Below are 115343 nucleotides of genomic sequence, written 5' to 3' on the forward strand. Positions count from 1 at the left end.
GGGCAAGGTGGCGCCGGGTTCACTCGATTTTCTGTGCCCCGGTTACATCGCAACAGGCGAAGGTGCGAACTATCCGGCGCTTGAGCATGTTGCCCGTTCCATTTCGGAAACCCGTATCGCCAAGGCTAGCCAGATACAGACATCGACCCGGGTCGGATAATCGGGTTGAAGCAATCAAGGTAAGCCGTCATTTGCGGAGGAAAATATGCAGCACATTGAAACCAGAAAACCGCAGATGCCGGAAAGCCGCGAACTGCCAAAACTCAGCCTGATCTACGAGCGTCATCCGACCTATGGGGTCGATCTGTTTATTTCGGGTAAGGAAGGCGCAAGCGATCTCGATCTTTTGCGTCGCAACGGTATTACCACCGTCGTCAATTGCGCTGTCAATCTCGACTTCAACTATGTCCGTCAGCCGCAGGTCGTGTCGGACCACGAAGGCAGCGTATATGGGCCGGGCGAAATCCGTTATTACAAGATTGGCTTAATCGATGGCGATGGCAATCCGGACACGCAGATGGTGGCGGCTCATTATATCTTCCGGGCGGCGTTGGAGCAGATACTTCCCGACAAACCCTCTTATCCTCGTCGGGAACGTGGCAGCGTGCTGGTAAACTGCCGCGGTGGCCGGTCCCGTTCTGTTGCCGTCGTTTCGCTGTTTCTGCACCTGACCCTGCCGGATGAGTTTCCGACCCTGGAAGCGGCAGTCGACCATGTCCGCGCTCGTCGCGAGTTGCCGGAAGATGAGTGGTACAAGGCACCAAAGCCGGTGTTGGCGAATGCGGCACGGCGTGCCGCCGAATGGATCAAGATGATCGACCGCTCGGCCTAGGGGTCGACATGATGCTGGGCAGACTGGATGAAATGCTGTCCGGCTAAAGCTCGTCCAGACTGTCGTTCAGTGCCTCGATGCTGCGCAGTCTGGCGCGGCCCGCGATATTTGCTTTTTCCAAGCATCTGGTGATCAGCAGATGGCAGAGAGTGAGAACCGATGTGTGGTTGAACAAGGGACCGGGCGCTAACGTCTGGCAGTGAAGATGCCAGGCTGCCGTGGTCAGCAGCGGAGCGCCTTCATCAGTGATGTAGACGAGCTTTGTCTTTGATTTTCCAATCTGTTCCAGCAGCGTGTCCATGGTTGCGACACGACGGCGAAGACCAAACAGAATGACCACGTCATCGGGGCGGAAACTGACGAGGTGCTCTCCCAAGGTTTGTCCGGGGCCCGGGATGGCGACGATGTTTTCGATCACCTGAGTCAGTTGCCATTGCATATAGGCTGCGAACGGCTGGCTGCTGCGAAAACCGATGACCCAAACCTTTCTTGCCGCCAATGTTGCCTCGGCAATGGCATCGATCTGATGATCAGTGATTGACAGGAACGTTGCCTCGATATTGACGATGCCTTGAGCCACATGCGCTTTGACCGACTGGGTGGATGATGCATCCGCTGAAGTCGTCAGAAACAGCCGTGATCCTGTCTGTTTTTCGGTGCGGGCATGGCGACGGGCTTCTTCGTAGTTATCGTACCCCAACCGTTGCACAAAACGCGAAACAGTAGCTTTCGAGACATGGGCCAAGGCCGCCAGTTCCTGTGCAGAATAGCTCGCCAATTCGCCGGGAAAATCGCAGACAAACTCACCAAGCCGGCGTTCTGCGGGGTGAAGCTCGGGAAGCGCCTGTCTTACGCGAAACAGAAACGACTTTTCTTTCGGCACACCTAACTCCACCAGATTATCTGCTGTCGCAGTTTTGACAGGCGTGGCGGTATTAGCAACCAAAATGCTTCTGGATGATGAATGTCGGTGGGAGGGCGCTCTCACGAGCATGCCTCGCGAATGTTGTCCGATCTGTCTGCCATGTGACGTAGCAACTGTTCAACCGCAGTACTGATCGGTGCAATAACTGGTATCTTGAAGCGAGGGGCAAGCCCCACAGCCGCCTGCCCCAAGGGGCCGCCGCCAATAATCACGGCCTCAGCGCCATCCAGCTCGAAAGACTGCTGCACGGTTATCGCCAGTGCGTCTTCAAGAGCGATGGCATTGGACGCCAGTTCAAGCGGGTCGTCAGGGGTCAGACGGGTGCCGGTATAGAGATGGCCAAGGCCAAGGCCGATTGCCTTGCTGGAGAAACTCGCCACGAGATCAGGTGTCACGGTGGCAATACCAAAGCGGCGTCCGCCCTTCGACGCTTCCAGCATGCCCGCTTCGCAAATGCCAACCACGGGAATATCGACCAAGGGCCGCAACTGGTCGATGCCGGGGTCACCAAAGGCACTGATAATGATGCCATCTGAGCGGGAGGCCGCTGCGAGCCCCATTTCCACCACGCCAGCGACGGATGCGGCAAGTTGCCGATCATCGATGATCATCGGCACACCACGCTCTGCGGTGACGCCATCAATCGTCACGCCAGGTGGTAACAGGCCACGGGCAATCTCCGTCATCATCGCCGTCGTGTGCTTTGATGTATTAGGGTTGATGAGGGTTATATGTGTCATGTCATTTGGGGCGTCCGGTACAGGGACGCCCACCTCCCTTGTTCATTTTTATTTTTGGAACACGATAAGGCAAACGCTAGGTGTATTGAAGGCAGGCAACCTGCCCATTCGTGTCAGTGCCAACCAGCCTCGGCACCGTCGAATGGCAGCTTTGCACCGCCTGCGAGCAGCGCGGTGCAAAGGAGCAGCCGGGTGGCATATTTGCGAGATCCGGCGGTGATCCAGGAATGGTGATCAGGCGGTCGCGGCCGTGAGCAAGCTCAACGCGTGCGCCAAGCAGCCCCTTGGTATAGGGATGTCGAGGGTTCTTGATAATGTCGCTGACCGTGCCTTCTTCAACAATGCGACCCGCATACATGACGGCGATCCGGTCTGCGACCTCTGCGGCAACGCCGATATCATGGGTTACGAAAATGACCGACAGTCCATATTCCTTTTTCAACTCGCGGATCAGCAGCAGGATCTGTATCTGCACGGTTGCATCCAGCGCGGTGGTTGGCTCATCGGCCAGAAGAACCTTCGGATTGCAGGCCAGCGCCATGGCAATCATTGATCGTTGCAACATTCCGCCCGACATTTCATGCGGATAGTTTTGCAGGCGGCGTTCAGGCGAGGGGATTTTTACCTTCTGAAACAGGGCGAGCGCACGCTCTGCGGCCTCCTTTCTGGAAACTCGCTCGTGGCGCATGATGGTTTCCTCGATCTGTCGCCCGAGAGTATAGACCGGATCCAGAGCCAGACGGGGTTCCTGAAACACCATGGAAACGACCGCGCCACGAAAATTGCCCAATTCTCGTTTTGAAAGGCCGGTGATGTCACGGCCGCCGACGACCATAGAGCCGTCCATTGTTGTGCCTTTGGGATGTAGCCGCAAAAGCGAGCGCATCGTTACGCTTTTGCCAGAGCCGGATTCGCCGAGCAGTGCGACGACTTCGCCGGATTGCACCGAAAGACTGACGCCGCTCACCGCTTTTACCGGACGGCGACCGCGATTGAACGTCACCGAGAGATTGCTGATATCGATCATCGGACTAATCATCTCATGCCTCCATCATGGCGTGGGCCTTGCTGTGTCCCGATCCCGAAAGGGACATGAGACAGGCGGCCTGTTGCTGCGCAGATACATTTGCAAGCGGCGGAACGGATATGCTGCAGATCTCTTCAGCGAGGGAGCAGCGGGTATGAAAACGACAACCTGACGGTGGGTCGATCGGGTTTGGCGGATCACCCGCCAGTGGTGTCTCCATTGTTCGTTCTGCGGGATCCATCTTGGGCATGGATGCCAGAAGGGCGGCAGAATAAGGGTGTCTGGTATGGTCGAAAATCGCGTCGCGGCTGCCGATTTCTGCAACCTTACCCAGATACATGACCATGACCCTGTCGCACATGAAGCGTACGACGTTCAGGTCGTGCGAGATGAACAGGTAGGTCAGGCCGAAATCACGTTTCAGATCGAGCAGAAGATTGAGGACCTGCGCTTCGACTGATTTATCCAGCGCGGACACGGCTTCATCGAGAATGACCAGACGCGGTTCCAGAGCCAGGGCGCGGGCAATGTTGACGCGCTGGCGCTGACCGCCTGACAATTCATGCGGATACCGTCCTGCAAAACGGCTGGGCTCAAGTCCGACGCGATGTAGCAGGTCATGAGCCCGCGCCAGGGCCTTGTTGATCGGTACACCGTGAACCTGTGGACCGAAGGCGATGGATTCTTCCATGGTGAGGCGCGGATTTAGTGACGCGTAACTGTCCTGAAACACCATCTGGACCTGACGGCGATAGTCCGTCAGCGGCAGGGTGCCACCAACCGTTTCACCGTCAAACAGCAATTCGCCTTGGTCGGGTTTGATCAACTGCATCAACAACCGTGCCGTCGTGGATTTGCCGCACCCGCTTTCGCCCACCACGCCAAGGGTTTCGCCCTTGAGAATGTCGAAATCGACACCATCAACGGCGCGCACGACCTTTTTCGGTTGAAACAGCCCGGATGATTTGACCGGAAAGTGCTTCAATAACCGACGTGCCGAAATCAGAGGCTGCGCCGGTCCGCCGCGATCACGCGGATCTTCCTTATCATTTGTAAGGTCCATCATGACTTCACATCCATGGCTGAGCGCAGCCCGTCAGAGAAAAGATTAAAGCTGATCGATGTGATGAAAATCATCACTCCCGGCAGCGCTGCGACCAGTGGATTGACGTAGATCGCAGTGCGCAATGTATTGAGCATCAGTCCCCATTCGGCATCCGGTGGGCGGGCACCGAGACCGAGGAATGAAAGGCCGGATGCGAGGATCATGGATACCGAAATCAGGCTGGTGGCAAAAACGAAGATCGGGCCGAGGACATTGCCCAGAATATGCACGCTGATGATAGTCGGAGCACGTGCACCGGACGCGCGGGCTGCATCGACATAATCCAGCCCTCTGACCTGTGTTGTCACACTTTCTGCGATACGAGCGATCTGGGGTATAAACACAACGGTCAGCGAGACCATGGCATTGGCAAGGCCGGACCCGAGGGCACCCGACAGTGCAACAGCCAGCAGCACTGAAGGAAAGGCATAAAAGACGTCAACGGTGCGCATGATCAGCGTGTTGGTGAGACCGCCAGCATAACCGGCGATGATGCCGATTGTCGAACCGATGACAAAGGCGATCGGAACCGGGACAACGCCCATGATCAGCGATAGTCGTGTGCCGTAGATCAACCGAGAGAGCATGTCGCGGCCCAGCTCATCGGTGCCCAGCCAATGGCCGGGTGTTCCGATTGGCCGCAGCCGACGAATGACATTGGCTTTGGTCGGGTCGTGAGGTGCCAGATAGGGTGCAAAAAGGGCGATAGCAACGAGCAGCACGATGATAGAAAGTGCTATCAATGCCACCGGATCACGACAGATGCGTTGGACGACGCCATGCCAGAAACCGGGAGAGCGGGTGATGCTCGGAGCATCGGTAACGGGATCTGCGGTAATGACTGCCATGCCTCAGCTCCTTTGAATGCGCGGATCGATGGCGCTTTGCAACACATCGACGATCAGATTGACGAAGACGAAGAAGATCGCGAGCACGAGGATCGTGCCCTGCAGCACCGGCAAGTCGCGAGTAAAAATGGCACCATTCAGCAGAAAACCTGTGCCGGGGTAGGAGAACACGGTTTCGATAATGATCGAGCCACCGAGCAGATAACCAAGTTGTAGGCCCATGACAGAAATAGCTGTTGGCGCGACGTTGCGCACCACGTGCCGCAGAACCTGCCTGGTCATCAACCCCTTGGCGACTAGAGCTTGCGTGAAATCCTGCGCCAGAATATCGGCAACCAGTGAGCGGATCGTCCGAGCGATAATGCCCATCGGTATCACCGACATGGTGACGGCTGGCAGGATCAGGTAGCGGATGTAATCCCAGCCAATGGTGCGACCGTCCGAACCACCGGGTCCGCCGCCCATGGCGGGAAGCCAGCCGAGCGTGACCGAGAAGATGATGACCAGCACCATGCCCAGCCAGTAATGCGGGATGCTGACGCCGAGCATGGAAATGGCCGAAGCGATACGGTCAATCCATGTGCCGCGAAACACACCTGCCATAAAACCAAGAGCGGTTCCCAGTGTGAAGCCGATGAGCGTTGCAGCCACAGCTAGAATGATGGAGTTAATCGAGGCTGAGACGATTTCGCCGAGGACCGGACGACCGGTGGCAATCGACATGCCAAGATCACCCTGCAGGGCGCGCCACATCCACATCAGATATTGTATGGGTAGAGGCTGGTCGAGGCCATAGAAGCTACGCATCTGTGCCTGGAGCTCAGCCGAGGCATCGGAAGGCAGTACGGCGGCGAGCGGATCGCCCGGGGCGATGTGGATCAGCAGGAAGCATACGACACTGACGCCTATGGCGACCGGTATGACATGCAGAAGTCGTTTCAAACCATACGCCAGCATTGGTCCTCGCTTGGAAATGGGTTGGATCGGGCAGCTGGGATATGCCGGGTATCCGGCATATCCTTTTCATTGCGATGGATCAGGGTTCGATGGTGATTTGCGAAAAATCCTGGAACCAGTTCTGTGCCTGCACGAAGCCTTTGACCTTTGCGGACATGGCGCGTGTGTTGACGTCATGGGTGACCATCAGGAACAGGGCATCGTTGACGTATTTTTCGTGAACCTGCTGCAGGACCTTGTCCTGTTCTGCCGGGTCAAATGCATTGCGGACCTTATCGAACAAGGCATCCATTTCCGGATCACAATAGAAACCCCAGTTGGTGCCAGCTGGCGGTGCGAGATTGCACTGTGACTGACGGATCATCGCGCTGAACGGATCCTGGATGAAGTAACTGTAGTTGACCGCGGTGCCGCCCTTCGAGCTGGCATCCTTTGCCCCTGCACGCCAGATGTTGATGACGGTGTTCCAGTCTGCCACTTCGAACTCGACGTCGATGCCGATTTCAGCCAGCGTCTGTTGGATATATTCATTCATCGCCAGTGGCAGCATCTGGCCGGAACCGGACGAGGAAATGATAACCTTGGTCTTCAAGCGTTTGTCCGGGCCGTAACCGGCTTCTTCCATCAGCTTGGTGGCGGCCTCGACATTATATTCGAGTTTGAAATCTGGCTTGCCAAACCACTGATGACCCGGAGGCAGATATCCCTGGGCTGGCACTGAAAAACCACCCAGTAACTCGTTCAGGCCGTCGCGATCAACGGCGAGGTTTGCGGCCTTGCGAACCCGGATGTCGTTCCACGGTGAACCTTCGATACGCGAAAGGTGCCAGGTCCAGTTATGCGGATAGGCATTCGTGACGATGTTGAAACCGGTATCCTTGACCGACTGGGCCGAATCCGGTGCCGGAGCCTCGATCCAGTCCACTTCACCAGAGCGAAGGGCTGCGATGCGGGTGTTGGCTTCTGGCAACGGGATCAGGACGAGTTTATCGAGCTTCGGAATGCGGTTTTTGTCCCAATATTCGGTGTTTGGCGTCAGCTCCGCCCGCTCACGTGGCGTAAAGCCATTTTCAAGTTTCCATGGGCCGGTGCCGGACGGTTTTTGCGCTACCGCCTCCCAGCTCTTGCCCTGGGCTTCCCAGTTGGCAGGAGACGACAGCAGGATCCAGCTCAACTGATAAGGCAGGGTTGCATCAGGGGTCTTGGTGGTTATCTCGACGGTAGTCGCGTCGACGGCCCGGTAGCTTGCAACTGCGGGAATACGTGATTTTCCTTGCGCGGATTGACGTTGGTCGAACTGCGGCGCGTCGGTCTTCAGCAATTTGTCGAGGTTCCAGACGACAGCCTCGGCATCAAACGTGCTGCCATCGTGGAATTTGACGTTTTCACGCAGCTTGAATGTCCATTTGGAGTTGTCAGCCGGATCAACATTCCAGGACAGTGCGAGGCCGGGGGTGAGGACCGATGGTTTGTCGGCGCTCGACAGATCCCATTCAACAAGCGAGTCATAAACGGTGTAACCCATGAAACGCTGACCTTCGCCGCCCTGATCGGTTTGACCTGTGGTCAGTGGAATGTCCGAGGCGGTCATGCCAATACGCAAAGTGCCAGCGGCCAGCGAAATACCTGCATTTGTAGTGATCAGGGCCAAAGCAGTGGCGCCGACCAGCATGGAGTTTTTCAATCCGCGCAGAATGGATGGTTTGGTCTGTATCTGCCTCGCAATTTGCATCATGCTGTTTCCCTCTTGTTGTTTATGCTGAACCTCTGTCCAGTCGTTTTGTGAGAAGCAGTTTTCATGCCAGTTTATGTGAAAATAGAGTTTCATTTTGTTTTACAATTGTTTGGGTTGCAATTGGAAAGAGTTGTGGCAATCTGACGCCGCTTATTGTTTGCTTAAAACTCGTGCTGCTTCTAATGAAGATGCACAATTGTGCGCCGCGGAGATGAACCATGGATACGAAACGATATCACTCACAGTTTGGCGGCTTGCCGGGCCAGACAGAACTTCTGTCGAGCAAGGCTGTTTTTACGACCGCCTATGCCGTTATTCCGCGTAGTGTGCTCACTGACATTGTCACCAGCGTTCTGCCGCACTGGAAAGCGACGCGCGCCTGGATCCTTTCCAGACCACTGACCGGTTTCTCTGAAACCTTTTCGCAATATGTGATGGAAGTACAGCCGGGTGGCGGTAGCGACCGTCCGGAGCCGGACAAACGTGCACAGGCGGCAATCTTTGTCGTCGAGGGTGGCATGGTCATCGAGTACGATGGCAGTGAACATACGCTGCGAAGCGGTTCCTTTGCCTATATCCCTGCTGGTTCATCGTGGAAATTGCACAATCCCGGCACCGAGGCTGTGAAGTTTCACTGGGTTCGCAAGGTCTTCCAGGAGGTTGAAGGACTGGAACTTCCGCCAGCGATTTTCGCGCATGAAGATGAGCGCTCGCTCTCGGCCATGCCCGGAACGGATGGCCGCTGGGCGACAACCCGTTTCATCGATCCCGATGATGTGCGTTACGACATGCATCTCAACATCGTGACCTTTGAGCCAGGCGCGACCATTCCATTCATGGAAACCCATGTCATGGAACACGGCCTTTATGTGCTTGAAGGCAAGGCCGTTTACCGGCTCAATCAGGATTGGGTCGAGGTCGAAGCCGGCGACTTCATGTGGCTGCGCTCTTTCTGCCCGCAAGCGTGTTATGCCGGTGGACCGGGCCGCTTCCGGTACCTGCTCTACAAGGATGTGAACCGCCACACCTCGCTCTGGTAGTCTAAGCAAGCGGGATAATTATCCCTAAGAAACGCGTGTTGCATCAAGCCAGATTTGTTTTGGAGCAGCACGCGTTTTTGTTTTTGTGCAAGGATTGTATGTGCTGGAGCGATTTATCAGCCCGTTACAGAGGAAATTTCATGAACCTTTGCGAAGGGGAGTTTCTCGGTCGCGATGTCGCATAAATGCCTGTGGTGGGTCAGGTAGATGACCTGTCCGACCTCAGCCATCCGCCCGAACAGCCGGAATACTTCTTCTGAGCGGGGTTCGTCGAAGGTCTCCATAATGTCGTCAGCGATAAACGGCACGGACGGGCGAGCCATGGCGAATTCTTCATATCCGGCCAGGCGCAGTGCCAGATACAGTTGAAATTGCGTTCCCTTGGACATTTCAACGGCAACCTTGGAGCCGCCGTTTCGCGGCAGGCCGATCAGGACTTCCTTGTCTTTGTCTGGTCGCGTTGCAAGGCCGTTATATTCTCCGCGGGTGATAAGGCGAAACGCCTCTGATGCCCGGTTCATCATCGCGCTTCGATGTTTGTCGCGATAGGCACGAATGCCATGTTCAGCGATCAGATTGCCGCTGCGCAGCCGCAGATAACGCAGCGCAAGATCTTCGACCTCCAACAGCAATGTGCGGCGCTGGGCTTCAAGACGTGCGACGGCATCATCGCCACCAATCGCCGACAGGCGCTCGGCCGCACGTGCCTTGTTGGCAAACAGGGTCTTTGAGCGTTCATCGAGAGCGTCAAGGCGTGCCACAAGTTCGGCTTGCTCGCGCTGTAATTCGCTCAAATCGACATCGGATGCACTGTCCATGGCAATATCCAGCGACGGCATCTGCATCTCGCTGAAAATCTGCTGTTCCAGCTTGTGCTGCTGGGCCACTAACTTGTCTCTGTTGCCAGACTGGTCCAATGCCTGCCGCACCTCTGCCAGTGTCTCGACACCAAAAAACTCGGTCATCTGGGTTTTATGTGCGGCGTGAAGTGCGATCTCGCTGTCCAGGTTCTCACGCTCAAGCGCCAGACCAGCAAGGGACTGATCCCGTTCCTGCCGTTTTGTGGCGACGTGTCTGGCTTCGTCAAGACGCTTGATCAAGGTTCTGGCTGCGGTGAGAGGATCGGTGTCGTCACATGTGTCGCCGAGAACCTCATATATTTGCGCGACAGTGTCGACGAAGGATTTCTGGTTGTTTTCCATCGATGTGATGCGGTGGTGCAGGTCGGCCTGTTCACGCAAGGCTTCGGGCAGGGCAACGACAACGTCGAGAAGTTCTCTGACCGCGCCAATGCTGTGTTGCCTGTCTGCAAACCACGTGGTCATCAGTGCATTTGACCAGCCGCGTTGCCACTCCTCAGAAGCTTTCGCGGCTCCATCACGTGTTGTCTTGCGCTGAGAAACAGCCGTTTCCAGTTCCGCAATGCGTTTGTCGGCGTCCACTCGTTTGGCTTGCAATGCCGTGTGGTCAGAGAGCAGGTTCTCCGCAGCCTGTGTCATGGCGGTGAGATCAAGTGCGTCCATCTCAACGCCACTGGCACTTAAGGCCTTCGCAAGGCCATCCTGTTCTGTTGCAAGTGCTGTTCTTGCCTGTTCGACGCTGTGTAAGGTCTGGCGTAAATCGTCCCAGGCGGCCAATCCGGCGGCGTGGCCTTCTGCCCATTGGCTTGTTTTCGCCAGCCAACTGGCAAGGGAGGCGTCTGTTGGGAGCTCGATTTCAGAAGGTGTCTCCGACTGGATTTCGTGGCGCAGCGTCGCAAGTTCGCCATTCGTTTCTTCAAGCAATTGACGCTGTCGCTCATTATTGGCCGTGGTTACAGCGAGTGCTGCCGTCAGGGACCGCAGTTCTTCCAACTCCTTGGCTCTGTCGAGACGGGCGGTGACAACCTCGTCGGTTTTTCGCATCTGTTTTTCAAAACGCGCGGCGGTTTCCCGATCAAGTGCGGCGAGGTGCTGCTTCCAGATTTCATCCCGTTCGGTAAGGGTGAGCTTAGTCTGCTCATCATCCAGAATGCTGGCTGATGCGCGCAAGGCTGCAATCCTCGCGGTTTCCTCGTCCTGGCGGGTCGTAAGCTCTCTTTGCCGTTCGATGATCTGGGCGCGACGTTGCTCGATCGCGGAAAGCCGTAATTTCCATGTTTCACGGCGATCAGCTGACGGTAAGGATATGCGTCTGAGGGCGTCTCCATCACCCGACCATGGGAAAAGTCTGGCGACGGCATCGTCGAAAGCCTGACGTTTGGTGGTCAGACTGCGTTCCGCAAGACGCAATTCTGCGGATAGATTACCGTTTCGCACTCGGTTCAGCGTCGATTGAAGCTGTGCCAATCTGCTGGCGTTGAGCGCAACGTCGGCTACATCCAGAATTTTACGGGTGCGTTGCTCGTTCTCCAGTGCTTGTTGTGCCGCGACGTGTTCTTTTTCAGCGGCAAGCAGAGCAACATCAATGCCTGATTTTTCGCTGATCAGATCGCGTAGCATTCCTATCGTAGCCGCCTGTATCAGCAGTGCATTAGGGTCCTTAACGTCGGTATGCCCCAAGGATGCCAGGATCATGTCGAGCTTGCGGGTTGCCTGCGACAATGCCTCTTTTCTTTTCGGCAAATCCTCCTCTGCCGTGGCATAACGTGCTGCAGCATCGGCCAGTTGATCGATCCGCTCGGCAGTGGCCAGTAGATGCTCATCGGTAACCAGTTGGGCCAGTTCGCCGCGAAGTGTTTGTTCGCGTTGGTCAAGGCCGGTCAACCGCGTCTGAAAGCGCGCCTCTTCGACAACAAGATTGGGGAGTGCCGTTGCCCATTCGTCTGGTGGCCTTGGCAAATCATCATACTGCGAAAGCTGGTCTTTGCCGCGGTTGTATTCACCAACAAGCGGATGGGTGCGCAGAACGCGCGCAATCTCATCCTGCCGTGTTTTTGCGGCACTAATCTCCTTCATCACGGCGTCATAGGCCGCCTCGGCCTGTTCCAGTTCTGCCGTCAGAGCTCGATAAGCAGAAGCCTGCGTATCGATTTCATCGCGCTGCGATTTAAGGTCTGCGATTTGTCGCTTGAGGCTGGCAATTTTTGTCGAGCTTGCGCGCTTGCGGAAAATACCATCGGCTTCACTGGTGGCCGCTTCGAGAATGGAACTGACGCCTGCCAGGCCAGCACTGGCCGAAAACAGCAATTCGCCCAAGTCGCCCTTGCTTTCCAGAATGGCGTTGCCGCCATCTTCCAGCGTCTGGTCGTCGAGCGAAAACATCATGCGATAAGCATCACGGCTCAGACCGGCAAGCGGAACACTGAGCGCGCCCTCATTGAGCGGTTGGCCCTGTTCGTTCAACAGTGAGTTGTTGCGCTGCTTGATACGTTTGAATTCATGGGCCTGACCATCGAATTCGAGGCAGGCACCAATCTCCATCGCCTTGCCCTGATGCAGGAAACCGTATCGCGTGCGTTCTTCGATGCCGAACAGCAGATCGAGATAGGCATTCAGCGAGGTCGATTTTCCTGCCTCGTTGAGGCCGTAGATAATGTGCAGGTCCGGCGTGCCGGCTTTGTGCTCGCCAAAGTCGATCGAATAATCGGTAAATTTGCCATAACGGGTGAGATCGAGCCTGCGCAGACGCATCAGTTGATCTCCGACGCTTCCGGTTTTAACCGGGCGAGGATGTCATCACTGCCTTCCGCGAGAAGCTGGTCAACCAAGGCTTCAAATGCCACTTCATTATCGCCACTGAAGGCTCGTGCCTCCGGTGGCAGATCATCGCGCAATTCCTTGACCAAATCCCTTACTGCTTCACGAATGCCATGTTGTTTGATGATGTCGTTACGCATCAACTCGCCAAGCTCGAGTACCGGATCGGCGGCCGTATCTCCACTCGTGACACTTGTTGGGGCTATCGTCGCCACTTCGATCTTTTCAATCCAGGTCCGTCCGAGGCTTTCGGCACGTTGTTCGGTTTCTGCCAGTAACAGGTCTCGATCACGACGCAGCTGAAAGGACAGTGGTGTTGCCCCTGTCAGTCGCAGGCGTCCAACCAGATGCGTCGAGTTTGCTTGATCCCGGGCGTTGCCCATGGCCGCCTCAATCAGATCTGCGGTTTCACGCCAGGTTTCGGCTGAAGACAGGTCCACCGGGATGCGTTCAAACTGTGCGATGCTGGTTGCGCGCTCTTCGATGGTAAGGCTGCGATCATCGTTGACTGTCACCAGGGTGACGGTCTTTTCGCCGTTTTCATTGATGTCGCGGCCCTGCGGCATGCCCGGCATGATGACGGTGCGCTCACCCTTATGCTGTGTGCGGGCATGGACGTGTCCAAGAGCCCAATAGTCGAAATTCCAGTCGTGCAGGTCAGATACCTTGCATGGCGCGTAAAGATCATGACCGGGCGCTCCGGCCAAACTTGTATGCATGATGCCGATATTCACCGCGTCCGGTGTGGGGCGATGATATTTTTCGAGAAGGCTTTCCGGCGCATGCGGTTTGGCAAAGCTCAGGCCATGAATGGCGAGCGTGAGGTCCCCATGGGCAAAATCAATGGTCTGAGGCCGTCCGCCAAATACGGTGACGGAAGGTGGCATGATCAATTCCTGGGTGATGCGGGACAGGGCATCATGATTGCCACGGATGACAAAGGTGGCGATGCCTGCCTCATGCAGCCGACGCATCTGGCTTGCCAGAAAGCGCGCAGTTTTCATCGAGGTCTGGTCACCGTCATAGAGATCACCGGCAATAACCAGCGCGTTGACCTGCTCATCGATACACAGATCGACGATGGCTGCAAAAGCTTGCCGTGTGGCGTCACCAATCAGCTCGGCAAGATCGCTGTTTCGCAATGCCAGAGAGCGGAGTGGAGAATCGAGATGAAGGTCGGCGGTATGAATGAACCTGAACGGCATGCGACATTTTTCGAGGAATTCACCGGCAAAGTAAAGTGACGAATGTCGTCAGTGGTCGCGCAACAACAAGATAACTGTTGGTCCTATCTGCGGCCATAAAAATTCCGGCCGTGCGGACACGGCCGGATTGGTGGGCATGGATAGTTGGTAGAAAGACCTACGCTGCGCCCCGGTACTGTATCGGGGAAACATTATGCGTTTGGGTCAGCCGGAACTGGCCAAGGCGGTTGGAGAGGGCAGAGACCTCCGTTACCAACGTATGGGAGGCGGCGTTGGATTCCTCAACCATTGCAGCGTTCTGCTGGGTGGCCTGATCCATCTGGTTCACCGCAGCGTTGATCTCCTGCAGACCGGTTGATTGTTCGCGCGCGGATTGCACAATCGCCAGGACATTCTGGTTGATCTGCTGCACCTCCGCGACAATCGCCTGCAGCGCTGTGCCGGTCTGTCCAACCAATGAGACACCACGTTTTACATGATCACCAGATGAGGAAATCAGGCTCTTGATTTCCTTTGCTGCCTGCGCCGAGCGTTGGGCAAGTTCACGAACTTCCTGCGCGACCACCGCAAAACCCTTGCCGGCCTCACCGGCACGGGCGGCCTCAACGCCGGCATTGAGGGCGAGTAGGTTAGTCTGGAAGGCAATTTCATCAATGACGCTGATGATGTTGGAGATGGATTGCGAGGAGTTTTCGATCTCACTCATTGCATTGACGGCTTCGCGCATCACATCGCCGGATTTCTCAGCACCAAGCCGCGTGCGTGTGACGAGATTGCCGGCTTCTTCAGCACGGGCGGTCGAATCTCTCACCGATGTTGTGATCTGCTCCAATGCTGCAGCTGTCTGTTCGACCGATGCCGCCTGCTGTTCGGTGCGGCGGGCAAGATTGTCCGCGGCGTTGCGAATTTCTTCCGAGCCGGATTGGATTGTTGAGGCGTTGTCGCGGAACGACAACATTGCCGCCTGCAATTTCTCCACGGAATGGTTGAAGTTGCCGCGAATTCCGTCGAGCGCCTGACAGAAGGATTCGTCAAGGCGCACGGTCATGTCACCTTCGGACAGCCGCTCCAGTCCACCAGCCAGTCGGGTTACAGCAAACCGGACTTCTTCTTCCTGCACGGAATTGATCCGCTCACGTTCAAGACGCTCCGCCTCTTGCGCTGCGCGTCCTGCCTCGGCCTCGGCTTCGAGTTCCACACGGCGGCGGTTGTTCTGAAGCAAGATTTCAAGAGAACGTGACAGGTCACCAATCTCGTCATGTTTTTCACGGTCACGAAGATCGACATTCAGATTGCCGCTGGCAATTTCGTTGGTTTCACCGATCACATTGGCAATGCGGCCAATGAAGCGACGGGCAATCAGCCAACCGGAAAGACCAAGCAGCGCAATCGCCCCGGCGGTAATGAAAGCTGCACTCCACATTATGCTATAGAGACCGGCAAAGACCGTGTCTTTCGGGATAAAGGCAATCGCATACCAATTCATCTCGGGTGTGAGTTGGACCGGAGCGGCAATCGAGAAATAGGTGGTGCCATCCGGCGCCGTCATCTCCTCTTCGGTGCCGGAATTGGCGATGATCTTGGCCCAACCTGCAACAGCATCGCCTGCGTTGGATATGGATTTTCCGACCAGTGCCTTGTCCGGATGGCTGATAATATTGCCCTTGGCAGTTACCAGCGCCAGAAAACCGGTGTCCATCGGATGGATTTTTGAAATCGTCTCGTTGGCGGCGGCAAGCGAGATGTCGATGCCTGCAACGCCAACAGATTTGCCATTTTCAATAATCGGCATGGCAACGGATGTGATGAGCACGGTCTTGCCATCAACCGGGTATTCATAGGGTTCAATGACAACCGTTTTCTGGCTGTCGCGGGCCAGAAGGTAATAGTCGCCAGCGCCAGGTACGGTGTAATCCACAAGTGGATCGTGTGCGATCTTGTCGCCGCTACGCGACATGTAAGGAACGTAACGTCCTGTCGCATCATGGCCCGTCTGCCCGGTGTTATCGGCGTCATGGCCGTCGAAAGCGTTCGGCTCCCAAGCTGTCCATGTGGCCAGAAGGGCGGGGTTGTCGCGAAGGGTTGCGGTTAGCATGGCATCAGCCGCTGTACGATCGGCCTTTTGCGCCGTTTGCATCGCTGTCAGGCTGGAGCGAATGCCGCTCGCCACCTGGACGGCGTTGCTCATATCCTTGGCGATCCCGGCGGCACCCGATTCCGTGATCTGTTTCATGCGAGTGATGCTCGCTTCCCGCATGTCGCTGTAGGTGATCGAGAATAGAATTCCAGCCGCAGCCGCTGTTGTCAGCACCCCAGCTGCTGCAACAGAGAAAATATTGCGACTTGTAGCAGATCTGAAAATCATGACGCTCCCCCATATGAAGTCACGGAATACTCCTCCTCGAAGTTGCCGTGACTTGGAGCGGACAACCCTCGGTACCGGTAATCGGTGAGGATCGCTCCAAATGTATGTATATTATATATCTGTTATTAATAATGCGTTGTTTGCCATCGCCTGAAAGACGGTGCGAAATAAGGCCTTTCACGACTTTAGGCCCGGGCAAGCGGTGGTGGTTTTGCCTCATCCTATTGCGAATACGATAAGACAGTCGCCTGCCGTGCACTTAGTGGGACAGGGTGGTCAAGTGGTGTGAATTTTATGATTGTATTATTGTCATTTTGTGATATTACCCATTTTAAGGATTAGGTAACGCAAAAGGGGAGGTTTGCATGCCGGCACTGGAGGGATTGCGTGCTGTTGTCACCGGAGGCGCGAACGGTATCGGTCTTGCTATCGCAGTTGGTCTTGCAAAAGCTGGGGCCACCGTTGGCGTCCTCGATCATGATGCAGGACGTTTGGACGTTGTGATCTCCGAAAATGCGGATGTTGATCTTGTCGCTCTGGCCTGCGATGTCAGCGACCGTCAGGCCGTTCATAAGGCGATTAATACATTTGCCGCAGATGGCGGTCTCGACATTCTCGTCAACAATGCCGTTGTTTTCCATTATTCGCCACTGGCAGAATTTCCCGAACATGAAGTGCACCGGATGCTGGATGTTGGCATCAAGGGTTTTCTCTGGGCAACGCAGGCGGCGACGCCGTTCATTGAGAAGAGCGCAAACGGCAGCATCATCAATCTCTCATCCATTGCTGTTTCGATGGCTGTTGGCCGCACCTCGGTTTACACGACAATCAAGGGCGCAATCGATGCTTTCACGCGCCAACAGGCTGCCGAACTGGGCGCCAAGGGTGTGCGGGTGAATGCTGTTGCGCCCGGCTCGGTGCGCACGCCCGGAGCCAGCGCAGTCATTACGGATGCTGGCTGGGCGCAACGGGAGGCGAAGTCGCTGCTCGGCCGTTTGCCTGAGGCGGAAGATGTTGCCAATGCCGTGGTGTTTCTGGCCTCGGATGATGCGCGCTGCATTACCGGCGTATCTCTGAAAATCGACTGTGGAATGTCAATCGCGGGCGCTTGAAGCGCGGCCGCGACGGGTTTGCCAATTTGCATGAATGGAGGCGGGCTGTCCCTTTCTGGGCGCCCGAACCCTTGCTCATGCCTGCCTTCAGGCGGGCTGACCAAGGGCCAAAAGGGAGAGAGTTCAATGAGAAGCAATGCGCTATTGCGCGAACTTGTCGCTCAGGCAAAACCTGAAGGCGGCTTCCCGGACGAGGTCCGGGCAAAGGCAGCCACCTGCCTTGCCGACTTCATCTCCTGCGCAATCGAGGCTGCCGATCTACCGTGGAGCAGGCAGGCACTGGCTGTCGCGGTTGGCGGCAATGGCCCGTGCGCCGTGATTGGTGAGGCGGCGACTGTTGGTGCATTGGATGCAGCCTTCGCCAATGGCGTTCGTGGCCACGGCCTGGTGCGCGAAGACATGCATGCCGGCAGTATCAGCCACATGGGTGTCGTGGTCTGGCCTGTTGTTCTGGCGCTCGTTGCCGAAAACCCTGACCTTGTCGCAGATCCACTGGAAGCAGCTATTGCGGGTTATGAAATCGGCGGTCGGGTCGGGCGGGCGCTGATAACGCCAGATATGGCGCGGCGTTTTCGTCCCACGGGCCTGATAGGCCCACTTTCAGGCGCACTGGCTGGCGCAATATTGCTTGGTCTCGATCAGGACAAGACAGTCAACGCGCTGGCGCTTGCTGCAAATGCCTTTGGTGGTCTCAACGAATGGCCGCATAGCGGCGCTGACGACATGTATTTTCACCCCGGTTTTGCGGCCCGCAATGCACTGAGTGCTGTGAAACTTGCCGCACTCGGTGCCAAAGGGTCAGACAGCGCGCTTGATGGTGTTGCCGGCCTGTTTCCCGCATTTGGCATTCCGCTGCCGACTGAGCGTATCTCGCTTTATCCAAATGGCACGTTTGAAATCATGGCGGTTTTCAACAAGGAAGTGCCTGCCTGCAATTTTGCACAGTCACCTTGTCAGGTGGCTTTGGCAGCCATCAACCGGGTGGGAGATGGCGATAGCGTCGAGAAGATCCACCTGTCGACCTACAACGCCGCGCTGAATTATCCGGGCTGCAATTATCGCGGTCCATTTGAGACGCCGTTGCAGGCAAAGATGAGTATTTTCTTTGGCATGGCCGCGACGATTGCCCGTGGCGAGATTGCTGAGGCCAATTATGCGCTGCTCAATGATGCAGCGATCACAGACCTGATCGACCGCACGACCATCACGGTTTCCGATTGGCTGGATGGAGCCTTTCCGGCCCGTCAGGGCGCGGAACTCCGGTTAGAGACGAAGCGGGGTGAGGTGATCGTTGAACTCCTTGATGATGTGCGTTCAGCGTCGCCAGAACTGGTTCGCAAGAGATTGGCCGATGCCGCGGCAACTCGCCTGGGCAAACAACAAGCGCAGCAAATCGAACTTGCCATTGAAAACCTGACGAAGAGCGGGGCCAGCGCACGCGCTGTAGCGGCGCTGGAACAATTATGCCGAACTGGAGGAGGAGAAAGAGCCGTATGAGCGACTTTCAGATATTGATTGAGAGCATCTTGCAGCTCCTGATTACAGGTGTGCTGGTTGGTGCGCTTTACGGGATGATGTGCGTGGGTCTGGCTATGATCTTCGGCATCATGCGCGTGATTAACTTCGCCCAAGGCGATTTCATGATGCTCGGCATGTACGCGACTTATTTCGCGTTCGGCGCTTTTGGCATTCAGGCCTTTTTCGGTGCTGAACTTGGCGCCTATGTTGCCGTCATGGCAGCAGCGCCTGCGATGTTCCTGTTCGGCTGGATCATCCACCGTTTGATGATCCGTCGGGTGACGGGAACACGGACTGTGGGCATGGAGGCCGACGGCCACTACGCACAGCTCATCCTGACGCTTGGTATTGCCCTTATCCTGCAGAATGGCGCGATGATCCTGTTTGGTGCCGATCTGGTATCGATCCGCACACCGCTGTCGAGTGACGCATGGGCACTTGAACCGTTTGGTGAAAGCATGCCGATCCTGCTGTTCTTCAACAAGTCGCGTGTGCTGACGGCGCTGTTTTCGGCCGTCGCCATCATCGGCCTGTGGCTGCTGATACAACGCACCTTCCTTGGCAAGTCACTACGTGCTGCGGCCGACAATGCTGAAGCTGCGACCTATATGGGCATCAATGTCGACAAGTCGCACCGTGTGGCCTTCGCCATTGGTACTGCGGTTACGGCGATGGCCGGCGGTCTGCTTGCCACCAACTATCCGTTCAGCCCGTTCGTCGGTCTCGAATACGTCATCATCATGTATGCGGGTGTTGTTCTCGGCGACATCGGCAGCGTCATCGGTGCCTTCTGGGGCGGCATGCTGATTGGTCTCATCCAGCAGTTCTCGACACTCGTCCTGCCCACCCAGTTGCAGAATGCGACAATCTTCGTGTGCTTCCTGCTGGTTGTCATGCTGCGACCCCAAGGCCTGTTCGGCCGCAACGTGGAGAGAACCTGATGAATATGTCTGTTCTCAAATCTATCAGGGTCTTCTTCGCGTTAGCGCTTGGCTACATGGTGCTTGCGATCTTTGTGACCAATTCCTACTACCAACTCATTTTGACGCTGGTACTGATCTGGGCCATTTTTGGCCTGAGCTGGAACATCTTCAGCGGTTATACCGGGCTTGTGTCCTTCGGCCATGCCAGCTTTTTCGGCATAGGCGCCTTTGCCACCGTGCTTGCACAAATCTACTGGGGTCTGTCGCCCTGGCTGATGTTCTTTGTGTCGGGTCTGATCGGCGCGGTTGCCGGTGTTCTGATTGGTTTTCCAACCTTCAAGCTGCGCGGCCACTACTTCGCGCTCAGTATGCTCGCCTATCCGCTGGCACTGATGTACGTCTTCCAATGGCTTGGTTTTCCTGAAGTCAGCATTCCACGTGTCCACGACAATCCTGCCGCTTACATGCAGTTCACGGATGGTCGGGTCTACACGCTGATTGCCATGGTCTTCCTCTGCGCCGTTGTCGTGCTGTCGCGCGCAATCGAAGCCTCTCGTTTCGGCATGGCGCTTATCGCCATCAAGCAGAACGAGGCAGCTGCCGAGGCTGCCGGTATTGATACCCTGCGATGGAAACTCAAAGCTATCGCGCTGAGCGGTGCCATTGCCGCGATGGCCGGGTCGCTCTATGCCGTCGTCATTCTCGTCATTACACCGCAGTCGGTGTTTGGCATGCTGGTCTCTGCGCAGGCGCTGACTGTGACGATGTTCGGTGGTGCGGGTACCTTGTGGGGGCCGATTATCGGTGCGTCCTTCCTGATCCCGATTGCCGAAATCCTGCACGCGGAACTCGGCAACTTCCTGCCCGGTATTCAGGGCGTGGTTTACGGTGTTGCCATCGTGGTTCTGATCACCGCTGCACCGGAGGGCATGTTCTGGAAAATTCGTGACCGTTTGCGTAGCCGCAAGGAAGAAACGTCACCTGTGATCGCCGATCAGCCGGTGGCTGCCAATGTCACACCGCTTCCGGCCCGGGAAACCCGAGCACTCAACCCCGAAATCGTCCTCGACGTGCGCAATATGTCGAAGAACTTCGGTGGTCTGAAAGCCGTGCAGAATGTCAGCTTCCAGGTCAATAAGGGCATGATCCTCGGCATTATCGGCCCGAACGGTGCTGGCAAGACCACGCTGTTCAATCTGCTCAACGGCTTTCAGCTGCCGAGCGAGGGTGAGGTTATGGTTGATGGCGTCAATATGGCGCGTCGTAAACCGCATGAACTGTGTCAGGCCGGTGTCGGCCGCACGTTCCAGATCATGCGTCCGTTCACCCGCATGAGTGTTCGCGACAACGTGAAGGTCGGCTCTTACGTCACCGCAAAAAGCGAGGAAGAGGCAGAGACCATCGCTGACGATGCACTTCGTCAGGTCGGATTGTTGCATATCGCGCACCAGCTTGCTGGGGGTCTCTCGACCAAGGACCTGCGTCTGATGGAACTTGCCCGCGCTTTGGCCGGAAAACCACACATCCTGTTGCTGGATGAGACATTGGCAGGGCTTGGCAAGGAAGAGGCGGTCGAAGTGGTTGCCGTTATCCGTCGGCTGTCAGCGTCAGGTGTCACGGTCGTGATTATCGAGCACACGATGCATGCCATGGTTCAGCTGGTTGATCGCTTCCTTGTGCTCGATCACGGGCAGGTCATTACCGAAGGACTGCCGCAGGAAGTTACCCGGGATTCACGGGTTATCGAGGCCTATCTTGGAAAGAAATGGGTGGCAAATGCTTGAGATCGAAGACATCACCGCCGGCTATTCATCATCCATCGCGGTTCTGCACGGCGTGTCACTCACGATCGGCCAGGGCCAGTTCATCTCGGTTGTCGGTCCGAATGGTGCGGGCAAGACCACGTTGTTCAAGGCAATTTCTGGGATCGTTCCATTACGCGGTGGTCGCATTCTCTGCGAGGGACAGGATATTTCCAACCTTGAGCCATCCAGTCGACCACATCTGGGCATCGCCCATGTTCCAGAGGGACGGCAGGTGTTTCCGTCGATGACGGTGCTTGAAAATCTGGAAATGGGTGCCGCGACCGAAAAGGGCCGCCGCGAATGGAAAGAAAATCTTGAGCGCATATACACCTGGTTTCCGGTGCTGAAGGAGCGTGCTGGCCAGTATGCCGGCACATTGTCGGGCGGTCAGCAGCAGATGCTGGCCATAGGTCGTGGTTTGGCATCATCTCCAAAGCTTTTGATGCTTGATGAGCCATCCATGGGACTTGCTCCATCCACCGCCGATCTTGTGTTCGACAAGATGATGGAGATCAGGCGTGACATAGGTCTTTCGATCCTGCTGGTGGAGCAGCGGGTCGCCGAGGCCCTGCAATTTGCAGATCGCGGATACGTTCTGGAAACGGGACGAATTGTGCTCGAGGGAGACGGAGAGGCGCTGAAGGCCGACGACCGCGTCCGTCAGGCATATCTTGGAATGTAACAAAGCAATAATGTGTGGAGGAGTGAACACATGAAAAGCAATGCAAAATTCTTTCTGACAGCAGCACTGGCATCAACAGTGCTGAATGCCGGTTTGGCGCAGGCCCAGACGGCAGAACCAATCCAGATTGGTTTGATCGCGCCGACATCGGGCATTTATGCCCGTCCGGGTCAGGTCATGAAAATGGGCGCCGAAATGGCAGTCGAGGACGTCAATAAAGCCGGCGGCATCGCTTGCCTGGGCGGCGCGCCTCTACAGCTTGTCACTATCGATTCAGGCGATTCCGTTGAAAAAGCCACCAACTCTGCCCAGCGCATGGTTGCGGACTTTCCGGGCCTTGTCGGAGCAACTGGCGCTTATCTGAGCTCGTTCACGCTCGCGGTCAGCGAAGTAACGGAACGTGCTAATCTGCCGCTTCTGACCTTGTCCTATTCCGACCTCATCACCAGCCGCGGTTTCAAGAACATCTTCCAGACTTCTGCGACCGCGGGTGTGCAGGCACAAATCGCATTGCCGATCATCCTTGACCTTGCCGAGCAGCAAACCGGCACGCGTCCAAAGACCGTGGCGATCATCACCGATAACACGGCTGCATCGCTTGCCTCTGTTGATCGCATGAAGAAGGGCCTTCTGAAGGATGTCGGTCTTGACCTGTCCTTCGAGCAGGTGTTCACGCCGCCGCTGGCGGACGCGACCTCGCTTGTGCAGCAAGTGCGGCAGCAAAAGCCGGATCTGCTGTTTTTCCTGCCGACGGTTATCTCAGACAGCAAGCTGATCCTTGAGAAGATGAAGGAGTTCCGGGTCAACACACCTGTGGTTTCCTTTGGTATTGCTATTGCCGAACCGGAAGTACTCAACACCATGCAGGCCGACCTGCTTGAAGGCGTGATGTCAGCGGTGGCGAACTGGGGCACCAAAGGTCAGGAAGACCTGATCAAGCGTCTGAACGAAAAGTATGGCGAGCCATGGATGACGCAGAATGCCATCTCGACCTATGGCGATATCTGGTTGTTCAAGGATGCACTGGACAAGAGCTGCAGCCGTGACCGTGCCGCTCTTGGTGAAGCGTTGAGAACGCTGAATGCCGGTCCGGCCAAATATTTCCCCGGCGGTACGCTAAGCTTTGACGACAAGGGCCATCGCGAAGGCGCCAGCCTGACGATCATCCAGTGGCAGAAGGGTATTCCGGTTACCGTTTATCCTGACGATCTGGCGCTTGCAAAGCCGATCTGGCCGAAATGATGATGCTAGCCCGGACATCGTGTCCGGGTGAGGACGTCATAACCGGGGCGGTTCAACCCGCCCCGGCTCTGGATACTGCGCCGCGCGCTGCAAGCGTAAAGAGGATGGAATGGCTGACGAGACATATGAAGTTCTTGCCGTGAAATATGCCCATAACGGGCGGCAATCTTCGCAGAATTTCATCGGCGGTGATGAACATGACCGGCCGATGCCACTCGACTATTTTGTGTGGGTGATCCGCAATGACAAGCGCACCATCATTGTCGATACCGGCTTTAATCCGGACAGCGGCAATCGCCGAGCGCGCGAACTGACCACACCCGTCAATCAGGCCCTTTCGGCCGTGGGTGTGGATTGCGCCAGCGTACAGCACGTCATCATTACCCATATGCATTACGACCATGCCGGCAACAACGACATGTTCCCCAATGCCTGCTTCCATATGCAGGAAAGCGAGATGCAATACGCGACCGGTCCCTGCATGTGTCACCACACGCTAAACCACCCATATGAGGCCGAGGATGTGACGGGCATGGTGCGCCGCGTTTACGCAGGCAAGGTCGCTTTTGCAAATGGGGACGACCAGCTTTTTCCCGGCGTTTCCGTACATCATATCGGTGGCCATTCGCGCGGCCTTCAATGCGTGCGTGTCAACACGGCGCGTGGCGCAGTCGTGCTCGCCTCTGACGCGTCCCACCACTACGCTCATATGAATTCCGGCCGGGTTTTCCCGACTTGCGACAGCGTTTCACAGACGATCGCTGGCTACGGACGGCTGATGCAGCTGGCCGGTGAGAAGCGCCTGATTGTTCCCGGGCACGATCCGGAGGTGCTCAAACGATATCCGGCTTACAGCAATCAGACCGAAGGCATGATTGCCAAACTGGATGTCGACGAATTAACAATCTGATCGATAATTTTGTATTATTGACATATTGTATTACTGCAATGTAACGTAAACTTGATTGATGATCCGGGAGGAAAATCCGATGATCCTTGAAATGCGTGTCTACTACTGCGCCCCCACCAGACTGCCAGCTCTTCTCGACCGTTTCCGTAGCCATACGCTCGGCTTCTTCGACAAATATGGCATCGAACAGGTGGGTTTCTGGACGACGCTTGTCGGCAGTGACAATCACACGCTCGGTTACATTCTCAAATGGAAAAGCATGGCCGAACGTGAAGAGCGCTGGAACGCATTCCAAGCCGACGCTGACTGGATCGCTGCGCGTGCGGAAACCGAACGCGAACGCCCGATCGTTGCACGGGTGGAAAACAGTTTCCTTGCTCCAACGGATTTTTCCGCCCTGCGTTAACGGCAGGTTTTAAAACCACTTCTGGCATTGGGCCGGAGCGCGATGAAAACAGGTGAGGTTAGACAATCAGATGGCCGGAAAAACAATAGGCTTCATTGGATTGGGAATGATGGGCGCGCCGATGTGTGCATGCCTGGTTAAGGCAGGATTTCGCATTCTGGTGGCGGACGCAGATCCGGCGCGGGTCAGCGCGATCTGTGATGAGCTATCCGTATCGCCATTAACGAAAGATGTGGCGGGTGAGGTTGATGTTCTGATCACCATGCTGCCGAATTCCAAGATCGTTGAAACGGTTCTTCTGGAAAATGGTTGGGCAGCAGCGCTGCGCAAGGGCTCGCTGGTCGTCGACATGAGTTCGTCCGAGCCGGTGCGGTCGCGTGATCTGGCGGCAACGCTCGAAGCTCAGGGGCTGGAATATCTTGATGCTCCGGTTTCCGGTGGCGTCAAGCGAGCCCGGGAGGGCACACTTGCCATTCTCGTGGGTGGCAAGGAAACAGTGAAAGCCGAGACCATGCCGGTGCTTGAAGCAATGGGCGGCTCCATTCTGTTTATCGGTCCGGCCGGGTCTGGCCATGCGGCCAAGGCGCTCAACAACTTCGTGTCAGCGTGCGGGCTGATGGTGACGGTTGAGGCGCTGCATGTTGCACAGCGCTTTGGCATTTCGCCTGAGGCGATGACGGATGTGCTCAACGCCTCATCCGGCAAGAGCAATACGTCTGAAAACAAGGTCAAACAATTTATGTTGTCGGGCACCTACGGGTCCGGTTTTTCACTGCATCTCATGGACAAGGATCTGGGCATTGCCCGTGCCTTGGCGCAATCGGTTGATTATCCGCTGACCTTCGGACGCAACGGTATCGACCTCTGGCATGAGCAGGCAGGCGAGGTCGGCCCAACTGCTGATCACACCGAAATGTATCGCCTGCTCGAGCAGGAACAGGATTGAGGGTTTCGCCATGATCGTCCTGGACAAGTTTTATATTGATGGTGCCTGGGTTGAGCCAGTTGGTGGCAGCACCATGGATCTCATCGATCCCTCAACCGAAAAGGTCATTGGTCGGCTGTCTCTCGGCAATGAAGCGGATGTTGACAGAGCCGTGGCGGCCGCCAAACGTGCAGCACCGGCCTTTGCCGCCACGACCGTCGAAGAACGCATTGCTTTGCTTGAGCGGATTCTTGCTGCCTATAACAGTCGTTATGATGAGTTTGCCGAAGCGATGCGTGTGGAAATGGGTTCGCCCATTACCTTTGCAACAAAGGGGCAGGCGGCGCGTGGACCTTTGCATATCGAGGCGCTGCTGAAGGTCCTGAGAGACTTTCGTTTCGAAGAGGACATGGATAGCGGCACGCGCCTGCGGCACCAGCCGGTTGGCGTCTGTGGTCTGATCACGCCTTGGAACTGGCCGGTCAATCAGGTCATCGTGAAGGTAGGGCCAGCACTTGCTGCTGGCTGCACGATGGTTCTGAAGCCCAGCGAATTCTCCGCCATCAGCACGGTTCTATTTGCCGAAGTCTTGCATGAGGCGGGTGTGCCTCCCGGTGTCTTCAATCTCGTCAACGGCGATGGTCCAACGGTTGGCTCTGCCATTGCAGCCCATGACGACATTGCCATGGTGTCCTTTACCGGTTCGACCCGTGCTGGCATCGAGGTGGCGCGGGCAGCGGCTCCGACGGTCAAACGGGTCGCGCAGGAACTGGGCGGCAAGTCGGCCAATATTCTGCTTGATGACGTTGATCTTGAAGATGCTGTGCGTCGAGGCGTGGCGGCCTGCTTTACCAATTCGGGCCAATCCTGCTCGATCCCCACCCGTATGCTGGTGCCCGCGCATCTGATGGACCGCGCGTCCAAAATCGCCGCGGACGCCGCGGATGCCTATCGTCTTGGACCGACGGATGCCGCCGATACCCAGCTCGGCCCGGTCGTCAATCGCAGCCAGTTTGATCGTGTCCTGAGCCTCATCAACAGTGGTGTGGCAGAAGGAGCAACACTTGTTGCTGGCGGTGCTGAACGTCCTGAAGGTCTGCCAGACGGCTATTATGTGCGCCCGACAGTGTTCAGCGATGTTGGGCCGGACATGGCCATTGCGCAGGAAGAAATCTTTGGTCCGGTTCTGTCGATCATTCCCTATCGGAGTGAAGATGAAGCCGTCGCCATTGCCAATGGCACATTTTACGGCCTTGCCGCCTATGTCCAGTCGGCAGACCGTGAGCGGGCGCGAGCTATTGCCCGGCGGCTCAATGGTGGTCAGGTGCATATCAATTATCCGCCTGCTGACTTCGGTGCGCCATTCGGTGGTTTTGGCCGCTCGGGCAATGGCCGCGAATGGGGCGAGGCGGGACTGCGCGAGTATCTCGAAACCAAGGCGATGATTGGATACGGAGCCGGCGAATGAGCACGGTCATCCAGGTCAGCCCGATAGCAATAACAGTGATAACGAGGGAGGCACATCGGAATGCCAACTGAAAGCGAAATCTTCGCCAAAGGGTTCCAGAACCGCAAACGCGTGCTGGGCGCAGCCCACGTCGAAAAGTCGTGGGAAAATGCTGACGATTTCAACCGGCCAGCCCAGAGGCTAGTCACGGAATATTGCTGGGGTGAGGTCTGGGGCGACGAACGGTTACCGTTTGAAACCCGTAGCATGCTCAATCTCGCCATGCTGACGGCCATGAACCAGCACCACGAACTGGCGGTGCATGTGCGCGGTGCCTTGCGCAACGGCGTGACACCAGACCAAATCCAGGCCGTTTTGTTGCAGGCCATGGTCTATTGCGGCGCTCCGGCGGCTCTTGCCGCGTTCAGAACTGCCAGCACGGCCATCAAGGAATGGCAGGCAGAGCAGGCAAAGGCTGGTGAAGCCTTGAACGGAAGCGGCAAATGAACTGTCCGCGCGCCAGTGCCATTGGCGATGGATGAGCGTGAGTGAGGAAAACGCGCCCGCAATGCCAGCATTCTGGCAACGGAATTGGGTGCTGTATCGAGGATAAGCAGGATGTCTAATCCGCAAGTGGGATTTATCGGACTTGGCAATATGGGAGGACGCATGACGCGCTGCATCGTGGCAGGCGGCGTCGAAGTCCTCGGTTACGACAAGGATGCGCAGGCAGCAGCGCGTTTTGGTGCGACACCGTCCCAAAGCATTCGGGAGGTGATGGAAGGCGCAGATATCATCCTGCTTTCTTTGCCTGACAGCGTCGTGATCGAACGTGTCGTGGAGGGCGAAGATGGAGTTCTCCAGCATATCCGCCCCGGACAGGTTGTTGCGGATATGAGCACGGCGTCGGCCGCCTCGACCAAAAGACTTGCCCGTCTTTTTGCGGAAAAGGGTGCGTTCCTGGTTGATGCCGGAATTTCCGGTGGCGCTGCCGCTGCCGAAAAAGGCGCCCTGACGCTGATGGTGGGCGGCGACGCCGGCGCCATTGAACGGTTGCAGCCCGTGTTTTCGCTGATTGCCAGCAAAGTGATCGTCATGGGCGACTGCGGCGCGGGTCACACCGCCAAGCTTCTCAACAATTTCCTCAACGCCGTCAGCCTTGCTGCGACGGCGGAAGTCATGGTGGCGGGCAAGAAGGCCGGTCTTGATCTGCACAAGCTGCTGGATGTGCTCAATGCCAGCAGTGGTGTTAACTTCGCAACGCTGAACCGCTTCCCTAAGATTGTCGACGGTGATTATCTGGAAGGCGGCCTGACCAGCAAGCTGATGACCAAGGATGTTTTGCTCTATTGTGACATGTTACACGAACTAGGCGTTTCGTCTCTCAACTCTGCCGGGCCCATGGCCAGCTTTGGTCTTGCGACTGCGCTTGGTTATGGCGATGTGATCAGCAATCGCGTCGTTGATGCAATCGGGGACATTTCGGGCGGCGTTCGCCTGCACAACAAAAAGGACTGATGTGATGAAGATTTTCCATGGCCGCCAGACTGGCGCGGTTTCCGAAGTTAGATCTTCGACATTTACGGGAACGGTTCATGCTGACCCGATCATGCCGACGACCGATGGCGTGACAATCAACAATGTGTTCTTCACGCCCGGTGCACGTACCTACTGGCACACCCATGAGACCGGGCAGGTGCTGACCGTTGTTGCCGGCGAAGGCTGGGTTTGTGTGGATGGTGAACAAGCTCAACGTATTCGTGTGGGAGATATTGTCTGGATTCCAGAGGGAGAGCGTCACTGGCACGGTGCAACGGCCACGAGCTACCTCCTTCACACTGCCGTTTCTATCGGCAAGACCGTGTGGGAAGAAGAAGTGACGGCCGAGCAATTCGCATCTGCAGGTGCCTGATCACCGTCCGGTACGGCATTCCACGTGTAGACTACGGGTCTTTATCGTCGGCGGACACAACTTGTTACAGACCTGCGGATCATGTAAATGTCGGATGGTCATAATGTAATATAGGAATTACTGATGGTTGTGCGTGGGGTTGCCTTGCAAGCGGATACGCTCCGCCGGCAGATAGAAAACGCCGTACGAGACGGCATCACCTCGGGTCGATATGCTCCGGGCAGCCGCCTCGTCGAGCGTGAATTGTGCGAGGAGCTTGGTGTAAGCCGGACTTCTCTGCGCGAGGCACTGCGCAAGCTCGAAGCGGAAAAGCTGGTGGAAATCGTCCCCCACAAGGGGCCAGTTGTCGCCAGCATTTCGCTTGAAGAAGCCGGCGAAATTTACGCGCTTCGTGAATTGCTGGAAGGTTTTGCTGCCCAGGAATTTGCAACGCGTGGCTCGGATGAAGACTTGAATGCCTTTGGCCGCGAAGCGGCGGTTCTGCGCGGCCACGCACTTGCTGGCGAAACGGCCGAGGTGCTTGAAGCCAAAAGCCGTCTTTATTCGATCATGCTCGGGCGCTGTGGCAACACGCTGGTGCGGGAGGTCCTCCAGAGCCTTTTCTCACGCATCAATATTCTGCGCGCAACGTCTCTTATGCACCCCGAACGGATTTCCCAGAGCCTTGCAGAAATCGATGCACTCACGAAGGCTTTACAGTCACGCGATGCCGAGGCCGCACGGAAGTACGCCTCGCAACACGTGAAAAACGCGTCGATTGTTGCCCTGAAGTTACTGGGTGAACAACAGAAGGCGGCCTTAGTGGACAGCTGAGGCGTCCCCAAACAATACAATCGGCTTCTCGCCTTCCGTCGTCACGAAGGATCGTTATCGGAGTGTCCTCTCAATGCTGTATCAGCAATGAGAGGACACTCCGCTTTTATTGAATTGTCAGTCCCTGACACTACGGTTCAATGCCGGGATGTTGCGCGCCTATTCTCTGAACAGGCTGCTTTATTTCATCTTTTAGCCCTTTATCCCAGCGACAACAAAACAGGTGTCATAGGATTGACTCAATAGTGAAACCGGTTACATTCGTCGATGTAAACGGTTTCATAGTGTATATCCGTGCTTGGAGGAGCAAAATTTCATGTTTAGACATTTGATGGCTGCCGCTGCGATGGTGCTTGCGGCCGGTACGTCCGTGCACGCCCAGGAGCAGAGCTTCAAGATCGGTCTTTCCAACTCGTTCGTCGGCAGTGAATGGCGCACGCAGATGATCGAAGAGGCTCAGGCTGCTGCAAAGGCTTGGGGCGATAAGGGCGTCAAGGTTGAGGTTGTTGTCCAGAGCGGCAATGTCGATGTGCAGGGACAGATTGGCCATATCAGGAACTTCATGAACCAGGGCGTTGATGCGATCCTGATCAATCCGGGTAGTCCGACTGCTTTTGACCCAATCTTTGCGCAGGCCAAGGCACGCAACATCCTCGTGATCGCGACAGATGCGGAAGTGTCCTCCAAGGATGCCATCTATGTCGGCATCGACCAGAAGGCATGGGCTGCACAGTCCGCGCAGTGGCTTGCAGATACATTGCAGGGCAAGGGCAGCGTTGTTGCGATCAACGGCATTGCAGGCAACCCTGCCAACGAAGCGCGCGTTGCTGGCTACCGCGAAGTATTTGCCAAGTATCCTGACATCAAGGTCCTGAACGAAGCCAACGCGAGCTGGGACCAGGCGCAGGGCCAGCAGGCCATGCAGAACCTTCTCGCAACCTACCCTGATATCAGCGGCGTCTGGGTTCAGGACGGCATGGCTGATGGTGCATGGCGCGCAATCGAAGCCGCCGGCAAGGCAAAGGACATTGCTGCGACGGGTGAAATCCGCAAGGACTTCATGACCCGCTGGGAAGCCGAAAAGTTCAATTCCGGTGCTTCAGTCAACCCTCCCGGCGTTATGGCCAGCGCATTGAACGTTGCTGTGCTGAAGCTGCAGGGCAAGGAATTCAAGGACGGCGTTTTTGGCGGTACCTATGGCAACGCCATCTATATTCCGATCCCCTTCGTGAACAACGAAAACCTTGCTGACAACATCAAGGCTGCAGACGGCAAGCCAGGCTACTGGTCTGTGACTGCAACCGTGACGCCTGAACAGGCTGGCGAGTTCTTCAAATAAAATGGCCTTCGGGCTGGCGATAGCCGCCAGCCCGGATTTCACAATTCGAATGCGGACAATGTGTGTTTTCCCATGTCCGCCAATGACAAGTACAATTCGGAGACATGCGATGGCGAACGCTTTGGACGCGGCCGGCATAACGAAGAATTTTGGTGCCGTGCGTGCCCTGACAGCCGGTAAGCTGACGGTCGGCCGTGGTGAAATCCACGCGCTGCTCGGCGCTAATGGTTGCGGCAAGAGCACGCTATGCAAGATTGTGGCGGGTGCAGTAGCCCCGACCAGTGGCGCCATCAAGTTCAACGGCAGCGAAGTACACTTCAAAAGCCCGCGTGACGCCGAAAATGCAGGAATTGCGCTTTTTTATCAGGAGTTGAGCCTGATCCCGCAATTGTCCGTGGCCGATAACATCTTTCTCGGGCGAGAGCCGAAGCGCGGCGTGTTTGTCGATCGCAAGGCCCTGATCGCCGAGGCGCGCAAGTTGATTGCACTGTTTGACGGTGTTGCCGGCGAAGGGCTTGAGCCGGATGCGATTGTCGGCAACTTACCGCCGGATCAGCGCCAGCTTGTCGAAATTCTTAAAGTTTTTGCGCAGAACGCCAGCCTGATGATCATGGATGAGGCGACGGCAGCACTTGACGGCCGCCAGTCACAGCGTTTCTTTGAAATTCTCAGGGCCAAGAAGGTCGATGGTGTCTCCACCATCATGATTTCCCACCGTCTTGACGAAGTATTTGCCGTTTGTGACCGCATCACCGTGATGAGGAACGGCGCGACAATTTCTGAACTTGATACCTCCACTACCACCCGTGAAGCTGTTGTTCATGACATGGTTGGGGATGTTCGCGCTGCACCGGCTCGCCAGCAGGGATGTTTGGCCGCTCCAGCCAGCCTAAAGGTGGAAAATGCGATCAGCACCGGCGTGCGTGGTGTGACGCTTGAAGCCTATCCGGGAGAGATACTCGGTCTGGCGGGTCTGCAGGGACAAGGTCAATCGGCCCTTTTGAAAGGGCTGTTCGGTGCCAATCCCTTTACATCTGGGGATGTGCAGTTTGCCGGCCAGAAGGTGACCATCGCCAAACCGGCACAGGCCGTCCATAACGGTTTCGCCTATGTCTCTGGAGACCGTGGCCGTGACGCCTCCTTTCAAGGGCGTTCTATTTTTGAAAATCTCGTCGCCGCTTTGATGGTGCGCGAAAAGAAAAAGCTGATCCGCCCTGCCACGCTGAAACCGCGTGTGCAGAAAGTCGCTGACGATATGAAAACGAAGTTTGCCGGCATGGATATGCCGATCGGCACGCTTTCCGGCGGCAATCAGCAGAAGATCTTCATTTCCCGCTGGCTGGCAACCGCGCCGAAGCTGCTGTTGCTGGATGATCCGACCAAGGGCATCGATCTTGGTGCCAAGGCAGACCTTTTTGCCCTAATGCGCCAGCAGGCCGATGCCGGTGCCACCATCCTTTTCTACTCGTCCGAGGACGCGGAAATTCTCGAATATGCCGACCGCATTCTGGTGTTCAACGGCGGTCGTATTTCGGCAGAACTGACCGGAGAAGACATGACCCCCATCAACATGACACGCGCCGCCTATGGAGACGTCGCATGAGTTCGTCCGGTATCTTACGCAAGCAACCTTGGATCATAACGCTTGTCGTTCTCGCTATTCTTGTTGCGGTCAACACGTTTCTGCAGCCCACATTCATTCAGCCGTCGGTGTTGCAATCCAACCTGACGACATTTCTTCCGCTCATCCTCGTTGCCATCGGCCAAACCTATGTCATTCTCGCTGGCGACATTGATTTGTCGGTGGGCAGCATCGTGGCACTTGCCAATGTTGTTACGGTCAGCGTGATTGCGGCGCTTGGCGGGTCAGCCGGTGCTGTGTTTGCAGGAATGGCGGCAGGTTGCATTGTTGGTCTGGTATGCGGACTGGTCAATGGCCTGTTCATTTCCGGCCTGCGCTTTCAGCCGATTGTCACGACCTTTGCCACGGGCATCATTTTTGCCGGACTTGCTATCTGGGTGTTGCCGCAGGCTGGTCTTCCGGTCCCTGAAGCCTATTGGCAAACCTATTCCGGCAGCTTCATCGGCTTGCCTTTTGTGGTGTGGGTTCTGTTCGCCGGTATTGCCTTCACACTGATCGTGTCGCGTATTCCGTTTCATGTGCATCTGTTGGCGGTCGGCGGCAATCGCACCGGTGCTTTTCAGACTGGTCTTCGTCTCTCCGGTATTCGTATCGGCGCTTACATGATCTCCGGCCTGTTTTCGGCGCTGGCGGCGCTCTGCCTGACAGGTGAGACCGCATCGGGCGACCCATTGCTGGGCGCAAGTCTGGCGCTGTCATCCATTTCGGCGGTAGTTTTGGGCGGAACGGCGCTTTCTGGCGGGTTTGGCAGTTCGACGGGGTCGATTGCTGGGGCGCTGGTGCTTGGCATGATCGGCAATGTGATTTTCTTTGCGGGCTTGCCCTTCGAGTACCAGACATTGGTGCAGGGTTTGATTGTGCTGACGGCGCTTGCCGGTGGCGTTCTGGTGACGAGGCGTTGATATGACAAATCCGGGCTTGCAAATCAAAACTCTGCTCACCGATCCCTTAACCATTGCCATTGGCGCATCTGTTTTCCTTCTGCTGGTTGGCGAATTGTTGTCACCGGGCTTTGCGCAGGGCTCGCAGATCGTTCGTTTGCTGACTATTGCCGCCATTCTCGGCATCGTCGCGGCAGGTCAGAACCTTGTGATCCTTGGCGGACGTGAGGGTATCGACCTCTCGGTCGGTGCCATGATCTCGCTCGGCGCTGTTCTGGCTGGCAACATGATGAACGGCCAGAATGCCGGTATTCCGCTCGCCATTCTGGTCGCTGGCGGCATTCCGTTCCTGATCGGTCTCGTCAATGGCATCGGCATTACCTTTGTGCGTATTCCTCCACTGGTCATGACACTTGGCATGACGGCGGTGATCCAGGGCGGACTTGTGGTGTATTCTCAGGGCGTGCCATCGGGTGCGGCAGCGCCGCTGCTGGCCGGTTTCATCAACCGTCCGCTGATTTTCGGCATTCCTGGCGTGCTGTTCGTCTGGTTGGGCATTGCTGCCATCATGCTGTTCATGCTGCGCAGAACGGCGTTTGGATTTGCCATTTACGCTATCGGTTCAAACGAACGCGCAGCGACACTGGTCGGTCTGCCAGTTTCCCTGATCCGCATGCTGCTCTATGGCCTGTCCGGTCTGTTTGCGGGGCTGACCGGGGTCTGCGTGATCGGTTACACCGGCACGTCCTTCATTTCGGTTGGCGATCAATATGTCCTGCCGTCGATCATCGCGGTTGTCATTGGCGGTACTTCACTGGCGGGCGGCGCCGGTGGATATGTCGGAACAATGGCCGGAGCTGTTGCGCTAACCATCCTGCAAAGCGTACTGATTACACTCAACTTAGATGTATGGGCCCGGCAGATCATATTCGGTGTCACGTTACTTGCGCTGATGCTGCTTTATGGCCGCCAAAAGCAGCTGCGTGTGTAACAGATGAGCAAAGAACAAGGTTCGAATATCCGGGAAGTTGCAGCCATTGCGGGCGTGTCGATTGCGACCGTGTCGCGCGCGCTGCAGCAACCCGACAAGGTGCGCCCTGAAACCCGGAAAAAGGTTTTCGATGCCGTGAGGCAAGCGAACTTTGTGCCCAATGCCCAGGCGGCCAGTTTCCGACGCCAATCCAACAACACCGTCATTCTCCTGGTTCGTGATATCGGCAACCCATTTTATCTCGAAATCTACAAGGGTGTGGAAGAAGCGGCCAGCGAAGCTGGATACAAGGTTCTCATGGGTGATGCCCGCAACGATGTGAACCGGGTAGCAAATCACATCGATATGGTCCGGCAGAAACATGCCGATGGGCTGATCCTGATGACGGGCCAGTTTCCGACAGAGCTTTTGGATCAGGTGGATAACCTGCCGCCAATCGTCATAGCCTCGGAAACCGTTGCCGGCATCGCGCTACCAACCGTCAAAGTCGATAACCGCGCGGCATCCAAAAATGCCATGCGTCACCTCATCGAGGCCGGACACAAGCAGATTGTGCATCTTGCCGGTCCGTTCCCGGAGACGTTGGCGCAAGAGCGTTTTGATGGCTACCGCGATGCTCTCACCGAGGCCGGGATCGATTACGATGAGACGCTGCTTGTCAGCGGTGACTACAGCATCGAAAGCGGCCGTCAGGCAATTACCGGCCTTCTGGAGCGCGGCATTTCCTTCACTGCCATCTTCGCATCGAGCGACCAGATGGCGATTGGTGCGATCAGCGAATTGCGGGCGCGTGGCCTGTCGGTGCCGGGTGACGTGTCGGTCACAGGTTTCGACGACATCATCTTCGCCAATGCGTTCGAACCACCGCTGACAACTGTGCGCCAGCCCCGTCAGGAAATGGGTCGCAAGGCCATGGCGCTGATGGTTGAGCGGCTGAACGGCAAACGGACAGCCGAGACAATCGTAATGGATACAGAACTGGTGGTGCGCGGCTCGGTGGCGCGCTGCCGACCGCGGCAGCCTTAGCTGCGATACCTGAAATTGTGAATGCAAGGAGAGTATGGATATGAAGACGATCAAAGGCCCGGCGATTTTCCTCGCGCAATTTGTTGGAGACGAAGCCCCCTTCGACACGCTCGACAATCTCGGCCAATGGGCAGCTTCGCTCGGCTACAAGGGCATTCAGGTGCCCACAGATCCCAAACTCTTCGATCTGGAAAAGGCAGCGGCGTCCAAGGCCTATTGCGATGATGTCAAAGGTCGCCTTGCAGAGCTCGGTGTCGAGATTACAGAGCTTTCCACCCATATTCAGGGCCAGCTGGTTGCGGTTCATCCTGCCTATGACGAGTTGTTTGATGGTTTTGCGCCGGCTGTATTGCGCGGCAAACCGCAGGCGCGCGAGGAATGGGCCGTCAATCAGCTGAAATATGCGGCGAAAGCCTCGCAGCATCTTGGTCTTTCAAGCCATGCGACTTTTTCCGGTGCCCTGGCATGGCCGTTTGTATATCCATGGCCGCAACGTCCGACCGGCCTCGTTGAAATGGCCTTTGCCGAGCTTGCCAATCGCTGGAAACCTATTCTCGATACGTTCGATGAGAACGGCGTTGATCTCTGCTACGAGCTGCATCCGGGTGAAGACCTGCATGACGGCGTGACCTTCGAGCGTTTTCTGGAAGCGACAGGCAATCACGCACGGGCCAACATCCTCTATGATCCGTCCCACTTCGTGCTTCAGGCGATGAACTATCTGGATTTCATCGATATCTATCACGAGCGTATCCGCGCCTTCCACGTCAAGGATGCCGAGTTCAATCCGACCGGCCGATCCGGCGTTTATGGCGGCTATCAGGGCTGGGTTGACCGTCCGGGCCGGTTTCGCTCGCTGGGCGATGGGCATGTCGATTTCGGTGCGGTGTTTTCCAAACTCACCCAATATGACTTCGACGGATGGGCGGTTCTGGAATGGGAGTGTGCCCTGAAGCACCCGGAAGATGGTGCGCGCGAAGGGGCAGATTTTATTCAAAACCACATCATTCGCGTGACTGAGCGGGCATTTGACGATTTTGCCAAAAGCGGGGTGGATGAAGCCGCCAACCGTCGCATCCTTGGTCTGTGAAAGGTAATCCCATGTCAGTAGGCACTAAAAAATTCGACAGCCGTCGTATTCGTCTCGGTATGGTGGGCGGCGGTCAAGGTGCATTTATCGGCGCGGTTCACCGTATCGCAGCGCGACTTGACGACCGTTATGAGCTGGTGGCCGGGGCGCTCTCATCCGATCCCGCCCGCGCCAACGCCTCGGCCGTGATGCTCGGTATTGAAACAGATCGCTCCTATGCTTCGTTTGAAGATATGGCTGTGGCTGAAGCGGAGCGCGCCGATGGTATCGAGGCCGTCGCCATCGTGACGCCAAATCATCTGCATTTTGCCCCCTCAAAGCTTTTCCTGGAAAAGGGCATCCATGTCATCTGCGACAAGCCGGTGACCGCGACGACCGAGGAAGCCAAGAAGCTGGCCGAAATCGTCAAGGCGTCCGACAATTTGTTTATTCTGACGCATAATTACACCGGTTATGCCATGTTGCGTCAGATGCGAGAAATGATTGCCAACGGCGCCATCGGCAAGCTGCGTCATGTGCAAGCGGAATATGCGCAGGACTGGCTGACGGAAGCGGTGGAGACAACCGGCGTCAAGGGTGCGGAGTGGCGCACGGACCCCAGCCGTTCTGGCGCGGGCGGCGCGATTGGCGATATTGGCACGCATGCTTTTAACGCTGCAGCATTCGTCACGGGTGAAATTCCCGAGAGCATTTATGCTGATCTGACATCCTTCGTGCCCGGACGGCAACTAGACGACAGCGCCAATATCCTGTTGCGATACGCCAGTGGTGCCAAGGGTATGCTGTGGGCCAGCCAGATTGCTGTTGGCAACGAAAATGCACTTTCGCTGCGTGTCTACGGCGACAAGGGCGGGCTTGAGTGGCACCACCGCGTGCCAGACGAATTGTGGTTCACGCCCTATGGCGAACCGAAGCGGCTGATTACACGCAATGGCGCCGGGGCAGGCCCTGCCGCCAACCGCGTCAGCCGAGTGCCGTCCGGCCACCCTGAAGGATATCTGGAAGGGTTTGCGACGATCTACCGTGAAGCCGCAGATGCTATCATAGCAAAGAGGGAGGGGAATACATCGTCTGGGGAGGGGATCTACCCCGGTATTGACGACGGCCTTGCGGGGCTTGCGTTCATTGATGCGGCAGTACGGTCCAGCCAGACCACGTCTTGGGTCGGGATCGACATCTAACCCGCAGTCTATCTGAAACAGACGACACCACACATTCGAGGCTGCTTTTTCACCTCCGGCTGCAGGGCCGGGGAGGGTGGCGCTTGCGTGTCGTTTACCGCTCAAACGAAAAGGGAGTTACGCGTTTGAAATCCTTGAAATCAACATTCACAGGTATGGCACTGGTCGCAGCAATGGCGGCAGGTATCGCAAACCCGGTTTTGGCTGAAGACAACAAAACCTTGCCAATTGCAGCGCAGATGTACACATTGCGCGATGCAGGCACGCTTGAAGAGCAGTTTGCCATTCTCAATCGCGCCGGTGTCTCAGCGGTGGAAACCGTCGACATGCAGAAGGTCAGTGCAAAAGAACTGTCTGCACTGCTTGAGAAACACAAGATCAAGGTGATCTCGTCACATGTGCCGATCGACAAGCTGCGCGGCAATCTGGACGACGTCATTGCCGAGCAGAAGGCCGTTGGCAACCCTGTTGTGACCGTGCCTTACCTCAAGCCGGAAGATCGCCCGACTGATGCTGCTGCATGGACGGCATTTGGCAAGGAGCTTGGTGGTTACGCAGACAAGCTGGCTGCTGCCGGTTTGGCCATGTCCTACCACAATCATGACTTTGAAATGGTCAAGTTTGACGGCAAGACAGCACTTGAGCTTCTGCTCGATGCTGCCGGTCCAAAGCTGCAGAACGAGCTTGATGTCGCCTGGGTAGCACGCAGCGGCACGGATCCTGCAGAGTTTCTCGGCACGTTGAATGGGCGGGTATTTGCGATCCACGCAAAGGACAATGCACCTGCGGGGACCGCGGAAAATGAGCGTGGTTTTGCCACCCTCGGCACCGGCGTCCTAGATTGGAAAAAAATCTTGCCAGCGGCCAAAAAGTCCGGTGCGAAATGGTTCATCCTTGAACATGACATGCCGCTTGATGCCGAAGCCGTCCTGACCAAGGGCAACGCCTTCTTCAACGAACACCTGCCGACAATTCAGTAAGACGGCTAAAAAATCGATCAGTTAAACTGACAATTGGCCACTATAAGAACTCCCCGGCAACTGGTTTACCGGGGAGTTTTTGCGTTTAAGAAGACTGTATTGCGGGGAAGCTCTTTCTAGCTACTCATGTGCCATTCAAACCTGCTAAAAATTTTGATTTCTTGATAAAATATGAGAAACATTTCTCATATTCGAAAATGGTGATTGTGAAATTATAACTTAAGAGTCTGAAAAATATCGATTATAAATTTATTTCTGTTGCTTGACTTCGATAAAGAATGATCGTTTTATTTGAGAATGCATTCTCAAAAATGATTGCTTGAAAAATGGGCAAACAAAGGATGCTTCAAACAATAAAGGGAACATGACATGTCTCGCAGGATCATCCATACCTCGATTTTCGCGGCCATCGCGGCGCTCTCGATTTCAACGGCATCTGCCTTTGCGGCAGAGACAGACCTGACCAAGCTTCTGCCGCAGGAGGTGCGTTCCGCAGGTGTGCTGCAAGTTGGCGGACCGACTGCAATCGCACCTTACGTCAAGGTCGACAGCAAGGGCGAAGTCAGCGGCGTTATCGTGGAACTCATGCATGCCGTTGGCGAAAAGCTCGGTGTTGACGTGAAGTTTAACAACATCGCCTATTCAGCCTTGATCCCCGCACTTCAGGCCGGTCGTGTTGATGTTGGAATTGGTACGTTCACCGATACGCTTGCACGACAGGAGCAGGTTGATTTCGTCGATTACATCCTCACCAACATGGTGTTGATGGGGCGGCCGGAAACAGAGGAAAAGATCACCAAGGTCGCCGATCTCTGCGGTCAGACGGTAGCGTCGCCCAGCGGCACAACCTCCGAGCTTGTCATGAAAGCACAGGCCGAAAAATGTAAGGCCGAGGGCAAGGAAGCACTTAATATTCTGATCGTTCCGACCCCTGCTGAGGCCCAGCTGCAGGTTGAGACCGGCCGTGCGGCGACCTTTGTTCAGGCCTACGGTGTCGGTATTGGCATTGAGGCATCTGGTCAGAACCTCGTAATTCTTGGAGAGCCCTTCCGCCCGGAATATCATGGTGCAGGCGTGAAGAAGGGTAACAAGGAGCTGGCTGACGCACTGATGGCAGGTTTCCAGGCAATCATGGACGACGGTACATACGCCAAGGTTCTTGAGAAATACAAACTCTCCAGCCTCTCCCTGAAAGAACCGGTTTTCAACGGCACCTCCACCAAGCCTCTGGCTGAGTAAGGTTACCGAAGAGACCAAGGATAAAAAGCATGGCCGTACAGACTTCCACTGAACCAAAACTTCTCCCACCCAGACATCCATGGCGCGTGATCACCGCAGTCGTCGTTATCGCCATTCTCGCAGCTCTTTTCCTGTCGCTGGCCGGAAACGAGAACCTGCAATGGAATGTCGTGTGGAATTATCTTTTCGATGAAGCGATCCTGTACGGCCTTGTAAACACAATCGTGCTCACCGCGCTGTGCATGGCAATCGGCACAGTCCTCGGTGTTGTTCTCGCCATCATGGCGATGTCCGGCAACCCTGTGCTGGAATGGGTGGCGCGGGTTTACATCTGGTTCTTTCGTGGCGTTCCGCTGATTGTCCAGCTGGTATTCTGGTTCAATCTTGCTCTGCTCTGGCCGCGTATCGGTCTGGTTGTTCCGCTGTTCGGTATCGATTATTCGGTGTCGACCAACTTCTTGATCTCGAGCTTCGTGGCATCTGTTCTCGGACTTGCCCTGCACGAGGCGGCCTATATGGCAGAAATTGTCCGCGCCGGTTTTCTGGGGGTCGATCACGGACAGACCGAGGCAGGACGTGCTCTGGGTATGAAGGACGGCAAACTCATCCGCCGCATCATTCTTCCCCAGGCCATGCGCATCATCGTGCCGCCAACTGGTAATGAAGTCATTTCACTGCTCAAGGCAACCTCGCTTGTCGCGTTCATCGCCGGTGGTGAACTGATGACTGCGGTTCAAAATGTCTATTCGCAGAACTTCCGGGTCATCCCGCTGCTGCTGGTTGCGACCTTCTGGTACCTCGTCGTCACCACTCTCGCCAGCCTGCTGCAGGGTTACCTCGAACGCCGTGTCGGCCAGGGTTTCACCTCCATGGCACGCAAACCGCGCAAGGCATAAGGAGAAAAGAGATGGTCGCTATGGTGCAGATCCACTCCCTCAATAAGTATTTCGGCACGGTACATGTGCTTAAAGACATCGACCTCGATATTGAGGCCGGCAAAGTTACATGTATTATTGGCCCATCGGGCTCCGGTAAAAGCACTATGCTCCGTTGCATCAACCGTCTGGAAACACCGAATTCCGGCACCATTACCGTTGATGGCGAACTGATCGGTTATGTCCGGGAAGGCGCCAATTTACGGGAGCTTTCCTCAAGCCACATTGCTGCCCAGCGCGCCCGTATGGGCATGGTCTTCCAGCGGTTCAATCTGTTCCCGCATCTGACTGCCGTGCAGAATGTCATGGAGGCACCGGTCCAGGTGAAGGGCGTGGCAAAGGCGCAGGCTGAAGCCGAGGCCCTCAAGCTGCTTGAGCAGGTTGGTCTCGGGCACAAGGCCCATTCCTATCCGGCCGAGCTTTCCGGGGGGCAAATGCAGCGCGTAGCGATTGCCAGAGCGTTGGCGATGAAACCTGAACTCATCCTTTTCGACGAGCCAACCAGCGCACTCGATCCGGAACTGGTGGGCGAAGTGCTGGATGTCATGCGCGAATTGGCAAAGACCGGCATCACCATGATTATCGTGACACATGAAATCTCGTTTGCGCGCGAAATTGGTGACCATCTGGTGTTCATGGCCGACGGACAGATCGTTGAAGCCGGGGAACCAAAGGAAATGCTGGCCAATCCACAGCATCCACGCACCCGAGATTTTCTGGCGCGAATCCATTAACAATTCCGGGTTGCAAAAAATGCAAAAAAGAGGGTTTGCCGCATGACACCGCCCAATTCCGGAAAGCCGGACGAAACACCTTTCAACGCCCGTGTCATGCTTCGCCGTGATCAGTTGATCGATGCGATGGAAGAGCTTCTCAACGCTGGTAAGTTGCCTGCAACGATGAGCGATCTTGGCAAGGCGGCCGGTATGTCGACAGCGACAACCTATCGATATTTCCAATCGCTGGAAGAGGTCACCCAAGCCTATCTGATCCGTATCATGACAGAGCTGCGGGACTTCTCTGTGACGCGTGAGGAAACAGGGACTGCACTGCTCTACGTGATCAGTCGGTTCTGGGTCGATGTGGTGATCGAGCACGGACAGGTTCTTGTCCAGGTGCGTTCACGCAAGGGTTTTCTGGAACGCATGCACCGACAGGTTGCCAGTACGGTTCTTGGCGTCGAGGCGCGCCGCCGCGCTCTGCTTGGCGCGTTGGCAGAGAGTGGGCTGCCCTCGACCATGCTGGAAGATGCCGCGATGCTCTACAATACCATGTTCGATCCGCGCGATATTCTCGACCTCATCAATATCAGGTCTCTGGACGCTGATCGCGTTACCCATGTCCTTATCTCCTCGTTCGTAGGCGCCCTGAAGGGGTGGCACGCCGGGGTTACTGAAGATCGCACTCCTGTGGGTGCAACGAAATAAAGGAATGACGTCATGATTGGCTTTAAGATCGGAACGATCGAACGCCGTGTCGATCAGCGTATGGTCGAGCACTTCAAAGCCTTGCCTGTTGCCAATGTCAGCGATTGCATGTCGCGTATGTCGGGTTTCGGTCCACGCATCCGCCCGATGCATCGCAAGGGTGTGCTGGCAGGCTCTGCCGTCACTGTCCGGACCCGTCCCGGTGACAATCTGATGATCCACAAGGCGCTCGATATAGCATTGCCGGGTGATGTGCTTGTCGTTGACGCCGGGGGCGATGTCACGAATTCATTGATGGGTGAGTTGATGCTGTCGCACGCGATCCAGCGCGGTTTGGCAGGCGTAGTGCTGGATGGCGCGATACGTGATCTGGCCTGGATCCGGGAACATGACTTCCCGGTGTTTGCCGCCGGTGTAACGCATCGTGGTCCTTACAAGGACGGTCCGGGCGAGATCAATGTGCCGATTTCGATCGATGGCACCGTGGTACACCCGGGCGATCTGGTCATCGGAGACGATGATGGTGCGCTGGCGATTGCTTTTGACGAAGTTGAAACCGTCTATTCGGCCGCACTGAAAAAACATGAGGCGGAAACCCGCCAGCTCGTGGCGATTGAAAAGGGCGAGAACAATCGCGCCTGGGTCAACGAAGCGCTGCGCACGCACGGCGTGCTCTAAACCGACTTTTAAAATCTGTTCGAAATGCCAGATCGTTTGACTGGAAGGAGTATCCGCATGCTTAAAATTTCCAACGCGCTGACCCGTATAAAGCCTTCTGCGACGATTGCGGCAACACGCAAGGCGCGTGAAATGCGCGCGCAGGGCATTTCCGTCATCGCGCTCAGCCAGGGCGAACCGGATTTCGATACGCCCGAGCATGTCAAGGAAGCTGCCTGCGCGGCGATCATGAAAGGCGGCCTGACCTATCCCCCGGTGCCCGGTTTGCCGCAGTTGCGTCAGGCCATTCAGCGCAAGTTCGAACGTGACAACGGGCTGGCCTACAAGGAAGACGAGATTATCGTCTCCAGCGGTGGCAAACAGGTGATTTCCAATGCGCTGCTTGCGACGCTCGATGCAGGCGATGAAGTGATCATCCCGGCGCCTTACTGGGTCTCCTATCCAGAGATGGTCGCTTTGTTTGGCGGTACGCCGGTGATTGTCGCAGCCGCTGCTAGTAACGGTTTCAAGATGACCGCTGAGCAATTGCGTGCGGCGATCACGCCGAAGACACGCTGGTTGATGCTCAATTCACCGTCCAATCCGTCCGGTGCCGTTTATTCTCACGATGAGATGAAGGCACTCACCGACGTACTCGTTGAATTTCCCGATGTGATGATTATGGCGGACGATATCTATGAGCACCTGATCTACAATGATTTGCCGTTTGCAACACCTGCTGCGGTCGAACCGCGGCTGAAGGAGCGTACGCTGACGGTGAACGGCGTATCAAAGGCCTATGCGATGACCGGTTGGCGTATTGGTTACGCGGGCGGCCCGCGTGCATTGATTGCCGCCATGGAAAAGGCGCAGGGGCAGACAACATCCGGTGCTTCAGTACCGGCACAGCGCGCGGCCATTGCCGCTCTTGATGGCGAACAGGGTTTTCTTGCTGAGCGTCTGCAGTCGTTCCATGAACGCCGTGACGTTGTGGTGGATATGCTCAATGCAGCAGATGGAATTCACTGCCTTGTGCCAGAAGGTGCATTTTATGTTTTCCCTTCCTGTGAAGGTGCACTTGGCAAAGTGTTCAATGGCCGGGTTTTGAATACCAGTGAGGATTTCACTGCCGCCTTGCTGGAAAGTGAAGGCGTTGCACTTGTTCACGGTGAAGGTTTCGGATTGCCGGGACATTTCCGCATTTCCTACGCCAGCGATATCGCGGACCTGAAGGAGGCCTGCCTGCGTATACAGCGTTTCTGCGCCAGCCTTCAGGCTGTTGCCGCGTAAAATCAAAAAGGGAATTTAAACATGTTGAAGAATGTAACTGTCGGTACTGCAACTGCGGCCCCGGGCGCCAAGGCGAAAGGCGTTATCGAGGTTGCGCCACTCGCGACCGGGGAGATGGTGACGTTGCCGGTCCATATCATCAACGGCGCAAAAGATGGCCCGCGTCTGTGGGTCAACGCTGCCATTCACGGCAATGAATTTAACGGTGTCATCTCTGCCCTGCGTCTGGTTGACAAGCTCAATCCGGCAGAACTGTCTGGTGTGGTGATCATCACCCCGATCAGCAACCCGCTGGCCTTTTTTGCCAAGACCCGCTTCACGCCGCACGATGGCGGTAATCTGGGTGAAAGCTATCCTGGCAAACCGGTCGGTCCGATCACCAAGCAGATCGCCTACCACCATTTAAACGAGATCAAGCGGAATGCAGATTACCTCATAGACCTGCATGCGTCTGGCGTCACCAATTGCTCCAAATCCTACTCCGTCCTGAAATATGCCGGACATCCGGCGACTGAAAAGCGTGCGCTGGAACTTTTGCTGGCAAATGGCATCCATCTCAATTGCAGTGTCGATACGCTCGGCAAGAATGACGAGCCGGTACCTTTGACCGGTTCACTCGACATGGAATGTATGGCGCTGGGTATTCCATCCTTTATGCTCGAACTGGGCCATGCCAACCGAGTTGAAGAAGAGATTGTGCAGAGCGGTCTTTTTGGGCTGGAAAACAGCATGCGCCATCTGGGTATGGTCGATGGTGAGGTAACGGTTTTTGCCGACCAGATCATCACTACAGAACGGTTTATCGTTCGTTGCACTGAAAGTGGACTGGCTGTCCAGGCCTGCAAACCGCATGATTATGTCAATGCCGGTGATATCCTGACGCGTATCTACGACAGTTTCGGTACGTTACTGGAAGAAGTGCGGGCTGAAAAGGACATGCACATTATCAGCCTCAAGGAAGACTGCGTCGCAACCTCCGGCGACCGTGTGGTGTTTGGCGCTGCTTAATGGCGCGAAAGTTCTCGCCGCGAACTGTAATAACACGGAGAGCCCGGGTGATTGGCCGGGCTTTGCGTGAACCGCACCAGCGGAAGCTGAAATTCTAGCGGAGGGTAATTTCGCTGGAGAGCTGAAAACCGACACCATGGATAACATGGATGGGCAGTTCGGCACCGCTTTCGCGCACTTTTACGCGCAATCGCTGCAAGACGGCGTCCAGACTGCGGGTGTCCGCAAGCGTCTGATATCCCATGGCGAGACCGAGTTCGTGGCGGCCAATGATCCGCTTACTGTCTTCTGCCAATTTTGAAAGCAATGTCGCCTCACGGCCAGACAGTTTGATGACCGTGCCCTGCGGAGAGGTGAGCCGCTGGCCGACTCGGTCTATCGACCACTTGCCGGTAGGCCGGGCAGGTTGTGCATTCTTGTCGCTCTGGCGAAGCCGGTCCGCCAGATTTTTGATGGCAAACACCAGTTCATCGCCATCAACCGGTTTTGTCAGGTAGAGATTTGCGCCTTCTGAGTAGCCGCGAAGTTTATCGTCCCGCAATGTGCGGGCGGTCAGCATGATGATGCCAATATTGGTTGTCTTCTTCAGGCGCTGCGCTATCTCAAATCCACTGGTATCCGGCAGATTGACGTCGAGTATGGCGACGTCAAAATCCTCCGTGCCCAATGCCAGGTCAAATTCCTTGCCGTTTCCCACGGCTGTGACGGCAAAGGTGTTCAACCGCAGAAAATCAGTCAATCCCTGCTTCAGATCAAGGTCGTCTTCCACGAGTATGACTCGGACCGGCCCATTTCCGCTTTGACGCGTGGCATGAGTTGGTGGGGTAGATACTGGGGGCATTGAACTGACTTTTGACTGTGCATTACGGGCTGTGGTGAGCGCGTGTGATAATCACGCGGCGAGTGCTCCAATCGAAACCGATGGATTGGGCGCATATTTATTTGACTGATAATTCACGCCAAAACGGGCAAAACAATGGTCGCTTCAGTGCCACCGTCTTTACCGCTTGAAAGTGAAAAGCGTCCCGCATGGGCGTCTGCGGTACGTTTGACAAGTGACAGGCCAACGCCTGTTCCTTCGATGTGAGCAGAATTTGTGCCTCGTGTGTGGTTCTCGATCAGGTCTTCAACGACTTCTGCTTCGATACCTATTCCTTTATCCCTAACCCGGAAATGCACAGTCTCGTTATCCCTGAAAACGTCCAGCCAAACCTGTGTTGATCCAACCGGGGCGGAAAACTTGAATGCGTTTTCGAGCAGGTTGATAATTGCCAATTTCAACATCTCGCTATCGGCGCGAATGAATGCCTGTTCGACGTCCGGGGCGATTGAAACATTCAAGGTAACGCCGTGCAGCAAGTCACGCGCACTTATGACCGCGCTCATGGCGGCATTGCTGACGCTGATCTCTGACAGTGCTGGCTGAAAGGCTGAGCCTTGCAGTTTGCTTCTGGTGAGATTGACTTCTAAAACCTCGACCAGCCTCGCAACGCCGGAGTGGGCGCGGTCCAGTCTCTGCCGATTGGCCTCATCGTCTTTTGGCAAGGTCAGACCAATGCTTTGCAGGTTGGTTCTGATCACGCCGAGCGGCGTACGATACTGGTGGGAAATGACTTCCATGAACCGGACTTGCTGTTCCTGTGCCTGCAGTTCGGCGCAGAGTGCCTGTTCGGCCACCCGTTTTGCTTCCACCAGCTCCCCCGTTCTTTCGCGAACAAGATCATTGGCATGGTGTTCGGCGGCACTTGCTGCTTCCAAAGCACGGCGATCGGCATTGCGAGCAGCTGTTTCTGCGTTGCGCAACCGGACCGCCAGCGAGCCGGTTAAGAGTGTAAAGTGGGTTATGCTGGTTGCGGCATAAGAGCCTGCCACCCAGCTGGGGAGTGAGAGAATGCCATACCGCTGGCTGTTCGTCGCAATCAAACCTGCCCAAAGCAGGCCGAATGCCGCGGAGTTAAGGCCAGTTTGTGCATTGGGTTGCCGAAGGAAATCGATAAGGGCGACCGACATGGCCATTGTGGTGAGGACCAAGATGACCGGTCCGGCCAACAGCACAAAAAAGCGGTTTACCCCGAAAAGCACGCAGAAAACACCGACAATGCCGACAATAGCTGCGAAGCGGAAATAGAGATCGATCTTCGGGTAACGTGGGTCGAGGTCCAGAATGGCCCTTATCGATAGCGCACCAGCGGTCAGCCCAAACCAGGAGGATGTACTCGACAGGTAGTCGTTACCGAGGCCACCATTGTCGAAAAACAGCAGTCGCGCCATGCCGAGCGCGCCAAAATAGGTCGAACTGACAGCCAGAATGTCCAGCATCAGGAAAATGTAAAACTTCTTTCTGTCGAAGTAGAAAAAGAACAGCTGGATAACCAGCAGCACGCCCATGCCACCAAACCACATACCACGAACGAGGTTCTGGACGATGGATCTGTAGTCATAATAGCTGGGTGATAGCAGTTCCGCCGAGACGTTGAGGCTGGCGTCCTTGTTGTGCGCCCGGATGTAAATGATCCGCGTCTGGTCTGGAAATAACTCTAGAGGCAAGACGTTTGCCGACGTATTGAAGTTGGCATTCAGGCGTGGCGAATGATCGCCCATCTCAAAGCGGTCGAAATCCGCCTCCCGCATTCCGGGCTTTTCAACGCCGACATAAACTTCCAACTCGTCGGTAAAGTTCGGCATGATCGACAGAAGAATATCCTGCGGTCGCTTCACGCCTGCTGGCAGTGTCACGGCAAATCGCAACCAGGCGGAGGTGCGCACAAAACCGAGATTGACGTCATGGCCTTCAATAGGCGCGAACAATGCCTGGTGTTGCAACATATCCTGCAACGTCAGTTTTTCGTTCTTGACGAGTGCGACGTCGATAAAGCCATCCAAAGGCACGGAACCATAGAGGTCAGCAGGAACTTGCTGAATGCGTATGCCGTCCGAAGTCTCGCCCGCGAGCAGAGAGGTGGCGCTGATAATCAACGCTGTCAGCGCGGACAAGAGAAGTTTTGTTATCGACACGAACTGCAAGGCCTGTTCATTTGATGGTTCTGTCCGATCTGTGCCTGTGACGGCACAATGCGAATGTTTTCGCGTCGCTCGGTACGGTGATGTTGTCAAGCACAAGTGGTGAGTGAGGTGCGAAATTTGCCACTTCTGCGGGACATGCCTGTGGATGCCCTCATAAGAAAAGAGCGGCGGAAAACCGCCGCTCTGAGTTTTTTATTGCGATATCAGAACTTCACGCGAAGCTTTGCGTTGGCACCGTGATCGTATGCGTTTGAGCCGATCTGTCCGTTATAGGTGAAGCTGAGTGTCGATGCCGGGGTGATGGTCAAGTCCACACCTGCCTCGAGCAGTGCCGCATTGCGGTCAACTGGCGTGCTGGTCACGGAGAAGCTGTCACCCGTGGCAAAACGAGCCGAGGATACCGGGTCTACGTCACCAAAGGCATGCATCCAGCCGATGGTGCCGCGTGCCACCGATGCTACACCGGCAATATCCAGATCTGTAGATGCACGCAGACCGACAGTGGTGAAGGTCGTGTTCATCGAGGAATCGTCAACCGTCAGCGCAGCCGTGCCGCCTGTTTCGGTAAAGCCATCCGTTCTGGTGCGAGAATGCGCCAAGGCTGCAAAAGGCTCCAGTGCAGACTTGCCGACGTCAAGACGGTAGGCCAGTTCGCCATAGGCATTGAAGCTGCTGCCGTCATAGTCGCCGGACAATGTCTGGCCAAGCGCCGTGATGGTACGGCTCGTATCAACATTGTGCCAGGTGTAATTCAGGCCAGTGCGGAATGCGACCGGACCCCACTTCGTACCAGCGTAACCGCCAAGGTGGTAGTTGGTGCTGGCGCCGTTGCTGCTGTCCGTGTCGAAGAATGACCGGCTGTAGCCGCCGAGCACACCAACACGCCAGTCGCTACCGACCATCATGTCGCCACCGAAGATCACGCCGCCATTGGCCGTATCCGTATCGGAACCGCCGTCAACGCCGCTGACCTTACCCCAGGAACCAAAACCGTTGACCCAAGTGGCGAAACGATCGGTATCGAAGGCTTCCTTGGGCTCGAAAGCAGCAAAACGTTCGTCCGTTGCTGTTTTCTTCTCTTCAGCATAACCGAGTGCCATCGAAGAAGGTGCCGCAACACCGTCAGTCACGGCGCGAACACGGCTGTTCAGGGCGGTGTTTACGGCGCGGTTCGTCTGGGTGAAGGCACCTTGTGCCGTCGCATAAACATCACCGGAAAGCTGCTGGTAAGCCTGCAGAGCTTCGTCTTCGCTCAACTCCAAAAGGTCGTTGTAAAGCTTCAACGAAGCGCTATCTGGTGTCTGGTCCAGACTGTCGAGTGCGCCTGCGAGCGACTTCTGATTGCCCGTTCGTGCAACCCTGCTGAATGGGTTCGGGTTGGTGCCGGTGTTGCCGGAACCCTTCACCGAGACATTCAAGTACGCATTGTAGTCGTCATATGACGTGGTGATATCCAGAAACGCCGAAGACGTATTGATGAGCTCGCTGAACTTGCCAGTGAGACCGCCGTCTGCGTTGAGGATGGTGTATTTTTGGGTCTGCTGGTAGCTCGTTGCATCGTCCAACGACGTCACCTTAACATCGGCGCCGTCGTAGATCGATGCTGTGCCGGTAACTTTTGTCAAATCGCTCGATGCGTGACTTAAATCGACAGCATATGTGGATCCGTCTTTCAGCGTCAGGTCGCCATTGATCGTCAATGTGCCGATTTGGTTGTGGAAAGGGGCTCCGAAAGTCGCCATTCGGCTGTAGATAACGGTGTTCAAGCCGCCTGGAGAAAGGATACCGCCATCTGTGACGGTTGTTGAGCCGATGGTTCCTGTACCGCCGATGGTTCCGCCATTGCTGGCTTTGACTGTACCGCCGAGGACATTACTGACCAGCAGTTCGCCGCCTTTGACAGTGGTGGTGCCGGAAAAACGTGCGTTGTCACCAGACAAGGTTGTGACGCCAGCAAGTTGCCTTATGTTACCGTTCCCGTTGATATCAGGTGCAAAAGTGTAATTGCTGCCGGTGTGATTGAAAACGATAGTGCCTGTCTGTGTATTCGGGCCGAATTTGATGGAATCTGTCTTCAAGGTGCCAGCCGCAGCTGCGATTTCCGTTTCTGCCGCACCGATGTTCAGTGTTCCTGTAGTACCATCTCCGTAAGCGATGTAGGTCGTGCCATCATAGCGACCATTTTGCATCTGCGTGCCGACTGTGACCACGGCGTCGTCACTGATGGTAAGGGTGCCGTCACCGAAAAAACCAATGTATAATTTTTCGCTGTTATTCCACACGGATTCGGAACCAGTGACGTTGACTTTGCCGGTGCTGCCGGAGAAACGCCCGATGTGTGCCTCGGCATTATATACGACGCCACCTTGTTCAATATTGAGGATGCCTTTGCCTTCGAAACCGACGTCAAGAATGCCGGGCATGACCCACTGAGAGCCATGACCTATGATGTTGGCTGTACCGACACGATTTTCCCGATCGCCAATAATGCCGTCTGTGCTTTCTGCAAGCCCTCCATACATGACGTTGAGGGTACCATTGGCGGCCACCAGTGCGCCAGTGTTTGTCCATATTGATCCTGGGCCAAATATATTCACTGTACCTGTTGAGGTATCGGAAGCGCCAATTGTGCCTATGTTGTTTTTTACAACGCCACCGTTTTCGATGAGGAGATGGCCGTTACCCTTAAAGCCAACAAACAGCATATTGGAGGTTTCCCAGCTCGTTCCGCTTCCTGTAACGTTAACAGAGCCTGTGTCTCCGAAGGAATGCCCAATGTAGCCCTCGAAATTGGTGAGTTGTGCGCCATTCGAAATAATGAGATCCCCATCACCTTCCTTCGCTACATATACCTCCCCGATGACGTCGGTGTTTTCCGTCACGAAGTTTATGCCGTTGTATATTTCGTCTGCCCAAGCGAAATTGGATGCCGTCAACAGCATCGTTGAGGCAAGTAATGCGTTGCGGCTGATTTTCGCTACCTTATTAAACCGCCGGCCTATGTTGACTGGCGTCATTGAATTCTCATGCATGTCTGCCCCCGCAGAAAAGACATTGAAGGCACTTTGCCTGCAATGAGCGATATGTTCGCGCTATGCATGAGATTCTAGACAAGCCACTGAAAAACTATAACTTTTTTATTCGTGACAATTGTTACGATATGTAACGATACGCAAGAGAAAGCGTGTCGGCGCAGCCACAGAGAATATTCTAATATTGGCCTGCAGGGCGGTAAATGAGGTGCGACCGCACTTCACCACCTGATTTATGCAGCCGTTACGCTCGATGATTCGCGACGTGATAATCGCAAAAATAAAGCCCGTATTGGCGCGGTAGAAAATGCCAGTTGAGTTACCGCTAATGAAAGCGCTTCAGATATCTGAGAGTGCCTTCAGATTGGATCTTTTGGCGAGGTGGAGGGTGTTGAACTTTCGCGTACAACGATACGCGGTGTTACAACAAAGTGCTCCGCAGTATTCCGGCCGTTGATGCGTTCGATCAACAGTCGCGTTGCCTGAAGGCCAAGCTGTTCTCCTGATTGGTCGATGCTGGTCAACCTGTTCTGAGCAAAGTCACAAAACATCGTGTTGTCATAACCAACCACGGCAAGGTCCTCAGGGATCGACAGGCCAAGCTCTCTGGCGACGCTGATGACGCCCAAAGCGATGAGATCGGTCCAACAGAAGATGGCGTCGGGGCGCTGTGACGCTGTCAACATGCGGCGTGCGGTCAACTGCACGTCGCGAAGCGTCTGCGAGGAGTGTACGATGTTGATATATTTTCCAAGGCCGGCTTCCATCATGCCACGACGGTATCCAACCTCGCGTTGTGTCAGAATGGTGGAGGTGCTGGAAATAAGGCTGAGCATCGCAATCTTGCGATAACCGTTTGCGGCCAGATGCTTGACGACAATCATCGCGCCTTGCTGATCGTGATTGTTGACCGTGTCAAACCCCTGAGCCTCCGGGTCATGATGTCCGATGGCGACGAGAGGCTTGCGTATTGCGATATTGTTCAGATTCTCCCGGTCTTCAGTCGAACCGATCATCAACAGGCCGTCCATCTGGCGGTCGATCATCGATTCCACCATCGCCAGTTCCGTTTCGATCGACGAATGGCTGATGCCGATCATCGCTCGATATTGCGTTCGCTCAAGTGCGGTATTTACGCCGGTCATGATGTCGGCAAAAAACGGATTTCTGATATCGGGCAGCAGCAAACCGATCGTGTAGGTCTGTCCACGCATGCCACGTGCGGCTGCAAGTGGCCGATACCCAAGCTTGTTCATTGATGCCCGGACATTGGCGCGCAACGCGTCGGATACACCATAGGCATCGCGCAGGACTTTTGAAACTGCGGCCACAGAAACACCAGCGTCTTCAGCGACTTCCCGGATTGTTACCCGGCCGCCACGTGTTCCTTTTTCACCCACAAATGTACCTTTCAATCGTGCCGTTTGCATGCCTAACAAAAGCCTTTCAACAGGCTGGGGCAATGTCTTTTCACTCTATCGGAACAAATTGGGTTGCCAAACGGAAAAAAGTGTAGAACGATATACGTAGAACATTCTACATGAATGATTGCAGCTGGATTTGAGGGAGGACGGCATGCACGACAAAGTGTCAACGCACGCCCGGAGAGACAATTCAATCACCAATTACCCGTGGACAGCGCCAATGGTACGGCCACTTGCGGATAAGGGAGAGGGAACGCCTGCCTCCTTCCTGCAGAAGAGTTTTGTTCTGGAAAATAAGACCGGGAAAGAGGTTCTTCGCATCAGTGCCCTAGGGCTGTATCGGGTCTTCATCAATGGTCAGCGTGTTGGTAACGACCTGCTGACCCCCGGTTGGACAACCTACGACAAGCGCCTGTCTTACCAGACCTATGAGGTCAGCGATCTGCTGGTGGCTGGCGAAAACACCATCACCATATGGCTGGCGGATGGCTGGCTGCGCTCGCCACTGATGTGGGGCAAACATCGCTTGACCAACACCTGGGGTAGCCAGATCGCGGCGATTGCAGAGTTGCGAGCTGGCGAGGGTGATGCCGGTCTGCTGCTTACCACTGATGCATCCTGGCAGAGTGGCACTTTGCCGGTTGTCAAATCGGGTATCTATTTCGGCGAGGCATTTGATGCGCGCGTTCAGCCGAAAGTGACGGCTGGCTCCGAGGTTGTGGCGTTCGACCCATCAATCCTTGTGGCACATGAAACCACGCCGGTGCGTGAAATGACGCCGATTGCGCCGCTCAAAAGCTGGACGGATGCGGAAGGTCGCACCGTGCATGATTTTGGCCAGAATGTTGGTGGTTACGTTGCCTATACGGTTAGCGGCGATGCGGGTGACAGCGTCCGTGTCGAGCATGCTGAAGTGCTGGACAAGGACGGCAATTTCTACAACGTGAATTACCGCACGGCAGAATCTCACACCATTTACACGCTGGCTGGCAAGGGCGCCGAACAATACCGGCCGCACTTCACCTTCCACGGTTTCCGTTATGCCCGCATCACGACAACCGGTAATGCGAAGATCTCAGACGTTTACTCCGTTCCTATCAGCTCGGTTACCGAGCAGAAGGCCAGCTTCACCTCTGGCAATGCGCTGGTAAACAGGCTGGTTCTCAACACTGTGTGGAGCCAGCGCGGCAACTTCATCGAAGTGCCAACCGATTGCCCGCAACGTGATGAACGCCTCGGCTGGACGGGGGATGCCCAAGTCTTCGCAGGCACTGCGCTCTATCTGGCGGATGCCCATGATTTCCTTGCCAAATATGTACGCGATATCATGGCGGACCAGCGTGAAGACGGTTCTGTGCCGCATGTGGTGCCGGATCCGACACGCCAGCAGCCAGAGTTTTATCCGGGCTTTTATGGTTCGACCGGCTGGGGTGATGCCATTGCTGTTATTCCGTGGCAACTCTACCTCCATTACGGCGACAGGGACATTCTTGCCGAGGCACTGCCAGCGATGATCCGCTGGGTCGATTTTGTCTGGTCGATCAGCGATGGTCCGATTGTTTCGCCGCCACGTCAGTGGGGTGCCCGGGGCTTTTCGTTTGGTGACTGGCTACAGCCATCTGGACCTTCGGCAAAACCGCTGCCAACGATTGGCGATGACGCCGCAGCAACGCTTTATCTCTACATCACCGCAAATCTGGTGTCGCAAATCGCGTCCATAACCGGTGATGCTGCCGTGGCACAACGGCTCGCTGATATGGCAGCTCAGGTCAAGACCGCCTTCCAGCGTGAGTTCATCACCACCTCCGGCCGTCTGGCCTATGATGACCAGACGTCCTATGCGCTGGCGATCGTTCATGACCTTATTCCAGACGAGCATCTGGAAGCGGCCAAGGGCTATTTCAAGGCGACGATTGCTCGTTCCGAGGGACGTATCGGCACAGGTTTCATCGGCACGCCTGCGCTGTTGCCAGCTTTGCTGAAGATTGGCGAGGTGGGACTGGCTGCGGATGTGTTCCTGCAGGAAAATGTGCCCGGTTGGCTCTATCAGGTAAAGATGGGCGCAACGACGATCTGGGAGCGGTGGGACGCGGTCCAGGCGGATGGCACAATCTATAACCCACAGATGAACTCGTACAATCACTATGCCTACGGCGCTGTTTGCCAGTGGTTGTTTGAGGCTGTTGCCGGCTTCCGCCCGGATGCCGCCGAGCCCGGTTTTGCCACCATTGTCTTTGAACCAACCATCATTCCAGATCTGTCTCCGGTTCAGGCAAGCCACCAGTCTCCACGCGGTTTGATCTCTGCCGGATGGTCCGTTAATGGCAACACTGCGCTTTATGAGGTTGAAGTGCCACAAGGTGCACGCGGCGTGTTGAAACTTGCCGATGATTACACCGACGTGACCGTTGACGGCGCCACCTTTACCGGTCGCGATCTGGCGCCGGGCAAACATTCCATCAGCTTTAAATTCATTCCGCCGGTGCGGGCGGTCAAAGAGGACTTCATGATTAACGCCCGTACGCCGTAAGGCGAAGGGCAAAGGCGTCAGCAGGCCTGCGGAGGGGTGGGCCAACAGGGAGGAAACCAATGCTGAAGACCCATAGAAGACATGCCTTGATTGGTTTTGCTGCCGGTCTATTGACCATGACGGTGCTGTCCGGCCCTGTCATGGCAAAGAGCACGGTGACCATGCTCATCGACAATGGCCCGAATACCGTGGCTCTGGCGGAAGCATTGGTGAAGGCATTTGAGCTGAAAAACCCGGATATCACCATTGATATCGAAACGCGGCCCGGCGGTGGTGAGGGAGACAACATCGTCAAAACCCGGCTGGCGACCGGGCAGATGACGGATATTTTCTATTATAATTCCGGATCGCTGCTACAGGCGCTGGCGCCGCAGCAGACCTTGATGGATTTGAGCCAAGAACCGTTCATGGCAAACGTTTCTGACAGCTTCAAACAGGTTGTAAGCGTTGGAGATGCTGTCTTTGGCGTGCCGATCAGTCCGGCGGAAGCGGGGGGCATTTTCTATAACCGTGATATTTACGCGGAACTTGGTCTTGATGTCCCCAAAACATGGGCCGAATTCATGGCCAACAATGAAAAGATCAAGGCAGCTGGCAAGACCGCGCTTATCCAGACCTACGGTGACCCTTGGACCAGCCAGCTTTTTGTTCTCGCTGACTTTTTCAACGTGCAGAAGGCGGCACCCGATTTTGCAACGCAGTTTACTGCAGGCGTTGCCAAATTTGCCAAGACACCAGCAGCAACACAAAGCTTCGAAAGGCTGAAGCAGGTTCATGATGCGAATATCATGAACGAAGATTTTGGTGCGGCGACCTACAATGACGGCCTGCGTATGCTGGTCAATGGCGAGGGCGCTCATTACCCGATGCTGACCTTTGCCATACCGGCCCTTTCAGACAATTACCCCGAATTGCTCGACAAGGTGGGATTTTTTGCCCAGCCGGGCGATGATGCAGCCAATAATGGTTTGACCACCTGGATGCCGGGCGGATTCTACATTCCCCAGACATCCGCAAATCCTGACCTTGCCAAACAGTTCATGGCCTTTGTCGCCAGCACCGATGGCTGCAAGGTTCTGGAAGATACCGTCGGTATCAACGGTCCCTTCCTGATCAAGGGATGCGAGCTGCCGGAAAAGGTAGCGCCAGTGGTTGCTGACCTGCTGCCATATTTTGCCGAAGGCGGCCAGAACGCACCCGCACTGGAATTCCTCTCCCCCGTCAAAGGCCCGATCCTCGAACAGCTGACTGTCGAGGTCGGCTCAGGCATTCGCGAGCCAGCGGATGCCGCCGCACGATATGACGAAGATGCGCGCAAACAGGCACAGCAGCTGGGCCTTCCGGGCTGGTGAGCCGATACCATACAATACAGTCCAATATGGAAAGCAGGACATGACAAAACGCAAAACTGCCCTGACGGCTTTTGCCGCTGGCCTTTTCACCCTGACTGCACTTTCAAGCGCAGCCTTGGCAAAAACCAACCTGACCATTCTGGTGGATAATGCCTCGCACACGATTGCCATTTCCGAAGCTTTGGCGACGGCCTTTCAGGAGAAAAATCCTGATGTCGCGATAGACATCGAGGCGCGCCCCGGCGGCGGGGAAGGCGACAACATCGTCAAGACCCGGCTGGCAACCGGCCAGATGACCGACATTTTCTGGTACAATACCGGCTCGCTGCTGCAGGCATTGGCACCGGAGCAGACACTTGTCGATCTCAGTGCCGAACCGTTCATGGACAATGTCGCTGACAGCTTTAAACAGGTGGTGACGGCAGGTAGTGGTGTTTACGGCGTACCAACCCGCCCCGCTGAGGCCGGTGGCATATTCTACAACCGCAAGATCTACGAAAAACTTGGCCTGTCGGTTCCGACGAGCTGGGCAGAATTCATGAGCAACAACCAGAAGATCAAGGAAGCGGGTATCCCCGCCGTTATCCAGACCTATGGTGAACCCTGGACAAGCCAAGTGTTGCTCTTGGCTGACTTTTACAATGTGCAGAAGCAGGTGCCGGACTTTGCCGAGCAATATACCGCAGGGACGGTGAAATTTGCCTCTACCCCTGCTGCCGTGCGCGGTTTCGAATATCTCAAGGAAGTCTCCGACGGCGGGTTCTTCAATGAAGATTTTGGCGCTGCGCGCTACGAAGATGGTCTGCGTATGATCGCCGAGGGCGAGGGCGCCCATTACCCCATGATCACCTTTGCCATTCCGGCACTTTCTGATGGTTATCCTGACCAGATCAATGATGTCGGCTTTTTCGCATTGCCCGCCGCCAAGGCTGAAGACACTGGCCTCACCGTGTGGATGCCGGCTGGTTTCTACATTTCCAAGACATCGGCCAATATTGATGTTGCAAAGCAGTTCCTCGCCTTCGTTGCAAGTCCGGAAGGATGTGCAGCGCAAAGCAAGGCCGTGGCGATTAACGGCCCCTACCTGATCAAGGGCTGCACGCTGCCTGACAATGTCGTGCAGTCGGTGACCGATCTTCTGCCCTATTTTGAAAACGGCAAAAATGCCCCGGCGCTGGAGTTCCTCTCGCCGATCAAGGGACCGATCCTCGAGCAGCTGACGGTGGAAGTTGGCACCGGTATTCGCCAGCCAGCCGATGCTGCAGCACTTTATGATGAAGATGTCCGCAAGCAAGCACAGCAGCTTGGTCTGTCCGGCAGATAAATGCCGATAATCCGGTTGCTTCGGCAGATTTGCCCGAGGCCACCGCCTTTGTCTCTGGAGTCCTCATGGTCGCATCTGCTGTTTCAACCCTGACCACGCGTCGGTCGTCCTATCCCGGCTGGTTTTACCTGCCGGCGGCGGTCATCTACGGCGTGCTGTTTCTTCTGCCGACATTTGCATCTTTCTACTTCAGCCTCACACGCTGGAGCCTGTTCAGTTCAAGCTTTATCGGTTTTGAAAACTTCATTCAGTTCTTCCGCGAACCCTTTCTCATTCAAGGCCTCGTTAACACCATCATCTATGCGGTGATCACCTCAGGTCTCAAGGTTGTCATTGGAATGTTGCTGGCGGTGATGCTGACCAGCCAGATCATGGCGCGTGGACTGTTGCGGTCACTGGTGTTTTTCCCCGTGCTGGTGTCGACCATCGGTGTCGGCATTACCTTCACTGTTCTGATGCACCCCACACAGGGGGCAATCAATGAAGGTCTGGCGCTGTTGGGAATAAAAGGTCCTGGCTGGCTGACAGACCCCAAGCTTGCATTGTTCTCAGTTGCGCTTGTTGATGTCTGGAAGGGCGTGGGTCTTGCAACTGTGATCTATATTGCCGGCATCGTGGCCATTCCAAAAGACTACTACGAGGCGGCGCGCATCGATGGCGGCACCAAGCTGCAGAACTTTTTCTACATCACCTTGCCGCTTAGCCGACCTGCCACGGCAACCGTCATCACGCTGTCCTTCATCGGCGGACTTCGAACCTTCGACCTGATATGGGCGATGACAAAGGGCGGACCGGGCTTTGCTTCCGATACCATCGCCTCGGTGATCTACAAACAATACCAGTCAGGCTTTTTCGGACTGTCGACGGCGGGCAATGTGGTGCTGTTTATCCTGATTGCCATCCTTGTTGTTCCGATCACAATCTTCCTCAATCGCAGGGAGGGACATCAGTGAAATCCCGCGCTTCCACCATTGGCGGCATTGCTGCTCTACTCATCTCCTTCGTCGTTTTTGTCATCCCATTTGCGTTCATTGTGCTGATGGCATTCAAGGACAGGCGACAGGCCAATCTGCTGGATTTCTCCTGGCCATCAGGGTTTCATCTGTGGGACAATTTGGTCACGGTGATCACCACGCGAAACTGGATGCTGGTGACCGCTTTCATCAACTCCACCATCCTTACCGTTACCAGCGTGACGCTGCTTGTCGTGTTCGGCGCTATGGTCGGTTTCGTCCTGGCGCGTCGCAAAACCCGCTGGAACCCGTTGGTGGAGTTCCTGATCCTTGCCGGATTGATGATCCCACCTGCGGTGGTACCAACCATCTGGCTGCTGCAGGGTTTGAAACTATTCGGTACGCTGCATGGCATGGTGCTGATTGAGGTCGCCTATAACCTGCCTTTCACCATCATCCTCTACCGCGCCTTCATTGCGACCATTCCACGCGATCTGGATGAGGCAGCGATCATCGACGGTGCGCGGCCGCTGGATGTGTTTTTCAGGGTGATCCTGCCGCTGTTATGGCCAGTAACGGTGACCAATATCGTGGTGCAGTCGGTTGGTATCTTCAATGACTTCACGAACCCCCTTTATTACCTGCCGGGCAACGCCAATGCGACGGTTCAGCTGACGCTCTACAATTTCCAGAGCCAGTTCAACACGTCCTACAATCTCCTCTTCACCAACATCGCGCTGATTACCATTCCGCCTTTGGTCGTCTTCCTGTTTTTCAACCGTCAGATTGTGGCAGGCATGACCGCCGGCGCCGTCAAAGGATAATTTCATGGCTGGTCTTTCTCTCAAATCCATCCACAAACGTTACGGCGAACTGCCCGTCATCAAGGGTGTGGACCTGTCGATCAAGCATGGTGAGTTCGTCGTTTTCGTCGGCCCGTCCGGTTGCGGAAAATCCACCCTGTTGCGCATGATTGCCGGTCTTGAAGACATCAGCTCGGGCGAACTGCATATCGGCGACAAGCTGTGTAATGATGTCGAACCGCGTGACCGCGGAATTGCCATGGTGTTTCAGTCCTACGCGCTCTATCCGCATATGAGTGTCTATGACAATGTCGGTTTCGGCCTAAAGCTGGCCAGAACTCCCAAGGATGAGCGCGACCGCAAAATCCGTGAAGCCGCACGTATCCTGAAGATGGAACACCTGCTGGATCGCAAACCGGGCCAGCTGTCAGGCGGCCAGCGCCAGCGTGTTGCGATTGGTCGTGCAATCGTGCGGCAGCCGGAGGTGTTTCTGTTCGATGAGCCGCTGTCCAATCTTGATGCGGCCTTGCGTGTCGATATGCGGATGGAAATTTCCAAGCTCCACAAAGAGCTTGGCGCGACGATGATCTATGTCACGCACGATCAGGTCGAGGCGATGACACTGGCTGACAAGATCGTCGTGCTGGACGCTGGTGTCGTGCAGCAGGTTGGATCGCCGATGGAACTTTATCAGCGCCCCGCCAATCTCTTTGTTGCCGGTTTCATTGGCTCACCGAAGATGAACTTCGTGCCGGTACGCGTCGACAAAGTAGAGGGCAGCCGGGTTACGGTCAGCGGACAGGACGTCGTCAAGCTGACGGTCGAAGCCGACGCACGCTCAGTGAAGACCGGTGATCAGCTGACGCTCGGCATTCGCCCGCATGACCTTGCTCCTGCTTCCGATGGTTCCATCGTTGGCCGGATCGGTCTGGTTGAGCGGCTTGGCAATGAGACGATCGTCAGCTTGGAATTGCCATCCGGTGCTCTGTGGCTTGCCGTGCTGGACGGCGACCAGCCTCTCAAGCGCGGGGAAAGTCTGGCGCTAAGTGCTAACCCGACCAAGGCTGTGGTTTTTGATAGCGCTGGCAAGTCGCTGCTGGCAGATGTCGGTTAGGTGAATTGCAGTTCGCGTAGCGTTCTCCAGATCAGGAAACACCGGTGTTGTATGCCGGTGTTTCTATTTTTGGGAGGGTAAGGTTCAATCAGGACACTATCGGCATGATCAATTCTGAAGAGCTAGCGTTTGCCTTGACGAAACACCACTTATCGATTTGAAACCGGATAGACCATTGTTCAAGCCGATCGCACCGACGCGGCAAGGCGATTTCGAAACTGGTGATGTCATCAATTGCCAGAAGGCTTGAAAACTACCGACAGGGCAAATGTAATGTTTACGACCAAGACGATTGAGAACACCGCCAAGGCGTCGTTCTACCGCGAACTGAACAGTCAGCTGGAAGGGCTTCTGCATGGCGAGCGCGATTTCATCGCCAACGCAGCCAATGTTTCCGCGCTAGTTTTTGGTCTCGTACCGGATCTGAACTGGGCTGGGTTCTATTTCCTGAAACAGCAGGACGAACTGGTTCTCGGTCCCTTTCAGGGCAAGGTTGCCTGCGTGCGTATTCCGGTTGGCAAGGGTGTTTGCGGCACCGCAGTTGCCGACGCCAAGACACAGCTTGTGCCTGACGTTCACGCTTTTCCAGGTCATATTGCGTGCGATGCGAATTCGCGTTCGGAACTGGTGGTGCCGCTGGTCAAGGATGGGCGCATTCTCGGTGTGCTTGACCTCGATAGTCCGCTGCCGGGTCGCTTCGACCTGGAGGATCAGGCAGGCTTTGAGACACTCGCCGCACTCTATGTCGCGGCAAGTGATTTCTGATCTGTCAGCTTAGCCTTCAATCTACCGCGACCATGACGTCTGATGCCTTTATAACGGCATAGGCTTCACCACCAACCACTAGACCCAATTCGTTAACAGCGGCATTTGTGATGGATGACGTCATAACAACGCCATTGCCGATATCAAAGCGCGCATGTGCGGTTGTCGCGCCCTTGGTTACTTCCACGATTTTGCCCTTCAGGGTATTGCGTGCGCTGATCTTCATGAGTTTCTCCAGCTATGCTGAACCCAGTCGTAGCTGTTGCGTAATGAGAAACCGAAGTAAAGTTTTCACGCCCTAACCTCGCCTCAGGAACAAACACCGCGCGACTGCAGTTGAACCCGAGGTCTGAAGCAGGTCTTCGAGCGATTGTTACGGGTGCGTCCATGAACAGAGACAAGCTCTCTACCTACAAGCAGAAGCGTGATTTCAAGGTGACCAAAGAGCCAAGCGGTTCGGGTCGTCCGGAGAGCTCAAATCGCCTGCGTTTTGTTATTCAGAAACACGATGCGACCCGGTTGCATTATGATCTGCGACTGGAATTGGATGGGGTTTTCAAATCCTGGGCAGTGACCAGAGGCCCGTCGCTTGATCCGCGTGACAAGCGTCTGGCTGTCGAGGTAGAGGACCACCCACTTGAATATGGTGACTTCGAGGGCACCATTCCCAAAAAACAATATGGTGGCGGCACTGTCATGTTGTGGGATCGAGGCTACTGGGAGCCGGAAGGCGATATGACAGCCGAAGAGGCTTTAAAAAAGGGTGACCTGAAGTTCACGCTGGAGGGTGACCGTCTGCATGGCAGTTTTGTGTTGGTTCGCATGCGTCATGATCGAAACGGTGGCAAACGCACCAACTGGCTGCTTATCAAGCACAATGATGACTTTTCCGTTGAGGGGGACGGCGCCGCCGTTCTCGACAATAACATGACGTCGGTCGCCTCCGGCCGTTCCATGGAAACAATCGCGTCTGGCAACGGCAGGAAACCCAAACCTTTCATGATGAAGAGTGGCGATATCGAAGCCGATGCTGTCTGGGACAGCAATAACGGCCTTGCTGCAGACAAACGAAAGTCAGCATCTGTTGGTGCTCAGAAATCGGGCCGTCAAAAATCAAAAATCCCGGCTTTTGTGCCGCCACAACTTTGCCAGACCTTGACGCGGCCGCCTGCAGGCAAAGGCTGGCTGCACGAAATTAAGTTCGACGGTTACCGCATTCAAATGCGGATTGAAGATGGTGAGGTAATCCTGAAGACCCGCAAAGGTCTTGACTGGACAGAGAAGTTTAGTGCCATTTCCAAGGCCGCGTCCGGCCTTTCTGATGGTATCATCGATGGGGAAATCTGCGCCCTTGATGATCATGGCGCACCGGATTTCGCGGCACTACAGGCAGCACTATCCGAAGAGCAGACCGGTGGCCTTGTCTACTTTGCGTTTGATCTGTTGTTTGACGGCGAGCAGGATATTCGCGACCTGCTACTGACCGAGCGTAAACTACGGCTGGAAACTCTGCTTGCTGAGGCCGATGCTGACACACGCTTGCGTTATGTCGAGCATTTTGAAACCGGTGGCGATGCGGTTCTGCGATCCGCCTGCCGTCTTTCGCTTGAAGGTATCGTGTCGAAAAAAAGTGACGCGCCCTATCGTTCCGGGCGGACTAACAGTTGGGCGAAATCCAAATGCCGTGCTGGCCATGAAGTTGTCATCGGTGCCTATGCCACAACCAACGGGAAATTCCGCTCCCTGCTGGTCGGTGTCAATCGTGGCGATCATTTTGTTTATGTCGGCCGGGTGGGCACGGGTTACAGCGCCAAGGTCGTGCAAGAAATTTTGCCGAAATTGCGGGAAATGGAGACTTCAAAGTCTCCCTTTACCGGCGTAGGTGCACCGAAACAAAGCGCTGATATCGTTTGGCTAAAGCCAGAACTTGTCGCGGAAATCGAGTTTGCCGGATGGACTGCCGACGGGCAGGTGCGGCAGGCTGCCTTCAAGGGACTGCGGGAAGACAAACCCGCGGCAGAAGTCGAGGTTGAGATGCCTGCAAATCCGCAAAAATCCGATGTGCCTGAACCACAAAAGGGCAAATCAGCTCGGCTGGCCAAAGGTAAAAAGGCGGAGGTCATGGGTGTGATGATCTCACATCCTGACAAACCGCTGTGGCCGGATGCGGGAGATGGCGAACCGGTAAGTAAGCTGGCGCTTGCGCATTATTTCCAGTCTGTCGGTCCGTGGATGATTGGCCATCTCAAGGGACGCCCATGTTCGATATTGCGGACACCTGATGGTATTGGTGACGAGCAGTTTTTCCAGCGCCATGCCATGCGCGGCACATCCAACCTGCTGGAACTTGTGACAATCAGTGGCGACAAACAGCCATATCTGCAAATTGACCGCGTTGAGGGACTGGCGGCGATTGCGCAGATTGGTGGCACGGAACTTCATCCGTGGAACTGTGATCCTGGCCGTATCGAAGTGCCTGGCCGTCTGGTGTTCGACCTTGACCCTGGTCCGGGTGTCGAATTTTCCGCAATCGTTGCTGCGGCGAGAGAAATTCGCGATCGGCTGGAGGAGGTGGGGCTGATCGGTTTTTGCAAGACCACCGGCGGCAAGGGCCTGCATGTCGTGACACCACTTGCTGCGCCCAAAAGCTCTGGCCCCGACTGGGACGATGCCAAGGCCTTTGCCCGTAATCTTTGCGAACAGATGGCCAGCGATAGTCCGGAACTCTATCTGACCAAGATGGCCAAGAACCAACGGGATGGCCGAATTTTTCTGGATTACCTGCGCAATGACCGCATGGCGACGGCAGTGGCTCCGCTATCTCCACGCGCTAGGCCGGGAGCGACGGTTTCCATGCCTATGACGTGGACTCAGGTCAAATCCGATCTGGATCCCAAACGTTTCACCATCCGCACAGTGCCGGGCCTGTTGCAGAAGACCTCTGCCTGGCAGGATTATTGTGACAGCGAACGTTCACTTGCACAGGCCATAAAACGTCTGGCGAAGATCAAGGCCATATCTCCGGAGTGAGATGTGGATCGGTCGGTACATTATTTTCGTGACCGTTTTTCTCCTGCCAGCGATTTACGCAGTGCATCCATGATGTTGATGACGTTGTCGGGCGGTTCCACTGCCGGCTTTTTTGTTTTGGTTTTTGAGGTCTTTTTCAGTGCTTTTTTGCGGCTTTCGATAATGTCGAGCAACCGATCCTGCACGGGGTCAATGACCATTTTTGCATCCCAGTCACGGGTCTGTTTTTTGATCAGTTTCCGAACGAGAGACAGGGTGTCGGGCTCCGGTTTTTCATTATCGATGCCATCAAAGTAGCTTTTTTCATCGCGCACCTCGTCACCATAGCGCAAGGTCCACAACACAATGCCTTTACCTCTGGGTTCCAGCATGACAGCACGCTCGCGCCGGGAGATGACCAGCTGTGACACGCCGACCATTTTTCGCGCTTCCATCGCATCACGAATAACTGAAAAAGCTTCCTGACCAACCGGTTCGTTTGGCGACAGATAATAGGGCGTGTCCAGCCAAATCCAGTCGATACTGTCTCGTGGCGTAAACATAGAAACGTCTATCGTCCGGGTACTGTCTAGGGCGACATTTTCCAACTCGTCATCCTCCAGCATGACGTAGTCGTCTTCACCGCGGGGATAACCCTTTACCTCATCCTCCTCTTTCACCGCTTTGCCGGTTACAGAATCAACATAATGGCTGACAACGCGGTTGCCGGTGGGTCGATTGAGAGTGTGAAAACGGACTTTGTCGCTTTCAGATGTCGCTGGCACCATCTGCACCGAACACGTCACCAGTGACAGCTTGAGATAACCTTTCCAATAAGGGCGAATGGCCATGGCAATCTCCGTTTAGCTTGCTCGCCGTGTTTTGCTGGCGGTGCGTTTGGGCTTCGAGGCAGTCTTGTCTGCTTTCTCTCCGGTGTCGGCTTTTTTTCCTCTGTTGGCGTTGGCCGCAGACCGTTTGTTTGTGACTTTGCCTTCGCCCATACCTGCACTTTCACGGAGTGCCTTAAGCAGGTCGCCTGGCTTTGACGCGACCGGTGCTTTGCGTTTTGGTAGCGACCGACCTTCAATCTTGGCCTTAACCAGTTCGGTTACTGCCGCCTCGTAACGATCATCGAATTTGCTGACGTCAAATTTGCCTGTCTTGGTGCCGATGATGTGTTCGGCAAGCTCCAGCATCTCGCCTTCGATCTTCAGATCGGGCAATTCTTCAAAAGCCTCTTCCGGGGAGCGAACTTCGTAATCGAAATTGAGCGTTGAGGCGATCAAACCGTCATGGTGAGGACGAATGAGGACAGTCCGCAGGCGACGGAACAGCACGGTGCGGGCGATGGCTGCGACGTTTTCTTTTTCCATGCCTTCACGCAACAATGCGAACGCTTCAGCTCCCATTTTCTCGGGTGCCAGGTAATATGGTTTGTCGAAATATACATTGTCGATCTGCGAGCAAGGTATGAACGCCTCTATCGTCAGCGTTTTGTCGCTATCGGGAATGGCTGCTGCCACTTCCTCCGGCTCAAGGACGACATAACGCCCGTCATCAATTTCATAACCTTTGACCTGATCGTCACGCTCAACAATATCCCCGGTTTCACCATCGACAAATGCTCGACGTACCCGGTTTCCGGTTTTCCGGTTGAGCACATTAAAGCTGATGCGGTCTGCCGACGACGCGGCGGTATAGAGTGCTACTGGACAAGACACTTCGCCGAATTTGATGAAGCCTTTCCAGTTCGCGCGCGGGGAAACCATATGCTTGTCCTTTCAGACTTTGGCAATGTGGTTCAACAGCGCAGCATGGATAAACGTTCCTTGTCGAGCGCAATCATCTGCAGAATTAGATAAGATGGGTTAATGAGCAGAACTTGGTTTGCCCCTGACTGAATTGATGAAGCTGAGGATCGCAATCACAACACCACCCAGAACGATGCCGAGAATTGCCTGCAATACGGAGGCAGTGAGCCAGCCAAGAACACCCGGAAGCACAGGGGTTCCGTTTTGCACGGCGTGGGTCGCCTGCTCGATGATGTGTTCCGGCAGGTGAAAACCGAGGCCGGCAAGGCCGTGCACAATAATACTGCCGCCGACCCACAACATAGCTGCCGTGCCAACCAGCGCCAGAACCTTGAGAAAAACCGGAACGCCTTTTACGAGGCCTTCGCCAAACGAGCGCACAAATGAGCGGCCGGTCTTGGCCATATGAAGTCCTATGTCATCGGCTTTGACGATGACGGCGACCACGCCATAGACGGCAACGGTAATGAGAATGCCGACACCCGCCAATACGGCCGCTTGCGTGTACATATCAGACGTCGAAACTTCTGCCAGCGTCAGCGCCATGATTTCAGCAGAAAGAATAAAGTCGGTCCGTATCGCGCCGGAGACCTTCTGCGCCTCCAGTGTGGCCTGATCAACGATTGCGCCAGTTGAAGCCATGTCATGGGCCGCATGCGGGAAAAATGCCCCATAGATTTTTTCGGCGCCCTCAAAGCATAAATACATGCCGCCAATCATCAACAGTGGCGTTATCAGGAATGGCGCAAAATATCCAAGAAGCAGGCAAATCGGTAGCAGGAACAGCAGCTTGTTTCGTAGTGAACCAAGCGCAATACGCCCGATGATGGGAAGCTCGCGGCTTGGCGAAAGCCCAATGACATAGGCTGGCGTGACGGCGGTATCGTCAATGACCACACCTGCGGCCTTGACACTTGCCTTGGCGGTCTGGCCAGCAACATCGTCGAGAGACGCAGCGGCCAGCTTGGCTATTGCTGCGATATCATCAAGAAGAGCAATCAGGCCAGTCGCCACGGGTATTCTCCATATTTGCGGGGGTTGGTTGAAACAATCAGCGGGATTTAGTAGACACCGGCAGTTGTAGAGAGCCTGAGTGTTTCGGGCAATCGGAAACAGGCGTGCAGCTGCCAGATTTTTCCCTCTATCGAAGCAAACGTGGCTTTGGGATCAGGCGTTTGAAAACGTTGCGCTTTTTATGGTGACGGCCGAGATCGACGTCGCTGACAAGCTTCGCACCGCCTTCCCGTCGTTCCAAGACTACCTTCCTGCTGTGAAAGGCCTCCAGCTCGGCCCGATGCGCGACACTCAGGATCGTTGCGTCAGGCAATTCATCGATCAGCGTCTGCATGATCTTGTCCTGGCTTTTTTCGTCCAGTGCGGAAGTTGCTTCGTCAAGCACGATGATATCCGGCCTGTGAAGCAGCAGGCGCGCAAATGCCAGGCGCTGTTTTTCGCCACCAGACAAGGTTTGGTCCCAAGGGGCGTCCTCTTCAATCTTTGCGCCCAGATGGCCCAGTCCCACCTTGTCGAGCGCCGATTTTACCTCATCAAGTGGCCATTCATCCGATGCGCCGGGATAGGCAACAGCACGACCCAGTGTTCCCGAGGGGATATAGGGGCGTTGCGGCAGCATGAACAACCGTTTACCGGGATGCACGTCGACGCTTCCTTCACCCCATGGCCACAGGCCGGCGATGGTGCGTACCAGCGTGCTTTTCCCGGAGCCGGACTCGCCCGATATTAGGACCCGTTCTCCCTGGTTTATCAGGACTTTGGTCTCTGTGACGACAGCTGTGCCATCGTTCAGCGATACAGAGAGATCATTGAGGCTGAGAATGGCCTCGCCCTGAGTGTCGCCGTGTTTAACCCGGCCGACCGCGTCGCTTTTCTCGGCGCGTTCCAGTCCATCGAGCGACACCATCAGCGATGCCACACGCCTGGCACTGGCATTCCAGTCTGCGAGTCGGGGGTAGTTGTCGACCAACCAGCCAAATGCACCCTGCACAATGGCAAAAGCCGATGCCGCCTGCATGACCTGTCCCAGCGACATGCTTCCATCAAGAAACTTCGGTGCGCACAACAGAATTGGAACGACAGGTGCAAACAGGCTGGACACCTGCGACACCAGTGTTGTGCGCATATATTGCCGGGCAATCAGTGCCCATTGATGAAGCACATGGGAGAAGGTTTTGTTGAGGTCGCTGCGTTCTTCTTCTTCGCCGCCCAACAAGGCGATACTTTCACCATTTTCCCGGATACGTGTCAGCGTATAACGGAACTCGGCTTCCGCCTGGTTTTTCACTTCCGAAATCCGCACAAAATTGCCTGCAATCACCACCATTGAGGTCGATGTGATGGTGGCATAAAGGATCGCGGTAATGACGAGAAAACCGGGGATGGTGACGGTGGTTCCGGCGATGGTGATGGTCAACGCACCACCAATGGTCCAGAGAACAACGATGAAGGTGGACGCAGACAAAAATGCAGAAACGACGCCAGCGACAAAATCCACGGGCGCCTCGGTCGCAATCCGCAAATCTTCAGACATGCGTGCTTCCGGGTTTTTGTGGTCGCCGCCTATCAAATTGAGCTGATAGTAACGACCGTTCGCCAGCCAGCGATTGATGATCCCTGTTGTTAGCCAGGAACGCCAACGGCGCTGTATCTTCATACGGAAAAATACCTGGATGACGACCAGCGACATGCTGCCAAACACAAGCGGTATGAAGATAGCACTCAAGAAGTAGACGGTGCTAGCGTCGCGTTTTTCGATGGCATCGAAGAGGTTTCGGTTCCACACATTGATGCCGTACTGAAAAACGACATTGGTGCACAGCAAAGCCACCAGCACGATCGAAAATGGCCAGGCAAGCTTTTCACCGCTTCGGCTCCAGAAACCACGCGCGCTTTCCCAAAAACGGGACAGCAGATATTTGCGACGTGCCTTCTCTTTTTCTTCGGCTGTGAGTTCCCGTTCTGGCAACGGAGCATCAGGTGTTGACGCGGCACTTGTGTTCATTCTTCGCCTGCTCAGTCTTTGTGAAATAGGTTGTTGTTGCCGGGGTAGACCTTGGCAGGCAGTTTCAGGGCGGTTTCCCATCAAATGGTCGCCACTGATCTTGGTTGAAGGGTTTTTTGGTAGATGGTACTGGCGAGATGGCGCGTGTCATGGGTGAACGCTTCCATGGTCCAGCTGCATATGTTTGAGAGAGTTTTCTACGGTTTTTATGTCATCGGCCGTAACAACCGGAATGGGGTCTGAAGCAATGGCCTCCAGCACTTCCGGCGAAAGTCCGCCATTGCGCATTACCCACTCCATCGCTTCGCGGGTTTCCCGCTCGGCACGCAACTGCGCGTAAAGCGCGAGGATCAAACGATCTCTGGCATCAAAACGTTTGTGGCTGGTTTGTTTGGCAACTTTCGTCATGGTTCATGTCTCCGGTATCTATTCCACAGTTCGTTGGTCATGCTGTTGATCTTGAGAGTGGAGATAGGACCCAGCCCGGATGTGTTTGTTCCCTGTTCTGCTTTAACAGCCAGACACGCTCATGGTTCCCTAAGGGAGGCTTGAATAGAAATGGCGTGACATCAGGCAATGGTTAATCTGTCAGAATTCAATCTGAATACGATTGTCAGCGATAACTGTTACTAGAGACGGTATTGGACAAATATTGATATTCGTCAAATTTGACACGAGCATTTCCAGCGTTCAAATTCATGTTGAGCACGTCAACCGCAGTTTGCAGAGTAAGAAATCTTGAGCCCAGCGAATGTTGAGCATCATATTATTCGTTCATCGCAACTGAGCCGTGAGAACAATTACGAGTATTGGCGAACAGGCATTGCCAGCCTGTTTGATGCCACTCCCACGGATAATGATTTCAATACTTTCAGTGCCGATCTGGCGACCTATAATCCCGGCCAGTTCCTGATCGGCAAATCGTCGGCGAGCCCGCAGCAGTTTCATCGGTCCGGTGCCCTGGTATCCGCAACTGCGGTCGATCACCTTTTGGTGCAGTTCTACGTGAAAGGCGAGTGTTCGTATAATGCGGATGGGGGTTACGGTAAGGGAGTAACGGGCGACATCGTCTGTTTCGATCTCAGCCGCCCGATGCAGTCTTACGCCAGCAATATGGACATCATCAGCCTGGTCATTCCACGTCAGATGATGCGGTTGATGCCAAAAGTTGTTGATAATCTTCACGGCGCGCGCGTTGAAGGTTCATCGACACTTGGGGTCATTCTCAGCGATTACATGCTGTCTATCGCACGGCGTGCGCCGACATTAAGCCAGACGGAGGGGCAGCTTCTGGTGGAATCCACATCTGCCTTGTTGTCCAGTGCATTTACCGGTGCCGTTACCACGCGGTTCGATACGCTGACGCATGTAAACCTGCAAACGATCCAGACATTCATCGAGCGCAACCTGACAAACTTGTCTCTGTCGACCGATATGATCATGTATCAGTTTGGCTTATCGCGCTCTGCGCTTTACCGGCTGTTTGAACCGGTTGGTGGAGTTGGTGAATATATCCGAGAGCGTCGGCTCAAGCTGGCGAGATTGAAACTGGCATCGGTCGGGACCGGCCGTGGAGCAGTGGCGAAACTTGCCTATTCCTGCGGTTTTTCCAATGAGGACACCTTTTCCCGCGCTTTTCAGCAATATTTCGGCATTCGCCCCAGTGAGGCCATTCGGGATATCGGCGCTGCTGCGCAGCTGAAAAATATGTTGGATGGTGATGCCGATAATTGGATGCATAACTGGCTCGACAAATTGCAGATGCGCCAGTAATCCAAAGTCCCCTCAGGGTTTCGTACAATAAAAAACAGGCATGTGGGGCAGCTTTATTCGCAGAGGTTGTAGGCGCAAGCCTTTGAATTGTTGGCATGATATCGGTTGATCCGACATTATATCCCAATCTTCCCTCATATCGTCCCAACCCGGTTTCACCGGGTTTATTTTTGGTGGCTCAGAAGGCACGACCTTTTCTCGATTGAGGCGGGAACCTAATGCCGGTCGCAATCATTATGCACGTCGGTGTTAGAAGGCCAGTTTCACAGCGCCCAACACCAGTCATTTCCTGCAAGGGAAAGACATGAGAGTCACGGTGCTTTTGATGGGAAAAGCACAGGAAAATGGGGATGTGCCGTAAGAATGCATATGTCAGATCAGGATCCAATATTGCTTCACCTCCACAGCGAATTTTCACCGGTGATCGTGCTTGCCGATTTTGAAAAGGCCGACCGCGCAGTGTGGTCCTTCAAGCGGGAACTGGTTGAGACGGAACAAAATTTTCTCTGGTTTTGCGATGACCCGTCTGAGGCGGCTTCTGAGGCGGCAGATAAAAGCATCCGGCAAACCAATCGCCATCCAGAACGATTTTTCGATTGGTTTTGGCAGTAAGACAAGGTCTTGTCAGGCGGGAGTATTCGTCAAGCCACGAAGAGGGTTGGCGGCCAACCCCTTGGCGTGAGAGGCTCCCTCATCAGAGCAGGCTTATCAGCTCCTCAAAAGACAGTCTCTGGAAATTCGGCTCGACATATCGTCGATGTGTATGAATGAACCTGCCGTTGCAAAGGCAAGTTGCGCTGATCGTGTGATCAGGCATGCAACGAAGACAGCCAATGGCTGTCTTCGTCAAAAACAAACAGGTTGCTTATGCAGCCTTGTTGTCACCGTCGAAATGGCCGCACCAATCGCTACCGGTTACGACCGGCCACAGGCCACGCGCATTGGCGTCTGGCTGCGAAACCGGTGGGTTGAAACGACAGAGGCCAGCGTCTGCGGCAACTGTACCAGCATTTGCGGCGTGGTCTTCATAGAACGAGCAGGCTTTGCAGGACGCTTTGTTCGACATGTGTAGTTTCCTTCTTTGTAAAATTACGCAGAAACATGAGATTGATACTCATTTTTTCTAGAATGATTCTAAAGTAGGATTTTCCGTTTGGCAATCTGTGCGCGCAATTTTTTGCCACGAATGTTTAAGTCAGTGGTGCAGCGAGAGAGGTTTTTCGCTTCTCAAAGCGCTGCAAAACAATAACAAGCACGCGTTTTTGTGCGCTGTTGACGTGGAAAATATCGCGGAAAATGCTGTGCACCTACGTGCTAAACATTCTACATTTCGAATATTATTGGACGTTTATTGGCCAGTTTTTCTAATGCACATATGTGCAATGTGTCATTTGGCTGTCATGTGATCTGCCTATGGTCGCCCCGTGAATACGAGAGGGCGCCAAGATGGTGGACATAAGGCACGTAGAAAAAGATGCACGCCTTGCATCGGGCAATGCGCCATACAGACGGTTGCGACATCATCTCACGGTCATAAGCCATGAGCCGGTAATGTTCATCGGCATTGCTTTGGCTGTCGTGTTCCTGCTGTTGATCCTCGCGCCAGTCATTTCGATCCTCGTCAATGTGGCTATTGTGCAGATTGGCGATGCTGCGCGCACTCGAGCTCCGGAAGGCGCATTCACCCTCTATTATGTGACGCGTGCTTTCGTCTCGCGCATGTCGAGCATCCTGCTGTGGCAGCCGATGTTGAATACCGCCTCGATTGCTATTGGTTCTATTGTTCTTTCCATGTCAGTTGGCGGTGTACTGGCCTGGCTGGTCAACCGCACAGAGCTGCCGGGACGTCGCTGGTTTGCGACGGCACTGATCATTCCGTTCATGCTGCCGACCTGGACGCTGGCGCTTGCCTGGACCACAATTTTCAAGAACCGCACGGTTGGCGGTCAGCCCGGTTGGCTGGAGACGCTTGGTTTTTCAACGCCGGACTGGCTGGCTTATGGTCGGTTACCGATGATCATTATCCTGTCGTTGCATTATGCGCCCTTCGTCATTTTGATCCTGGGCAGCGCGCTGCAGCGTCTTGATGCCCAGCTGGAAGATTCCGCACGTATTTTGGGTGCCAGCCGTCGCCGCGTGGCATTTCAGATTGTGCTGCCGTTGATGCGCCCCGCACTTTTGTCCTGCGGACTGCTGATCCTTGCCGATTGTATCGGAGAATTTGCCGTGCCTTACGTGCTTGGCCTTCCCGTCGGTTTCGACACGCTTTCGACTTCGCTCTATCGCGCAATCTCCACGCGGCAGACCGGCATGGCCGCAGTGATGGCCGCGGTCATCATGGCGATTGGTGTGGTCACACTCTACATCGATACCAGAATGATGCGCGAGGCGCGCCGGTTTGCGATCATCGGTGGCAAGGGAGCGATGGATCGCCGCCGTCCGCTGGGGCGCTGGCAGATGCCTGCCACTATTTTCACGCTGGCATTTTTTACCGTCGGTGTGGTGATCCCGCTGCTGACCTTGTTTCTGTCGACCATCATGCGTGTGCCGGGTCGTTTCTCGCCCGAAAATTTCACCTTCGATTACTGGATCGGCGCCAACCTCGACACCGTTGCCCTAAGAAACGGCATTCTGATGACGCCGGAATTCTGGAGCGCTGGCCTCAATACCCTGGTGATCATTGGCGTGGCCTCACTTGCATCCGGTGTTCTCGGCCTGCTGGTCGGGTATGTAGTCATTCGCAGCCCCTTTGCCGCACTTGGTAATTTCCTGCGCCAGATTACGTTCCTGCCATATCTGGTGCCAGGAATTGCGTTTGCAGCTGCCATCCTGACGCTATTTGCGGTGCCGCGTGGTCCGCTGCCAGCGCTATACGGTACGTCGATTATCCTTATTCTCGCACTGATTGCCGATCAGATGCCATTTGCCTCGCGGTCCGGCATTGCGGCCATGGCGCAGCTGGGCAAAGAGCCGGAGGAGGCTGCTCGCATCGCGGGTGCCGGTTGGTGGCGTCGTATGTTCAGCATCGTGATGCCGATCCAGAAACGGGCGCTGGCCAGCGCAATCCTGCTGCCATTCATCTCCGGCATCAAGGGCGTCAGCCTGTTCATCATCCTGGCCGTGCCGGCAACCGATGTCCTGACCACCTATTCGCTGCGTCTCGTTGATTACAACTACACCCAGGCAGCCAATGCCGTGGTGCTGATGATCGCGTTCTTGGCGCTGTTCGGCACCATTCTTATCAACCGTCTCACCGGCAATGGCATTGCCAAGGGACTGGAGAGCTGACATGCCCGATATCACCCTGACCAATGTCACCAAGAATTACGCTCGCCACGGCAACGCCGCCGTCGAGGGCCTGAACCTGACTATCGCAGATGGCGAGTTCATGTGCCTGCTAGGACCATCGGGTTGTGGCAAGACCACGACATTGCGCATGATTGCGGGCCTTGAACATCTGAGCGACGGCGAAATCGCCATTGGCGATAAGCTTGTGGACAGTGTTCCGGCCTCCGCCTTTGTGCCGCCGGAAAAGCGCGGCCTCGGTCTGGTGTTCCAGAGCTATGCGCTCTGGCCGCATATGACCGTGGAGCGGAACATCGATTTCGGGTTGCGCCTGCGCAAGCTGCCGGAAGCGGAGCGTCGCGCCAAGGTCAATGATGTGATGGAAAAGCTGCGCATCCGCGATTACGCATCGCGTTATCCCGCGCAGCTATCCGGTGGCCAGCAGCAGCGCGTGGCATTGGCGCGCATGCTGGCGGTTAATCCCGGCATCCTTCTTCTCGATGAGCCTCTCTCCAATCTCGATGCTGCGCTCAGACTGGAAATGCGCGCCGAATTGCGTCGTCTGCATGAGGAGTTTCGCACAACAATCGTGTTCGTCACCCATGACCAGTGGGAAGCGATGACGCTTGCCACCACCATTGCCGTGATGAGTGGCGGGCGTTTGCAGCAGTTCGGTGCGCCCGATGATATCTATTCACGTCCGGTCAATCGGTTCGTTGCGGAGTTTATCGGCAATCCGCCAATCAACATGATCGCTTTGGACGGAACACCAAGCGGTGATGGCTTTGCCGCCCGCCTGTCCGAGAGCCTTGACTTGACGGGCGCAGCGTCGATCGGACTGCGGCCTGAGGAAATTTCCCTGTCAGAGACGTCAAACGCCGTGCCACTTGGCGCGTTGCGGCTTGAAAGCATCATGCCGACCGGTGGCAGTTGGATCATCGAACTGTCCCTTGGTTCAGAACGACTGTTTCACTCTACGCACAGCAGGCCAACCGCAAAGCAGGGTGACATCATCAGCTGTTTTGCGCGCCGCGAGGGTCTTTACCTGTTCGATGCTGCTGGCCAGCGTTTCGATACGACCGAAATCCGCGCCCCAAGCGCGGCACACCCAGCCGGAACCGAGCGTCCGGCACTTCTACTCGCATAACCTCACGAAAACATCTTTGTTCAAATCACTCAAAGGAATACCGATGAGACATTCCCGTACTTTGCTCTCCTCTCTGATGCTGTCTGCCGCTGTTCTGTGTGGCGCGGCCAATGCCGGCGCCGAAGAGGCTTTCGATCTCGACAAGCTGATTGAAGCCGCCAAACAGGAAGCGCCTATTACCGTCTACGACTCGACCGGCAAAATCGTCGAACAGGCGAAGGCCTTTTCGGAAAAATACGGTGTTCAGGCTACTGGCGTAAAATCCAGCGCACCAGAAACACTTGAAATCGTCATTCGCGAGGCCCAGGCAAACAACGTCAAGGCTGACGTGGTTATTCTGGCAGATGCACCTGCGGCACTGTCGCAGATCGTTGCCAAGGGTTATGCAAAGAGCTGGCTGCCAACAGATCTGGCAAAGGATATCCCGGCGATCTACCAGGACCCGCTGACAATCGTTCTTGCGCCGAATGTCTGGACCTACAACACGGCTCTGCATGACAGCTGCCCTGTTTCCAACATCTGGCAGCTGACAGAAGCCGAGTGGAAGGGCAGGGTTGCTATGCAGGATCCGCTTGGCAAGCCGTCCTATACCGACTGGTTCAACCAGCTGGCCACCCACGCCGACAAGGCTGTTGCCGATGCCTATCAGGCGCAATATGGCAAGCCATTGGAAACTGACGAGACCAGCGCTACCGCTGCCTGGGTCAAGGCGCTTGCCGCTAATAGCCCGCTGTTGACCGATTCCGACGGTGCGGCTGCGGAATCGATTGGCGCTCCTGATACCAAGGATAGCTTTGTTGGTCTGGTCAGCACGGCCAAGTACCGTGATAACAAGGACGGCATGAAGCTTGGCCTTTGTGCAGGTCTGTCTCCTTTCTCCGGCTGGACTTACCCTTCGCTTGGTCTGATTGCGTCGGGCACAAAAAGCCCGAACGCAGCAAAGCTGTTCCTGCGTTACATGATGACAGCTGAAGGCATCGCGCCGCAGGCGAAGGACGGCAAAATGTCGACCAACACCACCATCAGCCTGCCAGACAGTGAGCCGTCGGGCGTTGGCAAGGTTCGTGACCAGCTGCTTTCCTATGACGCCTCTACCGGCGCCGGTGACTGGGAAGCCCGTCAGGATTGGCAGGATCTTTGGGCCTTGAACTACAAGAAGTAACTGTCGAATATTTGTGACAATACTGGCAGGCCTTGTTTCTAGCCAAGGCTTGCACCATTCGTTCGAAAGAAATCATGCTGACTGTCGATGAACTGAACCTCCGTGAAGCCCTTTTGCGCGAAGTTGCCACCTCTGCCGGTGCTGTTGCCCTTGCTGCCTTTCATGCCCGCAAGCCCGGCGATTTTACGCTCAAGGGACGGCAGGATTTTCTCACCGAGGCAGACGGTGCGGTGGAAAGCCATGTGCGAGCCCTGATAACAAAGGCATTTCCCTTGGATGGGGTTTTGGGTGAGGAAGCCGGTGGTGGTCTGTCCGACAGGCTGTGGGTGATTGATCCGATTGACGGAACCGCCAATTTTGCCCGTGGCATTCCGCATTTCTGCATTTCGATTGCCTTTCATGAACACGGTGAAACACTGCTGGGCGTGATCTTTAATCCGGCGTCCAATGAATTCTATTTTGCCCGCAAGGGGCAGGGTGCGACCAAAAACGGTGTGCCGCTTACGGCCGCGAAAACCGAAGCCATTACCAATGCATCGGTGGAGATTGGCTGGTCTCCGCGCGTTGAGAGCGCTGATTATTTGGCGGCGCAGCAGCGTGTGCTGGAAAAAGGCGCCAATATTCGCCGTGGCGCGTCGGGTGCGCTGGCCATTGCCTGGGTGGCAGAAGGCCGCACGGATGGCTACGCCGAATATTATATGAACGCCTGGGATTGCCTTGCCGGTCTGCTGATGGTGCGTGAGGCCGGTGGTGTAACCGGAGCCTATCCGGCGGAGCAGGCCGAATTGCTGACCGGTGGCGCGATCTTTGCCGCAGCCCCCGGTGTTGCCGTCGATTTTTCGCAAGCGATGCGGATTGCCATAGCGGATGAAGATCGCAAGGGAGAGGCAGCATGAGTGCTTCTCCGCGATATGAACGCCCGCATCTTAGTCTGATCGAGAGCAACCTGCCCGGCTGGGATGTTGATCTCTACATTGGTGGACGTGAAGCCGTCTGTGATCCGGCCTTGCTGGCCGAACATGACATCAAGATTGTCGTCAACTGTGCGGTGAATTTTGACGTGAATTTTGTCTCCGGCGGTCAGACGGATGAGAATGGCATTCTGGCGTCCGGTCCCGGATTGCTTCGCTATTACAAGCTTGGGCTTGTGGATGGCGCGGGCAATTCCGACACCATGCTGCTGTCGGGGTATTACCTGCTGCGTGGCGCACTGGACCAAACCTTTCCGGAACGGGCCTCCTACCCGCATCGGGAAAAGGGCAATGTTCTTGTAAACTGTCGTGCCGGTCGCAGCCGCTCTGTGGCCTTGGTGTCGCTATTCCTGCATCTGGAAATGCCAAAGACTTATCCAACACTGGCGGCTGCAATTACCCATGTCCGCACCAACAGGCAATTGCGTACCGATGAGTGGTTTGAAACGCCAAAACCGCAATTGATCCGAGCGGCGGAACAGGCAGCTGATATGATCCGCCTTGTCGAGGCAGGAAAAAGAAGGGCGATTGCATGACCAACCGGCCGCCACAGAGTTTTGCGAGTGCCATTGAAGTGGCACGGAAGGCAGGCGTTTCGCGCTCCGCCGTTTCGCGTACCTTCACGGAAGGGGCGAGCGTCTCTGAAGAGACCCGTCGCAAGGTTCTCGCCGCGGCCGAGGAACTGAATTATCACGTCAACCATCTGGCACGTGGTCTATCGCAGGAAAAAAGCCGGCCGATCTGTATTCTGGGCGGTGATCTTCACGCGCCCTATCAATCGGCGCTGCTGGAAGCCATCACCCGGCGCATTCAGGCGGTCGGTCGCGCTGCAATGGTCATCAATACGGCGGGTGATGAGGCCGATATTCAGTCCGCGCTACACCAGACACTTAACTACCGTGCCTCAGCCACAATCGTTCTTTCGGGCGCGCCGCCAGTGTCACTGGTGCGAACCTGTATCGAAAGCGGCCAGCATGTCATTCTCATCAATCGTGCGGGACAGATCGAGGAGGCGGACCATATTAGCCTCGATCACGAGACCGCGATGAAAGATGCGTGGCACATGCTGGCCCGCGCGGGCTGCAAGTCCTTTGCGATTGTTTCCTCCACCAACGGGTCTCCCAGCCTGCTGGCCCGCGAACGACTTTTCTGCGACGTGGTCGCCAAGGCAGGCTTCGAGCCACCGCAGGTGATCAAGGCCGGCTCCACCAGTTATCGCAGCGGCGCAGAGGCGGCGCGGCGGTTGCTTCCTGGCGCAACACCTCCGGACGCAGTTTTTTGCGTGACCGATCTTCTGGCCTGCGGTTTTATCGACGTGGCGCGCAATGATTTTCAGCTGAAAATCCCCAGGGATCTCTGTGTTGTCGGTTTTGACGATATCGAGCAGGCCAGTTGGGAAGGGTATGCAATCACGACGTTTCGTCAGCCGATCGAAGAAATGGCAGAGGCGATCGTGACGCGCCTGACGGAAGAGCGTCTGGACAATCCGGTCGGTCACGTTACGACCTTCCGGGCGTTTCCCGTATGGCGCAAAACCGTGCGTTCGTGATGCCTGTCGGGCCGATCAACCCGCCGTGGCGCGGCGTCGGACATCATCAAATTTCAAACCGAACCTTGCCAGATATTTGCTCAGCCGGTCGGCGTCATTGCTGCTTTTTTTCTCAAGGCGGCTGTTAGCGAACAATGCACGGCCTGCAGCGCTGGCTGTCCCATGCTCGCAGCATGTTTTCAAAACAGTGGTGAGTTGAGCGACATCGAAAAGATCGAGTGCTGCGACGGCTTCTTGGCCGAGGACATCGACAAGGATTTGGTCTGCTGCGCGGCCTGAAGGGGCGCCTCCCCAGGCGGCCTTGAGGCGTTCTGCCTCATGACGAACGACCTCGACGGTTATTCTGCCTTGCGGCGCAAGTGTTGCCATGCGCATGACCGATGCCGATAGATCACGGAAATTGGCGCTCCATGCGGCTTCCGGGGAGGTTGCGAAAATTAGATAACGTTCGCGCGCTTCCTTGTTGAAGGTCACGTTGTGGCCTTCCTTTTCCAGAAAACGGCGCAGTTCGAAATCAAGGTTAGGCTCGATATCTTCCTTGCGTTCGCACAGTGCAGGCAGCTGGAAGGTCCAGATGTTGAGGCGGGCAAACAGGTCTTCGCGGAACCGGCCTTTTTGCACCTCTTCGCGCAGATTGCGGTTGGTCCCTGCCAGCAACTGGAAATCGGCCGATGTTTCCTTGTCCGCACCAACAGGCAGAAACCTCTTTTCCTCGATGGCACGCAGACACATGGCCTGCTCATCCAGACCAAGCTCGCCGATTTCGTCGAGGAAAAGCACGCCCTTGTCTGCGGATTTCAAAAGGCCAGCCCGCTCACCTGAGGCGCCGGTGAAGGCACCCTTGACGTGACCGAACAGCGCCGACATCGCCTGATCACCGCGTAACGTGGCGCAGTTGACCTCAACGAATGGACCCGTGACCTTTCGCTCGGCTTTTTTCAGTTCGTAAATCCGCTTTGCCAGCTGGGATTTACCTGCACCCGTCGGGCCGGTCAGCAACAAAGGTGCAACCGAGCGCATCCCAACCTGTTCAATCTCGTCAATCATGCGGTTGAAGGCGGCGTTGCGCGTCGAAATCCCGGACTTCAGAAACGAGGTTGCTTCCTCTCGCTCAGAGGCAAAGCGGGTGGCGATTTCATCGTAACGAGAAAGGTCAAGGTCGATGACGGTGTGCTTGCCAGCATAATCGCCTGGCAGTTCATGGTCGCGTGGCGGCGATAGCTGCAACAGGCGGGCGGGAATGATGCGGGCTTCCGTCAAAAGGAACCAGCATATCTGCGCCACATGCGTGCCGGTGGTGATGTTGACGAGATAATCCTCTGTGTCTGGATCGAAATCATACGTGCGGGCAAAATCACGCAGCTTTGTGTAGACCTCCGAGAAATCCCAGGGGTCGGTGAGATTGATGATGTTCTGACGAACCTGGGTCGCGGGCGAGACGGTCTCGATATCACCAATGATGGTTTCCGCCAGCCTGCCAAACTGGGTGTCGTGGATCAGCTCAACACGATCAAAAAACATGCCGGGTTGCTGAGTCAGCGCGACATTGGGCCGCCAGCGGCTCCATCTGTCCTGGCGTCCGCCCATATCCAGTGTCGTCCCCAGAATGCTGATAGCAACACGTCGCTTCATGTATTATCCAAAAAGATAAATCTTATATTACTGGATAATTTAATGAGATTGCCGTTGATTGGCAATTCTGGATGTTGAAAAAGCTTTCGAATTTTTTAAATGATTAAAATCAAAGGTTTGAATTCGCTTTCGCTATGTTTTCGCGCCGTCGAAAGCAAACTGGCACGCCACTTGAAATGTATCTGGCAGAAACAAACAAAAAGGTGCGGCCATGGTGAACACGGCAATCTTCAAATCTTATTTCGGCAAGCTGCTGCCGCAGACGGATGCCGTCAATCATGCTAGCGCCGCTGCCTATGCCCTGACGCCGCGTGAAGCACTTGCGCAGTATGCGGAGACAGGAACGTTCAATGACACGTTTTACGCCAATGCCGGTGAGCAGCTGGATGCGGTGGTGAAGCTTGCTTCAGAGGTCGAGCCGGAATTTCTGGCGAAACTGGCAATCTATGCGGCTGAACAAGGCCATATGAAAGACATGCCGGTCATGTTGCTGGCAATGTTATCCGGCTTTGAGAGCGATGCCTTTACGCGTGCTTTCCCGCGGGTGGTGAGAAGCGGCAAGATGTTGCGCGGTTTTGTGCAGATCATGCGTTCTGGAACTGCGGGCCGCAAGTCGCTTGGAACACGTCCTAAAAAGATGGTTCAGGCATGGCTTGATACACGTACGGTGCCGCAATTCCTGCAGGCGATGGTCGGCAATGATCCTTCGCTTCCGGATGTTATCCGTATGGTGCATCCAAAGCCAAAGGATGCGGAACGTGCAGCATTGTATGCATGGGCAATCGGCAAGCCATACGATCTTGCTGCACTGCCAGCCGAAGTGAAGGCTTTCGAGGCATTCAAGCGGGATACCAGCCGGGCTCTGCCAGCTGTGCCGTTCCAGATGCTGACCTCGCTCAAGCTGACAAAGGAGCAGTGGGCGGAAGTGGCACTTAGCGGATCCTGGCAGATGGTGCGCCAGAACCTCAATACATTTGCCCGCAACGGCGTGTTTGAGGTGCCCGGTATTGCTGAAAAGCTGGCCGCCAAACTCGCTGATCCGCAGACGGTTCGCAAGGCGCGGGTGTTTCCGTACCAGTTGCTGGTTGCCTGGCATATGGCTGGGCAGACGGTGCCCGGCGAAGTTGCCGATGCATTGCAGGACGCAATGGAAACCGCAATTTCCAGTGTGCCGGTGTTCAAAGGCAATGTGGTGGTCTGCCCTGACGTATCGGGCTCGATGGGTTCGCCAGTGACCGGGTACCGAAAGGGGGCCACGTCAGCGGTTCGTTGCATTGATGTGGCCGCTCTTGTGGCAGCCTCGTTCCTGCGGCGTAACCCGCGTGCACGGGTACTGCCGTTTGAAAACCGGGTGGTGGACGTAAAATTGAACGGCCGCGATAGCGTGATGACCAATGCTGCAAAGCTTGCGGCCATCGGCGGCGGCGGAACCAATTGCTCGGCACCGCTGCAACGGCTGGTGAAGGAAAAGGCCAAGGTCGACCTCGTGGTTTTCGTTTCGGACAACCAGTCCTGGATCGATGACCGCGGTGAAGGCCAGGCGACAGGCATGATGGTTGAATGGGCGCGGATCAAGCGACGCAACCCGGCTGCAAAGCTGGTGTGTCTCGATATCCAGCCCTACGTCCAGACGCCTGCCAAGGCCGCGGATGTCTTGAACATCGGTGGTTTTTCCGACGCCGTTTATGACGCTATAGCCAACTTCGCGGCGGGCAAGTCCGGTGCAGGGGAATGGCTGCGCCAGATCGAGGCGATCGATCTTTGACATTGTCCTGCGCCACCAGTGAAGGGCGCAGGATACCGTGACGAATGCCGATTGGAACTACAGACTGTTAATCTCCAGGTCGCGGGTTCGAATCCCGCCGGGGTCCCCATTTATGACCCCGTAGCTCAGCGGATAGAGCAGGCGTTCCAGCAATTTTTGTCGTCACGGACAGAATGAAATGCATGGCGAATACCGAAAGAAACTACATCGAAAAGTGTTTCTTTCAACCTCTTGTCGCCGTGAGCAACACTGGAAGACGTGGCGAATGCCGGGGAAACTACATCGGTAAACCCTAACGGGGAGCGGATTCGAACTCCGCACCGCCAAATGCCGAAAGGTATGGACGCGGAATGTTTCCTCATTCTGGTCGCCACGACCGAAATGCAGCGGCGAATGCCGAACGGAACTACAGCCTCCACGTTAGGGGTGGCTTGATGGGTTCGACTCCCATCCCCGGCAGCGCTCTCTGGCACGAGCGGAGCCCCCCATGTTTCGTTCAACCTCGTCGCCGCTGCCTTTCAATTTTGAAAATGCCGGAAGACGGAACGTTGTCCGGCAATGATGAATGAATGAGAAGGACTGCGAACGCAGAAAAGAAGATGGTTGAGATCGTAAGCGGACAGGATTTGATTGACGCGGGCATGCCGCAGGGCAAGTGGTTTCGCCCGGCGCTGGATGCCGCCAACAGGGTTTTGAATGAGGGCGGTTCGATGAGTGCCGCGATGGCGACAGCGCTCGCATTCCGGCCAGCCCCGACTGTACCGCTGAAAACGGATGGCGATGTCGAGATCTATTCCAACATCCGTGCCGAAAACGTGTTCGAACAAGACAATGTCGAGAAGGTCAATGCTACCATGCGGGCGCTTGTCCGCACGCCTGTTGTGCGCGCGGCGGCAATCATGCCGGACGCCTGCCCAGCCGGACCGGTGGGAACCATTCCTGTTGGTGGCGTGGTTGCTTCCGAGGCGATCCATCCTGGCATGCATTCGGCCGATATCTGCTGCTCCATGGCAATCTCGATCTTCCCCGGCGTTGATCCAAAGTCGTTGCTGGATGCGATCCACTCCGTGACGCATTTCGGGCCTGGTGGTCGTGCCGTTGATCAGCGTGTCAAACCGTCCGAAGCAACATTGGCGGCTTTCCAGCAGAACCCGTATCTGAGCGGTGCGGCGTTGAATGTTGGTATCGAGCACTTTGCAACGCAGGGTGACGGCAACCATTTTGCCTATGTCGGAACGATGAAGTCGACCGGCGAGACGGCACTGGTTACCCATCATGGATCGCGAGCGCCCGGTGCCCGGCTGTATGAACGTGGAATGAAGGTGGCAAACAAATTCCGTGAACAATTGTCACCGGAAACACACCGCGACAATGCCTGGATTCCGGCGGATACCGAGGAGGGTGATCTTTACTGGTCGGCTCTGCAGTCCATCCGCCAGTGGACGAAGGAAAACCATTATGTGCTGCATGACATGACGGCGGAAAAGCTGTCTGCCAAGGTGTCGGACCGTTTCTGGAACGAACATAACTTTGTGTTCCGAAAGTCAGACGGTCTGTTCTACCACGGTAAGGGGGCGACGCCTGCCTTTGATGGCTGGGCTGAGGATGCGACCGATCTGACGATCATTCCGCTCAACATGGCGGAGCCGATCCTGATCGTGCGTGGCTCCAATGCTGCTCATGGTCTGGGTTTCTCACCGCATGGCGCGGGCCGTAACTTTTCGCGTAGCGCTCATTTGCGGCGTCTCGCGGCGGAATATGGCGCCGATTGCCGTGGGCTGAGCCCGAACAACATTGCCGACATCATGGCAAAAGAGACGGCTGGACTGGATGTACGCTTCTTTTCGGGAGAAGCGGACGTGTCCGAACTGCCGGGTGCCTACAAGTCGGCGGCCAATGTGCGTTCCCAGATCGAACATTACGGCCTTGCCGAAGTGGTCGACGAGGTGATCCCGTTTGGAAGCATCATGGCTGGTGACTGGCAGAAGAATGCGCCATGGCGTAAGAAACGTCGCTGAATATCGGGCGAGGCGGCTGATGCCGCCTCGTTCAAGCACGCCCGTTAAGCTGGGCCGGTCAGGCCGGACCAAGCAGGATGAAGGTCTCGCTTTTTGACACACCTTCGGTGCCGCGCACCGTTGAAATCAGCTGGTTCAACTCGGACATCGTGGATACCTCGATTTCGGCGACTGCATCCCAGACACCATTTGTATTGGAAAGAGACGCCACGCCCGGCAAGCGTTTGATGGCCGACACTGTGTGCTTTGGTGAGCCGGACACTTCAACGAGGATAAAGGCTCGGATCAGATCGCGGCTGATGTCGTCTTTCAACCTGACGGTGAAACCCTTGATGTCGCCTGATTCAATCAGGCGATCGAGCCGCTTTTGAGCGGTGGCGCGGGCGACACCAAGAATCTGCGCAAGCTGTGGAACCGACGCCCTGCCATTGATCCGCAACTCCGCAATCAGCCGTCTATCAAGGTCGTCCATTTTTTACCATTTCGTCAAATGACTTACTATTTCGTTATTATATGAAATTTTCGAGCACTTTGTATTCTTTTTTGTTCTCGTTTCTCGAATTACCAATTGTCATCGCTGAGCAAGAGCTGGCCCTCGAAAAAAGCGGGATAATCCAAAAGAGTGGGCCGGTTGATAGCAGCAATTCGAAGACATCGAAGCTATACACACGACGTCCTGCTATGAGCCGGGACATCTTTTTGGGAGACGACCTGCATGAAACTTACTCGCGCAATTTACGGCCTTTTTGTTGCTGCGACCCTCTGCTTGCCTTTCACAAGCGCACATGCTGACGATCTGGAAAAAGTCCAGAAAGCCGGCAAGCTTTCGATTGCACTGTCGGGCGTTTTCCCTCCGTTCAGCTTCGTTGACGAAAGCAACAAGGTTGTTGGATTTGACGTCGAGATCGGTTCTGAAATTGCCAAGCGCCTGAAAGTGGAACCGGAAATCATTACCACTGCCTGGGATGGTATTATCGCTGGTCTGGTCACCGGCCGCTACGACACCATCATCGGTTCGATGAGCGTGACCGAAGAGCGCAAGAAGGCAGTGGACTTCGTTGGTCCTTATTACCGCTCCGGTCTTGCGGCCTTTGTTCGCTCTGGTGCTGGCGTTGCCAATATCGATGAACTGAAGGGCAAGAATGTTGGCGTGACACTCGGCGAAGCCGCAGAAAAATGGGCTCGCGAACAGAACTTGTTTGAAGTGCGTACATACAAGGGGCTGCCGGAAATGCTTCTTGACCTGACGGCTGGTCGTGTCGACGCCATCATCGCTGATGACGTTCCGGTTTTCGTCGCCATTGCCAAGAACAATACGCCAGTAGAACAGGTCAAGGATGAGCGCATGCCACGTTACGACGTTGGTATTGCTGTCCGTAAGGGCAATCCCGAACTCGCTGCCGCCATGCAGAAGGCACTGGACGACATGATGGCTGATGGCACCTATGAGGCCATTTCGAAAAAGTGGATCGGCCAGGACGTTCGTTAATCCACGGTTTGACGCGCTAACGCCTGATGTTTCGCGGGGCGGGAAATGGATTGCAGTGCAAACTGCCTGACATTTTCCGCCCAGTCATTCGATCCGTTTACAGAGATCGGGCTCCGAAATGTTCGGTTGCCAGGTCCGAGAGGCCGCAATGGACTTTCAATTAATCTGGCGGATAACGCCCTTCGTATTGGAAGCCTCGCTTCTAACCATCCAACTCACGGTCTGCTCGCTGGCGATTGGTCTTGTTGTTGCGGCTGTGGTGGTAACCGGCCGGTTTTCGAGAATAACGGCTGTCCGTTGGGCCGCCACGATTTATGTCAGCATTCTGCGCGGCACGCCGCTGTTGGTACAGCTGTTCATCGTATTTTTCGGTGGGCCGCAGCTTGGTTTTGAACTCACCCCGTTTCTGGCGGGTGTCCTGACCATGGGCTTCAATATCGGTGCCTACATGTCAGAGGGTATCAAGGGAGCCATTATTTCCGTTGATAAGGGGCAATCCGAAGCCTCCCGCTCTCTCGGTTTTGGCCGGTTCGATACGATGCGTCTGTTCGTGCTGCCGCAGGCCGCACCGCTGATGATCCGCTCGCTGGGTGTGAACACGGTCATCCTGTCCAAAAGTACCGCCCTTGTCTCGACCATCGGCGTGGTTGAACTCACCTATTCGGCGCAGCGGTTTGTGACCTCCACCTACAAGCCATTCGAGGTGTTTGCTGTTGCGGGTGCTGCTTATCTCGCCATTGTTGCAGTCATTTCGCTGACCGTACGTGGAGTGGAATATCTGTTTACCTCCAAAGGGGAGGTTCCAGCATGAGTTTCGATTTCAGCGTCGTACCGCCCTATTGGGAAATGCTTCTGATCGGCCTGCTCTGGACGGTTGTGATTACCGCCATCGCTGGCACCGTCAGCGTCATCTTAGGTATTGGCATTGCCACGACAACACTCTATGGCCCACGCATTGTTGCAGCGCCTGTGCGTGCCGTTATCTTCCTGTTTATGGGAACGCCTCTGCTTCTGCAGCTGTATTTGCTGTATTACGGCCTGTCTCAGTTGGGCGTTCTGTTGCCGGCCTTCTGGACAGGGGTTCTGGGGCTTGGCCTGCACTACGCAGCTTATAACGCAGATATTTTCCGGGCATCGCTGAAGGCGGTCGATCCGGGCCAGGCGGAAGCAGCGCGCTCCCTGGGCTTTGGTCACCTCGCCACGTTGCGGCACTTCATCATTCCGCAATCTTTCCTGACGGCACTGCCGCAGGTGGGCAATAACAGCATCATACTGCTGAAGGATACGGCTGTGTTGTCGGTGCTGGGGATAACCGAACTTGTCCTCAACGCTCAGCGCGCCATCAGCGAAACCTATCGTCCGTTCGAATTCTATCTGACCGCAGCTGTGCTTTATTACGTCGTCAATCTGGTGATGGAATATCTGCTCCGTCTCGCGGCCCGCAAAGTGGAAGCCATTCGATGAAAGCTCAAACTCCCATGATCGAACTGCGGCATATCCGCAAATCCTACGGGCCTCATGAAGTGCTCAAAGGCATTGACCTGACGGTCGCTCGCGGCAAGATCGTTTCGATTATCGGCCCAAGCGGCTCGGGCAAAAGTACCCTTCTGCGGTCGATCAACATGCTGGAGGAAACATCTTCTGGCGAAATCTGGCTCGATGGCCAGATGGTCAATCGTCCCTTGAAGGGCCGTGCCTTCGAAAAACACATCAACCATATCCGTCAGGAAATGGGCATGGTGTTCCAGCAGTTTAACCTGTTTCCGCATCTGACTGTTCTGCAGAACATCATGATTGGCCCGATGCGGCTGAAAGGGTTGAGCAAGGTCGAGGCGAGAGATCGCGCCAACGCGTTGCTGGCAAAGGTTGGCCTGGCCGAAAAAGGCGATGCCTATCCGGCACGTCTGTCCGGTGGACAGAAGCAGCGCGTGGCAATTGCCCGTGCATTGGCAATGCAGCCAAAGGTGATGCTTTTCGATGAGGCGACGTCCGCGCTGGACCCCGAACTCGTTGAGGAAGTGAACCAGGTCATGAAACAGCTGGCGGCTGAGCACATGACCATGTTGATCGTTACCCATGAAATGCGCTTTGCAGCCGAAGTATCCGACCACGTCATGTTCATGGACGGCGGTGTGGTGGTCGAGCAGGGCGCCCCAGATCAGGTCCTAACCAACCCGGTGGAAGAGCGTACGCGCTCATTCCTCAGAAAACATCTTTCGAACTAAACGGAAAAAGCCATGACAAGCGAACAAAACTTTGCTTCCCGCGTCGGAAGCGAGATCGATGGTGCTCGCGTGCGCGAGTTCGCCTTACGGATGACCTCTTGGAGAAGCGAAACAGGCACAGTCGGTGAATCGACCTTCGCGAACCGCCTTTATGAGTTGCTTCAGGAAATCCCTTATTTTCAGCAGAATCCCGATGACTTGCGGCTTGTCGCCAGCCATGGCGATCCGTTGACCCACAATGTCGTGGCGCTGGTTCGCGGAACCGGCAAGAGAACACTGGCACTTGCAGGTCACTTCGACACGGTGTCGACCGACAACTACCATGATCTCAAGGACCTCTCCTGCGAGAGCCTTGCGCTGAAAGATGCGCTGATCAAGGACCTGTCAGCCCGGGACGACCGCTCTGAACAGGAAGAACGCGCCCTTCAGGACCTGTTGAGTGGAGACTTTCTGCCCGGTCGCGGCTTGCTTGACATGAAGAGCGGTCTTGCGGTGGCGGTTGCGTGCATCGAGAAATTTGCCGCCGATGCTGATCGCAAGGGCAATCTGATGTTTGTCTCGACGCCGGACGAAGAGCGGGAAAGCCGCGGTATGCGTTCGATGCGTGATGCCTTCCCGTCACTTGTTGATGATCTTGGCATCGAAATCGAAGCGGGCGTCAATCTCGACGTGACCTCGGATCAGGGTGACGGTAGCGAAGGTCGCGCGGTTTATGCTGGCACAATCGGAAAACTGCTTCCGTTTGCTTTGGTCATCGGTTGCAGCTCGCATGCTAGCTACCCCTATGAAGGCGTCAGCGCCCAGGCGATGGGGGCAGGCATTCTCGCAAGGCTTGAGGGCAATGCTTCACTGGCCGACAAGGATGAAAACGACGTCTCTCCACCGCCGATTTGCCTTGAAGCGAAGGATCTTCGCAGCGGTTATGAGGTAACCACACCGGAGCGTTTTTGGATCGCCTTCAACTGGCTCTATCACGCCATGAGTGCTGATGAGCTTTTCGCGCGTTTTACGCAGGAAGTGATGATCGGTGCGACGGAAGCCGTCGAAAAATTCTCTGCGGCATCCGCAGAATACAGCCGCCTTGTTGGCCGTAGTGCTGGTGCAACACCTGCCAAGCCAAGGATCGTGACTTTCAAGGAATTGAAGGCAGCTGCAGGTCGTGCGTTTGGAGATGGTTTTGAGGCCGTATACCGCACAAAGGAACAGGAGCTTGCGCATATCGACAACCCGCTGGTTCTTACCCGTGAACTGACGGAATGGCTTGTGTCGATTGCCCGCGTTTCGGGCCCGGCCATCGTGATCGGCTTTGCAGGATTGCACTATCCGTCCAGCCGTCTGCGGATGTCCGATCGCAATGACCGCCTGTTGTTCCAGGCTATTGAAGAGGCACGCGCTGGTCTTGGCAATGATCCATCGAGAAGCATCGTGTGGAAACCCCACTTCCAGGGTATTTCCGACATGAGTTTCCTCGGCCTTGCGGCAAGCGGAAGCACGATTGTTTCAGAAAATACGCCGATTTCGCGTTTGATCGATTTGCCGCCAGCGAATGCCAAAAGCTTCCCGACCGTCAATCTCGGACCTTGGGGACGCGAATTCCACCAGAAGCTTGAACGCGTGCATGCTCCCTATGCATTCGAAGTTCTGCCGGGTCTGGTGATGGACATTGCCCGCACGTTCCTGGGCGACAACAGCACAGAAGCCTGATCAGGGTGGACCAACAATGGGTGGTGAAAGCCACCAAGCAATTGTGAGGATAGATCGAATATGACTGCCAATCAGAACCTCAATGTCGTGCCGTTTGTCAGCGTTGACCACATGATGCGCCTTGTCCTGAAGGTTGGAACGGAAACATTCCTGACCGAACTTGCTGACGTGATCGAGGAAGATTTCCTGCGCTGGGAACAGTTCGACAAGACGCCACGCGTCGCGTCTCATTCGGATGAGGGCGTCATCGAACTGATGCCAACCAGCGATGGTACCCTCTACGGGTTCAAATATGTGAATGGCCACCCGAAAAACACCAAAGAAGGGCGCCAGACGGTCACTGCCTTCGGTGTGCTTTCCGATGTTGGCAACGGTTATCCGATGCTGCTGTCGGAAATGACCATTTTGACGGCGTTGCGCACGGCGGCGATGTCTGCGGTTGCCGCAAAACATCTTGCACGCCCGAACTCCCGTACCATGGCGATCATCGGAAATGGCGCGCAGAGTGAATTCCAGGCCTTAGCGTTCAAGGCGATCCTCGGTGTCGATCAGCTGCGCCTTTATGATCTGGACCCAAGTGCGACGGAGCGTTGCGCCCGCAACCTCAGCGCCAAGGGTTTCTCGATTACCAAGTGCGCGTCGCCGCAGGAAGCGGTGGAGGGCGCCGATATCGTAACAACGGTCACCGCCGACAAGCTGAATGCGACAATCCTTTCCGACAATATGGTTGGACCTGGAATTCACATCAATGCGGTGGGTGGTGATTGCCCAGGCAAAACCGAACTTCACAAGGACATCCTTTTGCGGTCGGACATATTTGTCGAATATCCGCCCCAGACCCGTATTGAAGGCGAAATTCAGCAGCTAGACGCGGATTATCCGGTCAAAGAACTGTGGGAAGTGATTGCTGGTAAAAAGCAGGGTCGTGACAACGAACGCGCCATAACCCTGTTTGACAGCGTTGGTTTTGCAATCGAGGACTTTTCAGCTCTTCGCTATGTCCGCAGCAAGCTTGAAGAAACAGGCCTGTTTGTTGACCTCGATCTGCTGGCGGACCCAGACGAGCCGCGCGATCTCTACGGCATGCTGTTGCGATGCGAGGCAAAGTTGCAGGCCGCCTGAACATATCAAAGAAAGATGCGGGCGAATTGCCCGCATCCCCAAAATCAGACTGTCATCTTTTGCCGAGGATTTGTTTGGCAATTGCAGATGCCGCCTCAACGTGAGCGCGGCAGGCTAATGCTGCCGCTTCCGGCGCATTGCGTTCGATTTCAGCAAAAATTTTGCGAATTTGCGTTGGTCCGGATACCATGCGGTTTCCAGTATTAGTCGCGGAGATCAGGCATGGTTGAGTTTCGAACCTGATGCAACACACGCATTCTCTTGACACCTCACGCGGTGTCCGGTGAATTCGGTTCCGTAACGTTGCACCTGATTTCAGCTCTCTGATTTCAGCCATTGAAGGAGACTTCCGCCATGGCCCTGTCCGAAACACTTCTTGCCAAACTGAAAGACCCCACGTTGGCCACCGACAAGGCGTTGATCAACGGTCAATGGCAGGCGAGCGGTGAGGGCGGCGCGAGTTTCGTTGTTACCAACCCGTCGACCGGTGAGGTGATTGCCACATTGCCCGACATGACCCGGGCCGATGCTGCACGCGCCATTGATGCAGCCCACAAGGCGCAAAAACTCTGGGCAAAAAAGACGGGCAAGGAGCGCGCTGCGGTGCTCCGCAAACTTTATGACCTGATGGTTGCCAATGCCGATGACCTTGCGGCGATCCTGACCATGGAAATGGGCAAGCCGCTAACCGAGGCGAAGGGTGAAATCCTCTATGGTGCGGCCTATGTCGAGTGGTTTGGCGAGGAAGCCAAACGGGTGTATGGCGATACCATTCCCGGCCACCAGCCGGACAAGCGCATTATCGTGCTGAAACAGCCGATTGGCGTGGTGGCCTCCATCACTCCATGGAATTTCCCCAATGCCATGCTGGCGCGAAAATTTGCACCTGCTGTTGCAGCGGGCTGCGCGATGGTCTCCAAGCCTGCAGCTGAGACACCGCTGTCTGCGCTTGCGCTCGCGGTGCTGGCTGAAAGGGCCGGTCTGCCGGCCGGTGTGTTCAATGTTGTCACCTCGAGAAAGTCTGCAGACATCGGTCTGGAATTCACCGAAAATGACAAGGTTCGCAAGTTGACCTTCACGGGCTCAACGGGGGTTGGCAAGATACTGATGCGTCAAGGTGCCGAACAGATCATGAAGCTGGGCCTTGAGCTTGGCGGCAATGCACCCTTCATCGTGTTTGATGATGCAGACCTTGATGCTGCCGTTGAAGGTGCAATGATCTCGAAATATCGCAACAACGGCCAGACCTGCGTCTGCGCTAACCGCATTTACGTTCAGGCCGCGGTTTATGATGCCTTTGCCGAAAAGCTGGCTGCCAAAGTTTCTGCCATGAAAGTTGGCGACGGATTTGAAGAAGGCGTCGTTGCTGGCCCGCTGATCACCGAAAAAGCGGTCGAGAAGGTGGAGGAGCACATTGCCGATGCTCTGGAAAAAGGTGGCGCCATTGCTGTCGGTGGCAAACGTGATGCACGGGGTGGACTGTTTTTCCAGCCGACCATTCTGACTGGCGTCACATCGGCGATGAAGGTGGCGAAAGAAGAAACCTTCGGGCCGGTTGCGCCGCTGTTCCGGTTCGAGACGGAAAGTGACGTGATCGACATGGCCAATGACACGGAGTTTGGCCTTGCTTCCTATTTTTATGCCAAGGATTTGTCACGGGTCTTCCGGGTTGCCGAGGCGCTAGAATATGGCATGGTCGGTATCAATACTGGCTTGATCTCCACCGAAGTCGCACCATTCGGCGGTATCAAACAATCCGGCCAGGGCCGTGAAGGCTCGAAATACGGCATCGAGGATTATGTCGAGGTGAAATACCTCTGCCTTCAGGTGGATGGCGTTTAAGCTTCGCCGGATCAAACCGCAGCGGCACATTGTGCCGCTGTTTGTTCCTAACGCGGCGATTTGTTGTCATGTCCGTCTCCCTTCGCTCACTGTAGCGTTCAAAGATCGCACTATCAGGAGTTGAGTGTGCAAAGCTGGCATCGACCAGCTTGACCAACTGTTTGAACTGCGTAAATTCAGCAAGAAATTTGACGCTGATGACGCAAAACTGATGGCTGTCATGTTTCTCAGGCCAGTGAATGAGGCGATTAAAGAGGTCATGTCAGTGGTGAGTTAAACCGCCTGTGACGGGCTCTTCAAGCACATTATCCGCCTCTGTCGCCGGGCTGTAACTGTGTGTCCTTATGCTCAGTCCGCTTAATAGACGTGTCACGCACATTATTTCATTATACGCAATAAAATATCAATTATTGGTGCAATTGTTACGGCGCTAGTTTGGCTGCAATATCCGTGCATCAGACGAACACGTGTCGCCTGAAACTGAAACACAGGTTTACGGGCGTCACTCACATGAACGAGATTTTTTCTTCCATTACCCGCCGTCGTGCGTTGCTAACTGCAGGTGCTGCTGTAGCCACTTTGGCGATTTCACCAAGACGTACATATGCAGCAGATGCTGCGCCTAACTCCACTTCGACAAAAGGAAACACTCAAATGGCTACTATCACCACCAAGGACGGCGTTGAAATCTTCTTCAAGGATTGGGGTCCAAAGGACGCGCAGCCAATCGTTTTCCATCATGGCTGGCCGCTGTCGTCGGATGACTGGGATGCACAGATGCTGTTCTTCCTGTCGAAGGGCTATCGTGTTGTTGCCCATGACCGTCGTGGTCACGGTCGCTCGGCACAGGTGGCGGACGGTCACGACATGGACCATTATGCAGCCGACGCATTTGCTGTCGTCGAGGCCCTTGACCTGAAGAACGCCGTTCATATCGGCCATTCAACCGGTGGCGGTGAAGTTGCCCGCTATGTTGCAAAACATGGTCAGCCCGCCGGTCGTGTTGCCAAGGCTGTCCTGGTGTCCGCCGTACCGCCGCTGATGCTGAAGACAGACAGCAACCCTGAAGGTCTGCCGATCGAAGTGTTTGACGGCTTCCGTTCCGCACTGGCTGCCAACCGCGCCCAGTTCTTCCGCGATGTACCGGCTGGTCCTTTTTACGGGTTCAACCGTGATGGTGCGACGGTCCAGGAAGGTGTGATCCAGAACTGGTGGCGTCAAGGCATGATGGGTGGCGCAAAGGCCCATTATGACGGCATCAAGGCTTTCTCTGAAACCGACCAGACCGAAGACCTGAAGGCGATCACCGTTCCAACGCTTGTTCTGCACGGCGAAGACGACCAGATCGTACCGATCGCAGATTCTGCCCACAAGGCGATCAAGCTCCTGACGAACGGCACGCTCAAGACCTACCCTGGTTTCTCTCACGGTATGTTGACGGTTAATGCCGATGTTCTCAATGCTGACCTGTTGGCCTTCGTAAAGGCCTGATTTTACAGCTGACAATGAAGGATGGCCGCGGTACTCTTGCTGCGGCCATCTTCAATTCCATTTTGCCGTAATGTGATTTGCTACGATGATGAAGTTAACTCCCGAACTTGTTGCCCTGACCCTTCGAGAAGTCAGCGATGATGGACCGGAGCCGGGCTGGACGCCACTTTCCGAAGCGGAGCTTGATCATCTTGTTGATGGGATCGAGCGTGAAGCGGGCAATGATCCTCTGTTGGTATTTGCCTACGGCTCGCTGATCTGGAAACCTGAATTTGAAGCTGTCAGTCGTCAACGCGCCACCGCCTATGGTTGGCACAGGTCATTTTCATTGAAGATTGAGCGCTGGCGGGCCAGCAGCGATCAGCCCGGCCTGATGATGGCACTTGAGCGCGGCGGTCAATGTGACGGCATTCTTTTTGAACTGTCAGCGGAGCGTCGACGTCAGGATTTGCGTGCCCTCGTAGCGCGCGAGATCCGGTACCGGGAAGTCATAGATATGGTCCGCTGGGTTTCGGTCTGTGCCGAAAATGGCACCCGCAAAGCACTGACCTTTTGGGCCAGCACCAAACGGAGCGGGTTGACGCAGCCTTTGCCAATTGAGCAGGCCTCGCAGTTGATTGCCAGAGCTTGTGGTCAAGGTGGTTCTTGCGCCGAATATCTGCACAACACAATTGTCGACCTTCATGCCGAAGGCATACGTGACCGCAATCTGTGGCGTCTCCAGGCGCTGGTGGCTGCGGACATTATCGCAGCCCAGACTACCTGAACCTACAGGTCACTTGATCGACATCACTCCAGCATCACCATGTGGGATGCGACCTGCTCTTCGAAAAACTTCGAGAAGGACGCGATGCGTGGCGGCAAAGCCTGATAGGGCGGATAATAGAGTGTCAGCCATAAATCCGCCGGCGCCCATCCTTGCAAAACATGCACCAGACGCCCGGTTCTGAGGTGCTCGGAGATGTGGAAACCGGGCAACATCGCGACACCCGCACCATCTGCCGCCATATCGGCCAGCACTTCACCATTATTGGCGCTGAATGCGCGGCCGGCCGAGATTGATATGCTGGAACCGCCATCCGATAGAGCCCAGGTTTCCCGTCGGCTTTCGCCGCTATAGGCAAGGCAATCATCCGGTGTCAGCTCGCTTGGATGCTGCATATCGACAAACCGGCTTCCTGGTGCAGCGACCAGAATACGCGGCACGACACGGATTTTACGCCAGATCGTGAATTTGTCCGATGGTTGCGATGAAATACGGATTGCCAGATCAAAGTCATCGTCAACGATGTTCACCAGTCCGTCCGACAAGGAAATCTCAAAGCTCATCTTTGGATAACGTTCTCTAAAGCCTGACAGGATCGGCGGCAACACGGCCTTGCCGAACCACGTTGGAGAACTGATGCGCAAGCGGCCTTCATCGGCCTTGTGTGCATTTCGCACATCCTTGCGAGCATTTTCTAGGGCCTCGACCGCAGGCTGGATTTGCGCTGCGAAAACAGCGCCATCCGTCGTCAGTGAAACCTGCCGCGTCGTGCGCACAAACAACTGGACGCCAAGGTCGTCCTCAAGCGCGGCTATGGCGCGCGTTACCGCGGCCGGCGTCATATTCAGTTCGCGGGCCACCTGGGCAAAATTGCGCTTTTCGGCGGCCAGCAGGAATGTTTTCAGGGCTCTGTAATCGTTCATCTCTATTATTTCAAAAAACGCAATTCATTCGAAAGAAATATTGCAATTCCGCGCAGTAATCAACCCGGCTAAAACTCTACTCAACGAAACGGACAACGCCAGTGCAGAAAGGCAAAGATTATGATCAAGGACATCAAGGGATTGCATCACATCACATCGATGGCATCTGATGCACAGCAGAATAACAGGTTCTTCACCGATACGCTCGGTCTGCGCCGCGTGAAGAAGACAGTTAACTTCGACGACCCAAGTGTCTACCATCTCTATTACGGTGACGAGAATGGCACACCCGGTACGGTCATGACCTACTTCCCATTCCGCAACATGATGCTCGGTCGTCCGGGTGTCGGTGAAGTCGGAGAAACACAGTTTGCTGTTCCAAAGGGCGCACTTTCCTTCTGGAAAGACCGCTTCACGGCGCAGGGTGTTGGTGGGATTGAAACCGACACGGCTTTCGGTGCCAACCGCCTGCGTTTCATTGGCCCGGATGGCGATGCTTTCGCTCTGGTCGAAACCGCAGATGACAAGCGCGCCGGCTGGGTCGGTGAGGGTGTCTCGGACGATGTTGCCATCCGCGGATTTAGCGGCGCGCGTTTCAATCTGCACGATACGGCTGCGACCGCAGAACTTCTCAGCTTCATGGGTTATGAACGCACAGAGGCTGAAGGTGACGTGACCCGGTTTGTCATTCCTGGCGGCAATGGTGCAGATACGATTGATTTGGTCTCGCTTCCAAAGACACCGTTTGCGCGTCAGGGCGCGGGCTCGGTCCATCACATAGCCTTTGCCGTCGACAACCGCGAAAAGCAACTCGAAGTGCGCAAGGCGCTGATGGATACGGGTTACCAAGTCACACCGGTGATCGATAGAGACTACTTCTGGGCGATCTACTTCCGGACGCCGGGCGGCATCCTGTTCGAAATCGCCACCAACGAACCCGGTTTCGACCGGGACGAAGATACTGCCCATCTCGGCGAAGCACTGAAACTGCCAAGCCGCTATGAAAACTTCCGCGATCAGATCGAGGCCAATCTGGTTCCGATTGCGGCGTAAGACTGGGGGTTTCAACCCCATCCACTGACCAAAACATTATCCGCCTTTCGAAACGGCTGCCTGAGGCAGGCAGCCGACCTCCGAAGGTATCTCAAAACTCAATGCCGCTCATCGGCACTCAAATTTAAACGGAGAACCACCATGTCTAAGCTCGAAGTCCTTACCCCTGCAAACAGCCAGCTCATCTTCATCGACCAGCAGCCGCAGATGGCGTTCGGTGTTCAGTCGATCGATCGCCAGACACTGAAGAACAACGTGGTTGGTCTTGCCAAGGCAGCCAAGATCTTCAACATCCCAACAACAATCACCACGGTTGAAACGGAGAGCTTCTCCGGCAACACCTTCCCTGAACTGTTGGCGGTTTACCCCGAAAATGACATTCTCGAACGCACCTCGATGAACTCCTGGGACGACCAGAATGTTCGCGATGCCCTGGCAAAGAACGCCGCCAAAGGCGCCAAGAAGATTGTCGTTTCCGGCCTGTGGACCGAAGTGTGCAACACGACCTTCGCTCTTTCCGCTCTCCATGATGTTCCAGACTATGAAATCTACATGGTGGCCGATGCGTCCGGTGGTACCTCAAGCGATGCACACAAATACGCCATGGACCGCATGGTTCAAGCCGGTGTCATTCCAGTGACCTGGCAGCAGGTTCTGCTTGAGTGGCAGCGCGACTGGGCCCGCAAGGAAACCTATGACGCTGTAACCTCGCTGGTGAAGGAACACTCCGGTGCTTACGGCATGGGTATCGACTACGCAGTCACTCACGTTCACGGCGGTGCCGAGCGCGTCAAGCATGGCAAACGTATCGGTCCTAACCCAGCCAAGTAAGGCCTGATCGAACCGCTCCGATAATCCCCTGTCGGAGCGGTTTTTCATTCAAGAGAGGAGTACATTCCATGAAAATCTATCTTCTTTCCCTCGGCGCAGGGCTGCTTGTCGGTATCGTCTACAGCCTGCTCAATGTCCGTTCACCGGCTCCGCCGGTCATTGCGCTTGTCGGCCTTCTTGGTATTCTCGTCGGCGAACAGCTCATTCCTTTCGCAAAGACCCTGATCAACAAGGAGCCTGCGGCAGTTTCCTGGATCAACCAGATCAAGCCGCACATGTTTGGTCATTTGCCCAAGGGGGATGATGACGCCAAAGTGATCGCGGCTCGCAACAACTCGACACCATCTGACGGTTGACGAAGTAGGTGCCGCTCAGGCATCCGGTGTTTCCTTTCAAACGTCAATTTTTGCATTGATCTTCATCACCATCATAAAGCCTGGAGTTACGCCCATGTATCCCGACCTGATCCTCCACCACGGGCTGATCACAACACTCGACCGTTCAAACCCGCATGCGACGGCCGTCGCGATCAAGGACGGCACATTTCTTGAGGTTGGCACGGATGCCGACATCATGGCACTGGCCGGCCCCGACACCAAAATCATCGACCTGAAGGGCAAACGGGTGCTGCCGGGCCTGATCGACAACCACACCCACGTGGTGCGCGGCGGCCTGAACTACAACATGGAACTACGCTGGGATGGCGTGCGCTCGTTGGCCGATGCCATGGATATGCTGAAGCGCCAGGTAGCCATTACACCTGCCCCGCAATGGGTGCGCGTGGTTGGTGGCTTTACCGAACACCAGTTTGCAGAAAAACGCCTGCCGACCATCGAAGAGATAAACGCCATTGCACCGGATACGCCGGTGTTCCTGCTGCATCTCTACGACCGCGCACTTTTGAATGGCGCGGCCCTTCGCGCTGTCGGTTATACCAGGGACACACCAAACCCGCCCGGCGGCGAGATCACCCGCGATGCCAATGGCAATCCAACCGGCATGCTGCTGGCCAAACCCAATGCCGGCATTCTGTATTCAACACTCGCCAAAGGCCCGAAACTGCCGCTCGACTATCAGGTCAATTCGACCCGTCACTTCATGCGCGAGCTAAACCGGCTGGGCGTTACCGGCGTGATCGATGCGGGTGGTGGTTTCCAGAACTATCCCGATGACTATGAGGTCATCCAGCAATTGTCGGGTAACAACCAGATGACAGTGCGTCTGGCCTATAACCTGTTCACGCAAAAGCCGAAGCAGGAAAAAGAGGACTTTCTCAACTGGACGAGCTCGGTCAAATATAAACAGGGTAACGACTATTTCCGCCATAATGGGGCAGGTGAGATGCTGGTCTTCTCCGCTGCCGACTTCGAAGATTTCCGCCAACCGCGTCCGGAGATGGCCCCGGAGATGGAAGGTGAACTGGAAGAAGTGGTGCGGATCCTCGCCGAGAACCGCTGGCCATGGCGTCTGCACGCTACCTATGATGAGACCATCAGCCGGGCACTGGATGTGTTCGAGAAGGTCAACAAGGACATTCCGCTCGAAGGTCTCAACTGGTTCTTCGACCACGCCGAAACCATCTCGGACCGTTCGATCGACCGGATTGCAGCGCTTGGCGGTGGTATCGCCACCCAGCATCGCATGGCCTATCAGGGCGAATACTTCGTTGAACGCTACGGTCATGGTGTTGCCGAAGCCACACCACCGATCAGGAAGATGCTCGACAAAGGTGTGAATGTCTCGGCAGGTACCGATGCCACGCGTGTTGCGTCCTATAACCCTTGGGTATCGCTGTCATGGATGGTCACCGGCAAGACGGTGGGTGGCATGCAGCTTTATCCACGCGCCAATTGCCTGGACCGTGAGACGGCGTTGCGCATGTGGACCGAGAAGGTCACATGGTTCTCCAATGAAGAGGGCAAGAAGGGCCGCATCGAGAAGGGGCTGTTTGCCGACCTGATCGTGCCGGACAAGGACTTCTTTGCCTGCGCCGAGGACGAGATTTCGTTCCTCACCTCGGAACTGACTATGGTCGGTGGCAAGATCGTTTACGGGACTGGTGACTTCAAAACGCTTGATGAGAACGATGTTCCGCCTGCGATGCCCGACTGGTCACCTGTGCGCAAGTTTGGTGGTTATGCCGCTTGGGGTGAACCGGAAGGCGCAGGCGCCCGCTCACTACGCCGTACGGCTATTTCGACCTGCGGCTGCGCCAGCGATTGCGGTGTTCATGGTCATGACCATGCCGGTGCATGGACCTCGAAACTGCCGATTGCTGATCTCAAGGGCTTCTTCGGCGCGCTTGGATGCTCTTGCTGGGCTGTATAAGCTTTTAAAACTGATCGGGTGACCTGTTGGTCGCCCGATTTCTATTATTGCATATTTGACAATTAAATCTGAATTATTGATGCAATTGTTGTTGGCGAATTTCGAGATCATTATCGCTCCATCAAAGGAACACAGCGCCGCAACGCGGTGACAACAGCTGGAGCAAGCCATGAACCTTCTTACCTCCTCTTCACTCCGGCGGCAGGGACGTCTTGTCGACGTGATAACTGCTCCGGCTACACGAACGGTGGCACTGCTAGCTCTTTGTGCCGCTTATATTCAGGGACCTCTGACCAAGATTTTCGACTTCTCCGGCGCGATTGCCGAGATGGAGCATTTCGGTCTTCATCCTGCATCGGCCTTTGCAGTTGCCGTCATTATTTTTGAACTGGTGGCATCTGCCATGGTGGTGTCCGGTCGCCTTCGTTGGGCTGGCGCATTGGCGCTGTCAGGCTTCACACTTCTTGCAACAGCCATTGCCCTGCGTTTCTGGGAAATGGCGCCCGGCATGGATCGCATGATGGCGACCAATGCCTTCTTTGAACATCTCGGCCTTGCTGGCGCATTCGTGATCGTTGCGGCGCTGGATCTGACAAAGGGAGAAGGCAAATGAGCAGCACAAAATCCTCCGGCGGCAGCTTTGCCCCACTCGCGCAACCGGTTTTCGCGGTTCTCTGGGCTGCCACGGTTCTTGGCAATACCGGCAGCTTCATGCGCGATGTCGCCAGCTCCTGGCTGATGACTGATCTCTCGGCATCTCCTGCTGCTGTCGCCATGGTGCAGGCGGCAGGTACTCTGCCGATCTTTCTTCTCGCCATTCCTGCCGGTGTGCTCACCGACATTCTGGATCGCCGCAAGTTTCTAATCGCCATTCAGCTTTTGCTCGCTTCTGTCAGTCTCAGCCTGATGGTTCTGGCGCAGACCGGGATGTTGTCGGTCAGTGCTCTGATCGGTCTGACATTCCTTGGTGGTATCGGTGCCGCGTTAATGGGGCCGACATGGCAAGCCATCGTACCGGAGCTGGTAAAGCGCGAGGATGTCAAAAGCGCCGTTGCCCTCAACTCGCTCGGCATCAATATCGCTCGTTCGATTGGTCCGGCTGCCGGCGGCCTGCTTCTGGCAGGGTTTGGAGCCGGGATAACCTACGGAGCCGACGTTGCGAGTTACATATTCGTGATCGCCGCACTGGTCTGGTGGCCGCGTGCGAAGAATGCCAACGACGCCCTGCAGGAGAACTTCTTCGGCGCGTTCCGGGCTGGTCTTCGTTACACACGGGCAAGCCGTCCACTGCATATCGTTCTGGCGCGTGCTGCTATCTTCTTTGCTTTTGCCAGTGCGGTCTGGGCTTTGCTTCCGCTGGTTGCCCGTCAGTTGCTGGGTGGCGACGCAAGCTTCTACGGTATCCTGCTGGGTGCAGTTGGTGCCGGTGCGATCGGTGGTGCCTTGGTTATGCCAAAACTGCGTGACCGCTTAAGTGCCGATGGATTACTGCTCGGCGCGGCTATCATTACGGCAATTGTCATGGCTGTGCTGTCACTCGCCCCACCGAAGTTTGTCGCGATTATCGTTCTGCTGTTCCTTGGTGCTGCATGGATCACTGCCTTGACGACGCTGAACGGTGCTGCACAGTCAGTGTTGCCAAACTGGGTTCGTGGTCGTGGTCTTGCCGTTTACCTGACCGTGTTTAACGGTGCAATGACGGCGGGTAGCCTTGGATGGGGTGCGGTTGGTTCGGCTGTTGGTATTCAAGCTACCTTGTTGATTGGCGCAGCCGGATTGCTGATTGTCGGGTTGATCATGCACCGCCTGAAACTGCCTGCTGGCGATGCTGACATGGTGCCTTCGAACCACTGGCCAGAACCACTCGTTGCAGAACCTGTTGCTCATGACCGTGGCCCTGTTCTGATCCTGATCGAATACCAGGTTGAAAAGCAGCACCGCCGGGCTTTCCTCAAGGCACTCGACACGCTGTCCCAGGAACGCCGCCGCGATGGTGCCTATGGCTGGGGTGTAACGGAAGACTCTGCCGATCCGGAGAAGATGGTCGAATGGTTCATGGTTGAATCCTGGGCTGAACACCTGCGCCAACATAAGCGGGTTTCCCACGCCGATGCCGACCTGCAGAGCAAGGTGCTGGCCTACCACACAGGACCGGAAAAACCCGTGGTCAGGCACTTCCTGACGATCAACCGGCCCGGCCAAGCCTGATTATGATCGATAATGATGAGAGGGGCGCCGCGCGCCCCTCTTTCAGTAAGTGACGCTTCTGGCGCAGGGCCAAATCCCCATCTCTTTTCAAAAAAGGATTATGAAAATGGACATTGGTAGCGAGGCCGACGGCCTGACAAGTCTGATTGCACCGATCCTGAAGCCGCTTGCACTGGGCCTGGAATTTTTCGGGGTTGGTGTGATTTTGGTTGGCGTTGCGGTTGCAACGGGCATCTATCTTCGTGACCTGACATCGGCGGCCAAACAGGATGCCTATGATCGTTACCGCGCCAATCTGGGGCGCGGTATCTTGCTGGGTCTCGAAATTCTGATCGGTGCCGACATCATTGCAACGATTATATCGCCATTGACCTTCGAAAGTGTCGGTCTTCTTGGGCTGATCGTGCTCATTCGTACATTCCTGAGCTTTTCGCTTGAAGCCGAAATTGACGGCCATTGGCCATGGTCGCGATATTCACAGCGTGGTGCGGAAGGTCGGTGATCTCGACAAACTGCGCCCTCGCATTGTAGGGCGTATCCGTCAAAGGGTGGTTGGAACCATCCATGGTGGCAATCGTCGGTCGGCCGACGGATGGCATGTTCGATGTCGATGGTTCAAAAATGACGGCAGTGATGTTGTTCAGTGCCATGCACGGAGCCGTAGACGAGGCGGTCGCTGATCCCGCAAAAACGGACCGCGACAGGCTTTTTAAATCAGTAAAAAATCTCTCTCTGCGTGCGGTTGTGGCAAACCGGGACTAATGCGCAACTCTATTTTTTTCTCGGTAGAGATTGTTAACAGTAGAAATCATTTTCTACTTTCCGGAATGTCTGAGATATTCTAGTCAAACGCGTAAAAGCTCAGCAGAATTCACCTTTTTGTGAAGTTACCTCCGCCGATTGAAAGAGGGCGGTAATGATTTTGCTGTATCAGGATATTCATACTCAACCTAGAGGGCGCAAATCCCTCGAAAATGAGATATGTGAATAAATCGGTGGTTGTCGTGTCCTAGGTTTGAAACCCGAGATATGATTGCCGACTGACAGGCAAAAAACGCAGATGCTGGTATCGGGGGAAAGGTTGTGACCGTCCTTAGTCGGGGAGAAAATGCTTAGGATCGTGTCCATCGATGAGCAAAGGCTGACGACAGCCGCTGACTTGCTTGCCAAAGGCTTTCCCGAAAGGGATGCAGGCTTTTGGGCTCGCGGGGTCTACCGCCTGCATGCCTATGCCCGAGACCATGATTTCGCATCGGTCGGCAGCATACTGCTTGCCAAAGACGAGCCGGTTGGCGTGTTGCTGAAAATACCCGGCTATCATATGACGACGGGCCAAAAACTTCTCAATCTTTCAAGCTGGTATGTCGACGCCAGGTATCGCTGGTTTGCGCCACGCATGCTGCAGGAAGCGATGGCGGACGACACGTTTGTTTACACGGACTTTTCTCCGTCTGAAAATGCTATCAAGCTTAACCAGAAACTGGGTTTTCGGACCTTTGCCTCCAGAAACCTGTTGTTTGCGCTGCCGTTTACTGCGCTATTTGGCCGGAATGCTGGCACAGTTCTTCCGATTGATCAGGTTCCCGAAGGGGGGCTATCGGCGCGCCAGGTGGACGGCATCAACCTGCATATGAAACTCGGCTGTATGGCGCTGGCAATCAAGCTGCACGACACCTATCATCCGGTTATTCTCGATGTGATTTCCAAACGCAGGATACCGATGGCAAGGGTGCTTTATGCAACCAGTGCCCAGACTGTCGTTGATAATCTGCGTCCGCTTTCACGCTTCCTTCTCAAGCGCGGCGTTCCGCTCTTGAGCATGGTTACTCCAGCAGATGTTCAGGTTAGACACGCCATCAATCCGTGGCCGGCGCATGCCTACCAGATAAAAGGCGTGTGGCAGGACGACGTTATTAACGAGATGTTTTCGGAGCGCGTGTTTCTCAACGCCTGACGACAAGCGATCAATTTAGGAGAGTACAAATGTTAAGTGAGAGGAAGGCCGACCAGGACGTTTCAGAGGCGGTCTTCGGTTACCTGGAAGGTCGCTTCCCCAATCTGGTTCCGTTGAGCGCAACAACGCCGTTGCTGGAAGGCGCCATAGATTCTCTCGGCTTTCTGGAGCTGATCATGTTCCTGTCGGAACGTTTCGGCATATCGATCGATGACGAGAATTTTGACTTTATGGAGTTGGCGACACCTGCCGGCATTACAGCTTTCGTGGAGCGAACGACCCGGTGATTTCGCAGCCTGTACTCCTGCACGACCTTCTTGCTCCTCACATTTCTAGTGACAAGATTGCGATCATCAATGGTGATCGCCGCATCACTTACCGGGAGACGGGCGATCTGATTGCCAGATATGCTGGCGCGCTCGTCGCGGAAGGTCTGCAGCGGCGAGACAGGGTTGCAATCTTTTTGCCACGCGGCATCGAGGAAAGTGTCGCTATATTCGCGGTCAGCCGGGCATCAGGTGTGTTCGTCCCAGTGAACCCGTTGCTGCGCGGTCAGCAGATCTCCCATATCGTCAGCGATTGCGGTGCTCGATTTGTCATCACCAGCAAAGCGTCAGGCGATATCATCGCTGAATGTCTCGCTGATATTGACGATGTTACCGTTCTGTATGTTGAAGATATTTCCGATGCCGACCGTCTGACAGTACCTTCAAACAATATTGGCGAAGATCTCGCCGCCATCCTGTATACATCTGGCTCCACCGGCAAACCCAAAGGCGTGATGCTGTCGCATCGCAATTTGCTGGCCGGGAGCCGGATCGTTCGCACCTATCTCGGCATCACCGCAGACGACCGTATTCTGTCGATTCTCCCCTTCAGCTTCGATTATGGTCTCAACCAGCTTCTGACATCGGTGGAACAGGCCGCCACCATCGTCATTCTCAGCTTCCGATTTGGTGACGACATCACCCGTGCGCTGCGTGATCACCAGATCACCGGATTGGCGGGTGTGCCGACCGTATGGGCGATCCTGACCAAAACGTCGCCGCTGCTTTCGAAGACGGAACTTCCGCATTTGCGTTATATCACCAATTCCGGCGGCTCGGTGCCAACCAGCACGGTTACAGCACTTCGCAAGTTGCTGCCGCAAACACAAGTTTTCCTGATGTACGGTTTGACGGAAGCCTTCCGTTCGACCTTTCTGCCGCCGGAGGAACTCGACCGCCGTCCGACGTCGATTGGCAAGGCTATTCCAGAGTGTGAGGTCTTTATCGTAACAACATCTGGACAACGGGCTGCACCGGGCGAGCCGGGCATTCTCGTCCATCGTGGCCCAACCGTGTCACTTGGTTATTGGAACAGGCCCGAGGACACGGCCAAGGTTCTAAAACCGCATCCGTTCCACGATGCCGAGATCGGCGGCGAGATTGTCTGTTATTCCGGCGATCTGGCAGTGCAGGATGACGAGGGCTTTTTCAGCTTCATCGGCCGCAATGACGCGATGATCAAGTCATCGGGCTACCGTATCAGTCCCTCTGAGGTGGAGGAGGCTGTGATGGCAACGGGCCATTTCAGGCAGGTCGCGGTGATTGGATTGCCGGATGAACTGGCCGGCCAGAAGGTTCATGCGCTAGCAGTTGCCGGGGCCGATGATGTCGATGTGACCACCGTCTTGCGGTCTGTGGCTGCCAGCCTCGCATCCTACATGGTGCCGCGCGTGATCGAGGTCGTTGATGAACTGCCGGTCACGCCCAATGGCAAGATTGATTACCAGAGGCTGGTGAAAGAGCGGGTGGCGTCGTGAGTGAAACCGAGCGCCCCAGACCGTCGCATGGCTATAATCTTGCTGCTTCCCTTTTCCAGACGGACGGCCCTGATCTCCTGATTGGCGGCGTGACGGTTCGTGAGATAACCGCAAAAACCGCAACTCCTGCCTATATTTATGATGCTGCTCTCATGCGCCGGACCTACCGGCAGCTAGCAGCCGCATTGGACGGGTTTGCCACGATCCATTATTCGGTGAAGGCCAACCCCAATCCGCAGGTCATCAAGGTTTTTGTTGAAGAGGGCGCTGGCGTTGAGATCGCGTCAGTCGGGGAATATCGTGCTGCGCTGGCGGCAGGTGTGGCGCCAGAAAAAATTCTGTTTGCCGGCCCAGGCAAACGCGTTCGGGAGCTGGAAGAGGTCCTAGTCGGCGGTATCGGCGAAATTCATGTTGAGAGTTTTGAAGAGATCGAACGCCTTAAGGTGATCGGTAAGCCGGTGCGGTGTTCTCTGCGGATCAACCCGGTGCCGACCGTGCAGGCCGGTGCCATGCGTATGGGTGGCAAGCCGACAGCATTCGGATTTGATGAAGAAAATCTACAAGCTGCCTTGGATGCCGTGTCCAACGTTGAGACTATCGACCTGGTCGGTGTGCATGTTTATGGCGGCACGCAAATTCTGGACGAAGCAGCACTTCTGGAACAATGGCGTCATGCGATTGGCATTGCGTCACGGATTGCTGCGCAGTTGGACAAACCGCTTGAAACGGTCGATCTCGGTGGTGGGCTCGGCATTCCCTATTACGTCGGCGACAAGTCCCTTGATCTGAATGTCATCGCGGCTGCGGTTCCGTCGCTGATTGCGTTGATGAAGGATGATCCACTCCTGTCATCCGCCAAGGCAATTGTAGAGCCGGGTCGTTTCCTTGTTGGACCTGCGGGCGTTTACGTTGCCGAAGTCAACTCGGTGAAACACTCACGCGGTACTTGTTTTGTGGTGACTGACGGTGGCATGCACCACCATCTGGCGGCATCGGGTAATCTGGGACAGGTTATCAAGCGCAGTTACCCCGTGGTGGCGCCAGCCCGTATGAATGAAACAAAATGGGCACCGGTGACGATCGCCGGCCCACTTTGCACGCCACTCGATATTTTAGCGCGTGATATCCAGATGCCGGACCTGAAGGCCGGTGACCTCGTGGCCGTCCTGCAATCAGGCGCCTATGGCATCACGGCAAGCCCGATCAACTTCCTGTCGCATGACCGTCCTACCGAGGTCATTGTAGAGGATGGGCAGGTTCGGGTGCTTGCTTAACGTTCGACGACAAAATGATAATGCGCGGCTTCCTGTGAAAGCCGCGCATTGTTTTTGGTCTAAGGTTGTTGTCAGGCGTCGTCGCTCTTGTCGAGTTTCTTGGTTGCGGCACCTTTCGAAGCGCCAGCAAGGCTTCCGGCAAGCAGTGCCTGGGTCGGGTCTTCACCCTTGAAACCAGCCTGAGACAGGATTTCATCAAGGATCGGCTTCTGCGCAGTGAAGCTGAGTAACTGGCCCGAGAGATCATTCAAGGCACTGCCACCGCCGTCACCTTCACCGCCCTTGCCGCCAAGCGCACCTGCCAGATTACCGGCGCTGAAAATGCGGATGTCGGAAATCTTCTCGATTGGCTTCATGGCTTCTGCCAGTGCCTCTGGGATGATTTCGATGCGCGCGCGGGCAAGTTCGTACTCGATGATATCACCGGACAGGGCGTTACGGGCATCGTTACGGGCACGTTCGGCCTGGGCCTCAGCGTCGCCGAGTGCGATCACACCTTCTGCGCGGATCTTGGCGGCCTGAGCCTCAGCCTCTGCTGCGATCTTTGCTGCGGCAGCCAGGTTTTCCGCTGCGGCACGTTCCGCTTCTGCCTTGACCGTGATGGCTGTTGCATCCCGTTCTGCGGCCTTGCGGGCATCGATAACTGCAATGCGCTTGGCGCGTTCAGCAATTTCCACTTCACGCGCGGTCACAACCTGTTCTTCGGCGGTAATAGCGGCAGCCTTGGCTTCATCGGCCTTGGCACGAGCTGCCTGTTCTTCCTCTACCTTTTCGGCAACGGCAATCGCCGCTTCGATGCGGGCCGTTTCGGTAATCTTGCGGGCTTCGGCTTCACGTTCTGCAATGCCGCGTTCAGCTTCGATACGCGCTGTTTCACGGGCCTGACGGGCCTGTGCGTCACGTTCTGCGATACCGCGTTCAGTATCCAGCTTGGCGGTTTCTTCGCTGAGGCGGGCAGCCTGTTCGATCTTCGCGGCTTCGGCGCGTGTTTCCGCCGTCTTATTGGCGATGTCGCGTTCCTGGTTCAATTCTGCGTCACGCTGTTCGCGCTCAATGGTTAATCTGCGCAGAGAGGCTTCACGGTCTTTGGTGGCGATTTCAACCTCATTGTCACGAACAATCTGGTTACGCTCGCGCTTGCGCTCTTCGGTGATCTTGGTCAGCGCCGTCAAACCTTCGGCGTCGAAGGTGTTGTTCGGGTTGAAGTGTTTGATGTCGGTCTGGTCGAGACGCGTCAGCGATACGGATTCAAGTTCCAGACCGTTCGACTGCAGGTCATGGGCAACGGCGGCCTGCACCGATTTGACGAATTCGGCACGCTGTTCCTGCAGGTCGCGCAGCGACATGGTGGCTGCAACGGAGCGCAGACCGTCAACGAACTTGGCTTCGACCAGTGCTTTCAGCGCATCGGCATCATTGGTACGGTCACCGAGCGTCTGGGCGGCAAGAGCAATGTTTTCCGCATCCGGCTTCACGCGGACGTAAAATTCGGCGGTGATATCGGCACGCATACGGTCCTTGGTGATCAGAGATTCATGTTCCGATCTCTTCACCTCAAGGCGCAATGTGCTCAGCGATACCCAGGAATACGAGTGGAAGATTGGCAGGATGATAGAACCACCGTCCAGCACGACTTTTTTGCCGCCAAGACCGGTTCGGACATAGGCTTTATCGCGCGTCGAACGGGTGTAGAGCGATGTCATGATAATGCCGATGACGACAATCGCGGCGATAATAACCCCGGCAATAAGGCTTAGAGAAAAGAAATCCATCGTGTGTTAACCCCCATTTTGCCCATTGTTGGACAAGTTAAGTTCCGCCGGTGCCGGGATGGCTTCAAAAAGCCCCTCGGAACCGTCGACAATTAAAATGTGCTCGCCGGTTGCAATGGTGTATCCCACTGCCGCTTTGGCGCGCAAGGAGTGGATGTTATCGTATCGGTCCTTGACCCTGACGGTGCCAGGATTGCCTTGATCGAGCGGACCGAGGGTGACTGTTCCGACCAGTCCAATGAAGTCAGACTGGTGCAGCACACTTGTTTCATCACGCGGAATGATCTTGGCCAAGGCACGACTGGCCCAGCGGGTTACTGGAATGGCTGCTGCCAGTGCTCCGGTTATCGCCGCATAATCCGGCATTGGGCCAATAATGGTCGCCGACGATATTGCCTGTATGACAAAACCGGCCACTGCAAATGCTGCCAGAAGAATGACGGCGAGCACCAGGACAGGCACCCCGCCGGCATTGAGCCAGGACATCCAGCTGCCAAGCAGGCCGGAATGCGACTCTCCGGGTGTGTGATGGCTAAAACCATTATCAAGAAGCGAGGAGACGGATGCGCCGAGCAACATTGAAACAAGTTCCACAATGCCAAGCCCGGCAATGACCAGCAATGCTAGCCAGAATGCAGCCGTACCCGGTTGGACGATTGTTCCCATTAGCGTTGCCCTTCACGGAATGCCTTGAGACGCGCATCAATGGCGTTTTGTCGCTGCAAGCGGCCAAGCTCCTCAATTTCGGCGGCGCCGTTCGTGGGTTTTGCTGGCGTGCCGGTAACCCGCTCAATGGCATCCAGTGCGTCTGCAAGGCGCTGGTCATTGCGCTGCGATGGTGTCGAATCCACGTGTGCTGCAGTTTTGGCTGCTTTCTGTGCGTCCTCAACCCGTTTCTGGGCGTCTGCCTTGGCTGAGGCGATACTGCGCAATGTGGCCTCTGCTTCGGTGATCTCGGCAGCATTTTCCATGATGGCTCTGCCAAGTGCTTCGCGCTGGGCCTCCAGATCGATCTGCAGGCCGGTTGCGGCACGCGCCAGATCTTCGCGATTATTTTCCAACCCGACCTTTATCTTTTCATCGAGGTCCTGAATTTCGTCATCCAGATCCTTGGCCTTGGCCTTCAACCGATGACCGGCTGCAACCGCGACGCCCAGTGCTGCACGGGCTTCCTCGGCGATTTTCCCAATCTCGCGGACGGCCTGCTGAGCAACGGCAACCGGATTGTTTGACTCAGCTGTGTCTACGGCGTTGTTGACAACACCAGCGATGACGCGCCCGAGCCGGGCAAGAATGCCTTCATTATTCATGGAAGTCTCCTTGTTCGGTTGAAAGCCGGACCTTATTCCGGCGTGGATGGTCACTGTGTCTTCCTCAAATATGAGGCGTGCTTCAGTAAAATCAGTCCAGCCCTCCTGATAACCCCGCACCGCGTAAGGCACGACGATACGGCCGTTGATCGTGGCGATGCTGACCGTGTCTGGTCCTTTGACGGAAAACAGTTTGGCATCGAGAGGAATGCTCTCGACGGGTTGCTCAGGGTTGTGATGGCTGTGGTCGCGCAAAGCCAGTGTCGCCATGCGCGAGGGCAGGCCGGTCCGGGCGCGGATGATTTCATAGGCTGCGGTGTGCAGCGCAACCAGATTTGCGCCTTCTGTCTGGTCGAGAATACTCATCGCATGCCGGTACGCAGACAGGGTCTCCCGCAGGGAAGCCAGATCCTGCTTTGTCGGTCCGAGCACCAGAATGATGCGAGAAAGAAGCCTTGTGATCATGCTTAAATATATAAAGCACTTCATTTGTGCTTTCAATGCATGCCTAAAAATATTTCTTGCTCTGGTTGCGTGTAATTACGGAACTTACACGCAGCTTCTTCGCGATGCCATGCGGCGGTTCAATTACGCGTGTATGCCTGCCTGCGGGTAAAATACCAGCATCGAATTACATCGCTCGCCAACCCAAATGATCGGCTGAATTGACCTTGAAAAGAAAACCGCTGGTTTTTGGTCTGTGACAGAGTTTGTCACATATCTGTTATGTCGTGAGAATAGTGAGGTCGCATCTTAATCAACCCCTGCGATCATATGACGTTCACCTCCGAGGCAGCCCAGGCTGCGGTTTCTACTGCTGGCCTGAGTTTCCAGTATTCCCAGACGGAAATCCTCAAGGGCATTGACCTTTCCCTGACCCGGGGTCGCACTTTGGCGCTTCTGGGGCCTTCCGGCTGCGGCAAGACAACATTGTTGCGACTGATTGCAGGTCTGTTGCAGCCGACAGCTGGTTCTGTGTCGATTGCGGGCAAGGTCGTGGCTGATGCGGGCAATTCGATTTTCGCACCGCCTGAAAAACGCAATCTCGGCATGGTGTTTCAGGATTATGCACTGTGGCCGCATTTGACCGTGGGAGGCAATGTATCCTTCCCGCTGGAAATGCGCGGCATTGGCAAGAGTGAACGACACCAGCGCACTATTCGCGCCCTTGAGCGTGTCGGTCTGGCTGCTTTCGCGGATCGACGCCCAAGCGACCTGTCCGGTGGCCAGCAGCAGCGCGTGGCGATTGCCCGCGCCATTGTAGCGGAACCGCAGTTGATCCTGTTCGACGAGCCTCTGTCCAATCTTGATCGCGAACTGCGCGAAAACATGGTTGGTGAACTGGCAGAACTGATTGCCTCGCTGCAACTGACGGCCGTTTATGTCACGCATGATCATGCCGAAGCGCTGACGCTGGCCGATGAAGTTGCGGTTATGCGCAGCGGCCATATCGAGCAGCTGGCCTCGCCGGATTCCCTGATCGGTAGCCCGGCAACACCTGAAGTCGCGGACTTCCTCAGACTTGGCGGTCTGGCCGATATCGAGTGGAAAAACGGCAACTGGTTCCTGGCTGGCAGCACCTATCAAATTGCCGACATGCAAAACCCGTCCCGTAACCGCGCTCGTATCCTCATTCCGACACGTGCCGTGTCGGCCGACGAAGGTCGTGGCAGTTTCCAGGGCGTGGTGCTGCGTTCGCAGTTTCGTGGTGATGGCCATCTGGCGGTTGTCTCGCCGCCCGGCCTGCCGTCCGTCGAGCTTCAGCTTCTCAGCCAGGTCCGTTTCAGACCGGGCGAAACAATTCCGATTTCCGTCGATGTCGATCAGATCCACTGGTTCGGTGCCGATGACCAGATCACTCAAAAGGAGAGAGTTGCAACATGTTGAAATCCCTCAAGCACACCGCTTTTGGCGTATTGGCTGCCATGCTGATGGCCGGTACTGCCCATGCCGATATCACCGTCTACACCGCTGGCCCGCAGAACCTCATCGACAAGATGGCAGCCGGGTTTACCGCGCAGTCCGGCATCAAGGTTAATGTCTTCCAGGCAACAACCGGCAAGGTCATGGCCCGTATTGAGGCAGAAGCTGCAAATCCTGTCGTTGACATCGTCATTTCCGCGTCTTGGGATACGGCAACCGACTTCGCAAAGCGTGGCTGGCTGGTGTCCTACACAAGCCCTAACGCCGAAAAGGTTCCTGATTCCCTGAAGTCCGACACCGCTGTTGCACAGGGCGTTTCTGCGCTCGGTATTGCGTGGAACACCAAGAGCGGCACACCGAAGCCTGCAGAGTGGGCTGACCTGGCAAAGCCAGAGTTCAAGGACCTTGTGAACATTCCAGATCCTGCCCAGTCTGGTTCTGCTTTCGAACTGACCGGCGTTCTCGGCGCTCATGACGACTTCAAGGTCTTCAAGGACCTGCAGGCAAATGGCGCGATCATTGCCGGCGCCAATGCTGAAGCGCTTAACCCAGTTTTGCAGGGTGCAAAGGCTGCTGTTTTTGGCGCTGTTGACTACATCACCTATGGCAACAAGGCCAAGGGCGAAAGCATTGACGTTATCTTCCCTGCTTCCGGCACGGTTATCGCACCGCGTCCTGCCATGATCCTGAACTGGTCCAAGAACCAGGATGAGGCGAAGAAGTTCATCGACTACATGCTGTCGGACGAAGGCCAGAAGATGGTTGCCGCAACCTACCTGATGCCAGCACGTACTGACATCCCGGCTGACCGTCCGCTGATCAGCGACCTGAAGCTGCTCGACTACGATGCGTCCGCCATCTACGGCAAGCGCGAAGAGACCCTGAAGAAGGTTTCCGATATCTTCGGAACAAACTGAGTATAAAAGAATGCGTGCAAAGGATATTGGTGGTGCCGCGCCTGCTGCCTGGCTTGCTGCCTGTGGCCTCGTAATCGTCGTTGTCGTGCCTTTTGCCGCAATCGTACTCCAGGCGATCTTTCCTCAACTCGGGCAGGGCTCCTTTTCGGAGCCCTTCTCGCGGCTTGCTCAAACCCTTGGGGATAGCAAGCTTTTGGGCATGACCCGCAACACGCTGCTTCTTGGGCTATGTGTGGTGATGGCGTCGGCCGTTCTAGCGGTGCCGCTTGGTGTTGCGCGTGCACTGTACCGCATTCCGTTTGCAAGAGTGTGGGATATCCTGTTGCTCGTGCCCTTCATGATCCCTCCCTACATCGCCACACTGGGCTGGATCATGACATTGCAGCCGCGCGGTTATCTGCAACAGCTTCTTGGTTTCAATCTTTCGCAATTCCTGTTTTCGCTGTTCGGCATGACACTGGTCATGACCTTCAACACATTTCCGGTCGTTTATTTTGCTGTGTCGCGCACGGTCGAGGCGGTTGGTGCCCGTTATGCGGATGTCGGCCGTGTATTCGGTGCGACGCCAACGCGGGCATTCTGGCGAATTACGCTGCCTCTGTCGGCGCCCGGTCTTGCCGCAAGTCTTCTTCTGGTATTTGCCGCCGCCATCGAGGAATACGGCACGCCAGCAGCCTTGGGCAGCCGTGCCGGTTTCCCGGTTCTTGTAACCGGCATTGATACACGGGTCAGCGACTGGCCGATTGATTTGCCCGGTGCTGCCATCCTGTCATTGGTGCTGGTAACTTTGTCGCTGCTGGCTTTCCTCGTCCAGCGCTGGATCCTCGCGCGTCGTTCCTATCAGACCGTGGTGGGCAAACCGCAAAACAGTGACAAGCGCGCGCTTGGTGCCTTCACAGTGCCTGTCATGGCGGCATTTGCTGTTGTGGCATTTCTGGCAACCGGCGTGCCGATGCTTGCCATTCTCGTTACGTCGCTATCGCGTACCATCTCGGGCGGTCTTGCCGTAGACAATGTAACGCTAGCAAATTTTGCCGCCGTTTTCAGCAACAGCGCCGGTGCGCTGGGTGCCTTGGTGAACAGCCTGACGCTTGGCGTCGGTACTGCT

102 protein-coding genes and 2 pseudogenes (2 of these 104 cut by a window edge) are annotated in these 115343 nt (G+C 55.6%); 76 read left to right on the top strand and 28 right to left on the bottom strand.

Features of this window, described 5'->3' with window-relative positions; all coding sequences use genetic code 11:
• Together M2418_RS19505 and M2418_RS19510 are read left to right on the top strand one after the other, a co-directional pair.
• Positions 1–160 carry the 3' portion of an inositol monophosphatase family protein gene (locus M2418_RS19505; protein WP_250984403.1) on the top strand. Its footprint begins 752 nt before the window's first position, so 160 of the gene's 912 nt are visible here — the last part of the coding sequence; its start codon lies off the left edge, out of view; it ends in the stop codon at positions 158–160.
• A 45-nt stretch (positions 161–205) separates the two neighbouring features.
• Complete coding sequence (locus M2418_RS19510) at positions 206–832, top strand: dual specificity protein phosphatase (RefSeq protein ID WP_250984404.1); 627 nt, start codon at positions 206–208, stop codon at positions 830–832.
• Positions 833–875: 43 nt separating this feature from the next.
• On the opposite strand, the gene M2418_RS19515 is transcribed toward M2418_RS19510, so the two are convergent.
• From M2418_RS19515 to M2418_RS19545, 7 genes are all read right to left on the bottom strand, one after another.
• Positions 876–1715, bottom strand: a complete 840-nt coding sequence (locus M2418_RS19515; protein ID WP_259148682.1) for a MurR/RpiR family transcriptional regulator — start codon at positions 1713–1715, stop codon at positions 876–878.
• 101 nt (positions 1716–1816) lie between these two features.
• A complete protein-coding gene (locus M2418_RS19520; protein WP_259148683.1) occupies positions 1817–2497 on the bottom strand; it encodes an aspartate/glutamate racemase family protein in 681 nt (226 codons plus the stop codon).
• A 76-nt stretch (positions 2498–2573) separates the two neighbouring features.
• Positions 2574–3536, bottom strand: coding sequence for an ABC transporter ATP-binding protein (locus tag M2418_RS19525; protein ID WP_259148684.1), 963 nt, complete (start codon positions 3534–3536; stop codon positions 2574–2576).
• A 1-nt stretch (position 3537) separates the two neighbouring features.
• A complete protein-coding gene (locus M2418_RS19530; protein WP_259148895.1) occupies positions 3538–4587 on the bottom strand; it encodes an ABC transporter ATP-binding protein in 1050 nt (349 codons plus the stop codon).
• On the bottom strand, positions 4587–5477 hold the full coding sequence (locus M2418_RS19535) for an ABC transporter permease (RefSeq protein WP_259148685.1): 891 nt from the start codon (positions 5475–5477) through the stop codon (positions 4587–4589). Before M2418_RS19535 ends, M2418_RS19530 begins: the two co-directional genes overlap by 1 nt.
• A 3-nt stretch (positions 5478–5480) precedes the next feature.
• Complete coding sequence (locus M2418_RS19540) at positions 5481–6434, bottom strand: ABC transporter permease (protein WP_259148686.1); 954 nt, start codon at positions 6432–6434, stop codon at positions 5481–5483.
• Between the two features lie 79 nt (positions 6435–6513).
• Positions 6514–8106 (bottom strand): ABC transporter substrate-binding protein, encoded by a 1593-nt coding sequence (locus tag M2418_RS19545; RefSeq protein WP_259148896.1) that lies wholly within the window; start codon positions 8104–8106, stop codon positions 6514–6516.
• A 281-nt stretch (positions 8107–8387) separates the two neighbouring features.
• On the opposite strand from M2418_RS19545, the gene M2418_RS19550 reads away from it, so the two are divergent.
• On the top strand, positions 8388–9209 hold the full coding sequence (locus M2418_RS19550; protein WP_259148687.1) for a bifunctional allantoicase/(S)-ureidoglycine aminohydrolase: 822 nt from the start codon (positions 8388–8390) through the stop codon (positions 9207–9209).
• A 116-nt stretch (positions 9210–9325) separates the two neighbouring features.
• Here M2418_RS19550 and M2418_RS19555 read toward each other — a convergent pair whose 3' ends face one another.
• The 3 genes from M2418_RS19555 to M2418_RS19565 form a co-directional block, all read right to left on the bottom strand.
• On the bottom strand, positions 9326–12820 hold the full coding sequence (locus M2418_RS19555; RefSeq protein WP_259148688.1) for an AAA family ATPase: 3495 nt from the start codon (positions 12818–12820) through the stop codon (positions 9326–9328).
• Entirely contained in the window at positions 12820–14091 is a 1272-nt protein-coding gene (locus tag M2418_RS19560; RefSeq protein ID WP_259148689.1) for a DNA repair exonuclease, read from the bottom strand. The genes M2418_RS19555 and M2418_RS19560 overlap by 1 nt, the downstream gene beginning before the upstream one ends.
• Before the next feature lie 157 nt (positions 14092–14248).
• On the bottom strand, positions 14249–16456 hold the full coding sequence (locus tag M2418_RS19565; RefSeq protein WP_259148690.1) for a methyl-accepting chemotaxis protein: 2208 nt from the start codon (positions 16454–16456) through the stop codon (positions 14249–14251).
• Positions 16457–16821: 365 nt separating this feature from the next.
• Here M2418_RS19565 and M2418_RS19570 point away from each other — a divergent pair, with 365 nt between their 5' ends.
• The 29 genes from M2418_RS19570 (at position 16822) to M2418_RS19710 (ending at position 45837) form a co-directional block, all read left to right on the top strand.
• Positions 16822–17568 carry an SDR family NAD(P)-dependent oxidoreductase gene (locus M2418_RS19570; RefSeq protein ID WP_259148691.1) on the top strand — a complete coding sequence of 249 codons (747 nt, stop codon included), beginning with the start codon at positions 16822–16824 and terminating at the stop codon, positions 17566–17568.
• 126 nt (positions 17569–17694) lie between these two features.
• On the top strand, positions 17695–19065 hold the full coding sequence (locus tag M2418_RS19575; protein ID WP_250984415.1) for an MmgE/PrpD family protein: 1371 nt from the start codon (positions 17695–17697) through the stop codon (positions 19063–19065).
• Complete coding sequence (locus tag M2418_RS19580; protein WP_259148692.1) at positions 19062–20027, top strand: branched-chain amino acid ABC transporter permease; 966 nt, start codon at positions 19062–19064, stop codon at positions 20025–20027. Before M2418_RS19575 ends, M2418_RS19580 begins: the two co-directional genes overlap by 4 nt.
• Entirely contained in the window at positions 20027–21793 is a 1767-nt protein-coding gene (locus tag M2418_RS19585) for an ABC transporter permease subunit (protein WP_250984417.1), read from the top strand. The genes M2418_RS19580 and M2418_RS19585 overlap by 1 nt, the downstream gene beginning before the upstream one ends.
• Complete coding sequence (locus M2418_RS19590) at positions 21786–22496, top strand: ABC transporter ATP-binding protein (RefSeq protein ID WP_192489830.1); 711 nt, start codon at positions 21786–21788, stop codon at positions 22494–22496. Before M2418_RS19585 ends, M2418_RS19590 begins: the two co-directional genes overlap by 8 nt.
• A gap of 30 nt (positions 22497–22526) precedes the next feature.
• Complete coding sequence (locus M2418_RS19595) at positions 22527–23738, top strand: ABC transporter substrate-binding protein (RefSeq protein ID WP_250984418.1); 1212 nt, start codon at positions 22527–22529, stop codon at positions 23736–23738.
• A 109-nt stretch (positions 23739–23847) separates the two neighbouring features.
• Positions 23848–24648, top strand: coding sequence for an N-acyl homoserine lactonase family protein (locus M2418_RS19600; RefSeq protein ID WP_259148693.1), 801 nt, complete (start codon positions 23848–23850; stop codon positions 24646–24648).
• 79 nt (positions 24649–24727) lie between these two features.
• On the top strand, positions 24728–25054 hold the full coding sequence (locus M2418_RS19605; RefSeq protein ID WP_250984420.1) for an NIPSNAP family protein: 327 nt from the start codon (positions 24728–24730) through the stop codon (positions 25052–25054).
• 70 nt (positions 25055–25124) lie between these two features.
• Positions 25125–26000 carry an NAD(P)-dependent oxidoreductase gene (locus tag M2418_RS19610; RefSeq protein ID WP_250984421.1) on the top strand — a complete coding sequence of 292 codons (876 nt, stop codon included), beginning with the start codon at positions 25125–25127 and terminating at the stop codon, positions 25998–26000.
• Between the two features lie 10 nt (positions 26001–26010).
• The gene (locus M2418_RS19615; protein WP_259148694.1) at positions 26011–27447 is read left to right on the top strand and encodes an aldehyde dehydrogenase family protein; all 1437 of its coding nucleotides are present in this window, start codon (positions 26011–26013) and stop codon (positions 27445–27447) included.
• 60 nt (positions 27448–27507) lie between these two features.
• Entirely contained in the window at positions 27508–27933 is a 426-nt protein-coding gene (locus tag M2418_RS19620; protein WP_192489824.1) for a carboxymuconolactone decarboxylase family protein, read from the top strand.
• Positions 27934–28044: 111 nt separating this feature from the next.
• On the top strand, positions 28045–28944 hold the full coding sequence (locus tag M2418_RS19625; RefSeq protein ID WP_250984423.1) for an NAD(P)-dependent oxidoreductase: 900 nt from the start codon (positions 28045–28047) through the stop codon (positions 28942–28944).
• A gap of 4 nt (positions 28945–28948) precedes the next feature.
• Positions 28949–29338 (top strand): cupin domain-containing protein, encoded by a 390-nt coding sequence (locus M2418_RS19630; protein WP_250984424.1) that lies wholly within the window; start codon positions 28949–28951, stop codon positions 29336–29338.
• Between the two features lie 123 nt (positions 29339–29461).
• Positions 29462–30151 carry a GntR family transcriptional regulator gene (locus M2418_RS19635; RefSeq protein ID WP_250984425.1) on the top strand — a complete coding sequence of 230 codons (690 nt, stop codon included), beginning with the start codon at positions 29462–29464 and terminating at the stop codon, positions 30149–30151.
• Positions 30152–30467: 316 nt separating this feature from the next.
• Positions 30468–31490, top strand: coding sequence for a substrate-binding domain-containing protein (locus tag M2418_RS19640; RefSeq protein WP_250984426.1), 1023 nt, complete (start codon positions 30468–30470; stop codon positions 31488–31490).
• Positions 31491–31599: 109 nt separating this feature from the next.
• A complete protein-coding gene (locus M2418_RS19645) occupies positions 31600–33093 on the top strand; it encodes a sugar ABC transporter ATP-binding protein (RefSeq protein ID WP_259148695.1) in 1494 nt (497 codons plus the stop codon).
• Positions 33090–34034 carry an ABC transporter permease gene (locus M2418_RS19650; RefSeq protein WP_250984428.1) on the top strand — a complete coding sequence of 315 codons (945 nt, stop codon included), beginning with the start codon at positions 33090–33092 and terminating at the stop codon, positions 34032–34034. The genes M2418_RS19645 and M2418_RS19650 overlap by 4 nt, the downstream gene beginning before the upstream one ends.
• A 1-nt stretch (position 34035) precedes the next feature.
• Positions 34036–35004: an ABC transporter permease gene (locus M2418_RS19655; RefSeq protein ID WP_259148696.1), complete on the top strand. Its 969-nt coding sequence runs from the start codon at positions 34036–34038 to the stop codon at positions 35002–35004.
• 3 nt (positions 35005–35007) lie between these two features.
• On the top strand, positions 35008–36030 hold the full coding sequence (locus tag M2418_RS19660; RefSeq protein ID WP_259148697.1) for a LacI family DNA-binding transcriptional regulator: 1023 nt from the start codon (positions 35008–35010) through the stop codon (positions 36028–36030).
• 40 nt (positions 36031–36070) lie between these two features.
• On the top strand, positions 36071–37120 hold the full coding sequence (locus M2418_RS19665) for a sugar phosphate isomerase/epimerase (RefSeq protein WP_259148698.1): 1050 nt from the start codon (positions 36071–36073) through the stop codon (positions 37118–37120).
• A gap of 11 nt (positions 37121–37131) precedes the next feature.
• Positions 37132–38301, top strand: a complete 1170-nt coding sequence (locus tag M2418_RS19670) for a Gfo/Idh/MocA family protein (RefSeq protein WP_259148699.1) — start codon at positions 37132–37134, stop codon at positions 38299–38301.
• A 125-nt stretch (positions 38302–38426) separates the two neighbouring features.
• Positions 38427–39281 carry a sugar phosphate isomerase/epimerase gene (locus M2418_RS19675; RefSeq protein ID WP_259148700.1) on the top strand — a complete coding sequence of 285 codons (855 nt, stop codon included), beginning with the start codon at positions 38427–38429 and terminating at the stop codon, positions 39279–39281.
• Positions 39282–39650: 369 nt separating this feature from the next.
• Positions 39651–40520, top strand: a complete 870-nt coding sequence (locus M2418_RS19680; RefSeq protein WP_259148701.1) for an ABC transporter substrate-binding protein — start codon at positions 39651–39653, stop codon at positions 40518–40520.
• A 29-nt stretch (positions 40521–40549) separates the two neighbouring features.
• Complete coding sequence (locus tag M2418_RS19685) at positions 40550–41416, top strand: amino acid ABC transporter permease (RefSeq protein ID WP_259148702.1); 867 nt, start codon at positions 40550–40552, stop codon at positions 41414–41416.
• An 11-nt stretch (positions 41417–41427) separates the two neighbouring features.
• A complete protein-coding gene (locus tag M2418_RS19690) occupies positions 41428–42189 on the top strand; it encodes an amino acid ABC transporter ATP-binding protein (RefSeq protein ID WP_310503214.1) in 762 nt (253 codons plus the stop codon).
• Between the two features lie 42 nt (positions 42190–42231).
• Positions 42232–42882: a TetR/AcrR family transcriptional regulator gene (locus tag M2418_RS19695; protein WP_259148703.1), complete on the top strand. Its 651-nt coding sequence runs from the start codon at positions 42232–42234 to the stop codon at positions 42880–42882.
• 12 nt (positions 42883–42894) lie between these two features.
• Positions 42895–43560, top strand: a complete 666-nt coding sequence (locus M2418_RS19700; RefSeq protein WP_259148704.1) for an RraA family protein — start codon at positions 42895–42897, stop codon at positions 43558–43560.
• 57 nt (positions 43561–43617) lie between these two features.
• Positions 43618–44829, top strand: coding sequence for a pyridoxal phosphate-dependent aminotransferase (locus tag M2418_RS19705; protein ID WP_259148705.1), 1212 nt, complete (start codon positions 43618–43620; stop codon positions 44827–44829).
• A 21-nt stretch (positions 44830–44850) separates the two neighbouring features.
• Positions 44851–45837, top strand: coding sequence for a M14 family metallopeptidase (locus M2418_RS19710; protein WP_259148706.1), 987 nt, complete (start codon positions 44851–44853; stop codon positions 45835–45837).
• Between the two features lie 94 nt (positions 45838–45931).
• On the opposite strand, the gene M2418_RS19715 is transcribed toward M2418_RS19710, so the two are convergent.
• The 4 genes from M2418_RS19715 to M2418_RS19730 all read right to left on the bottom strand — a co-directional run bounded on the left by M2418_RS19715 (position 45932) and on the right by M2418_RS19730 (position 53323).
• Positions 45932–46606, bottom strand: coding sequence for a response regulator transcription factor (locus tag M2418_RS19715; protein WP_259148707.1), 675 nt, complete (start codon positions 46604–46606; stop codon positions 45932–45934).
• A 185-nt stretch (positions 46607–46791) separates the two neighbouring features.
• Positions 46792–48831, bottom strand: a complete 2040-nt coding sequence (locus tag M2418_RS19720; protein ID WP_259148708.1) for an ATP-binding protein — start codon at positions 48829–48831, stop codon at positions 46792–46794.
• A gap of 233 nt (positions 48832–49064) precedes the next feature.
• On the bottom strand, positions 49065–51878 hold the full coding sequence (locus M2418_RS19725; RefSeq protein WP_259148709.1) for an autotransporter domain-containing protein: 2814 nt from the start codon (positions 51876–51878) through the stop codon (positions 49065–49067).
• A 374-nt stretch (positions 51879–52252) separates the two neighbouring features.
• The gene (locus M2418_RS19730; protein WP_259148710.1) at positions 52253–53323 is read right to left on the bottom strand and encodes a LacI family DNA-binding transcriptional regulator; all 1071 of its coding nucleotides are present in this window, start codon (positions 53321–53323) and stop codon (positions 52253–52255) included.
• Between the two features lie 145 nt (positions 53324–53468).
• On the opposite strand from M2418_RS19730, the gene M2418_RS19735 reads away from it, so the two are divergent.
• The 8 genes and pseudogenes from M2418_RS19735 to M2418_RS19770 all read left to right on the top strand — a co-directional run bounded on the left by M2418_RS19735 (position 53469) and on the right by M2418_RS19770 (position 62158).
• Positions 53469–55847 carry an alpha-L-rhamnosidase gene (locus M2418_RS19735; RefSeq protein WP_259148711.1) on the top strand — a complete coding sequence of 793 codons (2379 nt, stop codon included), beginning with the start codon at positions 53469–53471 and terminating at the stop codon, positions 55845–55847.
• Positions 55848–55906: 59 nt separating this feature from the next.
• Complete coding sequence (locus M2418_RS19740) at positions 55907–57199, top strand: ABC transporter substrate-binding protein (protein ID WP_405049453.1); 1293 nt, start codon at positions 55907–55909, stop codon at positions 57197–57199.
• Positions 57200–57239: 40 nt separating this feature from the next.
• A complete protein-coding gene (locus M2418_RS19745; RefSeq protein WP_259148712.1) occupies positions 57240–58523 on the top strand; it encodes an ABC transporter substrate-binding protein in 1284 nt (427 codons plus the stop codon).
• A gap of 65 nt (positions 58524–58588) precedes the next feature.
• Positions 58589–59476, top strand: coding sequence for a carbohydrate ABC transporter permease (locus M2418_RS19750; protein ID WP_192489807.1), 888 nt, complete (start codon positions 58589–58591; stop codon positions 59474–59476).
• Complete coding sequence (locus tag M2418_RS19755) at positions 59473–60300, top strand: carbohydrate ABC transporter permease (protein ID WP_250984441.1); 828 nt, start codon at positions 59473–59475, stop codon at positions 60298–60300. Before M2418_RS19750 ends, M2418_RS19755 begins: the two co-directional genes overlap by 4 nt.
• 4 nt (positions 60301–60304) lie before the next feature.
• Positions 60305–61393 carry a sn-glycerol-3-phosphate ABC transporter ATP-binding protein UgpC gene (locus tag M2418_RS19760; RefSeq protein ID WP_310503216.1) on the top strand — a complete coding sequence of 363 codons (1089 nt, stop codon included), beginning with the start codon at positions 60305–60307 and terminating at the stop codon, positions 61391–61393.
• Between the two features lie 130 nt (positions 61394–61523).
• Positions 61524–61643 (top strand): annotated as a pseudogene (locus M2418_RS19765) (tRNA (N6-threonylcarbamoyladenosine(37)-N6)-methyltransferase TrmO); the annotation flags it as partial.
• 23 nt (positions 61644–61666) lie between these two features.
• The gene (locus tag M2418_RS19770) at positions 61667–62158 is read left to right on the top strand and encodes a GAF domain-containing protein (RefSeq protein WP_259148713.1); all 492 of its coding nucleotides are present in this window, start codon (positions 61667–61669) and stop codon (positions 62156–62158) included.
• 16 nt (positions 62159–62174) lie between these two features.
• Here M2418_RS19770 and M2418_RS19775 read toward each other — a convergent pair whose 3' ends face one another.
• Positions 62175–62384, bottom strand: a complete 210-nt coding sequence (locus M2418_RS19775) for a molybdopterin-binding protein (RefSeq protein WP_259148715.1) — start codon at positions 62382–62384, stop codon at positions 62175–62177.
• Between the two features lie 161 nt (positions 62385–62545).
• On the opposite strand from M2418_RS19775, the gene ligD reads away from it, so the two are divergent.
• Entirely contained in the window at positions 62546–65188 is a 2643-nt protein-coding gene (ligD, locus tag M2418_RS19780; RefSeq protein ID WP_259148717.1) for a DNA ligase D, read from the top strand.
• 20 nt (positions 65189–65208) lie between these two features.
• On the opposite strand, the gene M2418_RS19785 is transcribed toward ligD, so the two are convergent.
• The 5 genes from M2418_RS19785 to M2418_RS19805 form a co-directional block, all read right to left on the bottom strand.
• Positions 65209–66018 carry a Ku protein gene (locus M2418_RS19785; protein WP_250984444.1) on the bottom strand — a complete coding sequence of 270 codons (810 nt, stop codon included), beginning with the start codon at positions 66016–66018 and terminating at the stop codon, positions 65209–65211.
• A gap of 12 nt (positions 66019–66030) precedes the next feature.
• Positions 66031–66936 carry a Ku protein gene (locus M2418_RS19790; protein WP_250984445.1) on the bottom strand — a complete coding sequence of 302 codons (906 nt, stop codon included), beginning with the start codon at positions 66934–66936 and terminating at the stop codon, positions 66031–66033.
• 99 nt (positions 66937–67035) lie between these two features.
• The gene (locus M2418_RS19795) at positions 67036–67992 is read right to left on the bottom strand and encodes a DUF808 domain-containing protein (protein WP_259148720.1); all 957 of its coding nucleotides are present in this window, start codon (positions 67990–67992) and stop codon (positions 67036–67038) included.
• Between the two features lie 127 nt (positions 67993–68119).
• A complete protein-coding gene (locus tag M2418_RS19800) occupies positions 68120–70078 on the bottom strand; it encodes an ABC transporter ATP-binding protein/permease (RefSeq protein WP_259148722.1) in 1959 nt (652 codons plus the stop codon).
• Positions 70079–70144: 66 nt separating this feature from the next.
• Positions 70145–70405 carry a hypothetical protein gene (locus M2418_RS19805; protein ID WP_259148724.1) on the bottom strand — a complete coding sequence of 87 codons (261 nt, stop codon included), beginning with the start codon at positions 70403–70405 and terminating at the stop codon, positions 70145–70147.
• A 330-nt stretch (positions 70406–70735) separates the two neighbouring features.
• On the opposite strand from M2418_RS19805, the gene M2418_RS19810 reads away from it, so the two are divergent.
• Positions 70736–71770, top strand: a complete 1035-nt coding sequence (locus M2418_RS19810) for a helix-turn-helix domain-containing protein (RefSeq protein WP_259148725.1) — start codon at positions 70736–70738, stop codon at positions 71768–71770.
• 369 nt (positions 71771–72139) lie between these two features.
• Entirely contained in the window at positions 72140–72382 is a 243-nt protein-coding gene (locus M2418_RS19815; RefSeq protein ID WP_250984450.1) for a hypothetical protein, read from the top strand.
• Between the two features lie 253 nt (positions 72383–72635).
• Here the strand turns inward: M2418_RS19815 and M2418_RS19820 are convergent, their stop codons facing one another.
• A complete protein-coding gene (locus tag M2418_RS19820) occupies positions 72636–72836 on the bottom strand; it encodes a hypothetical protein (protein ID WP_250984451.1) in 201 nt (66 codons plus the stop codon).
• Positions 72837–73216: 380 nt separating this feature from the next.
• Here M2418_RS19820 and M2418_RS19825 point away from each other — a divergent pair, with 380 nt between their 5' ends.
• The 6 genes from M2418_RS19825 (at position 73217) to M2418_RS19850 (ending at position 79884) form a co-directional block, all read left to right on the top strand.
• Positions 73217–75058, top strand: a complete 1842-nt coding sequence (locus tag M2418_RS19825; protein WP_405049454.1) for an ABC transporter permease — start codon at positions 73217–73219, stop codon at positions 75056–75058.
• Position 75059: 1 nt separating this feature from the next.
• Positions 75060–76202 (top strand): ABC transporter ATP-binding protein, encoded by a 1143-nt coding sequence (locus M2418_RS19830; protein ID WP_259148728.1) that lies wholly within the window; start codon positions 75060–75062, stop codon positions 76200–76202.
• Positions 76203–76245: 43 nt separating this feature from the next.
• Positions 76246–77364, top strand: a complete 1119-nt coding sequence (locus tag M2418_RS19835; protein ID WP_259148729.1) for an ABC transporter substrate-binding protein — start codon at positions 76246–76248, stop codon at positions 77362–77364.
• Between the two features lie 74 nt (positions 77365–77438).
• A complete protein-coding gene (locus M2418_RS19840) occupies positions 77439–78260 on the top strand; it encodes an inositol monophosphatase family protein (RefSeq protein WP_259148730.1) in 822 nt (273 codons plus the stop codon).
• Positions 78257–78871, top strand: coding sequence for a dual specificity protein phosphatase (locus M2418_RS19845; RefSeq protein WP_250984456.1), 615 nt, complete (start codon positions 78257–78259; stop codon positions 78869–78871). Before M2418_RS19840 ends, M2418_RS19845 begins: the two co-directional genes overlap by 4 nt.
• Positions 78868–79884 carry a substrate-binding domain-containing protein gene (locus M2418_RS19850; protein WP_250984457.1) on the top strand — a complete coding sequence of 339 codons (1017 nt, stop codon included), beginning with the start codon at positions 78868–78870 and terminating at the stop codon, positions 79882–79884. Before M2418_RS19845 ends, M2418_RS19850 begins: the two co-directional genes overlap by 4 nt.
• Positions 79885–79899: 15 nt before the next feature.
• Here the strand turns inward: M2418_RS19850 and rtcR are convergent, their stop codons facing one another.
• Positions 79900–81516 carry an RNA repair transcriptional activator RtcR gene (gene rtcR, locus M2418_RS19855; protein ID WP_259148731.1) on the bottom strand — a complete coding sequence of 539 codons (1617 nt, stop codon included), beginning with the start codon at positions 81514–81516 and terminating at the stop codon, positions 79900–79902.
• A gap of 211 nt (positions 81517–81727) precedes the next feature.
• On the opposite strand from rtcR, the gene M2418_RS19860 reads away from it, so the two are divergent.
• Both M2418_RS19860 and M2418_RS19865 read left to right on the top strand, forming a co-directional pair.
• Positions 81728–83281, top strand: coding sequence for an RNA-binding protein (locus M2418_RS19860; protein WP_259148732.1), 1554 nt, complete (start codon positions 81728–81730; stop codon positions 83279–83281).
• 599 nt (positions 83282–83880) lie between these two features.
• A complete protein-coding gene (locus M2418_RS19865) occupies positions 83881–85299 on the top strand; it encodes an RtcB family protein (protein WP_259148734.1) in 1419 nt (472 codons plus the stop codon).
• Between the two features lie 58 nt (positions 85300–85357).
• Here the strand turns inward: M2418_RS19865 and M2418_RS19870 are convergent, their stop codons facing one another.
• Positions 85358–85771, bottom strand: coding sequence for an Lrp/AsnC family transcriptional regulator (locus tag M2418_RS19870; RefSeq protein ID WP_192489787.1), 414 nt, complete (start codon positions 85769–85771; stop codon positions 85358–85360).
• 243 nt (positions 85772–86014) lie between these two features.
• Between M2418_RS19870 and M2418_RS19875 the strand changes: the two genes are divergently transcribed.
• From M2418_RS19875 to M2418_RS19900, 6 genes are all read left to right on the top strand, one after another.
• A complete protein-coding gene (locus tag M2418_RS19875) occupies positions 86015–86788 on the top strand; it encodes a transporter substrate-binding domain-containing protein (protein WP_250984461.1) in 774 nt (257 codons plus the stop codon).
• Positions 86789–86936: 148 nt separating this feature from the next.
• A complete protein-coding gene (locus tag M2418_RS19880) occupies positions 86937–87599 on the top strand; it encodes an amino acid ABC transporter permease (protein ID WP_192489786.1) in 663 nt (220 codons plus the stop codon).
• On the top strand, positions 87596–88252 hold the full coding sequence (locus M2418_RS19885; RefSeq protein WP_250984462.1) for an amino acid ABC transporter permease: 657 nt from the start codon (positions 87596–87598) through the stop codon (positions 88250–88252). Before M2418_RS19880 ends, M2418_RS19885 begins: the two co-directional genes overlap by 4 nt.
• Entirely contained in the window at positions 88249–89013 is a 765-nt protein-coding gene (locus tag M2418_RS19890; protein ID WP_285200752.1) for an amino acid ABC transporter ATP-binding protein, read from the top strand. The genes M2418_RS19885 and M2418_RS19890 overlap by 4 nt, the downstream gene beginning before the upstream one ends.
• Before the next feature lie 12 nt (positions 89014–89025).
• Positions 89026–90717: a M20/M25/M40 family metallo-hydrolase gene (locus M2418_RS19895; RefSeq protein ID WP_250984463.1), complete on the top strand. Its 1692-nt coding sequence runs from the start codon at positions 89026–89028 to the stop codon at positions 90715–90717.
• A gap of 60 nt (positions 90718–90777) precedes the next feature.
• A complete protein-coding gene (locus M2418_RS19900; RefSeq protein ID WP_250984464.1) occupies positions 90778–91839 on the top strand; it encodes an ornithine cyclodeaminase in 1062 nt (353 codons plus the stop codon).
• A gap of 52 nt (positions 91840–91891) precedes the next feature.
• Here the strand turns inward: M2418_RS19900 and M2418_RS19905 are convergent, their stop codons facing one another.
• Positions 91892–92176 (bottom strand): hypothetical protein, encoded by a 285-nt coding sequence (locus M2418_RS19905; protein WP_259148739.1) that lies wholly within the window; start codon positions 92174–92176, stop codon positions 91892–91894.
• Positions 92177–92193: 17 nt separating this feature from the next.
• On the opposite strand from M2418_RS19905, the gene M2418_RS19910 reads away from it, so the two are divergent.
• The 3 genes from M2418_RS19910 to M2418_RS19920 all read left to right on the top strand — a co-directional run bounded on the left by M2418_RS19910 (position 92194) and on the right by M2418_RS19920 (position 95938).
• On the top strand, positions 92194–93681 hold the full coding sequence (locus M2418_RS19910) for an NAD-dependent succinate-semialdehyde dehydrogenase (RefSeq protein WP_259148741.1): 1488 nt from the start codon (positions 92194–92196) through the stop codon (positions 93679–93681).
• 654 nt (positions 93682–94335) lie between these two features.
• Positions 94336–95172: an alpha/beta hydrolase gene (locus M2418_RS19915; protein ID WP_310503218.1), complete on the top strand. Its 837-nt coding sequence runs from the start codon at positions 94336–94338 to the stop codon at positions 95170–95172.
• Between the two features lie 88 nt (positions 95173–95260).
• Positions 95261–95938: a gamma-glutamylcyclotransferase gene (locus M2418_RS19920; RefSeq protein ID WP_259148899.1), complete on the top strand. Its 678-nt coding sequence runs from the start codon at positions 95261–95263 to the stop codon at positions 95936–95938.
• A gap of 23 nt (positions 95939–95961) precedes the next feature.
• On the opposite strand, the gene M2418_RS19925 is transcribed toward M2418_RS19920, so the two are convergent.
• A complete protein-coding gene (locus M2418_RS19925; RefSeq protein ID WP_250984469.1) occupies positions 95962–96861 on the bottom strand; it encodes a LysR family transcriptional regulator in 900 nt (299 codons plus the stop codon).
• Positions 96862–96981: 120 nt separating this feature from the next.
• Between M2418_RS19925 and M2418_RS19930 the strand changes: the two genes are divergently transcribed.
• The 12 genes from M2418_RS19930 (at position 96982) to M2418_RS19985 (ending at position 108313) form a co-directional block, all read left to right on the top strand.
• Positions 96982–97914, top strand: coding sequence for a ring-cleaving dioxygenase (locus M2418_RS19930; RefSeq protein ID WP_259148745.1), 933 nt, complete (start codon positions 96982–96984; stop codon positions 97912–97914).
• 141 nt (positions 97915–98055) lie between these two features.
• Positions 98056–98745, top strand: coding sequence for a hydrolase (locus M2418_RS19935; RefSeq protein ID WP_192489776.1), 690 nt, complete (start codon positions 98056–98058; stop codon positions 98743–98745).
• Positions 98746–98813: 68 nt separating this feature from the next.
• Positions 98814–99101 carry a XapX domain-containing protein gene (locus M2418_RS19940; RefSeq protein WP_192489775.1) on the top strand — a complete coding sequence of 96 codons (288 nt, stop codon included), beginning with the start codon at positions 98814–98816 and terminating at the stop codon, positions 99099–99101.
• Between the two features lie 94 nt (positions 99102–99195).
• Positions 99196–101073, top strand: a complete 1878-nt coding sequence (locus M2418_RS19945; protein ID WP_259148747.1) for an amidohydrolase — start codon at positions 99196–99198, stop codon at positions 101071–101073.
• 169 nt (positions 101074–101242) lie between these two features.
• Positions 101243–101686 (top strand): DoxX family protein, encoded by a 444-nt coding sequence (locus M2418_RS19950; protein WP_250984472.1) that lies wholly within the window; start codon positions 101243–101245, stop codon positions 101684–101686.
• Positions 101683–103281, top strand: a complete 1599-nt coding sequence (locus tag M2418_RS19955; RefSeq protein ID WP_259148748.1) for an MFS transporter — start codon at positions 101683–101685, stop codon at positions 103279–103281. The genes M2418_RS19950 and M2418_RS19955 overlap by 4 nt, the downstream gene beginning before the upstream one ends.
• A 106-nt stretch (positions 103282–103387) precedes the next feature.
• Positions 103388–103783, top strand: coding sequence for a DUF1622 domain-containing protein (locus tag M2418_RS19960; RefSeq protein ID WP_192489771.1), 396 nt, complete (start codon positions 103388–103390; stop codon positions 103781–103783).
• A gap of 62 nt (positions 103784–103845) precedes the next feature.
• Entirely contained in the window at positions 103846–104043 is a 198-nt protein-coding gene (locus M2418_RS19965) for a hypothetical protein (protein WP_259148749.1), read from the top strand.
• Positions 104044–104389: 346 nt separating this feature from the next.
• Positions 104390–105235 carry a hypothetical protein gene (locus M2418_RS19970; RefSeq protein WP_259148751.1) on the top strand — a complete coding sequence of 282 codons (846 nt, stop codon included), beginning with the start codon at positions 104390–104392 and terminating at the stop codon, positions 105233–105235.
• Positions 105236–105264: 29 nt separating this feature from the next.
• Entirely contained in the window at positions 105265–105522 is a 258-nt protein-coding gene (locus M2418_RS19975; protein ID WP_259148753.1) for an acyl carrier protein, read from the top strand.
• Positions 105522–107039, top strand: a complete 1518-nt coding sequence (locus tag M2418_RS19980) for an AMP-binding protein (protein WP_259148900.1) — start codon at positions 105522–105524, stop codon at positions 107037–107039. Before M2418_RS19975 ends, M2418_RS19980 begins: the two co-directional genes overlap by 1 nt.
• Positions 107036–108313 (top strand): type III PLP-dependent enzyme, encoded by a 1278-nt coding sequence (locus M2418_RS19985; protein ID WP_259148755.1) that lies wholly within the window; start codon positions 107036–107038, stop codon positions 108311–108313. Before M2418_RS19980 ends, M2418_RS19985 begins: the two co-directional genes overlap by 4 nt.
• Positions 108314–108384: 71 nt before the next feature.
• Here M2418_RS19985 and M2418_RS19990 read toward each other — a convergent pair whose 3' ends face one another.
• Genes M2418_RS19990 through M2418_RS20000 form a run of 3 tightly spaced genes read right to left on the bottom strand, consistent with a single transcriptional unit; the run spans position 108385 to position 111860 of the window.
• Complete coding sequence (locus tag M2418_RS19990) at positions 108385–110085, bottom strand: flotillin family protein (RefSeq protein ID WP_259148757.1); 1701 nt, start codon at positions 110083–110085, stop codon at positions 108385–108387.
• A 6-nt stretch (positions 110086–110091) separates the two neighbouring features.
• Entirely contained in the window at positions 110092–110751 is a 660-nt protein-coding gene (locus M2418_RS19995; RefSeq protein ID WP_259148759.1) for a YqiJ family protein, read from the bottom strand.
• Positions 110751–111860, bottom strand: a complete 1110-nt coding sequence (locus tag M2418_RS20000) for a PspA/IM30 family protein (protein WP_259148762.1) — start codon at positions 111858–111860, stop codon at positions 110751–110753. Before M2418_RS20000 ends, M2418_RS19995 begins: the two co-directional genes overlap by 1 nt.
• A gap of 417 nt (positions 111861–112277) precedes the next feature.
• On the opposite strand from M2418_RS20000, the pseudogene M2418_RS25820 reads away from it, so the two are divergent.
• From M2418_RS25820 to M2418_RS20015, 4 genes and pseudogenes are all read left to right on the top strand, one after another.
• Positions 112278–112634, top strand: a pseudogene (locus tag M2418_RS25820) (ABC transporter ATP-binding protein); the annotation flags it as partial.
• A 357-nt stretch (positions 112635–112991) separates the two neighbouring features.
• On the top strand, positions 112992–113282 hold the full coding sequence (locus tag M2418_RS25825; protein ID WP_405049457.1) for a TOBE domain-containing protein: 291 nt from the start codon (positions 112992–112994) through the stop codon (positions 113280–113282).
• Complete coding sequence (locus tag M2418_RS20010; RefSeq protein WP_259148764.1) at positions 113276–114235, top strand: ABC transporter substrate-binding protein; 960 nt, start codon at positions 113276–113278, stop codon at positions 114233–114235. Before M2418_RS25825 ends, M2418_RS20010 begins: the two co-directional genes overlap by 7 nt.
• 10 nt (positions 114236–114245) lie before the next feature.
• Positions 114246–115343 carry the 5' portion of an iron ABC transporter permease gene (locus M2418_RS20015; RefSeq protein WP_259148765.1) on the top strand. Its footprint extends 582 nt past the window's final position, so the window shows 1098 of its 1680 coding nt (coding positions 1–1098); the start codon lies at positions 114246–114248; the stop codon falls past the right edge of the window.

The sequence above is a fragment of the Rhizobium sp. BIGb0125 genome (assembly GCF_024810055.1).
In the GTDB taxonomy this organism is placed as follows: domain Bacteria; phylum Pseudomonadota; class Alphaproteobacteria; order Rhizobiales; family Rhizobiaceae; genus Agrobacterium.

Bases quoted from the DNA above. Each gene is read 5' to 3' on its own strand.
- M2418_RS19605 (WP_250984420.1), top strand. From the start codon at position 24,728: ATGATCCTTGAAATGCGTGTCTACTACTGCGCCCCCACCAGACTGCCA.
- M2418_RS19885 (WP_250984462.1), top strand. From the start codon at position 87,596: ATGAGTTTCGATTTCAGCGTCGTACCGCCCTATTGGGAAATGCTTCTG.
- M2418_RS19850 (WP_250984457.1), top strand. From the start codon at position 78,868: ATGACCAACCGGCCGCCACAGAGTTTTGCGAGTGCCATTGAAGTGGCA.
- M2418_RS19775 (WP_259148715.1), bottom strand. From the start codon at position 62,384: ATGAAGATCAGCGCACGCAATACCCTGAAGGGCAAAATCGTGGAAGTA.
- M2418_RS19640 (WP_250984426.1), top strand. From the start codon at position 30,468: ATGTTTAGACATTTGATGGCTGCCGCTGCGATGGTGCTTGCGGCCGGT.
- M2418_RS19740 (WP_405049453.1), top strand. From the start codon at position 55,907: ATGCTGAAGACCCATAGAAGACATGCCTTGATTGGTTTTGCTGCCGGT.
- M2418_RS19950 (WP_250984472.1), top strand. From the start codon at position 101,243: ATGAACCTTCTTACCTCCTCTTCACTCCGGCGGCAGGGACGTCTTGTC.
- M2418_RS19920 (WP_259148899.1), top strand. From the start codon at position 95,261: ATGAAGTTAACTCCCGAACTTGTTGCCCTGACCCTTCGAGAAGTCAGC.
- M2418_RS19645 (WP_259148695.1), top strand. From the start codon at position 31,600: ATGGCGAACGCTTTGGACGCGGCCGGCATAACGAAGAATTTTGGTGCC.
- M2418_RS19735 (WP_259148711.1), top strand. From the start codon at position 53,469: ATGCACGACAAAGTGTCAACGCACGCCCGGAGAGACAATTCAATCACC.
- M2418_RS19520 (WP_259148683.1), bottom strand. From the start codon at position 2,497: ATGACACATATAACCCTCATCAACCCTAATACATCAAAGCACACGACG.
- M2418_RS19965 (WP_259148749.1), top strand. From the start codon at position 103,846: ATGGTGGCAATCGTCGGTCGGCCGACGGATGGCATGTTCGATGTCGAT.
- M2418_RS19540 (WP_259148686.1), bottom strand. From the start codon at position 6,434: ATGCTGGCGTATGGTTTGAAACGACTTCTGCATGTCATACCGGTCGCC.
- M2418_RS19960 (WP_192489771.1), top strand. From the start codon at position 103,388: ATGGACATTGGTAGCGAGGCCGACGGCCTGACAAGTCTGATTGCACCG.
- M2418_RS20000 (WP_259148762.1), bottom strand. From the start codon at position 111,860: ATGATCACAAGGCTTCTTTCTCGCATCATTCTGGTGCTCGGACCGACA.
- M2418_RS19820 (WP_250984451.1), bottom strand. From the start codon at position 72,836: ATGTCGAACAAAGCGTCCTGCAAAGCCTGCTCGTTCTATGAAGACCAC.
- M2418_RS19555 (WP_259148688.1), bottom strand. From the start codon at position 12,820: ATGCGTCTGCGCAGGCTCGATCTCACCCGTTATGGCAAATTTACCGAT.
- M2418_RS19575 (WP_250984415.1), top strand. From the start codon at position 17,695: ATGAGAAGCAATGCGCTATTGCGCGAACTTGTCGCTCAGGCAAAACCT.
- M2418_RS19895 (WP_250984463.1), top strand. From the start codon at position 89,026: ATGACAAGCGAACAAAACTTTGCTTCCCGCGTCGGAAGCGAGATCGAT.
- M2418_RS19830 (WP_259148728.1), top strand. From the start codon at position 75,060: ATGCCCGATATCACCCTGACCAATGTCACCAAGAATTACGCTCGCCAC.
- M2418_RS19915 (WP_310503218.1), top strand. From the start codon at position 94,336: ATGGCTACTATCACCACCAAGGACGGCGTTGAAATCTTCTTCAAGGAT.
- M2418_RS20010 (WP_259148764.1), top strand. From the start codon at position 113,276: ATGTTGAAATCCCTCAAGCACACCGCTTTTGGCGTATTGGCTGCCATG.
- M2418_RS19790 (WP_250984445.1), bottom strand. From the start codon at position 66,936: ATGGTTTCCCCGCGCGCGAACTGGAAAGGCTTCATCAAATTCGGCGAA.
- M2418_RS19840 (WP_259148730.1), top strand. From the start codon at position 77,439: ATGCTGACTGTCGATGAACTGAACCTCCGTGAAGCCCTTTTGCGCGAA.
- M2418_RS19930 (WP_259148745.1), top strand. From the start codon at position 96,982: ATGATCAAGGACATCAAGGGATTGCATCACATCACATCGATGGCATCT.
- M2418_RS19670 (WP_259148699.1), top strand. From the start codon at position 37,132: ATGTCAGTAGGCACTAAAAAATTCGACAGCCGTCGTATTCGTCTCGGT.
- M2418_RS19880 (WP_192489786.1), top strand. From the start codon at position 86,937: ATGGACTTTCAATTAATCTGGCGGATAACGCCCTTCGTATTGGAAGCC.
- M2418_RS19545 (WP_259148896.1), bottom strand. From the start codon at position 8,106: ATGCTGGTCGGCGCCACTGCTTTGGCCCTGATCACTACAAATGCAGGT.
- M2418_RS25825 (WP_405049457.1), top strand. From the start codon at position 112,992: ATGCAAAACCCGTCCCGTAACCGCGCTCGTATCCTCATTCCGACACGT.
- M2418_RS19585 (WP_250984417.1), top strand. From the start codon at position 20,027: ATGAATATGTCTGTTCTCAAATCTATCAGGGTCTTCTTCGCGTTAGCG.
- M2418_RS19620 (WP_192489824.1), top strand. From the start codon at position 27,508: ATGCCAACTGAAAGCGAAATCTTCGCCAAAGGGTTCCAGAACCGCAAA.
- M2418_RS19805 (WP_259148724.1), bottom strand. From the start codon at position 70,405: ATGACGAAAGTTGCCAAACAAACCAGCCACAAACGTTTTGATGCCAGA.
- M2418_RS19685 (WP_259148702.1), top strand. From the start codon at position 40,550: ATGGCCGTACAGACTTCCACTGAACCAAAACTTCTCCCACCCAGACAT.
- M2418_RS19595 (WP_250984418.1), top strand. From the start codon at position 22,527: ATGAAAAGCAATGCAAAATTCTTTCTGACAGCAGCACTGGCATCAACA.
- M2418_RS19905 (WP_259148739.1), bottom strand. From the start codon at position 92,176: ATGGCTGAAATCAGAGAGCTGAAATCAGGTGCAACGTTACGGAACCGA.
- M2418_RS19570 (WP_259148691.1), top strand. From the start codon at position 16,822: ATGCCGGCACTGGAGGGATTGCGTGCTGTTGTCACCGGAGGCGCGAAC.
- M2418_RS19955 (WP_259148748.1), top strand. From the start codon at position 101,683: ATGAGCAGCACAAAATCCTCCGGCGGCAGCTTTGCCCCACTCGCGCAA.
- M2418_RS19890 (WP_285200752.1), top strand. From the start codon at position 88,249: ATGAAAGCTCAAACTCCCATGATCGAACTGCGGCATATCCGCAAATCC.
- M2418_RS19630 (WP_250984424.1), top strand. From the start codon at position 28,949: ATGAAGATTTTCCATGGCCGCCAGACTGGCGCGGTTTCCGAAGTTAGA.
- M2418_RS19995 (WP_259148759.1), bottom strand. From the start codon at position 110,751: ATGGGAACAATCGTCCAACCGGGTACGGCTGCATTCTGGCTAGCATTG.
- M2418_RS19870 (WP_192489787.1), bottom strand. From the start codon at position 85,771: ATGGACGACCTTGATAGACGGCTGATTGCGGAGTTGCGGATCAATGGC.
- M2418_RS19610 (WP_250984421.1), top strand. From the start codon at position 25,125: ATGGCCGGAAAAACAATAGGCTTCATTGGATTGGGAATGATGGGCGCG.
- M2418_RS19565 (WP_259148690.1), bottom strand. From the start codon at position 16,456: ATGATTTTCAGATCTGCTACAAGTCGCAATATTTTCTCTGTTGCAGCA.
- M2418_RS19865 (WP_259148734.1), top strand. From the start codon at position 83,881: ATGGTTGAGATCGTAAGCGGACAGGATTTGATTGACGCGGGCATGCCG.
- M2418_RS19650 (WP_250984428.1), top strand. From the start codon at position 33,090: ATGAGTTCGTCCGGTATCTTACGCAAGCAACCTTGGATCATAACGCTT.
- M2418_RS19560 (WP_259148689.1), bottom strand. From the start codon at position 14,091: ATGCCGTTCAGGTTCATTCATACCGCCGACCTTCATCTCGATTCTCCA.
- M2418_RS19835 (WP_259148729.1), top strand. From the start codon at position 76,246: ATGAGACATTCCCGTACTTTGCTCTCCTCTCTGATGCTGTCTGCCGCT.
- M2418_RS19825 (WP_405049454.1), top strand. From the start codon at position 73,217: ATGGTGGACATAAGGCACGTAGAAAAAGATGCACGCCTTGCATCGGGC.
- M2418_RS19970 (WP_259148751.1), top strand. From the start codon at position 104,390: ATGCTTAGGATCGTGTCCATCGATGAGCAAAGGCTGACGACAGCCGCT.
- M2418_RS19730 (WP_259148710.1), bottom strand. From the start codon at position 53,323: ATGCAAACGGCACGATTGAAAGGTACATTTGTGGGTGAAAAAGGAACA.
- M2418_RS19940 (WP_192489775.1), top strand. From the start codon at position 98,814: ATGAAAATCTATCTTCTTTCCCTCGGCGCAGGGCTGCTTGTCGGTATC.
- M2418_RS19990 (WP_259148757.1), bottom strand. From the start codon at position 110,085: ATGGATTTCTTTTCTCTAAGCCTTATTGCCGGGGTTATTATCGCCGCG.
- M2418_RS19705 (WP_259148705.1), top strand. From the start codon at position 43,618: ATGCTTAAAATTTCCAACGCGCTGACCCGTATAAAGCCTTCTGCGACG.
- M2418_RS19770 (WP_259148713.1), top strand. From the start codon at position 61,667: ATGTTTACGACCAAGACGATTGAGAACACCGCCAAGGCGTCGTTCTAC.
- M2418_RS19750 (WP_192489807.1), top strand. From the start codon at position 58,589: ATGGTCGCATCTGCTGTTTCAACCCTGACCACGCGTCGGTCGTCCTAT.
- M2418_RS19945 (WP_259148747.1), top strand. From the start codon at position 99,196: ATGTATCCCGACCTGATCCTCCACCACGGGCTGATCACAACACTCGAC.
- M2418_RS19590 (WP_192489830.1), top strand. From the start codon at position 21,786: ATGCTTGAGATCGAAGACATCACCGCCGGCTATTCATCATCCATCGCG.
- M2418_RS19935 (WP_192489776.1), top strand. From the start codon at position 98,056: ATGTCTAAGCTCGAAGTCCTTACCCCTGCAAACAGCCAGCTCATCTTC.
- M2418_RS19600 (WP_259148693.1), top strand. From the start codon at position 23,848: ATGGCTGACGAGACATATGAAGTTCTTGCCGTGAAATATGCCCATAAC.
- M2418_RS19580 (WP_259148692.1), top strand. From the start codon at position 19,062: ATGAGCGACTTTCAGATATTGATTGAGAGCATCTTGCAGCTCCTGATT.
- M2418_RS19615 (WP_259148694.1), top strand. From the start codon at position 26,011: ATGATCGTCCTGGACAAGTTTTATATTGATGGTGCCTGGGTTGAGCCA.
- M2418_RS19535 (WP_259148685.1), bottom strand. From the start codon at position 5,477: ATGGCAGTCATTACCGCAGATCCCGTTACCGATGCTCCGAGCATCACC.
- M2418_RS19655 (WP_259148696.1), top strand. From the start codon at position 34,036: ATGACAAATCCGGGCTTGCAAATCAAAACTCTGCTCACCGATCCCTTA.
- M2418_RS19725 (WP_259148709.1), bottom strand. From the start codon at position 51,878: ATGACGCCAGTCAACATAGGCCGGCGGTTTAATAAGGTAGCGAAAATC.
- M2418_RS19550 (WP_259148687.1), top strand. From the start codon at position 8,388: ATGGATACGAAACGATATCACTCACAGTTTGGCGGCTTGCCGGGCCAG.
- M2418_RS19745 (WP_259148712.1), top strand. From the start codon at position 57,240: ATGACAAAACGCAAAACTGCCCTGACGGCTTTTGCCGCTGGCCTTTTC.
- M2418_RS19680 (WP_259148701.1), top strand. From the start codon at position 39,651: ATGTCTCGCAGGATCATCCATACCTCGATTTTCGCGGCCATCGCGGCG.
- M2418_RS19710 (WP_259148706.1), top strand. From the start codon at position 44,851: ATGTTGAAGAATGTAACTGTCGGTACTGCAACTGCGGCCCCGGGCGCC.
- M2418_RS19760 (WP_310503216.1), top strand. From the start codon at position 60,305: ATGGCTGGTCTTTCTCTCAAATCCATCCACAAACGTTACGGCGAACTG.
- M2418_RS19635 (WP_250984425.1), top strand. From the start codon at position 29,462: ATGGTTGTGCGTGGGGTTGCCTTGCAAGCGGATACGCTCCGCCGGCAG.
- M2418_RS19925 (WP_250984469.1), bottom strand. From the start codon at position 96,861: ATGAACGATTACAGAGCCCTGAAAACATTCCTGCTGGCCGCCGAAAAG.
- M2418_RS19910 (WP_259148741.1), top strand. From the start codon at position 92,194: ATGGCCCTGTCCGAAACACTTCTTGCCAAACTGAAAGACCCCACGTTG.
- M2418_RS19800 (WP_259148722.1), bottom strand. From the start codon at position 70,078: ATGGGAAACCGCCCTGAAACTGCCTGCCAAGGTCTACCCCGGCAACAA.
- M2418_RS19860 (WP_259148732.1), top strand. From the start codon at position 81,728: ATGGTGAACACGGCAATCTTCAAATCTTATTTCGGCAAGCTGCTGCCG.
- M2418_RS19525 (WP_259148684.1), bottom strand. From the start codon at position 3,536: ATGATTAGTCCGATGATCGATATCAGCAATCTCTCGGTGACGTTCAAT.
- M2418_RS19900 (WP_250984464.1), top strand. From the start codon at position 90,778: ATGACTGCCAATCAGAACCTCAATGTCGTGCCGTTTGTCAGCGTTGAC.
- rtcR (WP_259148731.1), bottom strand. From the start codon at position 81,516: ATGAAGCGACGTGTTGCTATCAGCATTCTGGGGACGACACTGGATATG.
- M2418_RS19530 (WP_259148895.1), bottom strand. From the start codon at position 4,587: ATGGACCTTACAAATGATAAGGAAGATCCGCGTGATCGCGGCGGACCG.
- M2418_RS19875 (WP_250984461.1), top strand. From the start codon at position 86,015: ATGAAACTTACTCGCGCAATTTACGGCCTTTTTGTTGCTGCGACCCTC.
- M2418_RS19845 (WP_250984456.1), top strand. From the start codon at position 78,257: ATGAGTGCTTCTCCGCGATATGAACGCCCGCATCTTAGTCTGATCGAG.
- M2418_RS19510 (WP_250984404.1), top strand. From the start codon at position 206: ATGCAGCACATTGAAACCAGAAAACCGCAGATGCCGGAAAGCCGCGAA.
- M2418_RS19660 (WP_259148697.1), top strand. From the start codon at position 35,008: ATGAGCAAAGAACAAGGTTCGAATATCCGGGAAGTTGCAGCCATTGCG.
- M2418_RS19785 (WP_250984444.1), bottom strand. From the start codon at position 66,018: ATGGCCATTCGCCCTTATTGGAAAGGTTATCTCAAGCTGTCACTGGTG.
- M2418_RS19700 (WP_259148704.1), top strand. From the start codon at position 42,895: ATGATTGGCTTTAAGATCGGAACGATCGAACGCCGTGTCGATCAGCGT.
- M2418_RS19690 (WP_310503214.1), top strand. From the start codon at position 41,428: ATGGTCGCTATGGTGCAGATCCACTCCCTCAATAAGTATTTCGGCACG.
- M2418_RS19695 (WP_259148703.1), top strand. From the start codon at position 42,232: ATGACACCGCCCAATTCCGGAAAGCCGGACGAAACACCTTTCAACGCC.
- M2418_RS19975 (WP_259148753.1), top strand. From the start codon at position 105,265: ATGTTAAGTGAGAGGAAGGCCGACCAGGACGTTTCAGAGGCGGTCTTC.
- M2418_RS19665 (WP_259148698.1), top strand. From the start codon at position 36,071: ATGAAGACGATCAAAGGCCCGGCGATTTTCCTCGCGCAATTTGTTGGA.
- M2418_RS19815 (WP_250984450.1), top strand. From the start codon at position 72,140: ATGTCAGATCAGGATCCAATATTGCTTCACCTCCACAGCGAATTTTCA.
- M2418_RS19625 (WP_250984423.1), top strand. From the start codon at position 28,045: ATGTCTAATCCGCAAGTGGGATTTATCGGACTTGGCAATATGGGAGGA.
- ligD (WP_259148717.1), top strand. From the start codon at position 62,546: ATGAACAGAGACAAGCTCTCTACCTACAAGCAGAAGCGTGATTTCAAG.